The following is a 111666-nucleotide window of genomic DNA, read 5'->3' as shown; positions in this document are numbered from 1 at the left end:
TGGCGTTGGCTACATGCTGCTGACCCGCCACTGGCTGGGCGGTGAAGTGCGCAAGGACGGCAGCGCGCAAACCCGCCGTACCCTGCTCGACCTGATCATCGACTACAAGCTTGCCGGCCGCGAACGGCGCCTGCGTGTGCGCCCCGGCTCGCCGCTGATCGGCCATAGCCTCAGCGAGCTGAAACTGCGCACCGAACACGGCGCCAGCGTGGTCGGCATCGAGCGCCAGCACAAGTTCACCACCCGCGTGCTCAGCCCCGATTCGAGCACCACGGTGCACGAAGGCGATGTGCTGCTGCTCGACCTGTTCGCGCCCAAGGACGACCTGCGCAGCCTATGCCAGGGCATGCAACTGGAACCGCTGCACTTCAAGGCGGCCTACTTCATCGACCAGTCCCAGGAAGTGGGCATGGCCGAAGTGGCGGTGCCGCCGGGCTCGCAGCTGATCGGCAAAAGCCTGCTGGAACTGACCTTCCGCAGCCGCTGGGGCCTCAACGTGGTCGGCCTGCGCCGCGACCAGGCCGCCATTGAAGAACAACTGGTGGAAGAAAAGCTCAAGCTCGGCGACACCCTGCTGGTGATCGGCACCTGGAAAGCCATTCGCCAGTTGCAGACCCAACCACGGGACTTCCTGGTGCTGAGCCTGCCGGCCGAAATCGACAATGTCGCCCCGGCCGGCAATCGCGCGCCCTATGCGCTGATCAGCCTGGCGGTAATGGTCGGGTTGATGGTCAGCGGCGTGGTGCCCAACGTGATTGCCGCGCTGATTGGCTGCCTGCTGATGGGCGCCGGGCGCTGCATCGACATGAACAGCGCCTACCGCGCCATCCACTGGCAAAGCCTGGTGCTGATCGTCGGCATGCTGCCATTTGCCCTGGCCCTGCAGAAAACCGGCGGCATCGCCCTGGCCGTGCACGGCCTGGTGCAAATGCTTGGCAGTGCCGGGCCCTATGTGATTCTCGCCAGCCTGTTCGCCATCACCGCAATCATCGGCCTGTTCATCTCCAACACCGCCACCGCGGTGCTGATGGCGCCGGTGGCGGTGACCACCGCCGAGCAACTGGGCGCCTCGCCCTACCCCTTTGCGATGATCGTCGCCCTGGCGGCTTCGGCGGCGTTCATGACCCCGGTGTCATCGCCGGTCAACACCCTGGTGCTCGGCCCCGGCCAGTATCGCTTCGGCGATTTCGTCAAGGTCGGGGTGCCGTTCACCCTGCTGGTGATGGTGGCCAGCGTGATCATGGTGCCTTGGCTGTTTGCCCTGTGACGGCACCGCGCTTTCGCTGCTGCAGGGTTTCGGCGGCTACCCGCCAGTCCCGCGCCCAGCCATCGAGCACCACCTTGAGGTTGTCGGCGGTCATCACCTGATCGTCGTTCTCCAACGGCAGGCCGGTGCCCTTGCGCACCACTTCGGCAACCACCGCGCGGCTGCCGCCATCGAGGAACGCCGCCTCGGTGGCGATCACGCTGTCGAGGTCGCGAATGCCCACCGCGCTGCTGACCCCGGCCGCCACCAAGGTCACCGGCAGGTACTCATAGAAGTGCAGCGCCTGGGTATGGGCCCCCACCGAGGTGATCGCCGGGCGCACGATCAAGGTGTGCGGCCCGGGTTGCTCGACCAGGTTGAGGACCTTGCCCAGTTCACGCTTGAGCGCCGCATCGTAGTACTGGGTGACCGCTTTGAGCGTGGCCGCGGGGATCTGCGCGCTGGCCTTGGGCATCGGGTAGAACTGGCTCGGGGCGATGTACACCTGGCTGTAGCGCTCCATGCGCAGCTTGGGGCTGACCCAGCGCAGCACCGCGTCACCGGAGGCGGTCTTGTGCTCGCTCAACTGGTCATAGTTGCGCAGAAAGCCCGAGTACTCCTTGGGGCTGACCTTGTTCTGGCTGCAACCGGCCAGCAACAGCGAGGCACTCAGCAGCGGTACGATCAATTGTTTGCGCATCTCAGCCTCCAAAACCGTCATTGGCCGGGTTCGGGGTGCTGGTGGAGCGGTCCACGTGCAGCTCGCCCTGGCTCATGATCCAGTGCACCAGTTCGCCCAAGGGGATCTTGTAGCTGTACTCCATCCACTGGTTGCTGGTGGGGCTGTAACGCTCGAAATAGTGGCTGAGGATCATGTGCCTGCCGTCGCTGGACAAGCCCAGGCGCGAGTCCTGGTAACTGAGCAGCGCATTGCGCCAGAGTTCCTGGGTACGCAGGTCGAGGGTCAGCGACTGGCTGCTGTCGAAGCCGTTGGTCGGGTGTGTGGCCGGCATGGAAAACTCCCTTGAATGAACGGGCCACAGCGTGCCCCAGGGCTTTTGCAGGCTGATGTCCGCTTTGTGTCGGCGCTGCAGGAATGTTGCGAGATTGAAATAAATGACCGGCAGCGCAGAATGGTTTTAGATACGCACTTTTCACGGCCCATGGACCGCAACGTGAGCAGACTGCTGATTGTCGATGACGACCTGGAAATTTGTGCCCTGCTGAAGAAGTTCTTTGTCCGCCACGGCTATGAAGTCGACCTGGCCGGCAACGGCGAGGCCATGTGGGCGGCCATCGAACTGCAGCGCCCGGACATCATCATTCTCGACCTGATGCTGCCCGGCGAAGGCGGCCTGAGCCTGTGCCAGAAGCTGCGCGCCAGCACCGGCATCCCGATCATCATGCTCACCGCCATGGACGAGCTCAGCGACCGCATCGTCGGCCTGGAGCTGGGCGCCGACGACTACCTGGGCAAGCCCTTCGATGCCCGCGAACTGCTCGCCCGCCTGCGTGCGGTGCAGCGCCGGGCCGGTGAGCAGCTGCGGCCAAGCAGCGAGGAAAGCCGCCCGCTGATTCATTTCGACAACTGGCAGTTGGACGTCACCCGGCGCGAGCTGCGCACCCCTGAAGGCGTCATGGTGCCGTTGTCGGCCGGCGAGTTCGACCTGCTGCTGGTATTCCTCGAACACCCGCAGCGCATCCTCACCCGCGAGCAGTTGATTGACCTGGCCCGCGGCCAGGGCCATGAAGCCTTTGACCGTAGCATTGACGTGCAGGTCAGCCGCTTGCGGCGCAAGATCGAACCCGACAGCAAGCGCCCGGAGTTGATCCGCACGGTGCGCAATGGCGGTTACCTGTTCAGTGCCAAGGTCAGCCGCTCGTGATCCGCCTCGACCTGCGCCGCGACAGCATCAGCCGGCGCATTGCCCTGACCATCATCGCCGCGATGCTGACCTCGGTTGTGCTCAATGTATTGTTCGTGCAACTGGCCGGGGTCTGGGCGCGTCCGCCGTTGACCCAGACCGGCCTGCTCGAACAGATCGCCGTGACCACCCGCACCCTCGAAGCCGCGCCGCCTGAACTGCGCCCGACGCTGGCCAGCGCGGCCAGCAACCCACTGCTGCAAGTGCAGTGGAGCCGCCAGCGCGCCGACCTGCAACTGCCCGGGCCAGGGGCACGAATTACCCTGGAGGAAGCCCCGCCGCTGCAGCGCCTGTTGGCCGACAGCCCGCGACACCTTGAAGGCTTTCAGCCCAGCGACTGGCCGGCAGACAGCCCTGATGCCCATTACAAACTGGTCATGCAGATCAACGATGGCAGCTGGCTGGCCTTCACCCCACCGTACCGCAGCTGGGGCCTGAGTGTGGCCATGCGCTTTACCATCATCGGCGTCCTGGCGCTGGTTGCCGCACTGCTGGTGGCCTGGGTCGGCACCCGTCAACTGGCCGGGCCCCTGCAGCGTTTCGCCCGTGCCGCGCGGCGCTTTGGCAGTGACTTTCGCGCCCCGCCCATTGGCCTTGAAGGCCCCCATGAATGGCGCCAGGCAATCACCGCCTTCAACACCATGCAGGCGCAGATCCAGCACTTCGTGGCCGAACGCACGCAGATGCTCGCGGCCATTTCCCATGACCTGCGCGCGCCCCTGACGCGCATGCGTTTGCGCGGCGAGTTCATCGACGACCCGGAGCAACAGCGCAAGCTGTTCCGTGATGTCGATGAAATGCAGAGCATGATCAATGCGGCACTGGGGTTCTTTCGTGACGAGACCCGGCTGGAAGAAACCACCCCGTTCGACCTCGCCGAACTGCTGCAGACCCTGATCGACGACTATCGCGATCAACACATCGATGTGGCCTTCGACGGGCCGTCCAACCTGGTCTTCATCGGTCGGCCGCTGGGCTTGAAACGCGCCGTGACCAACCTGCTGGAGAACGCCCTGAAGTATGCGCGCGAGCCCGAAGTGCGGCTGAGCAGCACCGAACACGCCATCGTGATCGACATCAGTGACCGTGGCCCGGGCATTCCCGACGCGTCACTGGAAGACGTGTTCATGCCGTTCTTTCGCCTGGAGTCCTCACGCAACCGCGATACCGGTGGCGTTGGCCTGGGGCTGTCGTCGGCGCGCTCGGCGGTGCGTGAACAAGGCGGCGAGCTGCAGCTGAGCAACCGCCGCGGCGGCGGCCTGGTGGCGCGTATCGAGTTGCCACGGTGATCAAGTGGCGACCGCGACGGCTTGAGCCGCGAGACCTGGGGCTGGCCCTCTACCTGCTCAGCCTGGTGCTACCCGCGGTGCACAGCGAGGAGCACAACTGGCTGCGCGAGGTCTACAGCCAAACCACCAACTCCGGCTTTCTGGCCTCCATCCTGGGCTTGCCGGTCATGCTGTTCGGCTACTTCGCCTGGCTGGCGAACCCATTGTTCCTGGCGGCGTACCGGACCCGCAGCGCCAGACGCAGGCTGATCTATGCCCTGCTGGCCTTGCTGGCCGGGTTGTCGGTGCAGTGGCAATTGGTGAGTTTGTATGACGAGGACGGTCAGTTCACCGTTACCGGATACACCTATGGGTATTACGTCTGGTTGCTGTCCTTTGTATGGTTGGGTGTTTGCGGCGCCAGGCGAGCAGGCGCCGGCTGATGAGTCGACTGGACGGGCCCCATCGCTGGCAAGCCAGCTCCCACAATAGATCTGCATGCACCGAACCTGCGGGAGCTGGACTTGCCAGCGATCGAGCGCGCAGCGGTCGTAATCCAGACGCCACCTTATCTGGCAAGCCAGCTCCCACAATTGATCTGCACACACCGAACCTGTGGGAGCTGGCCTTGCCAGCGATCGGGCGCGAAGCGGTCGTAATCCAGACGCCACCTTATCTGGCAAGCCAGCTCCCACAATTGATCTGCACACACCGAACCTGTGGGAGCTGGCCTTGCCAGCGATCGGGCGCGAAGCGGTCGTAATCCAGACGCCACCTTATCTGGCAAGCCAGCTCCCACAATTGATCTGCACACACCGAACCTGTGGGAGCTGGACTTGCCAGCGATCGAGCGCGAAGCGGTCGTAAACCAGCCAACATGGCCTCATCGCGGCTCAAGCCCGCTCCCACAGTGGAGCTGTGTCCGCTGGACCAGTGGCGGCCAAGACAAAGGCAGGTTGCTCGTCTCAGTGTTGCAGCGACTCAAGGGTCAAGCCAGCCAGGTAGGCCACCTTCGGGTCAGCATCTTTGAGGCATTCCTGCAGCGCGGCCAGGGCCGCTGCTAGCTTGCGCTTGCCCAGGCGCCGGTTGTTTAGCACACAGGCGGCATGGCGGCGAATGGCGACATGCTCAGACGTCAGGCCGCGCACGGCTTCGTCAATATCGCTGGTGTCGATGGTGCAGTAACTGGAGCCCGGCTTGATCGTCTCCTCAGCTTCCGTTGCGCACTGCGGATAGCGCTGCAGCAGGGTTTCGAGAGGACGGTAATCCAGTACCAGCCGCTGCGCGCCCTGATCACGAAAAGCCCTGAGGCTGGCGCAACAGCCAGCCACCGAAAGGTTAGCCAGTTGCGCATCAGCCGCCTGCGCCAGCAACCAGTCAAAATCGCCCAGGTAACCCAGGGCGCTGGCACTCCAGCGACGCGTGCTCGGGTCTTTGCCGTTGACCACTTGCAGGCGCAACGCGTCGATTGCCGCCGCCTCGGCGACCCCGGCCAGGCCGAGGATCATCGCCGCCCGCCATCGCTGCGGGCCGTTTTGCAAAGTGTGCACCAGCGCAGCCGTTGCGCTGCGGCCACGGCCAATCAGCCAGCGGCTGGCCTCCTCACCATCAATAGCCTGGGGGCGGGAGAGGCAGTTCAGGTAGTAGCTGACCTGCTGGTCTTCTGCGAGCGTAGCGACACGACGGCGCTCCTGTTCGGTGGCGTCCTGCTCGGGGAAATGATGCACAAACTGGCGTGGCGAAAGGCTTTTGGCCGCCAGCTCCGGCCCGCCGTATTCATCATGGAAAAACACAATGAAGTCCTTGGCGACCCGTGGGTCTCTGGCGTAAATGCGGTTCAGGGCCTTGGCGGCGCGCGCCACAGTCCTCAAAAAGCGCTGTTCGGCGGCTTGCCAGGCATCAGGCCCGGCACGGTTGGCATAGGTCTGCAGCGGCTCATCCAAGGCATTGAGGGCAGCGTTGCCGTAATCCTCCAGCAACCAGTCCCAACGCCAGTCCGCCGGGTTCCACTGCACACCCCAGAAACCTTGCTGCTTGCGCCGGGGATGATCCTCATCCAGTGCCGCCAGGCTGTTGGCGGCAAACGATGGCAGGTCGATGACCCGTTCCTCTTCACGGTAGCTGGCATGAAAGGCGGCGCCGTAAAGGGGGGCGACCCCGTCGGCAAGCAACGCCTCGAGCGTTGCCCGAGCCGAGTCGACCAGGCTGTTTTCCAGCGCTTTCCAGTCCATGTTTGTGCCCCCCTCCCTGCGAGAAAAAACAAAAGCCCGACCGAAGTCAGGCTTGAAGGCGAGCAACTTGGCCCAGGTGTGGGTGCCTGTCAACTTCACGGTTGCTAGCGGCGACCAGCACAAGGCCTTAACGACGGCTTAACCGGCCAGGTTTTATCCTGAGCGTCCTCCCTTCAGAACGTTTGGCCCACTTCGGTGGGCCTTTTTTGTTGCTGCAAATTACAACGCTGGCGCGGAAACAAAATCCCGGAAACACAGTCTGAGTTATTACCTTCCCTACCGCCCTGCGGATCAAGGACCCTCAGTGCTGAAACAGCTGACGCAAATCGCCGTGATCGCCAGCGTACTGGCCGCCTCCGGTTGCTACTACCACGATTACGACCGCGACGATTACCGCCGTGGCGACCGTGACCACCGCTACTCCCGCGACTGGGATGATCGCGACGGTTACGAGCATCGCAGCTACAAACGCTACCGCGATGACGACCGCTACCGAAACTACGACCATGACCGCCGTCGCGACCGTGACGACGACGATGATGACGATTGATCTGCCCTGTTTCACCCCTAACTCCCGAATTACCTGAGGCTAAAGACATGCGTATTTCATTACCTGCATTGACGCTGGGTATCCTGCTCTCCCAGGGCGCCATGGCCGCCGGGGATGGTACTGCCGCCATCGGCGGTGGCCTGGGCGGGGCGCTGGGTAACGTGGTCGGTCAGCAGATCGGCGGCAGCACGGGCGCGGCCATTGGTGCCGGCGTCGGTGGCGCGGCCGGTAGCGCAGTGGGCGCGCGCAAGGGCAACCGCACCGAGGCCGCGATTGGCGGCGGCCTGGGCTCGGCCGGTGGCTCGGTGATTGGCAACCAGCTGGGCGGGCGAACCGGCTCGACCATCGGTGCCGGCCTGGGCGGCGCGGCCGGTGGCGCCCTGGGCAACAACATTGCCGATGACGACCGGCACAGTTCCGGTGGGCATAAACACAAGCACAAGCGTAAGTACAAACACCACTGAGTAAAAAGGCCCGCACATTGCGGGCCTTTTTCATCAGCAGCGGCTGTTTACTGTGGGATTCATCCCAATAACGCCCGAGGCCACCCCAGAATCTGCTTCTGCCGCGGCGTCGCATAGGTGCGCACCTTGGACGTACTCAACTTCAAGCGCACCAGGGATTCTGCCAACGCCACCGCCGCCGTCACCCCATCCACTACCGGCACCCCGGTGCGCGCCTGAATCCGATCCTCCAGCCCGACCATGCCACCGCAGCCCAGGCAGATCACCTCGGCCTTGTCGACCGTGACCGCCTGCTCGGCTTCACGCACCACCGACTCGATCGCCCGCTCCGGGTCTTCCTCCAGCTCCAGCACCGCCAGGCCACTGGCGCGCACCGAGGCGCAGCGGCTGTCCAGCCCGGCCAGCTTCAGGCGGTCTTCGATCAGCGGCACGGTGCGGTCCAGGGTGGTGACCACCGAGTACCGATGGCCCAGCAACATGGCGACGCTGGCCGCCGCCTCGGTGATGTCCACCACTGGCACATTGAGCAGCTCCTGCAGGCCTTCGCGGCCGTGCTCGCCGTACCCGGCCTGGATTACCGCATCGAACGGCTGGTCATAGCTGAGTACCCGTTCCATCACCGCCACCGCAGCCAGGTAGCTTTCAAAATTGCCCTCCACCGATTCTGCGCCAAAACGCGGGGTCAGGCCGACGATCTCGGTGCCTGGCGAAGCCACGCTGCGCGCCTGGCGGGCAATGGCGTCGGTGATCGATACCGTGGTGTTGACGTTGACGACCAAAATTCTCATTGCGGTATTCCTTGTGCAGAACTCAGTGCTGGGCGCTGTCGACGGCAAAGTGCTCGCCGGAACAGTCCACGTAGTGTTTGTTGCGATCAGAGATCAGGTAGTACACGCCGCCGGCGATGGCGGCGCCGAAGAACCAGGAGAACGGCGTCAGGGCACTGAAGGCCGGCACCAGTGACAGCACCACGGCGGCGATGGCCGAGGGCACCAGGGCAGCCACCGCCTTGTAGTTGACCCCGCGGGTGTAGTGATAGGTGCCGCTGGCCGCTTCGCTGTACAGGTCAGGCACATGCACCTGGGCTTTGCGGATCAGCCAGTAGTCGACCATGATGATCCCGTACAGCGGCCCCAGCAGCGCGCCCAGGCCGGAGAGGAAGTAGACGATCACCAGCGGGCTGTTGTAGAGGTTCCAGGGCAGGATCAGCACCGCCAGGGTGGCGCTGATCAGCCCGGCGCGGCGAAAGTTCAGGCGGCTGGGCGCCAGGCTCGAGAGCACGAACGCAGGCGCAACGAAGTTGGCCATGATGTTCACCGCCACGGTGACGATCAGAAACGCCAGGCAACCGAGGACCAGGAAGGTCTTGTCGGGAATCGCGGCAACGATCTGGGTCGGGCTGTCGATCACCCGGCCATCGATGCTGAACTGCGCCCCGGCCAACACAAAGCTGATCACCGCAAACACCAGGATGTTCACCGGCAGGCCCCAGAAGTTGCCGACGCGGATGGTCTTGCGGCACGGCGCCGAGCGGGCGAAGTCGCAGAAGTTGAGGATCAGCGTGCCGTAGATCGCCAGCCACAGCGCGCCACCGGCAAACACCTGGGTCCACATGGCCCAACCGCTCAGCGGCTCACCGACCGACCAGGCCAGTTGGCCGTCGACCCGCAGGTACATCCAGATCGCCAGGATCAGCACGGTGGAAAGAATCACCGGCCCGGCGAAGGATTCGTACTTGCGCACCATCTCCATGCCGAAGGTGAGGATCACCAGCTGCACCAGCCAGATGGCGATAAAACTCGCCCAGCCGAGGCTGGACAGGCCGAGGATCGTGTCATGGTCGAAGCGTGCGAGGTCGGGCGACACCGCCACCAGCAGCACCCGCAACACCACCGAGGCCAGGTAGGTCTGGATGCCGAACCAGGCAATGGCGATCACCGCACGGATGATCGCTGGCAGCTGCGCGCCATAAATGCCGAAGCTCATGCGGCTGATCACCGGGAACGGTACCCCGGTTTTCTGCCCCATGTACCCCGAGAGGTTCATGAAGAAGTACACCAGCACGGCACCGATGCTCAGTGCTGCGAGCATCTGCCAGCCGGACAGGCCGAGGGCGAACAGGCCCATGGCGAAGGAATAGTTGGCGATGTTGTGCACATCGTTGGTCCACAAGGCAAAGATGCTGTAACCGCCCCAGCGCCGGCCTTCGGCCTTGGTCGGCGCAAGGTCGGCGTTATGCAGCTTGGGGCTAAGCCCCCCCTGCTCGACCGATGCGGCCTGCGGCGGCAGGTAGGAGGTTTGCAGCGGGTTGGAAGTATCCGATTGCATGTTCCCCGGGCTCCTTCTGCAGCCCCTGAATGAGGGTACCGCAGCGAATTATTGTTGGATTTGAAGAGTGGGACCGCAGTGTTGGCGCTGCCCTGCGCTGATGCATACAAAGATTGCATACAATTTTTGTATTACGATTATCGATGAACAATTTTTGTGCCAGATGGCAGGCAGCGGAAAATCCTCCGGCGTCGTAAAAGGCCAATATCTCGTTGATTTTTATCTGATAAATATTTTTTATGAGCTGCTGAACGGCTGATTAAACTGACCAAACGGTCAAACGCTAGAGGTAGAAAACTGAGAAATCAGGTAACGGGCCAGTGAATATGTACCCACTCAACAGCTACTTAAGTACACACATGAATATAAATATGTACCCAATCACCTGTGGGAGCTGGCTTGCCAGCAATGAGGCCACTCCAGCCAGCACATAAGGTGGCGCCTGAATTGCGACCGCTTCGCGCTCGATCGCTGGCAAGTCCAGCTCCCACAGGTTCATCTGCTACACAGTGGTGCACAGCAGCCCACATTTGCGGCATGCTTATAAGGTCAAGGCATATCGGAGCTGGTAATGACGGAAAAACACCCCGCATCGACGGTAGAGCGCGTCTACCAAGGGGTTCACGAGGCCATCAGAAAACGCACCCTGCGCCCCGGCATGAAGCTGGGCGAGTCGTCGTTGGCCGAGCTGTTCAAGGTCAGCCGCACCTCGGTGCGCGCAGCGCTCAAGCAACTGGAAGCCGACGGCCTGGTGTCCACCGAGCTGAACAAGGGCGCCTGGGTGTCACTGCCCAGCGACGATGACATCCGTTCGGTGTTCGAAACCCGCCGGCTGATCGAAATCGGCATTGTCACCGAGCTGTGCCGACGCGCCGACCCCGAGATCCTCGCGCCGCTGCACCAGCACGTTGCCGAAGAAGAAGCCGCCGCCGACGCCGGCGACCATGGGCGCTACGTCCACCTGCTCGGCGAGTTCCACCTGCGCCTGGCCGAAGTGCTCGACAACCCGGTGCTGCTCGATTGGTTCCGCAAGCTGATCGAGCGCGGCTCGCTGTACGCCTCGACCCTGGATGACGAGCGCCATGAAGCCTGTCGCGGCAACGAACACCTGCGCCTGCTGAGCCTCATCGAAGCCGGTGATCAGGCTGCGGCCATCGAGCTGGTGTGCACCCATTTGCGCGGTATCGAAGAGGCGATTCTCAAGGCCACGCAAACGCTCAAGGCCGACTATCACCCGCTCAAGCACCTGCTGGGCTGAGGCAGCGCCAGGCCCGGGGTTCGCATTCAGAAATCCACTGCAACCGATTCCAATATTTAATTTGTGGATAGGCGCGGTCTTTCTATAGGGTGTGAATCAGTAGTCGGCAAAGGGCTGTGAAATGATCGATCGTGTATTCGTCAACGCTGTTGCTGCCGATGGCAGCCCGCTCAACCTCGCGGTTGCCGACGGGCGCATTGTCAGCTTGGGCAGCGAACGTCCGGCCAGCGCAGGTGCCGAGGTCATCGACCTGGCAGGCCACCTGGTGCTGCCAGGTCTGGTTGACGGTCACATCCATCTGGACAAGAGCTTTGTCGGCGACCGCTGGCACCCGCATCAACCGGCCGCCAGCCTGCGTGAACGCCTGGCCATCGAAAAGCGTGAACTGGCCAGTGCCCCGCCGATGCTCGAACGGGCCGAGGCGCTGATCCGCCAGGCGGTGTCGTTCGGCACCGTGGCCATGCGCAGCCATGTCGACGTCGACGCCACCACCGGCCTGCGCAACCTGCAGGCGGTGCTGGAGGCGCGGGAGAAATGGCGCGGCATCGTCGACATCGAGCTGGTGGCGTTTCCGCAAGCCGGAGTGATGTCCTGCCCCGGCACTGCCGAAGTGCTCGATGCGGCGATCCGTGAGGGCGCCGACGTGATCGGCGGTATCGACCCCACTACCCTCGACGGCGACGCCGACGGTCAGCTCGATGTGGTCTTCGGCATTGCCGAGCGCCATGCTGTAAAGATTGATATCCACCTGCACGAGCCCGGCCTGCAAGGTATCGAACAACTGCAACGGATCGCCGCCCGTACCCGTGCCGCCGGCCTCAATGGCCGCGTCGCGGTCAGCCATGCCTATGCCCTGGGCCAGGTCGACGACGAGGTAGTGGCGCACACCGCCGCCACTCTGGCCGAAGCCGGAGTGGCGATCATGACCAATGCCCCGGGCGATCATGGCTTCCCGCCGATCCTGCGCCTGCGCGCCGCCGGGGTGAACGTGTTCGCCGGCAACGACAACATCCGCGATGCCTGGTGGCCCTACGGCAACGCCGACATGCTCCAGCGCGCCATGCTGATCGGCTACCGCTCGGGCTTCTACAGCGATGAAGAATTGAATGTAGCCCTGAGCATGGCCACCACGGCCGGTGCAGCAGTGCTGGGCAAAAGCGACTACGGTCTGAAGGTCGGCAACGAGGCGACTTTTATCGTGCTCAAGGCTGACAACGGCGCCGCCGCGGTCGCCGCCGCACCGGCCGAGCGGCGCCTGGTGCGCCGCGGCCAGCTGCTGCCGGCAGCGCCGACGCTGCAGTTCGAGGTGCGCGCCCGCTAAACAAACACATTTCTGCCGGCTTGCGCCGCAGAGAAAGACAATCGCCCACGGGCGATGCAACACAAAACCCCAGAACAACAACGACAGAAGGTGTTCCATGTCGAAGTCCAATTACTACGCTCCCCACGGCGGCCATCCGGCGCAGACCGAACTGCTGACCGACCGTGCCATGTTCACCGAGGCCTACGCGGTCATCCCCAAAGGCGTGATGCGTGACATCGTCACCAGCCACCTGCCGTTCTGGGACAAGATGCGCATGTGGGTCATCGCCCGCCCGCTGACCGGTTTCTCGGAAACCTTCTCGCAGTACATCGTCGAAGTGGCACCAGAAGGCGGCAGCGAGCGTCCTGAACTGGACAAGAATGCCGAAGCGGTGCTGTTCGTGGTCGAAGGCGAAATCGACATCACCCTGCAAGGCAAGCCGTACACCCTCAAAGAAGGCGGCTACGCCTTCATTCCGCCAGCGGCCGAGTGGAGCCTGCGCAACAACAGCGCCAAGAACGTCACCTTCCACTGGATCCGCAAGCACTACCAAGTGGTTGAAGGCCTGGCCCTGCCGGAAGCCTTCGTCACCAACGAAAAAGACATCGCACCGATCCCGATGCCGGGCACCGATGGCGCCTGGGTCACCACCCGTTTCGTCGACATGGCCGACATGCGTCACGACATGCACGTCAACATCGTCACCTTCCAGCCGGGCGGCGTGATTCCGTTCGCTGAAACCCACGTCATGGAACACGGCCTGTACGTGCTCGAAGGCAAAGCCGTTTACCGCCTGAACCAGGACTGGGTCGAGGTGGAAGCCGGCGACTTCATGTGGCTGCGCGCCTTCTGCCCGCAGGCTTGCTACTCCGGCGGCCCGGGCCCGTTCCGCTACCTGCTGTACAAAGATGTAAACCGTCACATGAACCTGGTGCTCAACCCACAGCGCTAAGTTTCACGGTTGCATGAAAAATCCCGCAAGCCACACGGCCTGCGGGATTTTTTGTTTATGGCGTCGGTGAATCAGCTGGCCGGCTTCCAGGCGCCCTGCTCTGCTGCCTCGCGGAATTTCGCCCGGTTGGCCGGAGTATCGGCGGGCTCCGACTCGTCAAAAATCGCCTTGAGCCAATGGCCGTCGGTGGGGTTGGGGAAGATGATGTACTGGCCGCCGAACTTGCTGCGGCTGGCGTCCACCAGCTGGGCACGCTGGTCGACCTTGTCGACATAGAAGCTGCGCTCGAAATCGTTGAGGTTGTCACCGAGCATCAGCAGCACGTTGTACTGCTCGGCGATCTTGTGCTGGGCCGGCTCCTTGTTCGAGCTTTCGCGCAGGATGGTCACGTGGGCTTCGTCGGCGTACGGCACCTTGAGCGCGCGCAGGTTGTTGAGCGCGTACTCGTAAGTCTTGTCGCCCTGGTCGCGGCTCGAGACGTAGAAGATCTCCACCCCGCGGGACTTGGCGTAGTCAAGAAACTCCAGCGCCCCCGGGGTCAGGGTCGGGCCATTGGCGGCGACCCAGCGGTCCCACACCGCATCATCGAAGAACTCCTTGTCCTGGCCGATCAGAAAGCCCCAGTAGGTGTTGCTGCTGAGGATGGTGTCGTCGATATCGCTGATGATCGCAGGCTTCTTGTCGCCGGGCTTCTGCTTGGCCAGGGCCTGGTCCAGGCGCGCCTTGGCGACGTTGAAACCCTGGTAGTACAGCGCGCGGAATTCCGCCGCGGTCTGGCGCCAGGCCACCGCATCGACCAGCAGGTTGGAGCGCACAGCGGCGTCGGGGTTGGCGGTCTGCGCATGGACCAGGGGCGTGGCCAGCAACAGCAAGGCCAGGGAGATCGCGTTCTTGAGCTGAGGCATTCGGGGCGTTCCTTGTGATCTCCCGCTCTTGGATGGCGGGAGTGGGCTACTCATACCGCACACCGGCAGGGGCCACAATCGCCACGACGCGCGGGCGCAACAATGTGGCGCACCCGCACATCTTGGCTGGCTTCAAGGGCGGCCGGAGCGCGCAGTTCGTCACAGACCTGACGCCAGCGCGCTGCTGGCAAAGTAGTAGGTGCTCGGCTAGCATGCCGCTGAAAACCGGTGCTGGCCGGTTGACCACACGGCCTTGAGCGGAGAGCGACACCCTTGCTGTTGAGCATCCCGACCCTGTTGCTGGTGGCCATTTTCATTTTCACCCTGATGGGCCTGCTGACCCTGCACGCCTGGAGCCGTGGCGTACGCGAGCAGACCCTCGGCTACCTGGGCGGCATGCTGCTGCTCGCGGCCTGCGGCGTGACCCTGATCAGCCTGCGCGGCATGGCCCCCGACTTTATTGCCCTGGTGCTGGGCAACGTTATCCTGCTGCTGGGCGCGGCACTGAACTGGACCGCCATGCGCGTGTTTACCGGCCGCCCGCCGCACCTGCCGGGGATGCTGGCCGGCGCGGCGGCCTGGTTACTGTGGGGGCTGATGCCGGGTTTCTACACCGACCTCGGCTTGCGGGTGACGGTGTACTCGATGCTCGTGGCGGCGTATGGCAGCTTGTCGATCATTGAGTTGTGGCGCAGCCGCCGGCAGTTCGAAGTCGCCTACCTGCCGGCGCTGATGCTGATGCTGGTGCACACCGGTTTCTACTGCGTGCGCAGCGTTGCCGACCACGGCGTGTCGCTGGATCAGGCAATCGCCAGCAATGGCCACGGCACCGGCTTCTTCTCGTTCATGCTGTTCGAATCGATGCTCTATGCCATCGGCATCGCCTATGTGACCCTGGCCATGGTGCGCGAGCGCACGGAGCTCAAATTCAAGGCCGCCGCCTACGCCGACCCGCTGACCGGCGTCGGCAACCGCCGGGCGTTCATGTCCTGCGGCGAAAAGCTGTTGGCCGACTGTGCCCGCCGTGGCGAACCGGTGAGCTTGCTGCTGTGCGACCTGGATCACTTCAAGCGCCTCAACGATACCCACGGCCACCAGACCGGCGATCAGGCCCTGATCGCCTTCGCCCAAGTCACCAGCAACAGCGTGCGCCAGGAGGATGTCTTCGCCCGTATCGGCGGTGAAGAGTTCGCTTGCCTGCTGGCCAATACCGACGCACAGACGGCACGGCAGGTGGCGCAACGCATCTGTGACAGCTTCTACGCTGTGCCGATGCTCGAACCCGGTTTTCTCAGTGTCAGCATCGGCATCGTCGGCGCCAGCGGCCCTGGCGAGCACGACCTTTCGCGCTTGCTGTCCAAGGCCGACAACGCCCTGTATGCCGCCAAGCGCCAGGGCCGTAATCGCGTGCATCTGTACCAGCCCTCTAGATGGCAGCCAACCGGGCATCCTGCAGATACGCTTTAAAGGGGTCGATCGACGCCGTCCCTACTCGCTCGCCAGGGTGCGCGCCAGCTCCGCGGCCAGCTCCTTGACCATGGCGTCTGCGGTCGGCCGATGAATGATCGCCACCTCCATGGCATCGATCGACGGCAGGCCATGCTCTGAGGTCAGCTGCAAATGCTCGGCGGTAACCGCCCGCAGCGGCAGCAGGCTGATGCCCATGCCGTTGGCCACCGCCGCCTGCAGGCCACTGAGGCTGGAGCTGGTGAAGCTGATGCGCCAGCGGCGGCCCATGCGCTCGATGGCGCCGATCATGTCGTCGCGGTACAGCCCGCGCGGCGGGAAAGTCACCAGCGGCACCGGGTCCTGGTCGAAGGCCGGGTTCTTGGCGCTGTCGATCCATTGCAGCTTTTCGGGCCAGCAGGCCACCGCCTCACGGCTGTTACGCCGCTGCTTGAGCAAAATCAGGTCGAGCTCGCCGTTGTCGTAGCTGGCGCTGAGGTCGCGGCACAGGCCGCTGGTGACCTCCAGCTTGACCTGCGGGTGCTTGCGGTTGAAGGTCGAGAGCAAATGGGTGGTGCGCCCGGCGGCAAAGTCTTCCGGCACGCCCAGGCGCACGGTCACCGCCACCGTGGCGCCAGACATCGCCTCGAGCATTTCATCGTTGTAGGCCAGCATCTGCCGGGCGTAACCGAGCAGCGTCTGCCCGGCGTCAGTGGGCAGCACGTCGCGGTTGCCGCGCTCGAGCAGCTTGTGCCCGACCATCTCCTCCAGCCGGCGGACCTTCTGACTGACCGTCGACTGGGTCGAGTGCAGGCGCGCCGCCGCCGTGGTGAAACTGCCGCAGTCGCTGACCATGACCACCGCGCGCAACAGTTCGAGGTCGAACAGCGGCCTATTCGATTTTTCACTGACAGACATGCTTTTATTTAACTTCTAAATAAGGAGCCCGACTTTTAACATGGCCCGACCCTGCGAGCAATCGCCCACCAGGAGGTACTGCCATGCTCCTTGAACGCCTGTCCACTCACCTTGCCGTGGTGTTCGCCATGCTCACATCGCTGACCGCCAATGCCGATGGCGGCACCCTCGAAAGCCAGCTGCGCAGCGCGGCCGAAAATGGCCAGGCAGCACAGGTACACAGCCTGCTCGACCAGGGCGCCAAGCTCGAAGCCCGCGACAAAATGGGCCGTACCCCGCTGCTGCTGGCCACCCACAACAACCAGGTCGAAGCCGCCCGGGTGCTGATCGACGCCGGCGCCGACGTCAACGCCAAGGATTCCATCGAAGACAGCCCCTACCTGTACGCCGGCGCCCGCGGCCACAACGACATCCTCAAACTGACCCTGGCCCACGGCGCCGACCTGAGCAGCACCAACCGCTACGGCGGCACCGCGCTGATACCGGCGGCCGAACGCGGCCATGTCGAGACCGTGCGCCTGCTGATTGCCGCAGGCGTCGCCGTCGATCACGTCAACAAACTGCACTGGACCGCCCTGCTCGAGGCCATCATCCTCGGCGACGGCGGCCAGCGGCATGTCGACATCGTGCGGGAGCTGATCAAGGCCGAGGCTGATGTGAACCTTGCCGATGGTGACGGCATAACCCCACTGCAGCACGCGCGGCAACGGGGCTACAAAGAGATACAGGTGCTGTTGGAACGGGCCGGCGCCCGCGCCTAGCTGCTTTCCAGCAAACGATCGAGCAACCACAACCCCGCCGGCCCCGGCGGGGTCAGCTTCGACCAGGCCACATCCACCGCGATCGGCCGTGGCCAGCCGCGCAGTTTCAGCTCGGTGAGCTGGCCATGGCCGTACTGCTTGACCAGGCCGTGCGGCAACTCGGCCCAGCCAAAGCCCTCCTCGGTCATCTCCAGCAGCATCAGATAATCCGGCGCCGACCACACCCGCCCCTGGGGTTTGTTCACACTGTCGGTGTAGGTGTTCAAGTACAACTGACGATGCCCGGCCAGATGCGCCTGGGTCGGCTGCTCAAGCTGCGCCAGCGGGTGATTGCTGGCCACGAAAATCCCCATCTGCGCCTGCGCCGCCAGCCGCGTGGCGGCCACATCCGGCGGGTAGCCGGGTTGCGCGGCGAGCATGCCCAAATGTGCGCGGCCGCTCTGCAACAGGTTCAGCACATCACCCGCCTCGGCGATCATGCATTCCAGCTCGATGTCCTGGTAGCGCTGCTCGAACAGCTGCATCACCCGGTTGTCCGGGTTGAGCTGGTGCATGTCGGAAAACACGATCGTCAGCCGCGGCTCGACCTTGTCCGCCAAGCGGATGCTCAGTTGGTCCAGGCGCTCGCTGGCGGCGAGGATCTCCTGCACATGGCCGAGTACCTTGCGCCCGGCTTCGGTCAGCACGGGTTGGCGGGCCTGGCGGTCGAACAGGGTGACGCCGAGGTCGGCTTCGAGGTTGGCGATTGCGGCGCTGATGGTGGATTGGCTTTTGCGTAGCTTGCGGGCGGCGGCGGAGAAGGAGCCCAGGGCGGCGGCTTCGACGAAGGCTTGGAGGGCTTCTGGAGAGTAGCGCATTGGGGGTATCGGTTTTATCGATGCAGGGAGCCACATTGTAGCGGGAAAAGCGATTTCAATACCGCGCTGGCGAAGCGTGCCCTGCCTGCATAACCCGCCACACCCGCGCAGCCGCCGCTAATTGAGGGTAAACAGGTCCCCTTCCACACTCCGGTCACCGTGTTTACGACGCTGCGCGGCAGCGTCGTAGACGATCAGCAAAAGCTCCCTGCTCTCCTCACCCGATTTGAACAAGCACATGCCCTCTGCATGATCGTCGCCTTTGCCGAACGGCACCTCCAGCACCGTCTCCAATTGATCGGCAAACACCACCTGCTCTTCATCGGCTGCGAAGCCGCCGCGCCAACGGAACACCGTGACCGGGCCGTCCAGGTCCATGGTCGGCCCCGCCAGAATCAGCAGGTCGTCGCCCCTGCTGCACAGGTCTCGCACCCCCAGGCCGTTGAGCGCGAAGAAGTGCTTGCGGTAGCGGCGCCCACCCGGGCCGATCTTCTTGAGCACCAAGGTGTCGGTCGAGTCGCCATCGAGTTCGGGTTCAATCTCCAGCAGCACGGTCCAGCCGCGCAGCACCGGCCCCCGCAACCCCAACAACAGGCGCGAGCCGATGACGGCCAAGCCTTCGATGTCGAAACCGTTGTCTTTGCCCGGGATGCGCAGAAAGTCGCGTAGCTGATCGTCCCTGGCAATTTCCGCGGTCAGGTCGTTGCCGAGCGCATTGCCATGCAACTGCGCCGCCGTACGTCCATCGCCATTCACCTTTGCGGCGAGCACATAGCTGCCGTTCTGCTGCACCACAGGGAGGCGCGCCAACAGAAAGCGATTGCCGTCTGCCTCTACGGTCGACAGGCGCTTGATGTTCTTCAGCGCAGACTTGTCGGCGTCCGCCTTCTTGCGCTTGAGGCTATGGGAGCCGACGATCCAGAGATACCCCCCGTCAGGGGCATAGGCCAGGCCCTCGATGTCGATCTCGGCTTCTGGATCGGGTATGGGCAGGTGCAGGTATTTCATGAGCGGGAAGGAGTGGTGCTCATCGCACGTCACGGCCTCACCGGGTGCTGCGGGCTGGATCGTCAGGCGTTCCAGGCTGGTGGTTTCGTCGTTGGCCAGCCACAGCGTGCCGCCGATCTGCAGGGCAACCGAAAGGCCATCGCGCAACGACGCAGATGCCGGATCAAAGCACAGCATCACGGTATTGGCTGGCTTGCTCATGGGGCTCTCCTGCGTTGAGGGGGTTACGCGAAGATGTGTATAGGCTAGTGGCTGTTTGTTAACAATCAAGGTTATTGGCAGGGTTCCCACCCCGCGGCACTTTTTGTTGTGGGGGCTGGGCGTGGGGCGTTTTCGTGCGTGCCGGGTTCCTTGGTCGCTGGCGTGGTTACCCGCGTGCAGCTGCCACCCCGTCGGGTAGAGTGGCCAAAAAACTACATAGCGTGAAGGGCTGCAATCGGCCAGTAGCGGACGTTCGTGAACCGAACAAAAGCCGCTTTTTGTAGGGTGCGCGGTGTGTTCATTAGGCCTTGAGGCTCGGTGCCTCGGTGCGTACGAGCAAGGCAGTTGTGGAGATTACGTGTTCGGCGGAAGCCGAAGAAGGCGCTAGCGGAAAGCGCCGCTGAAATGCCAATAGGCTGGCAGAAAAGTCGCCTGAACGAATTGCTGTTTTCGTAGTTCACTCGGTTGGGGGAATACCTCGAAACCAGGATGGGTGGTTTTCAGCAAGTGCTTGGCCTTTTCCAGACGCAGGGTCTGCAAGCAGGTTCCACCATGCCGAACACGTGGTCAGGAGACGCTGGAAGGTTTCGTGCGGGAGTAAAGTCTAGTCAAAACGTCCGCACAGCAGGCCTCTAGGATCTCGTCGGCTAGTGTTGAATCATCCGGACAAGCACGCGACAACATGAGTGCACCGACCACTTGGGCAATCACCACAATGCGTTGGGCACGTAACTCGCTTTCGGCCGAGTCCGCTTCGCCAGCTTTGCTCGCCAGCGTCGCCAGCATGCTTTCGAGGCCAGACGCAAACGCCGCTTTGATCTGCTCGGGCTGGCGTCCCGCGTCGGCAGACAGCGCTGCCATCGTACAGCCGTCACCCCGCGCGTCGCGATGTTCCCTGGACAGGTAGTACTTCACGAACCCCAGCCCATCCATCTCGTCCGCTCTGGCGGCGCCTTGTGCGAAACCACAGGTGGCCGCCTCCGCTAGCAGCTCGGCTTTGGACGCAAAGTGCTTGTAAAACCCGCCGTGGGTGAAGCCTGCGGCGGCCATCAAATCGGCGATACCCACGCCGTCGTAACCCCGTTCGCGAAACAGCACCGACGCCGTCTGGACAATGTGCGCGCGGTTTGCCTGCACCTGCGCTTTGCTGACTTTCATCTGCAGGACTCCTCTGGTTCGGCCATCAGAAATACCGGCATCATACATTGATGTTGATCATCATCAAAACTCTTGACAGTAAAGATGACGATCAACATCATAAATGGACTTTTAGTGAAGCCGATCCGGCGCAGGTAACCTCATGACTGACAAAACCCTTTTCGAACCCTACACCCTTGGGCCGCTCACGCTCCCGAACCGTATCGTGATGGCGCCGCTGACGCGCAATCGTGCCGGTGCCGGTCTGGTTCCCAGTGAGCATGCCGCTACCTACTACAGTCAGCGCGCCTCGGCGGGCTTGCTGATTACCGAAGCCACGCAGGTCTCGGCGCAGGCTCAGGGCTACCAAGACACACCCGGTCTCTACACGCAGGCGCAGATCGACGGTTGGCGAAAAGTAACCGATGCCGTTCACGACAAGGGCGGGCGGATTTTTGTACAGCTGTGGCACGTCGGCCGTGTTTCCCACGTCGATCTGCAGCCCAATGGCGAAGCGCCAGTTGCCCCCTCGGCCATCCGCGCCGCGACCAAGACCTTCGTTAACAACGGTTTTGCCGATGTCTCCGAACCACGCGCACTGGCGCTGGATGAGCTGGCCGGCATCGTCGACGATTTCCGCCAGGCTGCGGCCAACGCTATTGCGGCTGGGTTCGATGGCGTTGAGGTGCATGGTGCCAACGGCTACCTGCTCGAGCAGTTCATCAAAGACGGCGCCAACGTGCGTACCGATGCCTATGGCGGCTCTATCGAAAACCGCGCCCGCCTCTTGCTGGAGGTCACTGCCGCAGTCGCCAAGGAGATCGGTGCCGACCGCATGGGCGTACGTATTTCTCCCGTCTCGCCGGCCAACGGCATTTCCTGCAGTGCTCCACAGCCGCAGTACGACTACATCGTCGACCAACTCAGCGCGCTGGGCATCGTCTATCTACACGTGGTGGAAGGCGCCACCGGCGGTCCCCGTGATGTCGCACCGTTCGACTTTGATGCGCTACGCAGCCGCTTCCAGAACACCTACCTGGCCAACAACGGTTATGACCTCGACTTGGCCAACACCCACCTGAACGCGGGCAAGGCCGATCTGTTTGCCTTTGGCCGCCCCTTCATCAGCAACCCGGATCTGGTCGAACGACTGGAGCAACGCGCGCCCCTGAACGCGCTGGATCCCACCACCCTGTATGGCGGCGGCGCCAAGGGCTACATCGATTATCCGACCCTCGAAATTTCCAGCGCCAATTAACCACCTGCTCATGCTGCGTGCGGCGGCATGGGTTCACCTTTTCGATCACGGGAAAACATCATGACCTCTAAGGCTACTGTTCTGATCACCGGCGCCTCGACCGGCATTGGCGCCATCTACGCACAGCGTTTCGCACACCGAGGCCACGACCTGGTACTGGTCGCCCGCGACCGGGCACGTCTGGACGCACTAGCCGTGCGTCTGCACGAGGAAACCGGTGTAACGGTAGACGTTCTTGCGGCAGACCTCACTCAACCGGGCGATCTGGCGGCAGTCGAGACACGTCTGCGCGAGGACACCCAGATTGAAACCCTGATCAATAACGCCGGGGCTGCGATGTCCGGTCAGTTCATCGACCAATCCACAGACGATATCTCCCGCCTCGTCACGCTCAACACCACCGCACTGGTTCGCCTGGCCAGCGCCATCGCCCCGCGTCTGGCGCAGGCTGGCAAGGGTGCGATCGTCAATATCGGCTCGGTGGTTGGCTTCGCGCCGGAGTTCGGGATGTCGGTCTATGGTGCGACCAAGGCTTTTGCGCTGTTTCTGTCCCAAGGGCTGAGCCTGGAGCTCGCGCCCAAGGGCGTCTACGTGCAGGCCGTGCTGCCGGCCGGAACCCGCACCGAGATCTGGGAGCGTGCAGGCATCGACATCAACACGCTTGCCGACCTGATGAGCGTGGACGACCTGGTCGACGCGGCACTGGTCGGTTTCGACCGCCGTGAACTGATCACCATCCCGCCGTTGCACGACGCGGCGCGCTGGGAAGCGTTGAACGGTGCACGACTGGGCCTGATTTCTGACTTGCGTCAGGCGCAGGTCGCCGAGCGCTATCAGGTCAAGGCGTAAAGGCCGCTCCGGCACGTTGCCCCAGGAGAGAACCATGACAGCCCAGGTAAAACGCGCCGAACCAAGTGGCGTACCAAGCCCCAGCTACATCGACACCCCCACACGCTCGGTCACGGTTGGCAGCACTGCATTTGCCTACCGTGACCTGGGCCCGCGCAGTGGCGTGCCATTGATTCTGCTGAACCACTGGGGCGCGGTGCTGGATAATTTCGACCCGCGAATCGTGGATGGGCTCGCCCGCACGCGGCGCGTTATAGCCATCGACTACCGAGGCATTGGCGCCTCAGGCGGAACCGCACCAGTGACCATCGATGGGATGGCGCGGGATGTGATTGAACTGAGCAAGGCGCTGGGTTTGAACACCGTCGATCTGCTGGGTTTCTCTCTCGGGGGCTTCGTCGCACAGGACATCGTGCTGAAGGCCCCTGAGCGCGTGCGCCGGCTAATTCTGACGGGTACGGGGCCGGCAGGTGGAATCGGTATCGAACAGGTCGCCAAGGTCTCTTGGCCACTGATGCTCAAAGGTCTTTTGACCCTGCGCGACCCAAAGACTTATCTGTTTTTTACCTCCACAGCCAATGGCCGGTTGGCTGCCAGGGCTTTTTTGCAGCGGCTGAAAGAGCGCAAGTCAAACCGGGACAAAGGCCCGACTCCCTATGCCTTGCTGCGCCAACTGAAGGCCATCAAGGCGTGGGGCCGGCAGGCGCCTCAGTCGCTCGACCGCATCCGTGTCCCTGTCCTAATCGCCAATGGCGATCAGGACATCATGGTGCCGACCGAGAACAGTCACGACATGGCGCGGCGCATCCCTGGCGCGCAACTGGTGATCTACAACGATGCTGGGCATGGCGGAATTTTTCAGTATCACAGCGAGTTTGTGCACACAGCACAGGCCTTTCTTGAGGCCCAACCGGAGTCTATCGGGGCGATCAGCTCCCTCAGCGCAACGGAAACGATGAAATGAGTCAACCAACGGCAATTGTGTTCGGCGTGGGATCGGTACGCGGCGTTGGCGGGGCCGTGTGCAAAAGTTTTGCGCGCGAGGGCTATCACGTCATCGTTGTGGGCCGTACGCCAGCCAAGATCGACACGGTGGTGGCAGAAATCACCGCTCTGGCCGTCGGCAGCGCCGAGGCGTTACCAACTGACGTAACCGACGAAACCCAGGTAATGGCAGCGTTCGATCGCGCGATGAGTCCCGGCACCGGGCGCGAGCCTGCCGATGTGGTGATCTCCAACGCGGGTAACAACGCCGTTATCGATTTCACCCAGTTAACCGCCGCGCAGTTTGAGGACTTCTGGCGCGTTGGTTGTTACTCTGGCTTCCTGATCGGTCGCGAAGCCGCCCGCCGGTGCCATTGGGCCGGGGCACCGTGATCTTCACGGGCGCCTCAGGCAGCCTGCGCGGCAAGCCCGGCTATGCCCACTTCGCCGCTGCCAAAGCCGGGTTGCGCATGATCGCGCAGAGCATGGCTCGTGAGTACGGGCCCAAAGGCATCCATGTTGCCCATGTCGTCATTGACGGCGGAATCAGTGGAGATCGGCTTCAGGCCGTCTTTCCCGACAGAGACCTTTCCGCGTCGGACGGCCTGCTCGGCTATGACGCCATCGCCGACAACTACTGGCTGCTGCACCGCCAGCCGAAATCGGCGTGGACCCAGGAGCTCGACCTGAGACCGTTCAAGGAAAACTGGTAACTGCGTCGCCTCAAGCCCCCGGCCCCACGACACCCATTCGTTCAAAAACTCCAGAGAACCATCCCACCATGAAGGCGTTCATCATTGATCGTTACGGGAAGAAAGAGGTTGGCCACATCAGCGAAATGCCCGCCCCTGAAGTACGGGATGATGACGTGCTCATCCAGGTTCACGCGGCGAGCGTCAACCCGTTGGATAGCAAGATCAAGAGCGGTGAATTCAAGCTGATTCTTCCCTACCGTCTGCCGCTTGTTATGGGCAACGACGTGGCCGGTAAGGTCGTGCGCGTTGGCGCCCGCGTTCGCGACTTCAAGCCGGGTGACGAGGTTTATGCGCGTCCGGATGATGACCGCATCGGCACCTTTGCCGAGCTTATTGCCGTCAAGGCGTCGTCAGTTGCAGTGAAGCCCAAAAACCTCAACATGGTAGAGGCCGCCGCCCTGCCGTTGGTGGCGTTGACTGCCTGGCAGGTGCTGGTCGAAACCGCTCAGTTGCAGAAAGGGCAGAAGGTATTTATCCAGGCCGGTTCCGGCGGTGTCGGATCCGTTGCCATCCAGTTGGCCAAGCACCTGGGCGCCTTTGTCGCCACTACCACGAGTACAGCCAATGTCGATTGGGCAACCGCTTTGGATGCGGACGTCATCATCGATTACAAAACGCAGGATTTTTCCAACGAACTGCGCAACTACGACGTGGTGCTGAACAGCCTGGGCAACGACGAGTTGAACAAATCTCTGCATATTCTCAAACCCGGTGGGCACCTCATCTCCATTTCCGGGCCGCCCACCCCGGCGTTTGCCGCCGCGCGTGGCCTGGCTTGGCCGCTCAAACAGGTGCTGCGTCTGCTGAGTGCCGGTATCCGGAGAAAGGCAAGGCAAAAACAGGTGGATTACTCGTTTGTCTTCATGCAAGCCAGCGGCGCACACCTGCGCAAAATCACTGCCCTCGTCGAGGCCGGCGCCATCCGCCCGATCATCGACAACGTTTTTTCCTTCGCCGACACCGCTAAAGCACTGGCCTACGTTGAAAGTGGGCGCGCCAAGGGCAAGGTCGTGGTGAAAGTAATTTAGCCAGCAGCCCCCGTCGAGTTCGCAATCCAGGAGAAGACCATGACTATTTCTAAATCAGCCCGCGTTGGCACGCGCGCTATGGGCTGCGGCGACTGCCAACGGCCCTATCGACATCCTCATCAATAATGCTGGTTTCGGATACTTCCGCCGCTTCGACGAGGTCGACTGGACACGCGACGCGGAGCTCATGCAGCTCAACATGAACTCCCTGGTCGCCCTCGCACGATGCTTTGTAGACGCACACAAAACCACTAACACGCCCGCGTACATGGTGAACATAGCGTCCACCGGTGCATACCAGTCCGTACCCAACATGGCGCTCTACGCCGCCTCGAAAGCCTTCGTTCGCAACTTCAGCGAAGCGCTCCACGACGAACATAGCGGCACGCCCTTATCGGTCACCTGCATCTGCCCTGGCGGCACTGATACAGCCTTCCACAGTGCGTCAGGCGGCGACCACTCATGGATCGCCAACGCTTCGACCAAAAGCGCAGCGTTTGTCGCACAGTCCGCCATCCAGGCCATGTTGCGAGGCAAGCGCACGGTTGTACCTGGACTGTTCAATAAACTGACGTGTTTTGGCGTGCGTTTTCTGTCACGCCCTCTCGCATCACGGGTCACCACGTACGTGCTGGGCAAACCGACATTGGCTCTACCGGTACGCACTAAGGGTTGACCAAACGTCTGCTACTGGCCGTTTGCTGTCCTCCAGCAAGGGCTGCTTTGGGTCGTAGCGGCCACTCGTGAATGACAGCTATTTTCCTGTCTCGGAGATGGTTTCACTTTTGACCGCGCCTTGGCCGAGCGCTAAAGCCGCTCGCCAAAAGAGAACATCTTTCAGAGACAGAACACTGGAGCAGCGCTGGTGCTTATGTTGGAACGGCCTCGTCAGCATCTCGCGACTTAGCAAAGCGGGAAGTGACAAATGTAAGTTTGTTTTTGTTCTGATCAAATGTGTAGATGGCAGCTAATGGGACGGCTGTCACCAGCACGCCGGTTAGCACACTGGAAATCTGAGAATTAAAATTATTGAGCAGGGGAACTCCAGCCATAGCATTACTGATCACTCGGCCGACATACACTCCTACGATGGCCGAGGCTGTGCCGGCGAGTACTATGGTAATCGCGTCTAGCTTGGAAGTTTCCTTGCTGAGTAGGATACGTATACACCGCACAAGACTTAGTGTGCACTCACGCACCAAGGCCAGCACGAAGGCTGGCATCTTGATGATCAATGAAATGAGTATCTGCGGGATCACGCTCAAGGCACCTGCTACGCCGGCCTCAAGGCCCAGTGATCTGGCACGGGCCCAGATCTGCCTCTCCTCAAAACGTTCGTTCAGGCGCTGTTGAATGCGGGTGGTGGCATCCTTGGTATTTTGCAGCCAGCCATCTTCGTTAAGGACCCGGCCGTTAACAGTGAAATCACGAATTTCATCGACAAATATATCAATCGTCTCCAGCACTATCAGGCCAACAACCTGCTGGGCTGCCATGCTGGCGCCGGTGAATACTACTGTTGTGCCTATCTCCTTGGCTGCTTGCAGACGGTGATGGCTGCGGTTTTCCTCTGCTCTATTGAACGCTTCATCGATGTCGGATTTGCGCACCGTCACGACTCTTCCGGAGCGCTTAATTTCGACATCGATTAAGTCGGGATCATCGGCATGTGGAGTACCATTGTCTGCGAGATATTTATAGATATTCTTGTCTTGCAGGGATCGATTGAGCGAAGCGTCTGCGAATACCAAATTTTCTTTGGAGTTGATCAGAGTAAAGAAGTCATCATCCGTGGTGCCCGCGCGCAACAACAGATCCTCGTAGTAGTCCTTGCGGGCGACCACATGTTCGATGTCTGTTCCAAAAGGATCGAGTGACTCATCCTTGTAGTAGCCATTTTCAAGCTGTTTCCAATTTTTCTGAGCGTCGTAGCGGGTATCTTTCATTGCCGCAAAGTTTGGATCATCAAACATTGCGTTTCCTGTGCGCTCAGAGAAGGCGGTATAGGATTCCGAGAGATTCTCGTATTTGCTAGCGCTATGGCTGTCGATGTTCTGCATGACGCCCCCCAGGGCGAATGAAGCGATAGCCCGCCGCATCGCCTCACGTTTGCACTGCTCAAAGATGTCATCGAGAGTCTGGGCGGGGACGGGTAGACTACTGCGTATGCCCTCGACCATCTCCATGGTGCTCTTTTCTACTTCGAAGGTAGAACGGAAATACGCAGAGACCTTCGTGAAACCAATATCTTTGTATTCGGTGAAAGTGTCTTTGTAATACTCTGCGCGACGTAGCTCGGCGTAATCGAAGTTACGCACACCATCCGAGACTACGGAATAGGTGCTCACGGTTTTTTCCCGCGTGACACTATAGGCGCTGATGGAGGCATCCTTGGTTTTTTCGGCCGCACTGACAGCGACATCTTTAACGCTGAGTGCAGTCTCCTTGAGATCAATAGACGATACTGTCGCGGTTACCTTGGTCGCGGCTTCGGATAGGGCTTCCTTCATGGCCGCCAGTGAGGTTTTGTCAGAGAACCAACCCATATGATCTTCCTTGATATCAAAATGGCACCATGCTATCACTGGCCGGAGATTTTTGGGTGAGTCTCTTCTGAATTCGTTGGCAGTGTCGAATGACTGCTTTGGTCGTATGCAAGCCTCGGCAACCGTCCGCTATGGGTCGGACAGCGACGGTCTAGCATCGACCGTCGCAGTGGGTGGTCAGACTTCTGTCTGTTCCGCCATTTCCAGGGCGTCATCGACCTCGATTCCCAGGTATCTGACGGTGCTTTCAAGCTTCGTATGACCAAGCAGGAGTTGGACCGCTCTCAGGTTCTTCGTCCTGCGATAGATCAGCGATGCCTTGGTTCTCCGTAGCGTGTGAGTACCGTACATGGTTGGGTCAAGGCCAATGGCTGTCACCCACGCTTTGACTATTCGAGCGTATTGCCTGGTGGAGAGATGATCTGAGCCGTGCAACCGGCTCGGAAACAAGAAGTCCTCACTGCGGAGGTGAGCCTGATGCATCCAAGCCTCCAGAACCGTTCGGGTTTGCTCAGTGATTTCAAATTGCACTGGGTGCTGAGTTTTCTGCTGCATCACGATGGCCCGTGACGACACATGTTCCCCATGGGCTATGTCTCGTACTCGCAACTTGGTTAAGTCACAGGCACGCAGCTTGCTGTCGATAGCCAAGTTGAAGAGAGCCAGATCCCGTGTCTTCTCCGCGAGCTGGAGCCTGACTCGGATGGCCCAGATATCTCTGACTCGGAGCGGGGCTTTCTGCCCGACAAGCTTTCCCTTGTTCCAAGGCTGGTGGCTGTATGTAGCAATAGTATTCATGGCTTGTCCTCCATGTTGAGGGAGGACAAGGGTGGATCAGTCACAGTGCGTGGTGGTCGCTAACCGGCCAGAAGCCGACGTTTAGACTATGCTAATAAACCTATGTCTATTTGCCCTTAATTTTACAAAACGTAGGACCCTTCCTAGGTAGCAAGTACGAAGGATCATGTAATTCGAAGTAGGCTGAGCCGAATAGCTGTGCGATACAAAAATAAATACAAAGGGGACAGCGCATGAAGATAAGCATCCGAAACTGCAACAATATTGATCATGGTGAAATTGAGATCAAAGAAAATACACTTAACATCAAGCATGCAATCAACGGTACCGGGAAGAGTAGTATTGCAAAAGCCATCGCAGCTTCCGTAAATGACTATAAAAACAAGTCAAAAGAACTGGCCCAACTCCGACCCTACAAGTTAAGAGCGGACAAGGAAGCAGTACCAGTCGTGGAAGGATGTGAAGCTGTCCAAAACTTTCTGATTTTCGATGAAAAATATATCAATGAAGTCGCTTTTCAGGCAGACGAATTGGTCAAAGGAAGTTTCGACATTTTCATCCGTGGCGAAGATTACGAAAGAGGAATACTTGAAATTGAGGCTATGACCTCGCAAATGAAAAACACCTTGAATGGAGATGAAGAAATTTCCGGGTTACTGGCAGATTTCGAGGAGATAATTACTGCCTTCGGAAAAGAAGTTACACAAGGGATACATGCATCAAGTGCCATGTCCCAAGCTTTTAAAGGAGGCAACAACGTTGCCAATATCCCCGAAGGTTTAGAGCCCTTCAAAAATTTTATCCAGAACGACAATAACTATAAATGGGTGAGTTGGCAGCACCAAGGTGCACCATTCATGGATATGGGTAGCGATTGCCCATATTGTGCGACAGATGCTACCGAGAAGAAAGAAATCATAAAAAAGGTGTCTGATGTTTATAAACCCAAAGCAATCGAAAACCTTAATAAGATTGTTATCGCCTTTCAGCACCTCGAACAATACTTCTCCGAAGAAACGAGAAAGCGAATCACAGGATTTATCTCAAAAATTGATGGCTACACTGACGACGAGTCTAATTATTTACTCGAAATAAAGGAACAAATCGGACGACTGAGAGAGCGCTTCATTGCCGCTCGTTCACTCGGCTTCTCATCCTTAAAAGACGTCGACAAAGTTCTCAACGCCATAAAAAACCAGGTAATTGATCTGAGCAATTTCCCATACTTGAAATCAGAGGCGACTCAAGCTAAAGCAGACATAGTCAACAAAGAACTTGAAAAACTGCAAGAGATCGCCGGAAACCTACAAGGAAAAGTTGCCAAGCAAAAGCTGTTGATTAAAAAGTTGATTGAAGATCATGGTGAAAAAATAAATCAATTCCTAAGGAATGCTGGATACAATTACCATGTGTTTTTGAAAGAAGAAGCCAGCGGAGAGTACCGCCTAAAACTTGAGCCGAACGACATTATAGGCGAAGTTACCGAAGTTAAGAGTCGGTTGAGTTTTGGTGAGCGCAACGCGTTTGCTTTAGTGCTATTTATGTTCCAAGCCCTGAAAGAAAAAGCAGATTTGATTATCCTAGACGATCCAATCTCCTCATTCGATAAGAATAAAAAATATGCCATTATGGACATGCTATTCTCGAAGGGAAAATCCTCGCTTAGTGGTAAAACTGTCCTAATGCTGAGTCATGACTTCGAACCGGTTGTTGACCTGATTCATCATCACCGGGATAGATTTGAGTCGCTAAGCGCCTGTTTTTTGGAGAACAAACAGGGATATTTGACCGAGAAGACGATTGAGAGGAAGGACATTCAGACTTTTGTTGAGATTAACACCTCCAATCTTGCGGATCAGATTCATGCACTTCATAAAGTAATTTATTTGCGAAGATATTTCGAAGTAATCAATAGAAAGAATTTGGCGTTCGACGTACTATCCAGTGTTCTTCACAAGCGGGAGCGCCCACAAATTTACGAACAAAGAGAAATAGAAAGTGGTGTGTTCGAGCTGGTTCTACGCGACCTAACTGATGAAGAGTTCGCGTCAGGAACGGCTGAGATAGTGGGTCATATTCATGACTTCGATTATGATAAATTATACGCACTGAGTAGCGTCAACGCAGAGATGAAAAAGCTGTACTTGGATACGACAAGCAACTATGAGAAATTGCATATATATCGCATGATATTTGACGAGAAAGCGGTAGCCACTTCAAATGTAATTGCAAAATTCATCAATCAATCATTTCATATAGAGAACGATTACATCTATCAATTAAATCCAAGATCCTATCAAATGGTACCGCAATACGTCATTGATGAGTGCGACAAAGCTATAAACGAAATTCAGTGAAAATTGTAAACAGGACGGTTTAGGGGATGTGAATTTGTATCGATTTATTGTTGTTCGAGGTCTGCTTCTGGCCGATCTCTGCCTGTCGCCATCGGCTGAAACCAACCCATTGCGGAAGTTCGAGACGAGCCCTCCGGGGGAGGGCTGTACTTCAAAGGATAAAGGTTACTTGTCCTCGTCCTTTGTGTTGCCAACCTTTTTGTCTGCATAATCTTTAGCTTTTTTCTTGATCGGGTCTCTTTGAGTTTCTATAGCATCTAAAAAGTCTGATGTGATCATCTTGTCAGGGCCTTCAGAGATAGAGAGGCTAATTTGCTGAAATGCTTCATCTTTAGGTGCTGTAAACATTGCCCAGTAGTCATAGAGTTTATTGATATCGTAGTAGCCTCCAGCTTTTATGTGCTGGATTTCGATAGGCTGTATATGACTTCCAAGTGCTGTAATAATAGTTAGCTTTCTCTCTGGCTTATTGGTTGTCCATTTATGGAGGGAGTTGGGGTAGAAGAGATTTTGAGGCACGGCAGCAAAAGTGTTTACTTCAGAGTCTGGAGTCACAACTATGTGCATCTCGTATACAAGAGATGGGGCGCCAACAAGGCCTTTAAATGGCATATCCTTATCTTTACTTTCAATTGTTGGAACTTTTGCCTGGTAGGCAAGCAGGTTTTCTCTACTTGCGCCTACCTCGTTCACAAAGTCGTCAAGGGCCTTGGTGCCAGCATCATTTTTGTAGTTGCCGGAGATCAAAAGAACACAAAGATCATTCTCAGATGCTTGGAGAATTGCTATGTTTTCCTTATCAAATTGCTCCCCAAATCTCTTTTTTTTGTCATCTATCAGTTTTTCTAGGCTTTCATCCTTATTTGTATGTTTGCGATCTTGCTTGAGGTACCAACTCGTTAGCTTTGTGATCTCGCTATCAACGAATTGTTGTTTTTTCAAGGCCTTCAAATCGCCATCTTCCTTGGGCGGCCATGCAGCAGGCAGAGTATTGTAGGCTAGAAGTGCCGAACCTTTCACTGTAACATCAGCCTTGAGATACGCATTGTATTCTTTTACCTTGTCAAATCCGTAATCAATGGTTTTTTCGACAAGCGTAGGAAGGAGAAGAGCAACTAAAGCTCCTGATTCAGCTGTTTTTGCCTTGTAGTTACAAGAGTACCCGCGCTTGACGAATACTTTTGTTTTGGCCATTGCTGGGTCTTTATCGATCTCGTCGTAATTTGCCGGCCCAGTATAAAAAACATCAGAGGTCGGTGCTCCAGAGCATCCAGAAATTAAAGCAGTAACTGCTATTATCCATTTTTTCATTTTGGCAAGTCCTCGGCAGTTATAAGCTTTGCGTAATTGACATTCTTACTCGTAACTTCGCACTTGTTAGGTTCGCCGTTGGCTCCAGAGTGAATTCCTATAAGAACAATTTTGTCTTTTTCTTGATCGTATCTGTATATCGGCGCCCCGGAGAACCCCCTCACAGTACTGCATGTGTGAATGATGCAGTTGGCGTTATCTTTCACCAGACTCATACAGAAACCTTGGTTATATGGGCTCCACATTACCAGGTCGTTATATCTGAGCTTTGCGTGATCCGCGGAAACAGGTTCGTTCGAGTACGGCGACTCTGGTTCAAATATGCTGGCAAGCTTTGCGCCATATGGAATGCCCGGGATGAAAATTGGATTATCCCATTTGATTTCTACCCCTTTAGGAAGTATTGTTGGGAACTCAGCAGATGGCGGCGTTTCGGCGTACAGATACGCTATATCGCAGGGTTCATGCTCGCATTTGGCAGCGACAGCTTTAGTGATTTTCACTTTCTTGTTTTCAACGACAATGCGCAATATATCTAGATTCCAGTCAACGTCATCTAGGCAGTGCTTTGCCGTAACCCAAAGACCGCTTCGTACAACAGATACATCACAGCGATGAATATCCAATGTGGTTACGAGTGAGGAGAGACTGGAAAGTCCCCGGGTGTATGTTCTATCAATGCTTGCGTATGGTGTTATTTTGAGGGCCGCGTTGGATAGAGATGTAAAGCACTTGGCAATTAGAAGTTTTTGCAATCCATCGTTGAGCTCGCCTTTACATTCACTCGACTGTTTTAGTCTTTCCTCCTCAATTTCTGGGGGGATAACTACTCCTAACTCTTTGGCTTCCATTGCCCCAGTTTCACCGCGAATGGTCTGGTCAGTGACCCCGTTTCCCCCCCTGAATGGACTACCAGCGTTTCCGCTCTCTGACATTACTCCATAATTCGATCCTCGAATTCTTAAAACCATGTCGGGGTCACGGTCAAGTCGCTCAGTCACTATTCTGTCTGTGATATCCCTGCCTTCGCGAAGAGCGTTGCCATAGACATAGAGTTGGCTCTCCCCGTGTGCCCTGAGAGATTTCGATTGAAGCCCATTCAAGGCTTTGATCTTCAGTTCTTGCTGATTGCTGTACTGGCCGACGTCACCAGCGGATGCGGCGAGAGCTACCAGGGCCAACGTTAGCGGTATACACCTGACCATAATTAGCATCCTTGCAGTGAGTTGTATTCACTAATAGCTCACGCCAATAAGAACGTCCAGTTTTCTCAGGTTAGCAACAGATGATAGCTGTTAAGGTTTGGTTACCGGTTTTTGGCGTAAGCAATGCGTCGCAAGAATTTATTTTTCTTCACATTTCTGGCCAATGCTCGAAGTCACAGGGCTAAACTCCAGCATCCAACAAATCATAGTAGTCTGCTTGGTCGCTGGGTTCGACTCAGATTGAACTCCAAAGCAGCAGTTCGCGAACGACCGCTAATGGCCGATTTCTGTCTGTCGCCAGCGGCAGCTATGGGTCGATAGCAGCCATTCGCGAGAGACCGCTTTCGCCCCATGGCGCCGTTGGCGCACACCAGGATTCGGCCAGATGCGCCCACAAGCCACCCCAGTTCGTTGCAAGAGTTGGCCCGTCTGGCTAAAGCCGCTCACTCATAGATCTTGCCGCAGTACAAGAAAACGGCGAACTGCCGCCACGAATTGGATGGTAGAAGCCCTTGACTCAACCCGAAACCGCTACTTTCCGCCCATGAAATAGCACCCTCCAGAAACGCTTCTATCGTCGTGTTCTCCCAGTCAATACTTGTTGATTTGTCTGCCGCCAAAGCCCGGGCAAACCTCAAAAAGGTCTCAGCATCTCTGACCTGATCCAAATGTTCATGAAGCTCCACAACATTCTCCATGCAAAGTCTGCGTCACAGGTGGTGCGCCAGTTTCTCCCATCAGCAATGCAATGTCTGTAATGGGTCAAAAGCTCCCATCAAGAATCCCAGCTTGAATCCCCACCCCAACCCCGTTACCCTCCCCCAGTCGCTGCAAATTCAGCGACTCGGGCTTGGCGGTCCGAGACGAAGGCGCAAAGCGCCCCACAATCACCCTCGCAGGCGCTTTTTTTGTGCCCGCGATGATGCTTTATGGCGGGCTGCGCATGGACTTCTTCGGAAGTGCCGGGTTCCTTCGTACCGGTCCGCCAACCTTGCGTAGTCCGTCACCCTTCCCTGCTTGGCGGCAGGCGGTGGCGGATCCTTTCTACGAAGGAGCACCACCATGACCAAACCCGTTCCCGATCCACCCTTCACCACCCAAACCAGCACCACCTTCGGCTCCTGCAACGGCAGCCACGACCCGCTGTTCGCCGTCCGCGCCGGTGTCTCGTCCGAAGACGCCCTGATCCACACCTCCATCCTGCTCAAAAGCGCCTACCAGACCAACGCCCACGCCTGTGAATTGGTCGATGCCGAGGTGCGCGGGTTGCTCTGGGCGACCGAGCAATCACTGGAGATGAGCCTCGCCCTGGTCGAGGCGTTGCTGGACGAGTTCGAAGCGCGCTCGGCAACCGCAGCGTTGTTGCGGCGTTCGCTGCAAGCAGGGCAATCGGCGGTGGAATGATCGCCAGCGATTGTCCTGGGCCGCCGATGCGGCCCGCTCGTCCAGTGCCGAGCCTGGGCACCCGCCGCGTCGCCCCCGCTCCTTTGGCCCAACTCAAGCCGCCGGGCCTGGTTCGCGAGACGATGGCTGAAAGCCGGCCACCGCCTTGAGCTCAGGCAACGCCATCGATCCAATTGCGCGGCATTGCATACCAGCATCGAATGCGTCATCTGGACTCGCCCCGTGTCAACGTGCGTGTGATTGGGCCAGATTGCCCTGAATACATTCGCCACGTCCTTACGGCAGGCACGTTTAGTTGACCAGGTTCAACCAGGGCCAGCGTTCGCGATAGCTCGCCGCTTTTTGGCTGAACAAGCCAGGCAGCGGGTTCAGTTCGTTAAGCCTGAGCAGGTTGTTCTGAAGATCGTCCAGGCCGTGTGTGCTGTATAGCGCCCCTGTGTAGACATCCACTCCCAGGCAGGTTGCGCTGATCAGGTAGCGATCTATGCCATCGGTTACTTTTCTCAATTGAGGATAGGCGGCGCCGAATTTCGATTCGTACCACAGGTGAACGCGGGCCTGATTGCGTACCTCTACGTTGACCTCAAGATGGGAGCAGGCATCGCGAACCCGTGTGATAACTCGATCCTCGGCCTCCCATGAAAGGTCCTCATCGAAATAGGCGATGTCGTAATCCTTGATGCCCCATTCAGCGGGCTGTCCCGATTGATGATTCCAGAAGGTCTGGAACAGACATCCCGCTGTCAGCATGCAGTGAGGGATGTTCAGTGTCGGCAGGAGCGTAAGTAATGCGTGATTGATGGCGTTTTCTTGGGCGATCGCCAGCACGTGCTCGTTGGTCAGTGAATGCATCGTTACCCTCCATGGTGGCTGGGGTGAGCTTACCTGAGCGATGCCCGGGATGAATGATTTAATGTCCGCTTATAACTGTGGATGCAACCCAAAGCCGTCATCGGCCCATCACCCCAGTGCTTCGTTATTCTCCATCCTATCGCTTGAACTGAACCCCCGGGTGCCTTCGATTATTTCGTAATCGCGAAACTGAACGCCTGTTCTTGCAAGCTCGTTTTGATCAATGCAGCCAATTGTTGGGTGGCTGGTGTTGGGTCGTCGCCACCGCGGTGAAGCACATAGCCAAGGCTTGGCACGGCGGGTAAGCCAGAAACAACGGTGAGATGACTCGGCAGCCCGATGCGAGTTCGCAGCGTCAGGCCCAACCCGGCGGCGACGGCCGCCCAGATACCACCAACGCTGGGGCTGGTCAGGGCGATCCGCCAAGGTATTTGCGCGCAATCCAGCGCCTGGGTGGCGGCGCTGCGCAATACGCAAGGCGCGTCGAACATGATCAACGGCAGCGGTGAGTCATCAAGGGCAGTCAGCAATGGCGTATCGCGGGCCCCGATCCAGTGCATCTGGGTTTCGCCCAGTCGCGTGGCATAGGGCGACATGTACCCGGTGTCCCAGGTCAGGGCCAAGTCCAAGCCCCCGCTTTCGACCAGCGCCAGCAATTCGACATTTCGCGCAATCTTTACTTCCAGGCTCACCCTCGGGTACGTCTGGACGAAGCGTCGCAGGATATCGCTGAGGAAATGTTCCCCAAAGTCCTCTTGAAGCCCGAGGCGTATGGTCCCGGCGGCCTGGCTTTCATGCAGGGTCTGGAAAATGCTGTCGTTCAGCTCCAGCAACCGACGGGCATGGCTGAGCAGTGTTTCTCCTACGGGGGTCAACACCAGCCCGCGACCGGATTTAGCCAGTACCGGCGTGCCGAGCTGCTCCTCGAGTTTCTTCAACTGGGCGCTCACGGCGGACGTCGATCGACCGAGACGATCCGCCGCTTTGGCGAAGCTGTTGAACTCCACGCCGGTGACAAAGGTGCGCAATACATCAAGATCGAAGGTCGGGCGGCGCATTCGATAGTCCACAAATTCGGGATAGTTGCCGCCATTAAATCTGATATTCGGCATTATCGCGAATTGATAGTTTTGCCCTGTCGATTAGCCAATCAGAGGGAAAACGTCATGAACCCATCCATGAGCACTGCGCAAACGCAACAGGCCGATTACCCGCAACCATTTGCCGAGTTGACCGAACATATGCTGTTCGGCGAGATGTGTACGCGTACGCAATGGACGCCTCGTGAACGCAGCCTCGCCACAGCCCAGGAGTAACCGGCCATGCCGTTTGCACGAATTTCACTGCACCGGGGCAAGTCCGCCGAGTATTTACAGGCGTTGTCTCAGGGTTTGCACGACGCCTTGGTCGAGAGCTTCGAAGTGCCGAAGACCGATCACTTCCAGGCCATTCACCAACATGAGGTCGGAGAGCTGATATTTGATCCCCACTACTTGGGGGGGCCGCGTAGCCATGACTTTGTGCTAATCGCGATTACCGCTGGCCGTCCTCGAAGTGTTGAGACGAAACAGCGATTTTACCGCGGTCTGGTCGAGAAACTGGGGCGGACGACGGGACTGAACGCGGAGGATGTCATGGTGGTGATCACCACTACGGCCAGTGATGAGTGGTCGTTTGGTGGAGGGCGGGGCAACTAGCCTTCGGGTGAGTGCAGCGCCTGTATTCCATAATCGATAGCACCGGTAGGACATGCCGGTCAGACAGGCACAGCCTATTGGCGTACCTGCCAGTTTGGTTCAGCGCGCGTGCGGATGGTCGAGTACAGCCCTGGCTATTTGACCGATCACTGGTGTTGGAGGGGACATATCCTGTTGTGCCTGAAGGGTCGGTTGAATCCACCGCCGAAAGCGGTCGGTCGCCAACGACTGCTTCCGGCCAAAAGCGACCCTTGGGCAAACGATGAGTCCAGCATTTGCTGCATTAACTAAAGTTCGGCTCGGTCAACACGTTGCGCCCTGACGGGCGCAATCGCATGCGAAAAAGATAATCACGAAGCTTGGATGTTTTTTTCAGCCATTGTGCACTGTCGGGCACGCGTTCCAAATAATCGAGCATCGGCGTCAGGATGGCGTCCGCCATGCTGTAGTCCGCCCCGCAGAAAAATTGCTGCCCGCCCAACTGCTTCTCCAGCAGCCCAAGTGTTTGGGTAGCCATTGGTTCGGCGGTCGCCACAGCTTCTCTATCGATAGGGCGTGACGGTTGCGCAGGTGAAACCAGCAATAAAAGATAACGACGTATCAATCGATCATCGGCATACGTCGCCAAGGCAGCGGACCACTGATCGACCTTTACCCTCTGGGCCAAGTCTGCGGGTCTTAGGGATGCGTGCGCAAAGGCTTCATCCAGGTAGCGGCAAATGGTGGTTGTTTCGCTTACGCTCCGCTCTCCATGCAGCAATACCGGGACCTTGCCAAAAGGATGCAGTGCCTTGTGTTCAGGGCTGTGGAGCGTGATCGTTTTACCCTCCACGTGCATCCCATGCGTGTAATCGAGCGCTTTCTCTTCGCAGTAAAGTCTGACACTACGCACGAAGGTGCTAAATCCAGGTCCCAGTATGTGCAATCGCATGAGTAGCTCCTTGAGGGAAGAGTCGGCAATTCTGGTCGGTATGACTTTATGTTCAAGAACATAAAGTCCCGTTTTGTCATACTCCCTCTCACGCTTTACTGAGGAGAAGACGTATGCCCTGGCCTGCTACACAGCGCGCAACCACTCGACAGGTGATTTTGGATAGCGCAGCACGACTCTTCGCACTGGAAGGTTTCGAAAAAGTCAGTATCGACTCAATTATGGAGAGTGCCGGACTGACCCGGGGGGGCTTCTATAGTCACTTCGCATCCAAAACGGAGCTTTACACCGAAGCGATTAGAAATGCCGCGAACGCGGGGGGCGCGATACTGGAACAGGCTGGTAAAGACGGTTTGCAGCAGGTAGTGAAAGACTACCTGCGCATGGACCATCGGGATGCAAGCCGTATGCACTGTCCGTTAGCCTTCATGGTCAATGATGCTGCTCAGCAGAACGGAGCCATCCAGGAGAGCTACACCCAAGTGCTCGAAGCTTTCATTGCACGTCTGGAATCCAGACTGAAATCGACGACAGAGACCGATACACGCCAGCATGCTTTGCAAATTGCCGTAGGGATGATTGGTGGCTTGGCATTAGCTCGAGCTGTGGCCGATGAGCAATTGGCGCAAGAGATTCTCACAGCCTGTCAACAGGGGTGTTTGCAGCTCGTTGAGCGATGACATGCCTTAGCAAGCAACGAAACGACTGCATGGGGTCGATAGCAGCCACTTGCGAACGGCAGCACTCGACCATCACCGGCCGTTCAGGGCAAATTCACGTCCCTTGACCCACAACGCATACATTCCATCAACCAAGTCCTCGGCTATTGCCTGCTGCTTTACCGGATCACGTAGCGTAACCAGATCATCCCGCGGAAGCGTGACCAGGTCGATGTTGATTTCGGGGAAGCGCCAAAACAGGTCGGTGCTCTTGCCGGAAGAGCCTGGTATGGAGTCGCTCAGCTTGTGTAAATTTTCTCGTTCAGATGCCTTGGCTTCCTCAGGTATGCCATAGCCAAAGTAGAATCGGTGATTGAGTTCGATGTAGACGAACCCTGCCATAGCACCCAGGGCGAAGTACAAACCGTATTGGCGATTGCCGCGCGACTTGCTGTAGTAGTTGCGTATGGCATCGCGACTTGCGGTGTCTTCCGGCTTAGGCATGTCAGGGTAGGTCGCTTCACGGTAGGTGCGTATACGCCCCCAAAGCTGATCTTGCAGATCGATGAGCGCTTCTTTGTAAGCCTGCTCGATATCGGCTACCAGTAGCAGATTGTCTCCCTCCAATAACTTCTTTTTCAATTCACTCATGTACATTCCTCCCTGGTCCGTGGATGTCAGGTTCTTGAGCAGTTCGATGTACTGGAAAACGCTTTCGCGCAAGCCGGGATCTCGTGCAACCAAAGGCACACAGCGCTCTAGCCAACTGATAATGTCCGTTTCATAGCTGATCAGGTCCACCTTGACGCCTTTGCTGCTTTGCTCAGATGGCTCCGAACCATCGAGCGTCAGGTAGAGATTGGTAATGGCCGTGTACCCCTGCCTTCTAATCAACTGGTCATAACGGTAGATCTGCTCATCTTCGTCGTGATGGTAGATCTTGTTTTCTATAATGATGGCCTGGCCTTTGCTATTACGGATGAATATATCGATGTCCCTGAATTCGGCGTGGACGCTGGCGGTCTCTACGTCGAAGTCGTCAATATTAAGGACGTGGAGCAAGGTCTTGAGCAAGGCGTTACCACAACCGTGCGAAGCTTGCGGGTTCAGCAGGTAAGCCAGAAAGCGGGAGTGCAGGTAGACCTCATCGCTGTTGCTGCGCAGCACTGTAAACAAGTTGAAGCCGGGGTCGCGGTGATGGGTTGCGCGCAGAACGGCAGCCGCTTGGAACAGATCACTCATCGTGAATACTTTCCGTAATAGTCAGATAGGGATTTGTGTCGCCTCACGTTTCGCACAGACGACAGACAGCTTTTGGCCGAATGCCTCCCTCCGCGAAGGGCCGTTATCGACCCATGGAAGAATTGTGCGCTGTATTCAGCAATCTACTGGCGAGTCGACAAGTTCGACGTAATCAGACTCGCCCTCTCCAGTCGCACCGGACAACCAACCCCAAACAAAGTGAAGCGTCGTGCGCCCATGATGGTCTTGGCCAATCTCGCCGCGCGACCAGCCAGCAAGGATCTCATCCGCAGTGGTAATGCAGTGATAAAGAAGCTCGATGGTGTTGCTGCCCGTCACCCGACCCACTTGACTGCCCATGCGGATCCGGCCACCGTGGTAAGTGCCAGTGATGGTCCCACCGTCGACGAGATAATGAAATACCGTTCCGTTACCCGATAGCCCTTGGGTGTTGTTGGCGACGGTGAATCGACGGTTGTTCAATCGTTCGTGAATTTCGGAAAAGCATTCCATAAGCCACTTGCCCTCACCTGGAAATCCATTTCAGAAGCGCACAGCCTATACGTAGATGGTTGGGGCTTCCATCTGAATGTCCGCTAAGGGTTGTGGATTCAACCGGTCGAAAGCGGACGGTCGCGATTGATCGCTTTCGACCCAAAGCGAACGTCCCTGGCCTGTCCGCTTCTACTACATGCTGACGCTGTTGGTCCCGCCCGGGAGAGCCTAATCCTAAGGTCCAGCCTGAATATCGCCAGGGCTACAGGACTTTAAGACCATTGGCAGTCTCGATGTATGCCTGCAAACCATATCGCTCACTGCGCAGGACACTGACCGGGCCGGAAAAGCCGATAGCCTCAAGGTGGTGTTCCACGCCCTCTGGATCGGGATGAACGATTTCCAAGCGTTGCAATTGGCAGCCGTTATCAGCGAGCGTCTGTGCTGGATGCTCCGAGTCGCCCCAGTCGATCAGGCTAGGCACGACCCCACCCAGCGGTAAGTGGCCGTCAGGCTGAATCGAAATATTCCACGACAGCGCTCCCCTGCTCATTGGCTCGATCATTCCAAAAGCCTTCTTGAGCCTTTCGTCTGCGGCATCTAGATGCTCTGTACGCGCCACCCAATGGGCCAGATAGGGAACTGCTTGTGCACTCAGCGCATCTAGGCCGAACCACCTTGGTCTAGTGGGTAAAGGCGCCGTACCGTCGGGGGCAATTACCTCGAGATAAAAAAATTCCCCTAAGCGCAGCAGCAGGTTATGTGTACTCATACGCGCATGCTTGCCTCCCGGCTGCAACTGCACCCCCAGTTGTTGCTCGACGAGTTGCGCGCCTGAGGTAAGGGTCGGTGACACGATGACCAAATGATCCAGGCTGGAACGCCTCATATGCACAGTTCCAGGTTCAGAAGGTCCTGTATGTCTTGTCGCCGCCTGATCATCCGAAAACTTGCGTTCTCAATCAGGACCTCGGGCAACAAAGGCCGACTGTTGTAGTTTGAAGACATCGAAGCACCATAGGCGCCCGAATCATGGATCACCAGAAGATCACCGACACGGGCCTGCGGCAGGTCTTGGGCGGCCAGGGCGTGTTCGTCCTGGGTGAAAACATCGCCGGACTCGCACAGCGGCCCAGCTACCATGGTGGGTTGCAAAGGGCGAGACACCGGAATCCCGTCGGCGTCTAGCAACGTCATGCGGTGGTAACTGCCGTACAAGGCCGGCCGTATCAAGTCGTTAAAGCCGGCATCAACCAGGATGAAAGTAGTGCGGCCCATTTGTTTCACGGCGCGGACCTCGGTCACCAGGTAGCCCGCCTCTGCGATCAGGTACCGGCCCGGCTCTATCTCCATTCGCACGGAATGACCAAGTACTTCCTCGATTTCCTTGCGGGCCGCCGCCCATGTCCGAGCGTAGCGCTGGATATCGACCGGCATGTCGGTGCGTCGATACGGAACAGACAGCCCTCCGCCAATCGAGAAAGCCTCGATATCCCTATCTAGCTGACCAACAAGCTCAATCATCGATCGAGCAACCTGCTCCAAGTGCTCGTAATCCACTCCTGAGCCGATGTGCATGTGCACGCCTACCAGATGCAAATCGTAGGTCCTGATACAGTCAAGCGCCTCGCCCAGCTGTTCGTGCCAAATGCCATGTTTGCTGTTTTCACCGCCCGTGTTGGTCTTGCGACTGTGCCCATGGCCGAACCCGGGGTTGATCCGAATCCAAACCCGGTGTCCTGGGGAGCGCTCGCCCAGCTGCCGGAGCATGTCAATTGAGCCCGCGTTCACTTCTATCCTTGACTCGATCACCCGGGCCAGGGTCACCTGGTCCAGCACATCGCACGTCAGCACCACCCCCGCTGGCTGGCCATCGAACGATGCCCCCGCAGCCAGGGCCCGTTCGATTTCACCTAGTGAGACGGCATCGAGGACCAGGCCTCGTGCCCGCATCAAGCGCAGGATATGCACGTTTGGATTGGCCTTCTGCGCGTAGCGAACCGTGTCGAAGTCTTGCAGATTTTCGATACGATCGATGATGGTTTTTGCGTCGTATGCCCATAGGGGCGAGCCGTGTCGGCGAACCGCGTCGGCCAATAATTCGAACGGTGCAGAGTCGATCATGAAGAGTCCTCGTTCAGGGGACCATGAGGATGGAGCAAGACGAGTATTCATAAAAATAGCTTTTGTTCTGGAATCGATTCATATCTGATATGACTATTCCATTCTTTCTGGTACCGCTGTGAAGCTTTCCTTTCGCCATATCGAGATCTTTAGAGCCGTCATGTCAGCCGGAAGCGTCACGGGTGCCGCACGTCTGCTCTTCACCTCACAACCCACCATCAGCCGTGAACTGTCACGGTTGGAACAGCTGCTTGGGCTACGGTTGTTCGATCGCGAGGGTGGCCGCTTGAAGCCAACGGCGCAGGCGTTGCTGTTGATCGAGGAAGTTGAGTTTTCCTACATTGGCCTGGAGCGTATCGACCGGTACGCTCAGGCCATTCGCAACTTCGAACATGGAAGGCTGGCCATCACCTGCCTGCCGCTCTTCTCCCAGACCCTCCTACCCGAGGTATGTCGGCAGTTCCACCAGCATCACCCAGGCGTGAGCGTAGGCATTACGGCTCAGGAGTCACCATTACTGGAAGAGTCGCTGGTCGCCCAACAACATGACCTTGGGTTGACCGAAGTCGAGCAGATCCCCCGAGGGACGTCCGGCGAATTGCTGTTCAGCGCCAGGATGGTCTGCGTGTTGCCGAACCAGCACCCCTTGTTACAGAAGACTCAGCTTGAGCTGAGCGATTTTCACGAGGTGGATTTCATCAACCTATCCAGCCTCGATACCTACCGGCAGCAGTTGGATCAGCATTTCAGAATCGCCGGAGTCAACAGACGCACGGTCATCGAGACCACCAACGCGGCATCGGTGTGCGCTATGGTCAGGCAAGGGCTGGGCGTGGCGATTATCAACCCGCTGAGTGGGCTGGAAGCCGCGCAGAGTGGGCTGTCGATTCGCCAGCTAGGTGTCTGCGTTCGTTACCAGGTGATGATGATTCGCCCCAACCACCGGCCAGGCTCGGCGGCGGTGGATTTGTTCAGTGAGGCGCTGCGAACGCAAGCCCGAAAAATGAGCGATATCCTGGCAAAAGATTGTTGAAAAGACCTTCACTTTATCTGCGATCTGGGGCCTTACGTTGGTGGATGGGACAGTTCGATGCGAGCCATGTACAGAAGCCGCGACCCCATTTAAGGATAATATCCAGACTAAAAACCTGACTTCAAGTTGTAGAGAAGGCATCCTGTTTCGGCATAAAAAATCGAGCAAACAATTCAGATTGCGACTTGATGTTCAATTTGCCGTAAATGTTGCGGCGGTGAACCTTTATCGTCTCCACCGAGAGGGAAAGCTTCCCGGCTATTTCTTTATTAGAGAAGCCACTCAGTAACAACCTGAGCACATCACTTTCGCGCGTCGTTATTTGTGCGCCCAGCGGGGTCATCGTTTCTGGCCATGACGGTGGCTCCGTGTGATTTTTCCCGACGTCAGTTTCAAAACACATGCGCTGATGCATCAATGCAGTCACCCACGGCTTGATAATATCAAGTATTGTTATCTGCTCTTGATCAAAACGGACTTTGCTGCCAACGGAAATGCACAAGGTTCTATCGGCGTCGAGCTGAACATTGTACTGCACCTCATCCGCAGAAATGTATTGTGCGAAATATTGATGATAATACTCAGTTTCAAGAAAATATTCTGGCGCAATATCCAGCAGGTGAAAGAAACCGCTCTGTGGGTTTTCTCGATTAGCGATATAAAACGGATCCAGCAGATAAAGTCCCTTCACGTAGCGATGAATGAACGCGTTCACCTCTTCCGCATCTGCCACCTCAGGAAGACTAACCACTTCCACTTGTTGACTGCTGAAAATCAATACAACCCAATTATCGATTTGCACGTATTCATTCAACACCCGAACCAGTGAACTCCAGAACTCTGGACGGTTCAACTGCATGATCAGCTTCCCAATCGATCGGTGCCAAGCCAGGCTCTGGAGGTCGAACGGCATTTTCTACCCCTTTTGGGTTAGGGATTCGTAGGTCAGGGGTAAGTATTCGTAGGTATTTACTATTCGGTAACGCCCGGTATATTCACTGCCAGGGCCTAGGATGGCCATGAGGGTACATCGTCTTGACAAGGATGTTGCATGAGAAAATCACATTTGCGAACCATTTTTTCGGCCACGCTTCTCTGTGTAGGGATAAGCACGTCAGTGGCGGCTGCAGAGCCTGGGATGTATCTGTATAACTGGTTCGGGCTTCTCGCACCGGAGACCCCAAAGGCGTTTGAACAGGAAACCGGCACCAGAGTGCACATGGATGCGTTCGACAGCGCCGACATCATGCAGAGCAAGGTAATGGCTGGGCGCACGGGGTATGACGTGGTGGTGGCCACCTCCGATGTGTTGCCAAGCCTGATCCAGGCGGGAGTACTCCAGCCGTTGGATCGTGAGCAACTGAGTAATTTGTCCCATATCGACCCTGATCTCTTGGCCCAGGTCGCGGTCAATGACCCTGGCAATCGCTACGCGGTGCCCTATTTATGGGGCACTACCGGCATTGGCTATGACGTTGACAAAGTCAAAGCGGCATTGGGTGATAATGCGCCGGTGAACAGCTGGGATTTGATCTTCAAAGAAGAAAACATCAGCAAGCTTCAGTCGTGTGGCGTGGCAATGCTTGACTCTCCAAGTGAGATCATTTCGATTGCTTTGCATTACCTTGGACTCCCTAGCAACAGTAAGAACCCGGATGATTACCAGAAGGCCCAAGCCCTGCTGTTAAAAATCCGCCCCTACGTCCTCTATTTCGATTCATCCCGAATCGACGCCGACCTGGCTGACGGCAATATTTGTGCAGTGGTGGGATGGGCCAATGGTGCCCTTGCTGCACAGGCCATTAACGAGAAGGCCAAGACTGGACGCAAGATTACCTACAGCCTTCCGCGCGAAGGCGCGCTGGTCTGGTCGGAAAATCTGGTACTGCTAAAAGACGCTCCCCACCCCAAGGAAGGCATGGCGTTTATCAATTATATGTTGCGACCAGAAATCATTGCCAAGACGTCAAACCACACGCTCTACCCTAACGCAAATAAAGACGCCACTGCGTTTGTCGAACAGACGCTGCGAGACAACCCTTGGATTTATCCAGACAAAAAGACTGTTGCGACACTTATTCCACTTGAGCCACTGCCATTGAAGCTGGAGCGAATCCGCACACGGGTCTGGACCAAAGTGAAGAGTGGTGTGTGATCTGAGGTGATCTGTCGCTGTTGCTCGATGCAAGCCTTTATTTTTATACAGGCGTGGATCGAGCAGCACATTAATGCCTGCTACTCCCTTGAGCCCGAGATGACCCAGGGCCCTCTCCGACCCACTGATTAAACGCCCGGTGAAACACGCTCGCCTCGCGTTGGAGTTGGCGTCGGAAGCTGCCAATACTGATGGCCCTTGCTCTGGCCATTGCGAGTAACGGCATTCGCGCAGCTGGGCTGAATGTACCCAGCGTCCTGACATTGCTGTCTGCGACAGCGTCAATTCAACACCTTAGGTAAAAAGAGAACAGCGGATGTTCAGCCCAGCCCATCAGACCCACTTCAGTTTGACAATCGACGGTTTTGAGCACGATTTCCAAGTGCTCGCATTCAGCGGAGAGGAGGCGATCAGCAGGCCTTACTTCTTCAACGTGGAACTTGTTAGCGAGCGGTCTGACCTGGATCTCGAAAGCCTCTTCGACCTTGAGGCTTTTCTGACCTTCGATGCGCAGGGCAACGGCATTCATGGACGGGTCTATCACATCGCTCAACGCGGTAACGGTCAGCGTTTGACGCGCTACAGCCTGGCCCTTGTACCGCACCTGTCCTACTTGCGCCACCGCATCAACCAGAGGATCTATCAACAGTTCTCGGTGCCGAAAATCGTTGCGTTGATATTGGAAGAGCACGGGATTTTGGGCGACGCTTATCGGTTTCATCTAGGGTCGACCTATCCCGAGCGTGACTACTGCATCCAGTACGATGAAACGGATTTGCACTTTGTTCAGCGCTTGTGCGAAGAAGAAGGTATCCACTTTCACTTCCAACACAGTGCTCAAGGCCACGTGCTGGTCTTTGGCGATGATCAGGCGGCTTTTCCCAGGATTGGGCAACCCACTGCCAATCTTCGTGCTATGCAGCGCCGCCACGCGGTTTATCGTCAAGCTGAAGGGCAAAGTGACCAGACCCGGTTAGCCAGTGGCCATGTGCTGGAAATCTCCGGCCAGCCACGCCAAGCGTGGAACGCCCTATGGCTACTGACCCAGGTCATCCACGAAGGCAAGCAACCCCAGGTATTGAGTGAGCACGTCGCCAGTGGCCACACTGACAACCAGGATGACTTTCATCAGGGTTACCGCAACCGCTTTATGGTTCTGCCGTGGGACGTGCTCTATCGTCCGCCTTTGACTCACATGAAACCTCAGGTGCCTAGCAACCAGACCGCTGTAGTCATCGCAGTGGAAGACGAGGAGACCCCGAGTGATCGGCGCCTTGGAAGGGTCAAGGTCAAGTTCCCCTGGGGCAGCGAAGATAGATTTGACGACAAGAATAGTTGTTGGCTGAGCGGGGCTGCCAATTGGAGTTGTGAAATTACGCCCCCGCGAACGGGCATGGAAGTCATGGTCACATTTCTCGAAAGCGACCCCGATCAACCGCTGATCAGCGGTTGCCTGTGTTGCCGCTAACCGCAACCCCAATCAGGGCCGCGGGCCGAAATACAGCGCCTCGGCGATATACATCACCGGCCCGGCGCACTCGGCGACGATGATTTCGTAGTCGACGCGGTTTTCCCGCAGCATGTCCGCGCCGAGGATGCAGATGCACAAATCTACGCGCTACTTCGAGCCGCTGCTTCAGGGCTGCACAGAGGTGCAGTTCTCGTACCACGACTTTACAAACTGCCTTCTTTGTAGAGCGATGACTGAAGAAACTCTGCAATCAGCGCTGTAACCTGCTGTTGGATCGCCTCGCGCGGGCGAGTGCTGTCGCCATCCTCGCAAATGATGCCATCGCCTGGTACGTCTTCTTCGAGCAGTACCTTCGCACCAGGTTTGCATACCGACAAGAAGCTGAAGTGGCTTGCGTCGCTGATTTCGACGTAACGGCTTGACGCCGCAGGCAGGCGTTTGGCCAGGTTGGCAGACTCCAACGCAGCGGGAAGTTCGTGCGACGGTGCGCCGGCAGCGATCACCAGCGCAGGTACTGGCAGCGCGGCCAGGCTTTCATCGGTCAGGCCCCGGGAAAGGCCCAGGTCCAATGTAACCACGGCAGCGACGCGTTTATCGCGCCAGTCGGCGGCCAATGCGGCCTTTGATTTTGAGCTGTTTGCAGGGTTTATCGTTGCGTAGACGGTGCAACCTGATAACTGCGGGTGTGCTTTGCATTCATTGGCGAAGCGGTCTGGATCAAAACGCGCACCGGCGATCTCCAGGGCGGTCAAGCCGCCGAGTGAATGGCCCACTACTGCAATTCGGCCATTGGCGACCACGCCGAACTTTTCAGGTTGGGTCGTGACCCTATCAATGACTCGGCGCATATCAACGGGGCGCTGCCATAACTGCGCCGCAGCCTGAGGGTTACGGTCCAGGGTCGTGGTGCCAGGGTGATTGATTGCCGCGACGATGTAGCCCCTATGGGCCAGAGCACTGGCAAGCCAGGTCTGGTTGTTCCAGTTGCCCCTGTAGCCGTGGGAGAGCACCAGCAATGGATGCTTGCCAGCAGCTGGCGGCGCGTTACGAACGGCAGAGGCACCGACAAACACCACATCATCGCCGATCAATTGCGTGGCTGCGGTCGTTGCACTGGGGTACCAAACGACCATCTCCAGTGGGCGGTCATTGTGCGAGTCCGCCAGTGTGGACGATTGGAAGCCGACAGGGTTCTCGTCAGCAAGGGCGATAGTCGTCAGACAAGTCAACAATAAGCCGCTGAAAGCTATTTTCAATGTCGTTTCTTCCTTGATTAGACAAATGCATTGCAACCTGAACCCGCGTTAGGCGCATCCACCTTCGCATGGATGGGTTTGCCCCGCAATGGCCTCGCGCTGGAGCAACTGCCCATCACCGGGCGAGCCTGCCCCGCAGACTGATGCCCTACCCCGCGCCCACACCTTTGACACAAATCAAAGCGCCGGGTGTGGTTCGCGAGACGATGGCTGCAAGCAAGGAACGGATCGATAAGCGGCCACCGCCTTGAGCTCAAGGCCATGTGCGCAGCATTGTATAAGGAGCCTCATATGACCTCGTTGAACCACGTACTGGTTGCCACCGACTTGTCCACCTCTGCCCGCAACGCGGCAGAGCGGGCTGCACTGTTGAGCAAGGCGCAGCATGCAGCACTGGATCTGCTCTACGTTGCCAACCCCGCCCCGTTCGAGCGTCTCAAGCAGGTAGTGGTACCTGATGAGCACTTGTTGAAACGCGTGCTGGAGACGGCCGGAGAAAAAATTCACGAACTGGCAGCAATGCTCTTTCAGCGCTATGACATCGACGCTGGCGTACAGGTCGCACCCGGCGCGGTTGTCAGCGAAATCACCCGCGTGGTGCAGGACAAACGCAGCAACCTGTTGGTGTGTGGGGCGAAGGGACATAGCCTGGCCCGTCGCCTGCTGGGTTCTACCGTGCAAAGAATGCTGAGCCGTATGCTCTGCCCGTTGCTGGTGGTCAAGCAGGCACCCCGCGACGCTTACCGTACCTTGCTGGTTGCCGTTGATTTTTCGCCTTCATCGCTGCGCACCATCGAACAGGCAAAAGCTGTTGCCCCGCAGGCCGAGATCATACTCCTGCATGTGTTCGAGGCCCCCTTCGAGGGGAGCATGCGCTTCGCCCACATCGACCAGGACACCCTCACTCACTACCGCAACGTCATCAGGAAAGATGCCGTGGACCAACTCGCGGCATTGAGCGAGGCCGCTGGGCTGGCCAATGCCCGGCAAATCGTGGTGCACGGTGACCCCTCCTGGCGGATCCTTGAGCAGGAGCAGGAGTTGGACTGCGATCTGATCGTGATCGGCAAGCAGGGGGAAAGCGCTCTGGAAGAACTGCTGATCGGCAGCGTCACCAAGCATGTCCTCAACGATTCTCAGTGTGATGTGCTGGTGTCTTTGTAGGCTGAGTAGTGGGGGGGGGGGGGGGGGGGGGGGGGGCCGCCCCCCCCCCCCCCCTGAATCAGCGTCCTCGACAACACGACATTTCAAACTGCCGGCAGGCAGGTTTACCCCATCAGTAGCTATGCTTGATCTGTTGCCAGGCACTGGTAGCGACACCGTGAAAGGAGGTGTTCGAAATGCAACTGATCACGTTGAACATCGATAAGCCGCAGGTGACAAACTTCATTTTGGGCCAGACGCACTTCATCAAGTCCGTCGAGGACATCCACGAAGCGCTGGTAAACGCCGTGCCCGGTATCCCGTTTGGCGTGGCCTTTTGTGAAGCCTCTGGCAACTGCCTGGTGCGATGGTCCGGCACCGATACCGCCATGATCGAGCTTGCACAGAAAAATGCGCAAGCCATCGCCGCCGGCCATAGCTTCATCATTTTCCTGGGCGACGGTTTCTATCCGCTGAACGTGTTGAACACCCTGAAAATGGTTCCAGAGGTCTGCCGTATTTTCTGTGCAACCGCCAATCCAACCGAGGTGATTCTCGCTGAGACCGAACAAGGCCGAGCAATCCTGGGCGTAGTGGATGGCTTCTGCGCCACGGGTATTGAGGGCGACGCAGACATCCTGTGGCGCAAGAACCTGTTGCGCCAGATTGGCTACAAGCAGTGAACTGCTGCTGGTCATGGATGGCCAGCATCGGCCAGAACATCACGGCACCGTGAAACACTTGCCTTTGACCTGAAGGCAAAAGTCATTGTCCCCCAGGCTGCTTTTTCCACCCCGCGCCTGCACCCAGAATCCACTCCTGATTTGACGTCCCGTTCAGGAGAACCCGTATGAATGTCTTCAAGCCCCTGCTGCTCGCCACCGCCCTGGCCACCACCGCCCAGGCCTCCCTGGCCGCCGACTGGCAACACTCGCCCTACGGCCAGCACGACGAAATCGGCGCCGCCAACCTGCTCACCGCCGACGTGGTCAAGCAGGCGGTCGGCCTGGTCAAGACGGGCAAGACATACCCGTTGGCCGTCCCCGTGGACAAGAACCTTCCGGCTTTCCGCCATCGCAGCTTTCGCCTGTACAACGTGCAGGTCGGGCAGCAGGCCGGCAAGTCGCTGGGACCGAACCAGTTCACCTTCAACGATGAACTGGTGAACGCCTGGACCGGCGTTGGCACCCAACTCAATGGGATCGGCCATATCGGCATCGACAACGTGTACTACAACGGCAACAAGGCGGCCGACTTCGTGACGGTCGATGGCGTCACCAAGCTCGGTGTCGAGAAAGTGCCGCCGATCGTGACCCGTGGCGTGGTGCTGGACATGACGGCCTACTACGGCAAGGCCATCGTGCCCGGTGGCACGGAGTTCAGCGTGGCCGACATCCAGGCGGTGTTGAAGCAGCAAGGCCTGACCCTGCGCAAGGGCGATGTGGTGCTGTTCAACACCGGCTGGCTGGAATTGATCGGCAAGGACAACAAGCAGTTCCTGGAAGTGGAACCCGGTATCGGCATGGAAGCGGCGCAGTGGCTGGCCGACCAGGGCATCGTCGCCTTCGGCGGCGACACCTGGGCCAGCGAGGTTTATCCGAACCCGCATGGCAAGGACGAGTTCCCGGTCAACCAGTACATGCTGGCCAAGCGCGGCATCTACAACCTGGAACTGATCGACAGCCGTGCATTGGTGCGCGACAAGGCCTTCGAGTTCCTGTTCGTGCTCGGCCAGCCGCTGTACAAGGGCTCGACCCAGGTCAACATCAACCCGGTGGCCATTCACTGATAGCGCTCTGGCGTTAGTCGATGCGTCGCTTCACATCCGGTGTCTTCGCAGGCAACCAACATATCGCTTTTTACGATGGAACCTATTTTTAACATAGGCAAAAAAGCGATGAAAATGACGCCATCGAAACACACCTCAAGGTGACGTCATGAAACTGCAAGCCACCCACAAATCCTTCGCTGAACGCATCGTCCATGCCGTCGGCTTTGAAGTCATCGCCGTGCTGATCTGCGCGCCGATCGGCGCCTGGCTGCTCGACCGTTCGATGCTGGAGATGGGCGCGCTGGCGGTGATGCTGTCGACCGTGGCGATGATCTGGAACATGCTCTACAACGCGGCGTTCGACCGCTTCTGGCCCGTGAGCCGGGTAGCGCGTACGGTCAAGGTCCGCGCCCTGCACGCGGGCGGCTTTGAGACCGGCTTTGTGCTGATCGGCGTGCCGATTGCCGCGTTGATGCTCGATGTGTCACTGGTGCAGGCGTTTTTGCTGGAGATCGGTTTCTTCGCCTTCATGCTGCCCTACACCATGGCCTACAACTGGGTCTATGACCTGCTGCGTCAGCGCCTGCTGAGGGCGCCAGTCAGTGTGGCCCGGGCCCGGTAACGGTACGAGTAAAGCGCGTGGGCCTCTTTAGCATCGAGCTAAATAGTGGCATTCTGCACCCCATGGATATCTACGCGATTCGCAAGCACAACCTGGTGCAGTTGCTCGGCACCCAGCGCAAGGCCAGCTGTGCCGAGCGCTGGGGCATGAGCCCTGCGCACCTGAGCCAGATTCTGTCGATGCGCACGGAAAAAAACCTCGGTGATGAAGTCGCCCGCCGTATTGAACAGGCCGAACACCTGCCGGCAGGCTGGATGGATGTATTGCAAAGCGACGCTGGCGTGCCTGCCAGCAGCAAGGCGCTGAGCAGCGCGTTCGTCAGCATCGCCCACTTCGACATCCGCGGTTCCATGGGCAACGGCAACACGCCGCCAGCCCATGTCGAGGTGATCCGTGACCTGACCGTGCACCTGGACTGGCTACGCGGCCAGGGCATCAGCTATTCCGGCGCGCATAACCTGGCGATCATCAGCGGCGACGGTGACAGCATGGCCGGCACCTTCAACGACGGTGACGCGTTGCTGGTCGACCGTGGCGTCAACGAGGTGCGCAGCGATGCCATCTATGTCTTCAGCCTCGACGGCGACCTGTTCGTCAAACGCCTGCAGCGCCTGACCGATGGCGCCTTGCGAATGATCTCCGACAACCCGCTGTACCCGCCGGTGCTGATCGAGGGTGCGGCACTGGAAATGCTGCAGATTCATGGCCGTGTGCTACTGGTTTGGAACGCACGAAGAGTATGATGAGAAAACAACCGACCGCCCCGGTCGGTTAATCACCACTAAATGGCAGCAGCAGGATGTAGCGATTCCAGCAACGGATTGCTCGACCGAATCCGTGTGACTGAGATCGAATCATGAGCGGCAATCTGTGGGTGTGGGAAGAAGAAGAGCTGCTGGCACTGCGCAAGGCATTTGCCGCGCTCAAGGCCAGGCAGCGCCAGGCAGAGCGGGTGTCCCAGCGGCGCATGGCCGCCGAGCTGGGCGTCAGCGTGACCACCCTCAATGCCTATATGACCGGCAAGCGCGCGCTGGACATGAAGTTCGCATTGATGTTCGAACGCCTCACCGGCATCCCCACGCGCAGCTACAGCCCGCGCCTGGCTGACGAGATCGAAACCAGCAAGCATCAGCGCAAACCTGCGGTCTAGAGCCAGCCCGGCAATTGCGCCTGGGCATTGCTTGGCCTCGTGAAATTTATCTGGTATTTTTTCATGAAAAAATACCAATAAAAATTCATGAGGTCCGCCATGTTCAAGCAATCCGCCCAGCATGTCGCCAGCTATTACGCCCAGACCTACCCCGCCCCTATCCCTCTGCGCCCTACCCTGCAGGAACGTCTCGATACCGAGGTGCTGATCATCGGCGCCGGTTTCAGCGGCCTGCACACCGCCTTGCGCCTGACCGAGGCCGGCAAGCGGGTGACCCTGGTGGAAGCCAGCCGGGTGGCCTGGGCGGCGTCCGGGCGCAATGGCGGGCAGGCGTTGCTGGGCTGGTCGTGCGACATGGCCCCCCTGGAAAAAGCCCTTGGCCAGGAACGCGCACGGCGCCTGTGGGACAGCATGCGCTGGGCCGCCAGCGAGATGCGCGAGTTGCCCGAACGCCACGGCTTTGCCGTCGACTACCGGCGCGGCAGCCTGTGGGCGGCGGTGCTACCCCGGCGCGTGGCCATACTCCATGCGGCCCGGCGTGAGGCCGAAGCTAAATGGGGCTATGACCAGTTGCGGGTGATCGAGCGTGACGAATTGCCCGAATGGATTGGCAGCCCGCGCTACCAGGCCGCGCTGTATGACGCCGAAGGCGCCCACCTCAATCCGCTGAAACTGGCCCAGGGCCTGGCCAGCGCCATCGAGGCGGGCGGCGGACGGATCTTCGAGCAGAGCCGGGTGCTCAGCTACCGCGACACCCCGGCAGGCTTTGTCGCCCGCACCGACCAGGGCGAAATCCGCAGCGATGTGCTGGTCCTGGCCTGCAACGCTTACATCGACCAGCTCGACCGCCCTTTGTCACAGCGCCTGCTGCCGGTGGGCTCCTATCAGGTGGCCACCGCGCCCCTGGACCCGGCCCTGGCCCATTCGCTGCTGCCGCACAACAGCTGCGTGATCGACAATCAGTTCGTCCCCGACTACTTCCGCCTGACCCCGGACCATCGCCTGCTGTTCGGCGGCGGTTGCACCTACCTGGGCGGCATCCCCAAGGACGTTGCCGCCGCCACCCGCCCGGTGATGGAACGGGCCTTCCCGCAGCTGCAGGGCGTGCCGATCGACTACGCCTGGGGCGGCCATATCGATTGCAGCCTGCGCCGCACCCCGGACATCGGCCGCCAGGGCCAGCGCTACTGGCTACAGGGGTTTTCTGGCCATGGCGTGTTGCCAACCCTGGCCGGCGCCCGGGCGGTCAGCGATGCGATCCTTGGCAACCCTGATGTGCTGGCGCTGTACCAGGCCATCGACAACGGCCGCTTCCCCGGCGGCGACCTGCTCGCCGCGCCGCTGGAAGCTGCCGCCAAGGCCTGGTACCGCCTGCGTGACACTATCTGAGAGGACCATCCATGGACATGCAGGAAGAAATCGAAAGCCTGGCGATCCTCATCCGCGACCTGCGCAAGCACCGCAACCTGACCCTCGGCGAGCTGGCCGAACGCATCGACCGTTCGGTGGGTTTTCTCTCCCAGGTCGAGCGCGGCCTGTCACGGCCGACCGTGGCCGACCTGACCGCCATCAGCGAAACCCTGTGCGTGCCCACCACCTACTTCTACAACCTGAGCAAGCCACGGCAAGTGGACTGGGTCACCCGCCCCGGCGAACGGCGCACCCTGTACTACGCCGCCGGGGTCACCGATGTGCTGGTCTCGCCCAAGCTCAACGGTGGTTTTTCCATGCTCGAAAGCCACTTGGCGCCGGGCGCCAGCAGCGGTGACGGGCACCTGGACGACAGCTCCGAGCAAGGCGGCTTTGTGCTCGAAGGCGAGCTGAGCATCTGGCTCGATGACGCACACGTACCGGTCACCCTGCACGCCAACGACAGCTTCCAGCTGCCGCCGCACAGCCAGTTCCGCTACGCCAATCTGACCGACCACACTACCCGGGTGCTCTGGGTATTCCGTTGAAACCAAGCGCAGGATCGCACGTAATGACAACAATCAAAGACTGCCCTGAACTGCTGAACGAAGTACGCGCGTTTCGCGCCGAGCATCCTCAGGTGCGTTATGTAGACCTGATCAGCCTGGACATCCCCGGGCACTTTTACGGCAAGCGTTACCCCATCGACATGCTCGAAAAGGTCGCCGCCGGCAGCGCCCTGAAATTGCCGCAGAACTGCGTGCTGCTCGGTGTTCAGGGCGGCCTGCACCCGATTGGTGATTATTGCTTCAACGACGGCGACCCGGATGCGCCACGGCGTTTGATCCCTGGCACTCTCAAGCCGGTACGCTGGGAGAACCAGCCACTGGGGCAGATGCTGATCAGCTCCGACGGCACCGACGCACCGATCGAATTCGAGCCGCGCGAAGTGCTTGCGCGAGTCTTGCAGCGCCTACGGCGGCGCGGCATCCGCCCGGTGGTGGCCTTCGAGCTGGAGTTCTACCTGTTCGACCGCACGCTCAAGGACGGCCTGCCGCAGTTCCCCCACGACCCGTTCAGTGGTGATCCGGATGACCAGCCGAACATGCACATCGAGCGCCTGTCGCGCTATTCCGATGTGCTGCGGGAAATGGTCGAAGCCGCCAACGAACAAGGCGTGGACGCCAACGTGATTACGGCAGAACTGGGCCCGGGCCAGTTCGAGATCAACTTCGGCCACTGCGACGATGGCCTGCGCGCCGCCGACTGGGCCGCACTGTTCTGCCGCAGCACCCGAGGCGTGGCGCTCAAGCACGGCATGCGCGCCAGCTTCATGAGCAAGCCCTACCTGGATGCCCCGGGCAGCGGCATGCACGTGCATGTCAGCCTCTACGACCCGCAGGGCAACAACCTGCTGGCGGCCGATGACCAGCGCCCGCTGCGCCATGCCGTGGCCGGTTGCCTGGAGCTGCTGCCGCACTGCATGCCGATCTTTGCCGCCAACCACAACGCCATGCGTCGCTACGGCGCTATGGTGAATGCCGCCAGCCGCGCCAGCTGGGGTTTTGAAGACCGCGACGCGTGCATCCGCATCCCCGAATCGGATGCGCGCAACCTGCGTATCGAGCACCGTCTGCCCGGCGCCGATGCCAACCCGTACCTGGTGCTGGCGGCGATCCTCAGTGGTCTGGAGCATGGCCTGGATGCTGGCAAGGAGCCGATTGCACCGCTCAACGACGACCGCAGCAGCGGCATCGACTTTCCCAAGGACATGCTCGCGGCGGTGGCGGCCATGCGTCATCACCCGGTGGTCAATGAGCAACTGGGCAGCGAGTTCGTCATGGTCTACTGCGAGAACAAGCGCCAGGACCACCTGGCGTTCATGCATGAGGTGAGTGCGCGGGAGTATCGCTGGTTTCTTTAACGACTGAAGGCAAAACCCTTGCTGGCTGCACCGGCCTCATCGCTGGCAAGCCAGCTCCCACAGGGTGGGGTGTATACAGATCCATTGTGGGAGCTGGACTTACCACGTGATGTGCTGGCTAGCTCCCAGAGAAATTGCAGCCCGCACTTATTTAGCCATTGACGAAACTTTAGCTTGAAGCTAAATATTAGCTCAAGCCCACATTCAATTCAGAGAGGGCCTACATCCAAAACGGAAGGAGAAACCCATGAGCGTCAACATCGACCGCCTCACTATCACCACTCCGGTGGCCAAGTCCAGCACCGACCCCACCGCCTTGGAACTGACCGGCGCCCAGGCCCTGGAGCAACTGCCCGAGGTCATCGCTACCTTGAGCGACGGTTCGGTCCGCTTCACTGCCCCGACCAAGGGCGCCTCCAGCAAAAGCACCCACCGCACCCGCTGCGAATGGAAAGAGCCCAGCTACTGGTCACTCAACAGCGCAGTCAAACACCACAACCACCAGACCATGACCCTGACCAAGGTCAACTCGGCGCAGAAGGTGGTGATCTCCCAGTTGCACGTCAAAGACGACGACAGCCCGACGGTCAAGGTGTTCTGGAACAAGGGCAAACTCACCTACGGCTTTCGCCAGAGCTACAACCAAACCGCCCCGGCCAGCGTCACCCTGTTGGCCAATGTGCCACTGGGCGCCGCGTTCGAGATCATCCTCGATGTCACTGCCCAAGGCGTGGTCACCCTCTTCGCCACCTGCAATGGCAGCACCGCCAGCAGCGGCCCGCTGCAGATGGATTCCAGCTGGAACAGCCGCACTTTCAACTTCCACGGCGGGGTTTACAACCAGGTCGACTACAACGACAGCACACTCAGCACTGACGGTTCGATCTGCATCATCAGCGCGCTGGCGCTGGGTCACCATTAAGCCCTGAGCTGCCCGCCAGGCGCTGCTCCAGCCATTGGCAGAAGCTCACAGTCAAGGCCTCCCCTTCACTGTTGCGGTGTACCAGCCATGCCCACTTGGGGCCGCGCACGGTCTGCTCGGTCAGGGCCACCAGGCTGCCTTGCACGCGCGCCTGTTCGGCCAGCAAGGCACTCACCAGGGCAATGCCCAAGCCCTGGCTGGCAGCGTCCAGCAACTGCCCGGGGTCGGAAAAATTCAGGCCCTGCAGCTTCTGCCCTACGCCCTCGCCACCCTGGGTGTGCCAGTAGCTCCAGTCCATTTCCCGCTCGCCATGCAGAGTGGTCCGCTGCTGCACCTCTTGCGCCAGCAAGCGCGGGTGACAGGCCGGATACAAGCGATCCTGCAACAACACACGAAAGCCACAATCAGCCTGGGCGCTGATGTCGTCACGCACTGCAACGTCGATGGTTTGAGTGGTCATGTCAGGGATTTCATCGCTGGTGAACAGCCACAGGTCCACGTCCGGATACAGCCGGTGAAAGTCGCCCAGGTGCGGCACCAGCCAGTGCCGGGCAAATGCCGGCGTGGTGTTGACCACCAGTTGGTTGGGCTTGCGGTACTGCTCCAGGCGGCGGATGCCCACGGTCAGTTGCTGCAGCATCACCTGGGTGGTGCTGAGCAGGTCGTGGCCGGCATCGGTGAGCGATACGCTGCGCCCTTCGCGAAAGAACAGCGGTTGCTCCAGGTAACTTTCCAGGCTGCGGATCTGCTGGCTGATCGCCGACTGGGTCAGGTGCAGTTCTTCGGCGGCCTTGTGAAAACTGCCCAGGCGCGCCGCCGCTTCAAAGCCGCGCAAGGTGTTGAGGGGTGGCCAGTGTTTCAGCATGATTGATAAGCCCAGCTAATCATATATCGGCAAAATCCATCGTTTGTTCAGGGGCAAAGCCCAGTTATAGCATGGACACCCAGGCAATCCTGCTGAAAACAATTACTTAACTGAAGGCTATTGCAATGCACAACGACAGCGCCAACAACAACGGCTGGTTCATGCCCGCCGAATGGGCAAGGCACGCCGCCACCTGGATGGTCTGGCCGCACAACCAGGCCCTGTGGGAGTCGACCTGGGGCGTGACCCTGGCGAATGTGCAGGCCGATTTTGCCCGGGTCGCCAACGCCATCGCCCGCTTCGAGCCGGTAAAGCTGGTGGTCGACCCCAGTGCGGCCGCCCAGGCCCGGGCGCTGTGCGCGGCCAACATCGAGCTGATCGAAATCGCCGTCAACGACAGCTGGTGCCGCGACTCCGGCCCAAGTTTCATCTGCCACCCGCAGCAGGGCCTGGCCGGGGTCAGCTGGCGCTTCAATGCCTGGGGCGCCAAGTCGGCCCATGACCTCGATGAGGGCCTGGCCCGGCGAGTACTCAATGGCCTGGGCCTGCCGTGCTTCGGCAGTTTCCTGGCCAACGAAGGCGGCGCCATTCATGTCGATGGCGACGGCACGCTGATCACCACCGAATCGGTACTGCTCAACCCCAACCGCAACCCGGGCCTGAGCAAAAACGACATCGAGGAAATCTTCATCCGCCTGCTGGGGGTGAACAAGGTCATCTGGCTGCCGGGCGACCCGGATTACGTCACCGGCGACATGACCGATGGTCACGTCGACGGCGTCTGTGCATTCGCCCGACCGGGCGTATTGCTGGTCGATGCGACCCACGACCAAACCTCTACCTACGCCCAGGTGGCCAAAGAGAACCGCCGCGCCCTTGAACGGGCGACCGACGCCCGTGGCCGACACTTCGAGCTGATCGACCTGTACGAAGCCTCGGCGGCCGTCGATACCGACGCCGAAGTGTTCTGCGCCTCCTACACCAACTTCTACCTGTGCAACGGTGCCGTGATCATGCCGGCCTACGGCATCGACGCCGACCAGCAGGCCGCCGCCACCCTGCAGCAAGCCTTCCCCGACCGCACGGTGGTGCCGGTACAGATCAACCAACTGGCCCACGGCGGTGGCGGCGTGCATTGCATCACCCAGCAGCAACCGGCCTGGCCACTGGCGGGGAACAACGCATGAGCGCCCTGACCGTCGCCAGCCTGCAACTGGCCTGCAACTGGAACCTGGCCGACAACCTCGACCGCGCCGAGCAGTTGGTGCGCGAGGCCGCGGTAGCCGGTGCCAAGCTGATCCTCTTGCCCGAGCTGTTCGCCACGCCGTACTTCTGCATCGAGCAATGCCACACGCATCTGGCGCTGGCCGAGCCTTATGACCACAGCCCGCTGTTGCAGCGTTTTGCCGCCCTGGCGGCAGAACTGGGTGTGGTGCTGCCGCTGAGCTGGTTCGAACAGGCCGGCAACGCCTACTTCAATTCGCTGACCGTGGCCGATGCCGACGGGCGCTTGCTCGGCGTCTATCGCAAGACCCACATCCCCAACGCCATCGGCTACCAGGAGAAGGAATACTTCAGCCCCGGCGATACCGGGTTCAAAGTCTGGGACACCGCCGTCGGGCGCCTCGGCGTGGGCATCTGCTGGGACCAGTGGTTCCCCGAGACCGCTCGCTGCCTGGCCTTGCAGGGCGCAGAGATTCTGCTGTTCCCTACCGCCATTGGCTCCGAACCCGGCGCCGCGGCGCTGGACTCACGCGACCATTGGCAGCTGACCCAGCGCGGCCACGCCGCCGCCAACATCCTCCCGGTGATCACCGCCAACCGCACCGGCGTTGAAGTGGCGCGCAGCGATGCCGAGCTGCACATGCGCTTCTACGGCTCCTCGTTCATCACCGACCACAAGGGCCGCCTGCTGGCCGAAGCGGATCGCGACAACACCTGCGTGCTGCTGGCCGAGCTGGACCTGGCACACATGCGCGAGGAGCGCCTGACCTGGGGCATCTACCGCGACCGCCGCCCGGAAATGTACGGCGCATTGTTGAGCCTGGATGGCCGTCACCCGCACACCACCTGGAGGCAAGGCGCATGAACAGCCTGAAAACCCTGCTCGCCCTCTCCCTGGCCCTGAGCTGCGGCCTGGCCAGTGCCGAAGATAAAGTACTGCGCCTGTACAACTGGGCGGATTACTTTGCCGAAGAGACCCTCAAGGACTTCACCGCCCAGACCGGCATCAAGGTCATCTACGACGTCATGGACAGCAGCGAAACCCTGGAGGCCAAGCTGCTGTCGGGCCACAGCGGCTACGACCTGATCTTCCCCGGTGACACCGTGGCCGAGCGCCTGGCCCGCGCCGGCGCCCTGCAAAAACTCGACCCGGGCAAGCTCGAGCACCTGGCAGACATCGAGCCCGGCCTGCAGCGCCTGCACCAGCGCTACCCCAACTCGCGCGAGAGCACCGTGCCCTACACCTGGGGCAGCATTGGCCTGACCTACAACCGCGCGGCCATCGAGCAGCGCATCGCCAATGCCCCGGTCAACAGCCTCGACCTGTTGTTCAAACCAGAGAACGCCGCGCTGCTGGCCGACTGCGGCATCTCGATGATCGATTCGCCCGACGAGGTGCTGGCGGTGGTGCTGCACTACCTGGGCAAGGACCCGCGCAGCGGCAAGGCCGACGACTTGCTCGCCGCCCGCCAGATGCTGGGGGCGATCAAGCCGTACATCCGCAAGTTCCAGTCGCAGCCGGTGACCCAGCTGGTCAATGGCGATACCTGCATTTCGCTCGGTTACAGCGGCGACATGATCCAGGCCCAGCGCACCGCCGATGCCGCCGGTAAAAAGGTCGAATTCCGCTATCACATCCCGGTGGAAGGCACGACCATCTGGATGGACAGCATGGCCATCCCCGCCGACGCCGCCCACCCAGAATACGCCTACGCTTTTATCAACTTCGTCATGCAGCCGCAGCAGATGGCCGCCATCAGTTCCTTCACCGGCTACCCCACCTCCAGCGCCAAGGCGCGGCCACTGGTCGAGCCGCAGATGCGTGACAACCCGGACATCTACGTCAGCGATGCGACCTACGCGCGACTGATCCCGGGCAAGGACATTTCCCAGAAAGACATGCGCGCGCGCATGCGCACCTGGACCACCCTCAAGACCTCCTCGGCCCATTGAGCCGTTACTACGAGAGCCACACCGATGACACCCCGTCGTACCTTTCTCAAGCATCTGTCAGTCGCCGCCGGCATCGCCGGCCTGGGCCTGGGCCCGTTGCGCCTGGCCATGGCCGCTGACGCGCGCTGGTTCATGCCCGAAGAAGACCAGGCCCAGCGGCGGATCTTCCTGGCCTTCGCCGCCGCCGAAAATGTCTGGGAAGACCAGGCGGACGCGGTCAACAGCTGCATCGCGCAACTGGCCCGAACCATCGCCCGCTACCAGCCAGTCAGCGTACTCTGCCGCCCCGAAGACCTGGCTGAGGCGCGCCAGCAATGCGGCAGCGACAACATCGAGTTCCTGCCGATGGCGCTGGACGACATCTGGATCCGCGACTACGGCGGCTGCTTTGTCATCGACGACGACGGCAACAGCGCGCTGATGGACTTCAACTTCAACGGCTGGGGCAACAAGCAACGCCACCGCAACGACAGCCGCGTGGCGGCAACGCTCAGCGAAACCCTGGGCCTGCCCTACCTGCAAAGCGAGCTGACCGGCGAAGGCGGCGGCATCGAAGTGGATGGCCACGGCACGGCGATCATCACCGAAAGCTGCTGGATCAACGCCAACCGCAACCCCGACTGGAGCCGTAGCGACGTCGAGGCCGAGCTCAAGGCCAACCTCGGCCTGCGCAAGATCATCTGGCTGCCGGGCATCAAGGGCCAGGACATCACCGATGCCCACGTCGACTTCTACGCGCGCTTCGTCGAGCCAGGGGTGGTGATCGCCAACCTCGACAACGACCCGGACACCTACGATTACCGGGTCACCCGCAAGCACCTGGAAATCCTCAAACAGGCCACCGACGCCGACGGCCGCCGCGTGACCGTGCACCTGCTGCCACCGCCAAGCAAACTGCGCAGCAACCGCTTCACCCGCGACAACCCGGAGTTTGCCGCCGGCTACATCAACTACCTGCCGATCAATGGCGCGGTGATCGCGCCACAGTTTGGCGACCCGCAGGCCGATCAGCACTGCAAGCAATTGCTCGGCGAGCTGTACCCGGGGCGGATCATCGAGCAGGTCAATATCGATCCGATTGCCGCGGGTGGCGGCGGGATTCATTGCATCAGCAAGAACATGCCCGATACCCGGCAGTAATCCAGTCAGCCACTTTGCTAGCTTGACGGCGTGCAGCAGCAGGCCAATAATAGATCGATCAGTCAGTCTATTAATGGGCCCGCCATGAGAACCGTAGACCCGGAGAAAGTCGCCGCCAAACGTAAGCAGATCCTCGACGCGGCCATCGAGTGCTTCGCGCGCAGTGGCTTTCACTCCACCTCGACGGCGCAAATCTGCGCCGCTGCGGGCATGAGCCCGGGCAACCTGTTCCACTACTTTCCCAGCAAGAACGCGATCATCGAGGCCATTGCCCAGGACGACCAGCATGGCATGGCCGAGTTGATCGCCCACCACGCCAAGACCAAGGACAGCCTCACTGCCATCGAGAACATCGCCATCGCCATGATGGAGTTGTGCAGCGACCCCACCTACGCCCGAATCAGCCTCGAAGTCGCCGCTGAAGCCTTGCGCAACCCCGAGGTCGGAGCCCTGCTTGCCGCCAATGACACCCAGGTCAAGGCCGATCTGCAGGCCTTGCTCAAGCGTGGTATCAAAGCCGGGCAGATCGACCCGACGCTCGATACATCGATGGCCGCGACCTGGTTGATCGCCCTGACCGAAGGCGGTATCGGCCGCGTCGTGCTCGAGCCAGGCTTCAAGGCCAAAGCCCATGGACCGACGCTGCGTACGATCATCCGCAGGTTCCTGCAGATTCAGCCATAAGCCTCCTGACATCGGCCTGTCGTACTCGCTGTTGCCTCCCTTGTTGATGTGCCCACTCGAGATTGATCGCGATGGTATCTGTGCTGCGAGACAAACCCCGCCTGGTGATCCCCGGCCTGTTGTTACTGCTCGTGACTGGCTGGGTGCTGGTGATGCCTGCCAGCGAACAACCGGTCAGTGCCCCTGCGCAAGTGCCCCTGCTCAAGGTCAGCAGCGTGCTGGCCGAACCCGGCACCGTGAGCCAGACCCTCCAGGTGACCGGCAGCCTGGTAGCCCGCGACGAGGTGTCGATCGGTACCGCACTGCAAGACACACGCATTGCCAGGGTATGGGTCGAGGAAGGCGACACGGTGGTGACCGGGCAACTGCTGGCGCAACTGGAAACCGATACCCTCGACGCCCAGGTGCGCCAGGCCGAGGCAACCCTCAGTCGTAATGCTGCCCTGATCAAGCAACAGCAAGCGCTGGATATCGAGGCACAGGCCAGCCTGGCGCGGATCAATGAGCTGGGCAGCATCGGCGCGGTCAGCGCCCAGCAACTCGACCAGCAGCGCGCCCAGGCCCATGCCAGCGCCGCCGCGTTGGCCGCCGCCCGGGCCGAGCATCAACAGGCCGTCGCACAACTGAGTGACGCCCGCACTCGCCGCGACAAGGCCGACATCCTTGCCCCGGTCAACGGCATCATCTCCGAACGTCACGCCCGCTTGGGTGCCATGGCCGGTAGTGAGCCGCTGTTCAAGCTGATACGTGACGGGCAACTCGAGCTTGATGGCGAGCTGGCGCAAAGTGCCCTGCAGACGATTCGGGTCGGTACCGCGGTTCAGGTGCACGTCGCAGGAATGCCCGACAGCGTCGCCGGCACGGTGCGCTTGCTGGCCCCCAAGGTGGATGCTGGCAGCCGGCTCGGGCGTGTGCGCATCAGCCTCGCGGCAACGCCCGGGGTGCGCGCGGGCAGTTTTGCCAGCAGCAGGATCGAAACCGGCACCAGCACCGCTGCGGTGGTCATTCCGTTACGGGCGGTGACCTTTACCGATGACGGCGGCGCCACCGTCATGGTGCTCGATGACAATGGCCAGGCGAGCGTGCGCAGCGTGACCCTCGGCCAGCGCAACAGCCTGCGGGTGCAGGTCAGCAGCGGCCTTGCCGGCGGTGAGCGAGTGGTGGCAAGCGCCTCGGCATTCGTGCGCGACGGTGACGTGGTCAGCCTGACGCAGGAGCCAGGACAATGAGCCTGGCGGTGTCGTCCTGGGCCATTCGGCGGCCCATCCCTACCCTGGTATTGTTCCTGGTACTGGCCGTGGCCGGCTGGGTTTCCTTTATCGACCTGCCGATCAACGCCAACCCGCGGGTCGACTTTCCGGTGATTACCGTCGCCGTTGTCCAGGTCGGTGCCGCGCCGAGCGAACTCGAGCATGCCGTCACTCAACGGGTCGAGCGTGCGGTGTCCGGCCTGGCAGGCATCCGCCACATCACCTCGACGATTGCCGATGCCATTTCGGTAACCACCGTGGAGTTCCAGCTCGGTATCGACCCCGACCGCGCCGCCAACGATATCCGCGACGCTATCGGGCAAATTCGCGCGGACTTGCCGCAAACCATTGAAGAGCCGCTGGTCACCCGCATTGATGTCGAGGGCGGGGCAATCCTCAACTACGCAGTCAAATCCAGCGCCCGCAATGCCGTGGACCTGAGCTGGTTTGTCGATGACGTACTCGGCCGGGAACTGCTTGGCGTACCCGGGGTACAAAAAGTACAGCGTCTGGGCGGTCTGGAGCGTGAGGTCAAGGTCGAACTCAAGCCCGAGCGACTTGAGGCACTGGGCATCTCGGCCGACCAGGTCAACACCCAGTTGCTGCACAGCAACAGCAACGTGCCCGGCGGGCGGGCGATTCTCGCCGACAGCGAGCAATCCATACGCACCCTGGGCAGCGCCCTGACCGTGCAAGCCTTGAGTGAAACGCCAATCGCCCTGCCAGACGGACGTTGGGCACGCTTGAACGAGCTGGCAAGCGTGGTCGATGGCGCCGGCGAAATGCGCGCTCTGGCGCGCCTGAACGGTGAGCAGGTGGTCGGCTTTGCCGTATTTCGCGCCAAGGGTTCCAGCGATACCCGAGTGGCTGCAGGAGTAGAGGCTGCACTACAGCGCCTGCAGCAACATCACCCGGATATCGAGGTCCAGCAGGTCGCCTCGATGGTCGACTACACGCTGGCCAGCTACAACGCCGCGATCATGACCCTGATCGAAGGCGCACTACTCACCGTGCTGGTGGTGTTCCTGTTCCTGCGCAACTGGCGCGCGACCCTGGTGGCGGCCATCGCCCTGCCCTTGTCGATCCTGCCGACCTTTGCCGCCATGGCCTGGTTCGGCTATAGCCTCAACAGCATCACCTTGCTGGCCCTGACCCTGGTAATCGGCATCCTGGTCGACGATGCGATTGTCGAAATCGAGAACATCGAGCGTCACCTGGATCAGGGCAAGCGCCCCTACCAGGCCGCCATTGATGCCTCGGACGCCATCGGCTTTGCCGTGGTGGCGATTACTGCGACCATCGTTGCGGTGTTCCTGCCGGTGAGTTTTATCGGTGGCTTTGTCGGCCAGTACTTCACCCCCTTCGGCATCACCGTGTCGGCGGCGGTGTTGACCTCGCTGCTGGTGGCACGGCTGCTGACGCCACTCATGGCTGCCTACCTGCTCAAGCCCAAATCGATTGAGCATCAGCAGCATGCTACGCAGGCACCCGCCGGCTTGCTCGGTCGCTACCTGCGCCTGCTTGAGTGGGCACTGGCGCATCGGCGCAAGAGCCTGGTGATCGCGGCGGCTTTCCTGCTGGCCTCCTTTGCCCTGGTACCGCTGCTGCCTTCAGGTTTCATGCCGGTCAGCGATACCAGCCTGAGCCGCATCGATGTGTCCCTGCCGCCCGGCACGCCACTGGCGCAGACCGACCGGACCCTGCAACAGATGGCGGCAAAACTGCGCGAGCAGCCGCAGGTGCTGTTTGTCTTCAGCACCGCCGGCGGCGAAGATGCCTCCGGCACCACCGATGTCGCCAGTGGCCAATTACTCGTGCGCCTGGTGCCACCCGAGCAGCGCGATCGGAGCCAGAAGGCGTTCGAACACTCGCTGCGACCGCTTCTCGGCGAGTTCGCCGATGTGCGCTTTGCCTTTCGCAGCGACAGTGCGGCGCGAGACATCTCGGTGATTCTCGTCGGTGCCGACGCCCGGCAACTGTCCCAGGCCGCCTACGCGCTGCAAGGCGAAATGCGCATGATCAAGGGGCTGGCCAACGTCCAGGTCAATGAGCCCTTGCCGCGACCGGAGCTGTTGATCCGCCCGCGCCTGGATGAGGCCGCCCGCTCTGGCATCAGCGCCCAGGCCATTGGCACCGTGGCGCGGATTGCCACCTTGGGCGATATCAATGCCAATTCAGCGCGCTTCAACTTCCACGACCGGCAAGTACCGATTCGCGTGCAACTTGCCCAGGCGCAGCAAGGCGACCTCGACACCCTGCGCAATCTGCGGGTGGCCAGCGACAACGGCGGCACCCTGGCCCTGCACAGCGTCGCCGACATCGACTACGGCAGTGGCCCGACAAAGATCGAACGCTTCGACCGGCTGCGGCGAATCTCGGTGGACGCCGACCTCGCCGGCATAACCCTCGGTTCGGCACTGGAAGCGATCCAGGCCACACCTGCCTTGCAGCACCTGCCCCTTGGCGTGCGCGAGGTGGAGTATGGCGATGCCGAGTACATGAATGAAATGTTCGAGAAATTCGCCACGGCGATGACCTTCGGCATCCTCATGGTGTTCGCCGTGCTGGTCCTGCTGTTTCGCGACTTCCTGCAGCCGCTGACCATCCTCGTTTCCCTGCCCCTGGCAGTCGGCGGTGCCATCGGTGGCTTGCTGTTGTATGGCGCGGCCATCGACCTGCCGGTGGTGATCGGCTTGCTGATGCTGATGGGCATCGTTACCAAAAACTCGATTCTGATGGTCGAATTCATCATCGAAAAACGCCGCGCCGGCATGCCCCGGCAGCTGGCACTGATGCAATCAGGCGCCGAACGTGCCAGACCCATTGTCATGACCACCATCGCCATGGTGGCAGGCATGATTCCGGCGGTCCTCAGCAGCGGCGCCGATGCCGGCTTTCGCGCGCCCATGGCGATTGCGGTTATCGGCGGACTGGTGACCTCAACCTTGCTCAGCCTGGTCTTCGTGCCGGTGGTCTTCAGCTACATGGACGACCTGAACAATTGGCTGGCCCCGCGCCTGGCCACACTCACCTCGGTGACCGCGCATGACCGGGCGACAGCGCAACTACAACGAACAGTGGCAGAGAATGATCAGACCATTTGAAGAAAACGACATGGAAGCGGTTCTGGATATCTGGTTGGCGGCCTCGATCCAGGCCCATGACTTTGTCGATCCAGCCGTTTGGCGCGCTCAGGTCGACAACATGCGCACACTCTATTTACCCGCCTCGCAAGTGTATGTCGCCGAAGACGATAGTAAAACGACCGGCTTTTATGCACTGCATGATAATAACCTGGCGGCGATCTTTGTCCGCCCAGCGTGCCAAGGCCAAGGTATTGGCAAAGCGCTAATTGCCCACGCCAAGCAGCAACGAACAGAATTGACCCTGTCGGTGTATAAAGAAAATCACGCCAGTGTCCAGTTTTATCTGGCGCAGGGCTTTACCCCCATCGCGGAAGCGGTGGATCAACACACCGGCCACCCCGAGTACATCATGCGTACCCGCAAACAGCAGATGTAAACGTTATTACCTCTGCCCGAAAGAACGTCCAGCACACAACTGGACATTCCTGCCCTGCGGCAAACGTTATTGCCTGCTTATCAACATCGCCCGCCCCTCTATTATTCATCGCCTACTGCATGGCGCGGCACTACTGCGCCCGAAACTTTTGAAAGCCATTGACTGATTTGCAACTAACAAAGTTTTACATCCTGCACACGGATACTAACAACGAAGCCCCCTAGCATAAAAGATCCTTAGTTCACGAAACTCTCGTAAACCACCATGAAGACAACACGGATTTATACTGCATTGACCGGCTTCTGTCTGATAACCACTTCAGCGCACTTATTGGCCGACGATTGGCAATTTACCCTGCAAGGCGGCGCGGCCAATGCGCCGCGTTACAGCGGCAGCAGTGAACGCTCTACGGCACCGGTGCTTGGCTTCGAGATCGAAAGCCCTTACGGGTTCTTCCTCAAGGAAAAAGGCCTGGGCTGGAAACAGGAATGGGACGACGCCAGTTTCAGCACCTACATCGGCACCAGCGACGAACGCAAAGACCGCAAGAAAGGCTATCGCGGCTCCGACCGTCTGCGCGGCATGGGCTCGATCAAATCCCGCGCCCTGGTGGGCATGGAAGGGTCCTACACCTGGGGGCCGCTCACCTTCGGCGCCACGTTCGAACATGCGCTGAAAAAAGACAGCAACAAAGACACCGGCTCCGCCTACCAGACCCTCGAGTTGAGTGTCGGCACCTCGCTGTACGAAGGTGATTTCGGTAGCCTGACCGGCAACGTCAATGCGCTGTTTGGTGACGCCGACTACGTCCGCACCTGGTACGGCGTCAGTGAGCAGCAAGCCGCCAACAGCCGCTTTGCCGCGCACAAGACCCATGGCGGCCTGGTCAGCCAGGGCGTCAACCTGACCTGGAGTCTGCCACTGGGCGAAAATACCCGCCTGCATACCCTGCTGGATGTACAGAACCTTTCCGGGCATGTCAGTGACAGCCCGATCGTCGACCGTCGGGTGCAAACCTCCATCGCCAGCGTGCTCGAGTACAGCTTCTAGAACGCCCACCCTTGTGCCGCAGGCTCCACGGGAGGCGCCTGCAGCCCTGTTTGACAACCGCGCGCGCCAGGCCGGAACATGAGCCCCTCACGCACACCAGGAGGTTCATCGCATGAGCAAGGCACCCTATGTCCCGCCTCGGGTCTGGCAGCACGACGCGCCGTCTGGCGGCGAGTTTGCCAACATCAACCGGCCAGTCGCCGGCCCGACACACGACAAGGCCCTGCCCGTGGGCAAGCAGCCGCTGCAGCTTTACTCCCTGGCCACGCCCAATGGCGTGAAAGTCACCATCCTCCTCGAAGAGCTGCTGGCGCTCGGGCATACCGGTGCCGAGTACGACGCCTGGCTGATTCGCATCAGCGAAGGCGAGCAGTTCTCCAGCGGCTTCGTCGAGGTCAACCCCAACTCGAAGATCCCCGCCCTGCTCGACCGTAGCGTGCAGCCGCCGATCCGGGTGTTCGAGTCGGGTTCGATCCTGCTTTACCTGGCGGAAAAATTTGCCGAGTTCCTGCCCAGCGACCCGGCCGGTCGCACCGAGACCTTGAACTGGCTGTTCTGGCAGATAGGGGCAGCGCCCTACCTGGGCGGCGGCTTCGGTCACTTCTATGCCTACGCGCCGGAAAAGCTCGAGTACCCGATCAACCGCTTCAGCATGGAAACCAAGCGCCAGCTGGATGTGCTCGACCGCCGCCTGGCTGAAAGCACGTACCTGGCTGGCGATCGCTACAGCATCGCTGACATCGCAGTTTGGTCCTGGTATGGCCAACTGGCGCTGGGCAGGCTGTACTCGGCGGGCGAGTTCCTCAGCGTGCAGGACTACCCCCATGTGCAACGCTGGGCACAGGCGATTGCCGAGCGCCCGGCGGTGGTCCGCGGCCTGCGCGTCAACCGCACCTGGGGCGATGAAAGCAGCCAGTTGCCCGAGCGGCATGCGGCGCAAGATCTCGACTGATCGAGGACCCTGTTCCAGGATGGAGCACTACACATCACTGCTGCAGGCGCTGTTCTTCTTCGCGCTGACCTTCGCCCTGGGCTATCTCTCGATTCGCCGCATGCGCACGCTGCAGGAAGCCGTCGACCGCGAGTTCCAGGCAGCGCTGCGCCGCCACCACATTGACAGCTACGAAGTACTGCGCGACCGTACCCGCAACCACTACCACCCGGAGGCGATCCAGGTGCATCGGATACTGCGCGATGACAAAGGCCAGCACTACCTGTATGTCCACATCAGCGACTCGCCCGGGGTGATGCAAGCCCTCAGCCGTGAGCGGGCTTTGGCGGCGTTAGCCTAGGCTGAGCAATCCCACCTTCGACCCATGGATGATCCTGTTGAAACCCCTCAAGCACCGTTTTCTCGCCATCGCCATGCAAGTGGTGCTCAACATCAGTATCTGGAGCGGCGGGCTCTACATGATCTGGGTATTGTTGGACCGTGATGCAACGCGGTACTTCGAAACCTACGTCGTCTTTGCCATCACCGGCCTGTGCCTGTTCTTCTTTACCGCACTGTTTGTGCGCTGCCCGGAATGCAACACGTCCATGCACCATCTGTACAAGCCTGGTGACGGACTGTTGATGCACCGGGGATTGCTGCCCCATGAGGTCTTCACCCAGAAGCTGATCGAGTGCCCCGCGTGCAAGCAGGTGGTGAAGTTTCGCGATTAGCGCACGCTGATAACGACCTTGCGTGCGAGCATCCCCACCAGCATGCCGGCGATCGTCAGGAGTACATCGGCGCTGAACTTCGCCGCGTAGTCAGGGGCGTAAATACGGTCATGGGTGTAGAAGGTCGGACCGGTGTTGAACACCGTGTGGTAGCCATTGGGGAAGAATGCCACCAGGCACAGCACCACGATCAGACCCAGGGTCCAGCCGCCGGTACCGTCGTAGGATTGGCTACGAAACCAGAGGAGAATCCAGGTCAGCACGGCAGCGAAGATGGGGGTCCAGTATTGGCTGGTGATGGCGTCGTAGAATTCCAGGGTGAAGTACATGGCGTTGCTGAGTCCTTTCAATGAAACAGATGGAGAGGGTTCTGTTGCCCGCCGCAAAAACGCGAAAGGCCCTGGGTTGTCAGGGCCTTCAGGTTGATGCCGGCATTCGCTGTGTGCGGTGCATTCTATCACGCTACGCGCACTGACTCCGCACTTGTCCCGCCTCAACCGGCTGGCGCAATACGGACCGTTTCCAGACGGTCCAGGCCTACGCCGTAGAAGAACGAGAACGGCCGCCCGGCCTGATAAGCGAAGTTGCTGCACATTTCACGCAAGCCCTCGCGCCCGGCATCGGCCAGGTCGAAGGGCTGGTACGGGTGCACGCCGAGCGATCCGAATTCAATCGACAGCCAGGACGAACGAAACTTGCCATAGGACATCTGACTGTCCACGCTGACCTTGAGCCCACCGGCCTCGAGGCGCACCCGCAAGTCACGGTCGTCAAAGTACAAACTCGCAGGAACGCGCAAGGCCATTTGATCGTGGGTGAGAATGTCCATGTCGCCCACCAGCTGTGCGCCGTCGGCCTTGAAGCGGGTGATGATGAACGGCAATGCCGTCTGCACGAAGCTGTCGACCTGACAAATTGCCTCGCCATTGACCGTGCGGCTACCGGCAAAGGCATGACGCCGCTCGCTGTCGCTGACCAGCGTATTGAGGCTCACCTCTGACGGAAACTCGAACCACAGCGCCAACACCTTGCGCCCCATTGCGACGACGTTTGCAGGGGCCTGCCCGATTTCCTGCCCCGCTGCATTCAATCGCCTGGCCTGGCTGTAATCAAGCGTCAGTTGCAGGCTGGGAACCACGGCCTTGCGCGCGCGCAGGATGGCTTCGAACTGACGGTTCAAACCCTGGCGCTGCGCAGGGGCAAGGGCATTCTCGGCACCGCGCAGCAGCAGCGTGTCGCTGCGCTGGGGGGCCAGCTCCAGCTGCAGCTGTTGCACGTCGAGTTGTTGCGCGGCCAGCACATGCTGCATGGCCTGCAAATACCCCTCGTGCACTTGCGTGGTGTCGTGGCGAGGATGGGCACCGCCCTGGAACTGCAGCTCGGCCAGCACCACCTTGTGGTCCTTGAGCAGCGCCACGGCGAGCAGCACACACAACCCAACGCCCGACCCAACCATCAGCTTCCATCCCGCGCTTTGACTCATTACCTGCCTGCTCCTTCAGATAGACCACAGCGTCTCGCTCAGCCACGCACTGGCACCCTTGCGCCATGCCGGCCCGAGCCAGGGCGGGGATGATAACCGGCATTGCCCGGCATTGCCGCTTCAACCGGGTTGACCAGCGGCAGATACCACCGCGTAGGCCACCTGCTGCGCTTATACTGGCCGCAATGGGCCATGGAGGGACATCTTGGACAGCCTTGTGAAACGTCGAATCATCTTGAGCGTCAGCGCACTTGCCGGTTTTTTGCCCGTCACCCTGGTGTTTATCTGGGGCGCCTTGTACTTTCTCGCGGGAACCTTGGGCTCCTCCCCCATTGTCTGGGAGAACCTGCTTGTGGTGCTGGTACCCATTGCATTTTCGCTTTTCTGCCTCTGGACATGCTGGAAACTCTACGCCATCTCAATGGCCACAACGCCCGAAGTCCGCCACAAACGCCTGCTGGTCATGGGTGTCCTGGGTACGATCCTCTGGGGGTTGCCCTGGGCTTATCTGGGCCGTGACTTCCCCACGACAATCTACATTTTCCTGATGCCCGGCCTCACTGCAGCGGTGATGCTGGGCATGGCGCTGAGCCGGCAAAGGTCGGCAGTGACGCGCGCTCGACCCGACGCGTGAACGGCCTGGAGCCTGACAATGCGAGCCTGCCCGGCCGGCCCCGGGCCGCCTCCACGCCCCTGGCGGCCCGGCCAATGCGAGTAGCCATCCTCCCCCTCCCGTCATAGCATGCTTGCCTAACGGTCGACACGCCAAACGGACTTGGAAGATGAACGCCAACACACAGCTCGACGCCAGCACCCTGGGCCTGAACGAACAGCGCCTGCGCGCCCTGGCCCACCGCGACACCCTGGAAACCTGCAGCCTCGACCAGCTGCGCGACGTGCAACTGCGCCGCCTGCGCTGGTCGCTCAAGCATGCCTGGCGCAACGTGCCCTGGTACCACCATCAGTTCGAAGCCCAGGGGCTGCACCCCGAGGATCTCCAGCAGCTGGAAGACCTCGCCCGCTTTCCCTTCATCGGCAATGCCGAGTTGCAACATCACTATCCGTTCGAACTGTTCGCCGTACCCGCACACCAGGTCGTGCGCCTGCAGGCCTGCAATGACGGTAGCGCCCGCTCGCCGGTGATTGGCTACACGCGCAACGACCAGGAGGTCTGGGCGGCGCTGGTCGCGCGCTCGTTGCGCGCCGCCGGTGCCCATGCCGGCGACCGCCTGTACGTGCTCGGCGGGCAGGACGCCTTGGGTGCCAGCGGCGGCATCCAGTTGGGCGCCGAGCGCCTGAACTGTGCGCTGATCCCCCTGGCGGCGCGCCAGGCCGGCCAGCAGGTCCGCCTGCTCTGTGACTTCCAGCCGCAGATGCTGATCGCCACGCCTTCCCACTTGCTGGCCCTGGCCAACGAGCTGGAACGCCAGAACATCGCGGCGTCGGCACTGTCCCTGCGCATGGCCCTGATCGGCCCGCAACCCTGCAGCAGCGCCCTGCGCCAGGAGCTCGAACAGCGTCTGGGCATTCAGACCCTGGCACTCTACGGCGTACCGGCACTGATGGACCCGGGCATCGGCATGGAATGCCTGGAAACCCGCGACGGCGTGACCCTTTGGGAAGACCACTTCTACCCGGAAATCATCGACCCGGACAGCGGCACACCGCTGCCTGATGGCAGCTTCGGCGAAGTGGTGCTGACCAGCCTGAGCCGCGAGGCCCTGCCGATGATCCGTTACCGCACCGGCGATATCGGCCGCCTGCTGCCGGGTACCGCCCGCAGCATGCGCCGCCTTGAACGCCTCACCGGCAACAGCGCCACAACCTTGCGCCAGAGCGCCTGAACAGGACCCGGTTAATGACTACGATGCACCCATTAAAAGTCGCCGATATCCGCCGCGAGAGCGCCGACACTGTCTCGATCGCCTTTGAGGTGCCAGCGCACCTGGCCTCGACCTACCGCTTCCAGCAGGGCCAGTACCTGCAACTGGAGGCGCAGTTGCAAGGTGAAGCGGTACGGCGCTCTTATTCGATTTTCAGCGCCCCCACCGACGGCGAACTGCGCGTAGCCATCAAGCATGTGCCCCAGGGACGTTTCTCGAGCTACGCCAACACCCAACTGGCGGTAGGCGACGCATTGCTGGTGATGCCACCCGCAGGCTCGTCGTACCGTCCGGAACCGCAGGCGCAGGTCCATCACTGCCTGGGCATGGCCTCAGGCAGCGGCATCACGGCGCTGCTGCCGATCATCAAGACGACCCTGGAAAACGATGAGCGCAGCCGCTTCACCCTGGTCTATGGCAGCCGCGACCGCGCCAGCATGCTGTTTGGCGAACGGCTGGAGGCACTGAAGGGGGTGTATGCAGAACGTCTGCAACTGATCCTGCTGTTCAGCCGTGAAGCCAACAACAACGGGCTACCGTCCGGGCGCCTGGACATCGCCACCTGTGATTGCCTGTTCCGTGAATGGGTCGACGTCAGCCTGCTCGACGCGGCTTTTATCTGTGGCCCACAGGCCATGGTCGAGACGGTGGGTGGGGCGCTGAAGGATTACGGCCTGGCAGCCGAGCGCCTGCATTTCGAACGTTTTGCCGAGCCACAGCCTCTGCGCGAGGCGCTGCCCTCCTGAACCGCGCGGGCCTTGCGCTGCCTGGCAGCGCAAGGCGAACGTTCGCTCAATCGCGGTCGCGATGGTCGGCGACGCCGCGCATCCAGTAGCCCTTGCTGCGGACCAATCGACGTGGAATCGAACAGGCCTCGGTGAGGTAGTCACGCACCTCATTGACGCACTGCGCTTCGCCGGCGATCCAGAACTGCCCGACCCCCGACGGCAATTGCAGACTGTCGATACCCTGGAGCAACAGATTGCTGCCGGCGGGATGCTCATCGCGGAAGAACCACTCGCAATTGACTGCGGCCAGTGAATCCAGCGCTTGCAGTTCGGTCATGGTTTCGGCCTCCAGCACCACCAGGGCGCGGTCCCCCGGCGACAGGCTCTCAAGGATGCTCATCACCGCCGGGGTGCCGGTTTCGTCTGCGGCCAGCAGCATCCACTCGGCATCTTCCTGGGGCTGAAACCCACCTCGCAACGCCGAGCAACCGATCTGATCGCCGAACTGTGCCTGCTCGACCCAACGTCCGGCCGGACCATGGTCATGGCGCACAAAGTCGATGTCGACATTGCCCGACTGCGGGTAGTGCCGGCGGATGGTGTAGGCCCGGCTGACCTGGCTGCCGCCACTGGGCAGGAACAGCTTCAGCCATTGCGAAGGCTGGCACGGTAGCGCGGTGGCGAACAGGTCGCCCTTGAAGGTGACACGCCGCACCAGCGGCGTGACATCGCGGATATCGATCACATCGAGGTTGTACTTCAACTTCTTGCGGAACTCGAACATGAATACTCCAGATTTACTTGGCTTTCGCCTTGGGTGAACGGGCCAGCCAGACAATGGCCAGGACAGCGCAGAACAGCCATGCGCTGGCGAGGGAGAAATCGTTCAGGGCCAGCATATGCGCCTGCCGGTCGATGGTTCGCGCCAGCGACTCGAGGGCGCCCTGGGCCGACAGCCCGAGCGAGTTGAGGTTGTCCTGGGCCTGGGCGCTCCAGTGGTCGAACGGCGTCATGCGCTCGGCCAGGTCGACCTGATGCTGGCGTGCCCGGTGATCCCAGAACGCAGGGCCCAGTGACACCGCGAAGCTGGCGCCGGTCATGCGCAGGGCGTTTTGTAAGCCGAGGGCCGCCGGAATTTTCTCCGGTGGCAAGCGCGACAGCGAGATCGCCACCAGCGGGGTGAACAGGAACGCCGTGCCGGCGCCCATCAGCACCGAGTTCCAGCCGATGAACTGAATGTCCAGGTTGGTCTCGAAGTACATGCGCCACAGTGATGCGCCGATCCAGCAAATGAACGCCATGCTCGCCAGTACCCGCGCGTCGGCATGCTGCATCAGCCTGCCGATGAAGGGCGCCAGCACCACCCCGGCGATCCCCAGGGGGGCGGTGGCGATACCGGCCCAGGTCGCGGTGTAGCCCATTTCGGTTTGCAGCCACAACGGCACCAGCACCAGCGAGGCGAAGTACAGGGCAAAGCCCAGGCTCACGCTCAGGGTGCCGATGGCGTAGTTGCGCTCCTTGAACAGGCGCAGGTCGAGAATCGGGTGTTGCGCGGTCAGCTCCCAGGTAATAAGGGAGGCGAACCCCAGCACGGTAATGACCGCCAGGACCCGAATCGGCGTGGCAGAGAACCAGTCCAGGTCCTGGCCCTTGTCGAGCAGGATCTGCAACGAACCCACGGCGACCATCAGCAGCAGCAGGCCGACCACATCCACCGGCAGCTTGCGCGTAGGGTTGTCCCGCCCGCTCAGCACCTGGCCGAGGGTCAGCAGGATGAAGATGCCAACCGGCACGTTGATATAGAAGATCCACGGCCAACTGATGTTATCGGTCAGGTAGCCGCCGAGGATCGGGCCGCACACCGGCCCCAGGAAGGTGGTCATCGACCACACCACCAAGGCCGTTGTACGCCGCGCAGGCGGAAAGATCGCCACCAGCAGCGCCTGGGACAACGGCGCCAAGGGGCCGCAAACGGCGCCCTGGAATACCCGGAACACCAGCAACGAAGTCAGGTTCGGGGCCAGGCCGCAGCACACCGAGGCCAGCACGAACAGCACCACGGCGCTGAGGAACAGCTTGACCTGGCCGAAGCGCTGGGCCAGCCAGCCGGTGAGCGGCAGGCCGATGGCCAGGGAGATGCTGAACGAAGTCAGCACCCAGGTGCCCTGGTCAGGGGCCACGCCGAGGTTGCCGGAAATGGTCGGCACCGCGACGTTGGCGATGGTGGTGTCGAGCACCATCATGAAGTTGGCCATGCCGATCGCCAGCGCGCCGAGGACCAGCGTGCCACCGCTCAATGGCTCGATGGGACGCTTGGCGCTGCTCATCGCTCGTTCCTCGAGACGCTCAGTTTCGACACTTGCAGGTTCTCGGCGATGATCCGGTTGACCAGCGCTTCGCTGCCGCTACCGATGTTGCCGTAGACCTCGGTGTTGTCCTGGACGCTGGTGGGGGCCTGCTCGTCCGGCTCACCCAGGGTGGCCTTGGCGGTCATCGACAGGCCGATGCGCAGTGGGTGGCGCAACACCTCTTCGCGGTCCAGGGCGATGCGCACCGGTACCCGTTGCACCACCTTGATCCAGTTGCCGGTGGCGTTCTGCGCCGGGATGGTGGCGAACGCCGCGCCGCTGCCGGCTTCGATACCCTGGATGCGGCCGTGGTAGACCACGCTCTCGCCATACAGGTCGGCAAACAGTTCAACACGCTGGCCGACCTTGATCTGGCCCAGTTGCGACTCTTTGAAGTTGGCCTCGACCCAGACCTTGTCCAGCGGCACCAGGCCCATCAGAACAGTACCCGGTTCGATGTGCTGGCCCACTTGCACCGCGCGCTTGGTAATCAGGCCATCCACCGGCGCCGGGACCTTGGTCCGCGCCAACGCCAGGTAGGCTTCACGCACACGCTCGGCGGCAGCGGCCACCTGCGGATGGTTTTCCACGGTGGTGCCCTGGATCCGCGCCTGCAGGCCGACCAGTTTGGCCTCGGCCGCGCGCAGGCCGGATTGGGCGATCTGCGCGGCTTCCTCGGCGTGGTGCAGGTCTTCCCCGGACACCCCGCCCTGGGCAATCACTGAACGGCGCCGTTGCAGGTCCTGATTGGCCCGGTTGGCTTCGGCCTGGCGCAGCTTGACCTGGGCGGTCAGGTCGTTTTCTTCGGCGAACAGGCTGTTGACAGTGCGTACGGTCAGGGCCAGTTGGTGGGTGGCGGCGTCCAGGCTCAGGCGCGCATCGGCCGGGTCGATTTCGACCAGGGTGTCACCGGCCTTGACCGTATCGGTGTTCTGGATGTTCACCGCGGTGGCCGTGCCGCGCACCTGGGCGGAAATCAGCACCACGTCGCCACGTACATAGGCGTTGTCGGTGCTTTCATAGAGGCGGCCATACACCCAGTACCACAGGGCGGCAGCCACGGCCGCCGCCAGGGCGACCAGGGTGATGAGCAGGAAAATCGGGCCGCGGCGCGACTTGGCCGGAGCCGGGGCTGGGGTTTGGGTGGCGTCAGTCATGGGAGGTTCCTGCAAGCGTAGTGGAGTTCTGATCAGCTTCTTTCCAGCCGCCGCCAAGCGCGCGTAGCAGGCCGGCATGGTTTTGCAGCGCCGAGGTTTTCAACTGGACCAGTTGCATGCGCGTATCGAGCACCCGGGTCTGGGCATCGAGCACATGCAGAAAATCGGTGAGGCTTTGCCGGTAACGCAGGTTTTCCAGGTCGTAGACCTGTTCGGCCTCATCCAGCCCCTGCACGGTTTTCAAGCGCTGGCCTTCGATGGCGCGCAGTTGCGAGACATGCCCGGCCACTTCGCTCAGGGCATTGACCAGGGTCTGGTTGTAACTGGCCACCGCTTCGGCGTAACCGGCCTGTTGCGCCCGGTACTGGCCACGCAGACGCCCGGCGTCGAAGATCGGCAAGGTCACCGCCGGGCCCACGCCATAGGTGCGGCTGTCGTGGTGGAACAGGTTCTGAAAACTGAAACTCTGAAAGCCTGCGAATGCGAGCAGGTCGATGTTCGGGTAGAACGCCGCACGCGCCGCGCCAATGCGTTTGCCTTGCGCTTCGACGCGCCAGCGCTGGGCGACCACATCAGGCCGGCCACCGATCAGCTCGGCAGGCAGATGCCCCGGCAAGGCCACGCTACGCCGAGGGTCGGCGACCTTGGGCTGCCATTGCTCGCCCCAGCCCGGACCCTTGCCGGCCAGGGCCGCCAGGCGCAGTTGATAACCGCGGGCGGCGCCTTGCAGGCGCGCCTGCTCGGCTTCGAGCAACGGGATCGGCCCCCGTGCCCGCACCACGTCGACCTGGGTGCCCAGGCCGGACTTCAGCCGGTCTTCGCTCAGGCGCAGGATGCTGCGGCGCTGCTCCAGGGTCTGGTTGACGATGGCCTGCTGCTCGAGCACGCCGCCCAAGGCAAACCAGGTTTCCACCAGGCTGCCGCTGAGCGCCAGACGGGCCACCGCCTGATCGGCCTGGGCGGCGCGCAGGCTGCCCACCGCCGCTTCGTTCAGGGACCGGTTCAGGCCCCACAGGTCGAGGTTGTAACGCCCTTGCAGCAGCGCTTGGCCATCGGTGTGCCAGACCCCGGCTTCATCGGCGCCGGTCTTGTAGTTCTGCGAATCCTGGCTGCGCAGGATCTGGGTCATGGCCGACAGGCTCGGCCGGGTGTTGGCCAGGGTAATGCCGGCGTCGGCTTGCGCCCGGTCGATGCGCGCGCTGGCAATCGCCAGGCTTGGCGATGTCTCCAGGGCGGCAGCCAGCAGGCGGTCGAGGTCGGCGTCGTTAAAGCTCAGCCACCAGCGATCATCCGCCTGGGATGCGGGTTGGGTCGCGGCGTGCTCGATGTCCAGACCGGCTTCGAGCTGTTCGGGTGACAAGGGTTTTGGCGGTTCGGGGCTATGCCCGGGGCTGACGCAGCCGGGCAATGCCAGCAGCAGACAGACCGCCAGCCAATGCTGAATCGAATGAGAGGGTTCCATCACAACATCCTTGGAGGGTTGGGTTGCAACGGGATGATAGGTAGCCCCTGGCATATTGAAAATTGCAATTAACCGAGACTAGACTTGCGTTTCTTGCAACAAGGAGCGTGCAATGAACCTACCTGATCTGAACCTGCTACTGACCTTCGATTCGATGCTGCGCGAAGGCAGCGTCACCGGCGCCGCCGAGCGCATGAACCTGAGCATCCCGGCCATGAGCCGACGCCTGGCGAACCTGCGCGAGGCCATGGGCGACCCGCTGTTCGTGCTTGCCGGACGCCGCCTGGTGCCCACCCCCCTGGCACTGGAACTGGCGCCGCAGGTGCACAACCTGCTCGAAGAGGCGCGCAATGTGCTGGGCACTAAACAGAAGCTCAACCTGGGCACGGTAAAGCGAGTATTCACCCTGCGCACCGAGGACGGCTTCACCGGTGCCTGGGCCCTGCGCCTGAGCCAACGGGTGGCGCAACAGGCCCCGCATGTGACCTTGAGTTTCATGTCCCAGGGCAACGAGGATGTCGCCGCCTTGCGCGACGGCCTGATCGACCTCGACATCGGCATCGCCGGCCCCCTGGGGCCCGAGGTCTACAAGCAGCGCCTGTACATCGACACCTTTGTCGGCGTGGTCAACAACCAGCACCCCCTCGCGCGCCAGAGCAGTGTCAGCGCCGAGGACCTGGTGGCCTTCCCTCACCTGTCGGTGTCACGCCGCGGCCGCACCCGCGGGCCGCTGGACCTGGAGCTGGAAAAGGTCGGTTTGCAACGCAAGGTGCAGTTGGTAGTCCCGGGCTTTCAGGCGGCCATGCAACTGGCCAGTTCCTCGGACATGATTGCGGTGATCCCGCGGCGCTTCGTCGAATGGTCGTTGCCGCTGCTGCCACTGCACATTTTCCCGCTACCGCTGGAGACCCCCGGCGGCGAGTTCTGCCAGGCCTGGCACCCACGCGTGAACAATGATCAGGTACATCGTTGGTTGCGCCAACTGGTGCAGGAATGCTCCAGCAGCTGAATCGGTTGTCCTGCGACGGGCGCCAAATGCGAGCGCCCTGCAGCCGCCCCCTCAGACAAAAAAACCGCCCACAGTAGCCAGCGACAAAAAGCACCCACAACCCCTCCTCCAGGCAATCGTAGATTGCGTGTTTCGAAATTTACATCCAGTCACACTTATCTCTAAGTTGTCGTCCGTGCAAACCAGCATTTACCCCATAACAACGGCGCGCCCCCCATGGGTAACCAGTGCGCGTGGTTTTATTGATACCGGAGCAGACTAATGATGGATCGTAATGGCTTCTCTCTTGATCGTCGGGGCCTTCAAACCTCGCAGGAGTACCTGGCAAGCCTGCGGGATGGCAGGGAAGTCTGGATCAACGGCGAGCGGGTCGAGGATGTCACCGAACACCCTGCGTTTCGCAACGCGGCGCTGATGAATGCGCGCTTCTACGATGCGCTGCATGACCCCAAGCTGCGTGACAAACTCACCGTTGAGATCGACGGCGCTCCCGGCCTGCGCTGCCACCGCTTCTTCCAGGCGCCGCGCACGGTCGAAGAACAGGTCGCCGCGCGCGATGCGATCGCCGAAACCGCACGCCTGAGCTATGGCTGGATGGGTCGCACCCCGGATTTCAAAGGCGCCTGGATCGGCACCTTCGGCCCTAACCGCGACCTCTATGGCGAGTACGCCGAGAACGCCACCCGCTGGTACAACTTCAGCCGTGAACGCCTGCCGTTCATCAACCATGCCGTGGTCAACCCGCCGGTCGACCGCAACCAGGACCCGAACACCTCCAACGTCTTCGTGCGCGTCGACGAAGAAACCGCGGACGGTCTCTACATCAGCGGCGCCAAAGTGGTGGCCACCGGCGCGGCACTGACCCAGTACACCTTCGTAGCCCACTACAACGTGATGTACCAGGACAAGAAGTACTCGCCGATCTTCATGATCCCCACCGGTGCCAAGGGCGTGAAGCTGATCTGCCGGACCTCCTACGAGCAGGCGGCGAGCAAGAACGGCAGCCCGTTCGACTACCCGCTGTCGAGCCGCATGGACGAGAACGATTGCATCCTGATCTTCGACCGGGCCTTCGTACCGTGGCAGGACGTGTTCATGTATGGCGTGGAGATGTCCAACAGCTTCATCCAGAAATCGGGTTTCTTCGGCCGCACCCTGATGCACGGCTGCACCCGCCTGGCGGTGAAGATGGACTTCATCTGCGGGCTGTTCCTCAAGGCCGTGGAAATCTGCGGTACCCGTGACTTCCAGGGCGTTCAGGGGGCAGTGGGCGAAGCCATCGCCTTGCGCCACATGCTCTGGGGCCTGTCCGACTCCATGGCCTATCGCACCGAAAACTGGAACGAGGAATTCCTGCTGCCCAACCTGGAATCGGCACTGGCCTACCGCGCCACCGCTGGCGATGCCTACAGCCGGGTGATCAACCTGATCCGCAAGACCGTGGCCAGCGGCCTGATCTACCTGCCGTCCCACGCCAAGGACTTCCTCAACCCCGAGGTGCGACCGTTCCTGGACCAGTACGCCCGCGGCTCCAATGGCATCGACGCCGAAGAACGCGCCAAGACCCTCAAGCTGCTGTGGGACGCGATCGGCACCGAATTCGGTTCGCGCCACGAACTGTACGAGGTCAACTACTCCGGCAGCTACGAGAAGAGCCGCCTCGACACCCTGCACATCGCCAGCCATTCCGGACGCACCGAGCAAATGCGCGCCCTGGCCGAACAGTGCATGGCCGAGTACGACCTCAATGGCTGGACCGCCCCGGACTTCAAAAAGGCGTACGCGGCACGTTGAGGCCGTCGCGTAACTGAACATTCGCTGTCGTCGAGGGGCTGCCGCCCACAGGCCAATCCCGCCTGTGGATACAGCCCCCTCACGCGTGCACCGCACGCTTGAGTGTACGCACACCTCCATGTGTGAATCCTTTCAGCGCTGCTGATGGATACACCTTAGAAGAACATTTCCAGCTTGTCGGCTGCGTTCTGTGCAAAAGTCCATTGCACGGTTGCAGGCGATGCAACATAGCGCCTGAACGCCGTCGCGCTCCCTCGCCGCGCCCTACCCGCCCTATTGCCATCGACGCCCTGGCCAGGACGGCTGTCTTGCGCCCGGATGGCGGGCACCGGGTAAAAAACATACAATTTTGCTGGCAGCATAAATTGGCTCATCGCTGATCAAGCAATAACAAACTCCTGTAATTGGTATTTATGGCGCAGGCGCTTTCGGCCGAGAAGTTTTACCCTGGGTTCGCGCGCAATACCCGGATGAGCAGCTGTGCTTTATCGTTGACGAAGCAGAAGAAAAACACGTCAACGGCTGCCCGGTCTACACCTTCCAAGAAGCGTCTGGCTTCAAGCAATATCTGCGGGTCGTAGCCATGCTCGCCGGCGCAAGCCTCGCCTTTGGACAAACGCGTTGATAAGGACCGCTACATCTGTGCAAAACCGGGGCATGGTGTTGAGTCCTAGCAGAGGGCTGCGGCTCACGCGCCTGTAGTGGCGGGTACGCGGCCCGGGATGCCCATTGTGATCAGTACCAGCACAGCGGTAGCGAAACGGTATCGGCAACGAAGGTGAACGGCAAATCCAGGAGCACAAGCGGACCAATAAACTGTGCGAGCTGATATTCAACCTCAAGCCCCTCATAGCAGTCATACGAACCATGGGAAACTGCTGCAGTCCAGGCACAGCCACCCACTTGTGAGATGGCCAATATCAACATGAGCTTCTGTAGCATGTAATGTCCTTATTACCTTTCCGTTGTCTGTCCTATAGACGCTATCGTGAAAAGTTAGTCACCTACCTCCCCCTGCGCGCCCAACGGCAACCAGCGATCCAGACTGCTCGGGTTGAGACAATCTCAAACATAGGGCAATCTTTCAGAGACTCATGCCCAGAAAAGGAGTTCTCAGATGGCATTTTCACCGAGGGAGCGAACCGCACTGCTCGCGCTCAAGGGCGTAGGCCCAACCGTTATCACCCGCCTCGAGCAAATGGGTATTGAATCGCTGGCAGAGCTCGGCAAAGCGGACGTCAGTGACATCCTGGCTCACGCATCAGCCGCACTAGGCTCGACCTGCTGGAAGAACAGCCCTCAAGCCCGAGCAGCCATTACCGCCGCCGTTGACCTGGCGAGAAGCACTCCAGAACACTCGCTCGCCGGCTAGCATGGTTCGATCATCTGCGCAGGTGCCAGCCAGCACCTTTCCAATGGTGGCCGGATAACGTTCAGACGGGGTTACCGGCGGTATAAAAAGGCAACGCATGGACCTGCAATTCAAGCGACTCAGTGAAATCAGCAGCGCCGATATCATCGAGCTCAACAACAACCCCGATGTCTTGCGCCACATGCCCTTGGGCCGCCCTGACTTTGACGAAGCCAAATGCTCAGCGTGGGTCGCCGAAAAAGAGTCACAGTGGCTGCTCAATGGATATGGCCCATGGGCTTTTTGGGTGAATCAGACATTTGCCGGCTGGGGCGGTTTGCAGCAAGAACAAGGTGATGCAGACCTGGCCCTGGTTTTACACCCGGACTACTGGGGCTTGGGCAAGGCAATTTTTGATGAGATCGTTCGGCGAGCCTTTCAGGAGATGGGACTGGGGTCGGTCACTGTCTTGCTTGCGCCAAGCAGAACACGCATCAAGGGTATTCTTCGAATAGGCTTTCGCCGTGATGGAGAGGTCGAGGTCGACGGCATACGCTTCGCTCGCTACCGGCTTCTTGCGAGCACTCGCGCTTGCATCCAACGACGGTAACGGGTGATTTTCTGCGGCTGTTTGCCTATGGCTTTTCTCTCCCGTGCAGGGCTCGCCCCCGTGCAAACGGCCATAGAATTTGCAGCTGTCGACGCCAAGCGCCAACAGGTCAGTGAGCAGATCGCAACGTTACAGGCGCTGGACCGTCACCTGGTCGAACTCAAAGGCGAGATGAACGCGCTGTTCGGCCAGCAAACCCAGGCCTGTCCTCGTACGGCTGGATCGCTCGCCTGCCAAGATAGCTGAACGCCGACCTCAGGCTATCCTCCGCAGAGCGCGGGCTGAAGCCCAGTTCCCGGCGCGCCTTGGCGATGCTGTACTCCTGGCGCACGTCATGGAACAGGCGTACCTGGCTCAGCAGCAACTGCGCCGGCCTGCCGGTCAGGCTCGCTATCCGCTCCTGTACCCAGGCGACACACATCAGCAACCAGCGCGGTGCTCGCGGAGGCTGACGATACCCCGGCACCCGTGCATTGGCCGCCTCCAGCAGATCGGCCAGTGACGAGGAGCGCTCGTTCGCGAGGATGTAGCGCTGCCCTGCCCGGCCCTTTTGCGCCGCCAGAATCAAGCCCTGGGCGACGTCACGCACATCGACGAAATTGAAGTGAAACCCCGGGTCCAGTGGCATCTGATGTTGGCGCACGGATTCGAGAAAGCTCATGGTGTCGGTCAGTTGCGTCGCATTGGGCCCGATCATGGCCGAGGGCAAGACCGAGACCATCCACAGGTCCAGCTCCCGCGCAGTCTGCCAGGCCATTCGCTCGGCGAGGATCTTCGACTTGTAGTAAGCGTTTTCGGTCTCGTCGTTCCAGGTGTCTTCATCCAGCGGTTGACCATCATGCCCGATCGCGGCCACCGAGCTGACGTACACGACCCGTTTCACGCCCGCGCGAGACGCGGCCTGCAACGCATTGCGCGTACCCCGCACATTAGGTTCGACGATCTCGGCTTCTGGCCGCCTGGCCCAATGCCTGAACACCGCAGCCACCTGGAACAGTACCTCGACCCCTGCCATCGCCTTGAGCAGGGACGGTTCATCCTGCAATTCGGCATAGACGAGCTCGCAATCCAGCCCGTCAAAGGGCTCGGTCCTTGTCGTATCGCGCACGCCGGCCCGCACACGGTAGCCCTGATCGAGCAACGCCCTGACCAGGGTATTCCCCAGATGCCCATTGGCGCCTGTCACCAGACACAACTTGCTCACAGAACCTCCTTGTGACAGAACCCTGCCGCGTTTAATCGCCACAGCTTAAAGTCTGTCCCTAGGGGCATAGTCAAGCGGATACTGGGCAGTAGTTCTGATTTCACACTTCGAGCGGGAAACAGCGTCGTCAGGTGATTCGCCAATGCCTGCCCGACCACGGCCATCCAAGAGCACGATTGCCGTCAGCGTCCCCCGCCGATCAGAACGTGTAGGCCACTCCTGCCTGCACCGTGCGCGGAGCTCCAGGGTAGACATAGCTATTGAAGGCCCCTTCGTCATACCCCTTGTTGAACACGTTCTTCACGTCCAGGTTCAGGCGCACGTGCTCGTTGACCTTGTAGAAGCTCAGCAGGTCCACCACGCTGTAGCGTTCCATGGTGTAGGTCAGCGCTTCGGTTTGGCCACTGCGATCGTCCACGTACTTGACCCCCACCCCCAGGCCCAGGCCCTTGGCCAAACCGTCCTGGAACTCGTAGGTGTTGAGCAGGCTGAAGCTGTTGCGCGGGATATTGGCCAGGCGTGTGCCGGTGGGCAGGCGATTGTCCTTGGTCACCTCGGCATCGACGTAGGCGTAGCCGCCGATCATCCGCCATTCAGGGGTGATGTTGCCCGCCACGTTGATGTCCAGGCCACGGCTGCGTACCTCGCCGGCCGCCAGGCTGTAGTCGGTGTTCAGCGGGTCGCGGGTGAGCACGTTTTGCTTGACGATGTGGTACACCGCGGCATCGACACTCAGTTGCCGATCCAGCGCCTCCCACTTCACGCCCAGCTCATAGGACTTGCCTTTCTCCGGGTCGAAACCACCGCCGCCGGCCGGCGTGCCGGTGTTGGGTTTGAACGAGCGGGCGGTGTTGGCGTAGACCGCGACCGTGTCGCTCAGGTCGTAGAGCAGGCCAAAGCGCGGGGTGACGCCGTTCTGCCCTTTGCTGAAATCGCGGCTGTTGACGAGTTTGTCGTCATAGTCGTGCTCGAAGCGTTCAAAACGCACCCCGGCGAGGGCCTTGAGGCGCTCGGTCAGGGCCACCTGGTCCTGGATGAAGAAGGCCCAGGTCTGCAGGTTCTCCTTGTCCCAGGTGGTGACGCGGGTCAGCGCCGGGCGCGCCTGGCCAAGTACCGGGTTGTAGATGTCGATCGGGTAGGTACCGTTCGCCGCCGAGGAGCGCCGGATGATCGAGTTGTAGTCGTAGTCCTCGTACTCGACGCCGGTCAGTAGCGTATGGGCGAAGCCACCCGTGTCGAAATGACCGGTAAGGTTGAGTTGCCAGTCGCGGTCGGTCCATTCCAGCTTGCGGTAGTTGAAGTTGCGTTGCAGGGTGCGGCCGTCGGCCGGTGCGCCGTTGGCCTCCACGGCGTTGCCCTTGAGCGAGCCGTCGAGGAACTGGAAACCACCGCCCAGGGTCCAGTTGTCGTTGAGCAGGTGCTCGAAACGCACTTGGGCCATGTTGTTGTCGTTGTGCAGCAGGTTGTCGCTGCCTTTCTCCCAGATGTAAGTGTCGCGGGAGGCGCTACCGGTCTGGGTGCTGTAGCGGGTCAGGCCACGGTCGAGTGGGTGATTGTTGCGCATGAAATCGCCCTCGAAAACGACCTTCGTGCTGTCGTTGACCTGCCAGCTGATCACCGGTGCCACGTCGTAGCGTTCACTCTCGACATCGTCACGGAAGCTTTCACCGCCCTCACCGAGCACGTTCAGGCGGTAGGCGAGGCTACCGTCCTGGCTCAGCGGGCCCGTGGCGTCCAGGGTGGCGCGGTGCATGCCCTGGTCGTCGAACTGGCTGCCCAGGATGACCTTCGATTCGGGCAGCGGTTGCTTGCTGACCACGTTGAAGGTGCCGCCGGGGTCACCGCGGCCATAGAGGCTGGTGGCCGGGCCGCGCAGCACTTCCAGGCGCTCGACGGTGTTGGCGTCGGGGGCGTTGGGGTAGCCGCGGTTGATCGGGAAACCATTGCGGTAGAACTCGCCGGTGGTGAAACCGCGTACGGTGAAAGTGGTCAGGCCCTGGCCGCCGAAGTTGTTGGCGCGGCCGACGCCGCCGGCATAGTCGAGGCCATCCTGCAGGCGGGTGGCGCCGGTGTCCTCCAGGACATCCTTGGGCACCACGCTGACCGACTGCGGGGTTTCGTGCAGGGCAGTGTCAGTGCGTGTCGCACTGGCCGAACGGTTGGCTTTATAGCCCTCTACAGGCCCATCGGCACGCTCGTAATCGATCGCGTCAGCATTGATGCTGACTGCTTCTAGCTGAATGTTACCCGCCGCAAGAGGCGGTTCTGAGGCCCATACGAGTGAAGGCGCAGCGTGGAGCAGACACAGCGAGACGATCGTGCGACGCATCGATTGCGGTTCCAGAACAGGGAAGAACGGACAGTGAGGGTGAAGAGCGGCGATGGTATATGGTAACAATTCGTATTAGCAATAATTTTTCTGCAATCCACCCTCCCCTGGCGAGTCTCCTCAGCGGAATGAACGTCCGGGTTCACGCCACCTTTACGCCATCGAATCCGGTAAGCGTATTGGCCGGGCGCTTACCCCATCGTCAACTGTCTCCCGGTACAGGCCATTTCGACCGGTTCTGCCTGTAGCTCTGGCTCCCAGAAATCTTCCCATGTACTTTTAGCCATGGGAGTGGCGCCCCATCTGATCTCCTCGAGTGTTCGTCCGATCGTCGGCCCCACCCGTGAGGCCATCGTACAAGTCGCCGCAGGACGAAAGACAGAGGCGATAAAACGGGCAAGACGCCCGCTACCTGCCTGAACGATATGTAAGGATCATGGATGATTGAGGTGAAGGATGTATCGCCCCCAGTTGGGCGAAAAGGGCAATACCAGGCCGAAGCATTACTGGTGTTCGTGGCCTTGGGATGGGGCCTGGGTTTTCCGCTGATGAAAGAAGCGGTGACCGGCAACCCGGTCCTGGTAATCCTCTGGCTGCGTTTCGCGCTTGCCGCACTGGTGGTGCTACCTTTCGCCTGGCGCAGCCTGAGCCAACTTAACCGTGCCGGGTTCAGCGCCGGCGTACTGCTCGGCACGCTGTTGTTCTGCTCATTCTTTTTGCTGATCTACGGCTTGCAGTACACCACGGCGGTCAACACCGGCTTTCTTGCCGGGCTATGCGTAATCTGGGTACCGCTGCTGGCAGGCCCACTGTTCAAAGTACCTACCGGTACCGGCACCAAGATCGGCGCGGTGCTAGCCCTTGCGGGGATCTTCGTGATGTCCGGTGCCGACGTGCAACAACTGCACAAAGGCGACCTGCTGGTGGTGTTTGGCTCGATATTCACGGCGTTGCACATCCTGGCCCTTGACCGGCTCGGTCACAAGGCTGGCAGCGCGGCTCTGGCCTTCATCCAGATCGCTACCATGGCCATTCTGGGCCTGCTGTGCAGTGTGTTTATGGTGGGTCAGGTATTGCCGACGCATCTGGATGCAAGTGTTGTTCGAGCGGTGGTGATCACCGCCGTATTGGCGACAGCATTTGCGTTCTGGGTCCAGACTCGCTTTCAACAACGGACAACCCCGGCACGAGCGACCTTCATCTATAACCTTGAACCGGTGTTCGCTGCGGTATTCGCAACACTGATTCTCAACGAGTCGTTGAGCCCGACGGTCTTTCTCGGCGGTGCAATCATTGTGCTGGGTATTGCCCTGTCGGAGTACTGGCCGGCCCTTCGCGGATATTGGCGCAGGCAAGCCGCGTCCTGACCGGGTGCACACCAGGAGACACAGAAGGAACGATGACCGCCTGAACGCCAGAGACGTGCAGGTGGTGACCGCACGGCGGCGATGATCCGTAGCGTATTTCTTTCCCAGGAAGGATCAAATGGCAGACAAAGTACACGACTACGAAGTTCAGGTAACTTGGATGGGTAATGAGGGCACAGGAACGTCAATTTACCTCGGTTGTTTTGAGGCCGAAGGTAATCTTGGCGTCGGGGTCTGACATCGAAAAAGCTAAGGCACTTCACCGGATCGCACACGAAAAATGCTTCATTGCCCGTTCGGTTAACTTCCCCGTCAGTCATGAACCCGAAATATCGATAGGCCTGGATAGCTAACGTAACTAGAAATGCTGCTCACGTAGATGGGCACCATTTCTGTTTCGCGCAGCTACCAACGGCAGCCCCACCCACTAGCGGCAGCACGGGCAATGTCAGGCGACGGGGCAAGTGGCGAGCCGACCAGCGTCATCACCAGGCCGATGGTCGCCGACGCCCATATATGGACGGCCAGCAGATAGAGCTGCCAGGTAAAGTCCTGGTCCGTCGCGAACGTCGGCGAGGAAGACGCTCAGCCAACAGCCAGACGATTGCGCCCAGCCGCTTTGGCGATGTAGAGCGCCTGGTCTGCTTTATCGAGCAACGATTGCCATTGATCCAGGTTCGCTCCCGGCATGGAGGAGAGGCCGATGCTCACGGTAACATGCCCAAAGGGACTGCTTTCGTGAACGATATTTTGTCCGTTCAATCGATCAAGCATCAGCTGTGCAACCACCGTCGCCCCTGCGATGTCGGTATTGGGCAGGATCACAGCCATTTCCTCGCCACCGTAGCGGGCCAGCAGATCGGTTGGCCGCCGGACACATTCTGCAAGCACACTACCAACCTCCCTCAGGCACGCATCACCCGCAAGATGACCATAGGTGTCGTTGTACAGCTTGAAATGGTCGATATCGATTATGAGTAATGCCAGGAGGGTCTCATCCCGCTGGGCTCGATGTACTTCCATGGCCAGCGTCTCGTCGAAGCAGCGCCGGTTCGCCAGACCGGTCAGCGCATCGTTCATTGCCAATCGCTCGAGCTGCTGGTTGGTCTCGAGTAGTTGCTGCTGCGCCACCAGCAACGCCCCTTCTATCTCGATCCTGCGTCGGATATCGCGGATCAGCATCCACCCGATGATTCCGGTGACCCCAAGCAGGCCCGACACCGCCAACAGCGACAACACCGCTTCGAGCTTCCAGGACGCCAGTGCCTCGCGCTTGCCCAACGCGACAGTGGTCACCAGCGGGAGCCTATCGCTTTTGCGAAAAGCGTAAAGCCGCTCCACCCCGTCCAGGCTGGAGGTGAATGAAGCCGTTCCCACCGTTTTATCGACCAGGTACTTGGCGTAGATCGGAGACGTTGAAAAATTGCGTCCCATGTCCTGCTCGCGAAACGGATAGCGCACCAGCATCGAACCGTCGGTGTAAGACAAACCGATTGCGCCTTCCTGCCCTAAATCGATCTTGCCGAAGAGCCGTAGAAAATTTTCGATCCCCAGGGTAACCGCCACCACTCCAGCAAAATTGCCCTGTGCGTCATTGAATCGACGGCTGATGGTGATCACCCATTCCTGGTTGGATCGGCTGCGGATTGGCAGGCCGATAAAGGGCTCGCGGGAAGGATCGTTGAGGTGATGAATGAAGTAAGCCCGGTCGCTGCTATTGGCGCCTGCCGGAATCGTGCGGTTGGATGACATCAACCACCGGCCTTGCTTGTCATAGATGGTGACGCCGCTCATCTGTGGCATCAGCGGCTGCTGACGGCTAACGAGCAGACTCAGGCGATCGATCTGCGCGGGGTCGCTGCCTTCCGTCTCCAGACGCTCGACCAGGCCAAGCAGCAAAAGCGAGCTCTGCCTGACGATGCCGTCAGCATAGGTGGCGAGCGCCTGGGTCAAGTTCAATCCATGAATGTTGATTTCTTCCAGTGCTCGATCTCGCGAGGCCACCACTTTCCACAAGGTCAGCGATGCCAAGGAACAGCCAATCACCAGTAGTAAAAGAATAACGAGGTGGATATCACGCTTCACGTCAGTACCTGATGGAGAGTCCGGATTCTCGCGCGGGCTGTCTAGGGCCGCAGCAGAAGGCAATTCCTGGCCTTGGCCAACAATACAAGGAGTGCAACGAAAGCGCAGCAGGGAAAGGCTGGTGGCATGTTTTGTCCATCGTGATCATTTCGCTTTTGGTGAGGATCAAAAGAAACCCGGTCGCCAAGCCGGGGTCTTCATTGGCCGCCATTCGTCCAATGCGCGGCACTCCTCACGGCTTTAGCATCTCTGAATGTTAAGCGTGGATGTCCCGCGCATCAGAACGGAGAGCCCGCATGGAAAGTGACGAGAATGCACCTGGTAACAGGTCGCAGCAGAACGTAACCCGAACAACCACTAACGAAACCGGCCATGATGCCCGGCGTGATGAGCCTGAGGTCCCTCTGCCGCCGGATGATGAGACACCTGTCGAGCAAGAGCTTTCTGACATGCATACCAACCATTCGCAACCAACCGAGCGTCCGCAAGCAGTCAATAAGGGCCGCACCGATCAGCCTGACGCCGACTCACAGATGAACGATCAGGATGAAAACAAGGAACCCCGCGGCGTACCTGCAAGCGACCCTGAATCGGGCGCCTGAGTCTATTCAAACATTCCGATTGCCCGCTCAGCGCGGGCATTTTCATGGCTCAAATTTACTGCAGCCAGGGTAGCCTTCGGGAGGCCTGGCCCCTGACAAAGCAGTAGTACAATGCTATGGAACAACACCGGCAGCCCGCGCACCTATTGCGCTTGCAAGCTACTCAGGTACTTTTTGCAAAAATCAGATTCTGAAATTCTATCGGCTCGGCCTTCCCAACCCTTATACGGAGCGTCGGGGGTGCCCATTATTTCATCCTTGACCTTGTCAGTCATGGCGGTTAGCTCTGCAGCGCTCTTATTGATACCGTGCGCTCGCATGTACTGCCCGGTTTCGAGGGCAGCGTTGGTAACGACTGATGGGTCGACGTTGCTCCCCATCGAATAGGCCACCGCACAACGGTTAGCTTGGTAGATGTGACCCTCAGGGTTCTCGCAGCCGTGCAAAAACAGAAACGCTGTTGCGATCAGCGCTGAGCAGGTTTTATAAGCCTTCATTTTCCTTCCCTGTAATGATTTTTGGCAGAAGCGTTCTCGGCAGGGGTTATACCGCGTGTTGCAATTGCCGCCGAGCGGATTGAAGGAGGTGGCCGATGGCGAGAACGCACGTTCAACTCATCGAGAAGGCGATCGCAAAGCGGAAATTTCAAGAAGAGGTGGCGCGGAGACACCCTACCGGGTGAAGTCTTTGGGACAATCCTTGGCCTGCCCAGATGCGCGCGAAATCTTGTCACGGTATCTTGCACCCACTAAAAGAATCGACTGCAGCCCGTCCTTTTCAAGCAATAAGGCAGAGCAGCCCAAGTTGCAAGATTCGCTCGATGTAAAGCAGACGTTCTGACCCGTGAACCGATAAAGATTCGCTGGCCAACCCGAGCAATCATACAGCCCCAGCCCGGGGCAGAAATACTCTTCAACCTCTCCGGCAGCGATTATATTGGATCCAATAGCATCCTGGAGGCTCCCTGCAGCAAAAACAGGCATACATGTAAATGTAGAAGCAAGGAGAAAGAGTGATCGTTTCAGCATGTGCAGTTCTCAAGCAGACTTAAATACAACTCTGTTCTTAAGATAGCTAATTTATATTCCAAATCAAATAATACCGATTGTAGTGGTCTAATGATTCCGGACACCTATTTAGGCGAGAATGCTCGCCATAGAGAGGTGTCTGATGACCAAACAACGTCGTACCTTTACCCCAGAATTCAAGCGCGAAGCTGCCAGCCTGGTGCTCGATCAGGGCTACAGCCATATCGATGCAGCTCGATCACTAGGGTTGGTTGAGTCTGCCCTGCGTCGCTGGGTCAACCAACTCCAGCAAGAACGAGGCGGTGTCACTCCTACCAGTAAGGCGCTCACGCCCGAACAGCAAAAAATCCAAGAGCTGGAAGCTCGAATCAATCGGCTGGAACGGGAAAAATCGATCTTAAAAAAGGCCACCGCGCTCTTGATGGCCGAGGAGCACGAGCGTTCGCGTTAATTGATCAACTTCGTTCTGAAGAGCCTGTTGATCTGTTGTGCTCGGTATTTGAAGTCACCCGATCTTGCTATTACGCGCACTGCCGCAAGCGCCGATCTCCGGACGTTGAGCGATTGGTTTTACGCAGCCGAGTGAACGAGCTGTTCACTCAAAGCCGCAGCGCGGCGGGCAGCCGAAGCATCATGCTCATGATGCGCGCGGACGGCATAGAGATTGGGCGATTCAAGGTGCGCAAGCTGATGAACGAAATGAAATTGATCAGCAAGCAACCTGGCTCACATGCCTATAAAAAGGCGACGGTGGAGCGGCCGGATATCCCGAACGTGTTGGATCGAGAGTTCACTGTGTCGGCGCCGAATGAGGTCTGGTGCGGTGACATCACGTATGTCTGGGCTCAAGGTCGCTGGCACTATTTGGCGGCTGTGATCGATCTGTTCGCCCGTCGCGTGGTGGGCTGGGCGTTTTCATCGAAGCCTGACGCTGACCTGGTTATCAAGGCTTTGGATATGGCCTATGAGCAGCGTGGTCGGCCTCAGAACGTTCTGTTTCACAGCGACCAAGGAAGCCAGTACGGCAGCCGAGGCTTTCGTCAGCGACTGTGGCGCTATCGCTTCAAACAGAGCATGAGTCGACGTGGAAACTGCCACGACAATGCACCGATGGAACGGTTGTTTCGCAGCCTGAAAACGGAATGGATACCGACCGTGGGCTATATGAGCGCTTCGTTAGCACAGCAGGATATCGGCCGGTTTTTGATCCAGCGCTACAACTGGCAACGGCCACATCAATTTAACAGCGGGCTGGCGCCCGCTGTGGCCGAGGAAAAACTTAACGCAGTGTCCGGGATTAGTTGACCACTACAGATTAACCCTGCCGTGGGGTCCGGCAGCACGGCTCAGCGTTATGCGCTTTCGGATGCGCCCTGGGGAGCCGCTGGTTACTCGCTGACGCGTTACGCCGCTACTGCGATCGATATCGAATGCAGTCTGTCATCCCGCAGCGCTCGATGAGACGCAGCGCCAAGCCCGGCCTTGCGCCGGGATTGTCATGCCTGCCAATTGCAAAAAGCCCAGCACGGGGCTGGGCTTCGTTGGCGTACTCAAATGGCCTTGGACACGCTGCAGCGAATCGTATCAACGATCGTTCTTGGAAGACGACCTGACCGCGTTGCTCAGCCCTTTAGCATTATGATCACCCGGCGTGGTAGCGGAGATTGCAGTTGACTTGGACAAACCGCGGGTGTCCTTGGAATGAGCAATGCCGGAAGTAGAAGTGCCATGACCATTATCGTCATTGCGGTCGCTACCGTAGCGGTTACCACTCACGCCGTGATCACGTGTCGCCTTACCGGCATGATCGCCGCCAAAACTGGCACCGTTACTTTTACCACCATGGCTGCCATTTCCTGCACCCATGCCGCCACCGTGGCCGCCTCCGTTTCCACCGCCGTGGCCGCCGCCGTGGCCACCACCACCCCCTTCACCCCTTGCGTAAGCTGAGCCGATAGGAGAGAGATCGGCCGGCAACAGCGCCGCCGTCCCCATCACAAATGCACAGGCAAAAACGGCCACCAGGGTTTTCTTCATTTTTTGTACGGCTCCAGAGGTAGGACTAAGTACCTGGTAAGACTGACCACGATCTCTTAAGTTCTTGCCCTGCCGACGAAATGCAGCCACCGCTACTGCGGGCTCGGTCTCGCTTGTGTCTGTGAGGTACAAGATTACCTTTCATCGGCTACCCCATAACTGGCTTCGTAGGCGCTTGTCGAATGAAGGCAAATGGCCATAACCTGTGTGTGGTGGAAGATTCCACTACAAATAAATACACATGGAGTCATGCCTGATGAACGTCGTTTCTCTCGTGATTGCCGCTGTCCTTTCGTTCTCTTCGGTCGCTGCGTTTGCGCACAGTGGTGGTACCGACGCCAAGGGTTGTCACACCAACCACAAAACTGGCGGCTACCACTGCCACTAATCAGCCGCAAAGCCCGGCAGTTGCCGGGCCTCCACCTTGACTCACCCGAGGTGACCGGATCTTCCCTGCAGCCCCAGTGTCGTGCTTGGCTAGAGCTTGCGCAGTATTGCTAGAGACTTGGATGCTAAGCGTAGAAGTACCGGAGCCAATAGGCTTCCCGGCAGGCACTGTTAAAGCTGATGTGGCAAGGGCTAACCGTTTTGTCGAGCGGCTGGCGAACGATTTCGTAGCTAATCCAGCATTCAGCGCAGGCTGCGTCGCCGGGAAAGTTATCCTGCTCCGCGAGCCGTTTGATGAGTGCGCCGTCATCGAAGGCATAGATGTGTTCCTCAGCGCTGACGGTGAACCCCTGGTCGAGCCAGGTTTCTTGATTCGAATGTTCAAGATGCGCGATGCGCGGCGAGGACAACCCCAAGATGGCACTGACGTAGTTGGCGAGGTGATCCAAGTGAGCCATGGGCTATGTCCACAGGTGATTTAGAGCGGCTAGCGAAAGTGCCAAGGGAGAGGTGCAACTTTACTAGCCAGGTTCGCGGCTCGACAAATCTGCGTAAGCATCCGGCGAAGTCCTCGACCCGGATGCTGATGTCACATGCCCTAGATAGTTGCGAGAAGTAAACCGGTGGACCAGTCCTCACACCGCGTACTCATGAGCTGCGGCTGTGGGACGACACGGTTACTCATGTTCAGCGGCCAACATTGATCTGAACTGTAGAACAACCTCTGGCGATAGCCCCGCAGCTTCAAACACTGCGCAGGTGAAGCTAACAGGTGCAGGGCCTGGTGCAGTAATGATCCGGTCTGCAACCATAGCGCCTGTACAGCTGTGATACAGAGCCTCCCCTTTATAATTTGCAGCCTTCTGTTTTAGGAAATCAGCGCTGTTCGAGGTGTGAGGCGTCGTGTTGAGGAGGTCGGCCCTCGCCAGAGCCAGCGTTGCGCCACATATTCCAGCGATTGTCGCCCCCGCGAGTCGGCTAGCGCGAAGAAAGTCTCCAATATCTGGCGCTTCTGCTTGCTCCCAGACCATGCCTCCGACGATGACGACAACATCTGGTTTCCAGTCCAGGCATTGTTCCAAACTGCTATCCACCGTTACGGCCAACCCTCCCTGCGAGAAGAACTGCCCCGGAGCTGGGGCAAAAAAGCGGACGTCGATTCCGTAAAACGGTGATGCGGTGCCTGCAATGAAAGCGTATTCCCAATCAGCAAAACCGGGTGTCAGTACCAAACCTATGCGTGCCATCTGTCAGAGTCCTCCTTGAATCCCGGGAACATAAAGCGGTAACAACCGGATTTCAAGGCTTGTTTTAGGCAGCTCTTTGCCGATCACGTCGTCTTGGCTGCAGGGTCTCAACGCAGATATGCGACGATGTCGCCTGCGAACTTGCTCCGACCAGCGACAGGGAACAGGCCGCGAGCACTGGGCCAGACTGAACGCCCTGCCTCGCTACATGTTCCTGCTGCGCCCTTCTAGGCCCACCAACCTCCGCCGGCTTCAGCACTGGTGACAACTCACCGATATCTACCAACATGCCAGCTATCGGTGAGTTGTCACCGGCACCACTGCGCCTCACAGGGCACGCCGTCGTAGTCACCGTCCATCTCCATGCCTGGGCAATTTTGCAGAAAGTTTTTGGCCTCTTTGCACGAGGAGCATCTGGGAACAATATTTGCGCCCATCGCATTTGAATGGCGGTGAAACAAGCTTCGGAGCAATCGTAACTGAAGAGGCTGCTGTGGGAGGCGATAGCCGGACCTCAGTCAAGGATTGCAATTGAGGGGAAAGCTTCCAAGCCAACAGACCAACAACGAGCGCTACCAAAATCAGTTTCATTTTGATCCACCCGTGATGAGAGGCCGTTTGCATTTGCGCGTTGCCTGCTTTCCAGCGTAACCCACTAATCCACGTTCAGCCTGCCGGTAGGCAGGTGAGAAAGCGGCCACCGTCCACTTCCTCGCTCCCAGTCAGGTTCATTCCGACCCGGGCCATGCCGGTGATTTTCACGTCGAGCAGCTGCGGGAAAACATCGGGGCCTGGCCCTGAACCAAATATCCAGGCGCTGATAGTCGAGCGCCCAAGGCCTGACAATTACCGATCAGCAGCAGAACCGAGCGCCTGATGGAGCCTGTACGACACCAACATAAAGAGCCCCACCTTGAGAACTAGTGGCTAGATGGTTGCTCGCCAACCAGGGGAGGAATGCCGCCCAAGGCCTAGCGCTTGTGGCAAAAATGAGAATCGTCTGATTTCGAATTCGAGGTGGCGTAGGTAGCTTCACCTATCCATTTTGAACGAGTACGAATTAGCAATGAACTTACACAATTCGGAATTAACGCAAAGCAAGCAAGCAAGCAAGCAAGCAAGCAAGCAAGCAAGCAAGCAAGCAAGCAAGCAAGCAAGCAAGCAAGCAAGCAAGCAAGCAAGCAAGCAAGCAAGCAAGCAAGCAAGCAAGCAAGCAAGCAAGCAAGCAAGCAAGCAAGCAAGCAAGCAAGCAAGCAAGCAAGCAAGCAAGCAAGCAATTATAAATTAAAACCAACTTTACTTGCAAGTGTTCTTATTGCAATTTCTGCTTGTGCGCCTACCGTGCAGCACGAAACTTCTGCAAGCACTCCCCTTCGCGATGAAGCCAACAAACTCAAAGCTGAAAACCCGGATTACCATTGGGAATTTATTGAGAGGCCAGGCAAGTAATGGCACTCAACAACATAACATGGCTGCTGTTCACCCTATTGCTCTGCGCCAGCACTTCATCAATGGCCGCAATTTGCACACCAGTATCAAATTTCAAGACGCTTATACTAAATAGTTCACTTAGCGATATGAAACTTGATATCCCCCGAGATACACCTGATGGCACCACTGTCTACGAACAGTCTATGGGCAGCGTGGGCGACACAGCCTCATATGACTGCAGCGTCAACACCAATATGGGGCTTATTGCTAATCCGTCCTTCAGCACCCATACTACCAAGGGCTACTTGTTCGCGATGCCCGGGACCGGACTGTCCTGGTACATTAAAAGTGGGGATAAAAACGAGGGCCTGCCCTCCTATGACGACAACGTTGTAACAACAACAGGTAGTCGATATCTCATGGGTGCTACCTATACGCTCGGCTTGGTAAAAACAGGTAATATTCCCACCAATACCAAACCGATCAACGGGCTACTGGCCACCTATAAGAAAGGTGATCTGGAACTTATCAAGCTCTATCTTAACTTAACCATTACCCATCAATCTGCCTCCTGCAAAAGTCCGGACGTGCAGGTCAATATGGGCACTGATCACACCGTCAGCAGCCTTGACACTGCAAACACGCCCAAGGTCGCCTTCAACATTAACCTGATTGACTGCCCAAAGGCGATTAACAAGATCCATTACACGCTCAAAGCCAACACTTCCATTATTGATGCACGAGCGGGAATTGTTGAGTTAAGCGCCGACTCAATCGCTCGCGGGATTGGCCTTCAGCTATTCAACGAAAATAGTCAACCCATTGAACTCGAAAAGAGTCAGGTCTTCACCGACAGCACCGGCAACAGTGGTGGAAACTTCCAGATCCCCCTCAAAGCGGCCTACTACCGAATACCCAATGAATCACTCACACCTGGCACGGCAAACTCGAGTGTGACCTTCATCATGAGCTACCTTTGAAGCCTCCCTCAATGAAGGGTCTCGCTATAACCACTCAGGGCGCGCAGCTGGTATTCGGTGACAGCCTGGTAAAGCGACTCAGCCTCCAGCCGCAGGCGCTCGACTTCCTTTGCCGGTTGACCGGCATCCAGGGCTTCAGGATAGCGGCGCAGCGCATCGATGGCCTGCTGAATCAGCGGCTCGCCAGCCTAGATTACTCCCACCAGGGTCCTCTTCACGCTTTGTCGCTCTGGCCATTTGATCAAAGCAGTATAGGCCATCGGCCATTTCTTCTTAGCTGCAGAGCGCGCCAGATCAATGACGACCGCCAATGTCTGGTTCCGGCCATAAGCAGCCGCTGGACAGAGTAGTAACTAATAGGTAGCGTCGATCTCGTGCACTAAATCTTTACCGCAGCTGAGCTTGGCGTATTAAACGGAGGCGTTGCAATGACAACAATCGATGTGAAATCCCGATTCAAAGCAAAGCTTCTTCGTCCGGCAACGCCTGATAATGATACGTCCTGGGCGTTTGTAGTACTGCCAAAAGACGCGAGTGAACAGCTTCCAAGGCGAGGAAGGACGACTGTTGAAGGCACAATCAATGGGCACCATTTCCAGGCAACCCTTGAGCCGGATGGTCAGCTGAGCCATTGGTTGCAGGTAAGTACAGAATTACTCGAAGCCGCCGGTGCGGCCGTTGGGGATATCGTGACTCTAGCGCTAACCCCTGTGAAGAAGGAGCCCGAGCCCGACATCCCAGCAGATTTTCAGGAGGCACTGGCAGCCTCTCCTGAGGCTCGTACAGTCTGGAACAATACAACGACCATCGCACGAGTAGACTGGATACACTGGATCACTTCAGCCAAGCAACTTAAGACGCGCGCAAAACGAATTGGTAATGCCTGCGATATGCTTGCATCCGGTAAGAAGCAGGTTTGCTGTTTCGACCCGTCCGGCTACTACAGTAAGGCCTTCCGTGCGCCTGAGGCAGAAAATTGTTAAATGGGACATTCCGTTGAATACGCCCAATAATGCATTCAAATCGCTCACCGGGACCGGCTAAAAATGGCCTTTTAGCTTAATTGTCATGAATGTCTGCAGCGGGTTGTGGCTTCAACCGGTGGATGCAACACACTGGATTTTGCGAGGGCTTTGGAAGTTGCAGCAAAACAGTTGCTCGCACTTCAGAAACGGGAACGGTCCTGTGTCGCGAAATGAGGGCGCAGCCCTCGCAGCATTCGATAAGCACACGCGATCAGCCCCGTTCGCGAGCTTCAGCTACGCAATCGATCCCACTGCTGCACCATAAACACCCCCGCACTCCCAAGCCAGGCCAACCACGCGGATGCCACCTGCCAATGGCTGAACACCGCCAGCGGCTGGCCCATGAAGAACACGGTCGCAATCAACGAGAGCAGCAGCGCCATGCCCACCAGCGGCACTCGCAGCAGCGCGGTCAGCCAGCGCGGGGCGCCCCACCTTTTCAGCACAGTGAGGCCGCCCAACAGCAATGCCCCGATGATCAATAGAAACGGAATGCCAATCATGGCCATCGCCGGCTCCACTTCGCCGCCATCCTCGCCAGGCACGTAGAAGCTTGCGAACCAGAGCTCGCGGCACAGCACGTGGGTGAGATAGATCACTGCAATTGGCGCGAGCGGGTAGATCAGCACGCTGATCAGGGGGTTGCGGGTGTTCATGGTAGCCACATCCTTGTGCTTGGGTGCAGTCAACTACGGCAGTGGATAGCTCGGCTTGTAGTCCCGGTCGCGGAACGGTTCATTGCCGTAGGTGAATTCGTTGACCTCGCCGCCAGTGGAATAGGTGACAGCAGGTTTGGGTGTCAGATGCCAGCCATCTCCTTGTGCGTCGCGCTCGACCAGGCTGAAGTACATCATACACTTGCCTGACAGTAGCCGTTTATCCCGGCCGCAGACGCTGGGCAGAGATCAGCCCGACCGGCAACTGCGCCGTAACCGCCAGGCGCTAGCTCGGCCAGTCGGTCACCAGTAGCAACGCCGCCCCCCCCGCCGTGCGTGTCAGCCGCCACGCTAGCTGTGCACAAAAACAAGGAGACGCCTCAGGACTTCTACGCCAATGACGCGGTATGGAATGCGGTCTACAAGAAAGCAGTACCGGAACTGAAAGACGCCATGGACTTGGCGTACCTGACGGGCCAGCGCCCCGCGGACGTACTGGTGATGAGAAGGGACGATATCGAGGCGGTTATCTGGTTATGCAGCAGTACAAGACACGCGAGAAGCTGCGCATCATGCTCTCGGTGGACGGCGTAGCTAACAGCCTGGGCAAGCTGATCAAGCAGATGGCCGCACGGAACCAGGAGCACAGTTCCAGCTACTTGATTGTCAGAGCGCGAGGTAAGCGCATGTCTGCACCGATGCGACGTAATTGCTGGGACGAAGCTTGAGTACTGGCCAGATCGACAGCTCTGGAGGAAGGCGACAGTCTCTTGGCCCCCCAATGCTTGTGGACCGAGGACTTGCACTGGTCCTCAGTGACCTTGCCGAAATGGGGTATGACGCGGAGTGGTGCGTTGTTTCAGCAGCAGATCTCGGAGCGCCCCATAAACGGGACCGCATCTGGCTCCTCGCCAGGAGATCGGACACGAATCTGGCCCACTCCAGTGGCCAGCATGGCCAAAGGCTCCTCCCCCAAAGCACTCACCCGCAGATCGGGAGCCGACCGCTCCAACGATCGCCTAGATCATGCAGTGATGGCCCAACACGGTGGCCATCTGAACCCGACATGGGTCGAGTGGCTTATGGGGTGGCCTTCAGGATGGACCGACTTAAAGCCCTTGGAAATGGGCAGGTTCCGCGCGTGGCAGCAACAGCATTCCACGGATTGCATACAGGTCAGTGGTGAGGTGACAGCATGAAAGAAACCAAACCTGTAATCATCTCCAGTGCTTTCAACCACAGTCCTGTGACGCACCTCGGAGAGCTACTGACCGAAGATGAATTAGCCAGTATTACCGGCTACCAGACGCCCTCCAGACAGATCCAGTGGCTCTCCTCAAACGGCTGGCAGCATCTTCTGAATGGCGCCCGGCGGCCAGTTGTAGGACGCCTCTATGCCCGTCTCAAACTGGCCGGACTGAAACCGTCTGAAGCGAATGCCGTGACCGAGACATGGACGTTCGATCTGAGCCGAGTGAACTGATACATGCGCTTGAAAAAACCGCGTAATCGTGACCTGCCGCCGCGCATGCTGCGGCGGGTCCGCAAATTGAAAAGCGGAAAACAATGGGTTGGGTACTACTACGACGGGCGCGACGCAAATGGCAAGCGCGTCGAGATCCCGCTCGGCACTGACCTGGATGTTGCCAAAATTGAATGGGCCAAGCTTGATCGCAAGGCCGTACCGAAGATCACTCGCCTGCTTGGTGACGTGTTCAACCGCTATGAGAGAGATGTCATACCCGGGAAGATGCCGCGTACGCAGAAAGACAACCTGCTATGCCTGAAGCAGCTCCGAGCAGCATTCGCTGATGCACCGATCGATGCAATCACGCCACAGATCATTGCCCAGTACCGCGACAAACGATCAGGCAAGGTACGCGCTAACCGCGAGATATCTCTCCTGTCGCACATTTACAATATGGCGCGGGAATGGGGGATCACGGAAAGAGAAAACCCTGCCGCGGGCATACGCAAGAACAGGGAGCGGCCGCGGGATTTCTATGCAGGGCCGGAAATTTGGAATGCTGTGTACGAATGCGCCGTCGATGAATTACGCGACGCCATGGACCTGGCCTACCTGACCGGCCAGCGTCCCGCCGATGTGCTTTCAATGCGGGCCCGGGACTGCGATGAAGGTTATCTACAGGTTGCCCAGCGCAAAACCTCTAAAAAGCTGAGAATCGCACTTTGCTCGGAAGGCAAGAGAAATGATCTGGGCGCTCTAATTTTTAAGCTGCTCCGCCAACGGTACGAGCGCGGTGTTCGCAACCCGTACCTCATCAACACACCAGACGGGCGAAACGTGACCGCTTCAATGCTCAGGTTACGATTTGACGATGCCAGGAAGGCTGCAATAGCAAACGCAATGGAGGCGCACGATGGCGCTTTAGCAGAGCAAATCCGTAACTTTCAATTCAGAGACATTCGTCCAAAAGCGGCCAGCGAAATTGATGACTTGAATCAAGCCAGTCGCCTTCTGGGGCATACGGACAAGCGGATTACCGAGACAGTGTATAGACGAGTTGGTGAAATAGTAAACCCGACCCGTTGACAGCAGAGTCAGGCATAGTGACACCCTCGTCAGATATCCAGCAGCAGTTCAATTGCTCCGAGCGAAAAATCTGGGAGCAATTGAACGAGCGCTTAATCAATGGGGCACTTGCTCAAGATAAAGTCCTGAATATCGTCCAGAGTAGCAGAGCAATCCCACATCAGATCGGCCTCGCACAAACCTTCGGCATTGAGCGCGGCGCGCATCATCTCGACCTTGTTCGCCCCCCCCCAGACGCTTCTGCCGATCGGGAGCGCCTTGGCCGGATTCTTCTTGTCGATTTCGGCCACCCCCGTTGCAAGGAAGTGATCCCAGAGAGCCTCGTGGTAGGAAGCATACTGATCAAATTCCAGCGTCTTTTTCTGCAAGGCGACTTGATGCTTTTCATATCCTGACCACAGAGAGGATACGGCCGCCCAGATCGCACTTACCGGCAAGAAGTTTTCAACTTCGCGACCAGCCGTCCAGAGGAACAATCCGGCCTTGGAGCGCCCATCATTGAGCTCATCAATTTCCTTTTTGATCCGCTGCGCTCCGACTTTTAGGAACGTTGCAGGATCGGCGTCATCCGGCGCCGAGCGGAGATCAGAATCTACAATAATTACGGGGTGACGACACATACTCAAGAGATCAAAGGTCGATCCAAACTGAGCCTCATCCGCTACCGAAAGATACGAGATCAACGCTCCGCCGTATTGCATGAAGGTGTAGTGGAAACCCTCGATCAGTTTCTTCTCAGTCAGGCGCGGCACCAGCCAGTGTCTGTAAAAGAACAACTCGGTCGGCCCTTCCACCCAGATAACGACATTGGCTGTAAACAGGGTTGATGCGGGGTGCACGCCCAGTGCTTCCAGGGCCATGAACGCATCGCGCCGATTCGCCACAGGCTCAACCCCGAGGTGTATGTTGGTCGAGTTATAATCATAATTCGCAAAACATCTGAACACTTTTCCTGAGGCAGAAAAGACTGGCGCGAATTCCGGCGCATGAGTAGCAAGAACAAACTGCCTTCCATCAGCAAACATCAGATCGAGCAGTCGCACTCTTCGCGTTGGATGCAATCCGTTTTCAGGTTCATCCCAGAGAATAATACAGTTGGGTTGGCCCAGCCGCGTCAGGCTGAAAAACGCCAGGGAGATTTTTGTTCCAGAAGATGCGTTTTCATGAGACACACCGTTGATGTGAATAGCCTTGGTATCACCAACAAGAGACACATCAACATCCGACTGCAACAAATGTCCCAGTCGCCCTACCGACTCCCAATATTTTTCATTATCGTGCTTACGCCCTTTCTTCTGTTCAAGCAACTTATCCAAAAGCTCAGGAATGGCATCCTGATAGAGCTGACGCGCATCCACGTACTCTGCGACGGGAAACCCAAGGGCCGTGAATAGTCCATCAATCAAGACTCTGCCGACTGGCTCTTTACTGCCAAACGGATCTTCATTTATCAGAAATCCATATTCGGAGAACTGTTCTTCTTGCTCCTTAATAATTTCAGACAGCGCATTCCGATCAGAAACCAACTGTTGACGATGGCCTTGGGTAACACTGGGATGCTGGGCCTCTTCGGAAACTTTACGATGCATCTCCAGATTTTTATTCAGCTTTATCTTCAGGTCAGTAACAATAGTCTTTGTAGGCGACTCTTCACTAAACCACCACGTCGAAGTGCCGACACAGAGTTCAGTAATCGTAAATTTATTACCGTCACACTTTATTTTGACTTGAACGAGGTCACCAACCTCAAGCCGAGCGACGACACTCTCCCCCTCAAATCGCCTAAGCTTCTCGTTTCTAAAGTGAAGTATCGCCTCACTGAAACAATCCCAAGAATCATGCTTCGGCACTACATCAGATATCGTCCCGCGCTCGAGTATCTCGAAGGCAAATTTCAGAACTCGGAGAACCGTGCTCTTCCCCACACCGTTCGGCCCGGTAAGCACGGTGAGCGCGTCCAGCCCCTCAAGCTCCAGATGATCAAAGCCCTTCAGTCCGCGAAAACTGCAATAAACAAACTTCATAGTTACCCAGCCACTCCTGGCGACAGCGGACTCCTGTCGTATCCAAAGTTTGATGAATCGTTACACAATGATTGAAGTAACTTTAATCGCGAACGCTATCAAAATGCCACTCCGTCGTCTAGCCAACGGCTCGAGCCCGCTCGATGGATAGGAGGCAGGTCATCAGGAAGTGCGCATCCTCGCGCTCGCCCCTATGGCGGCAGATAGTCTGTGAGGAACGGTTGCGGAAATGATCCGAAAAATGCGGAAACGACGGGCTTGCAAACACGACAAATTTCGCTGCCCCAGAAACGCAAAAAGCCCTGACTAATCAGGGCTTTGAAGATGGCGGAAGCGTAGAGATTCGAACTCTAGGATAGTTGCCCATCGACGGTTTTCAAGACCGTTGCCTTAAACCACTCGGCCACGCTTCCTCGTATTGCGGGCGCCATAATACCGAAATGAAACAAGCTGTCAAACTCTCTATGTGGCTGCTTTGCGCGGCTCTGTTATGATCTTTGCATCTGAACGTTTCAAACCCACAGGAGTGTCGCCATGCGCGAACAGGATTACGCCGTCAATCACGGCCAGCAGGTCGAGCAGCAGGAGGTCAGCCGCGTCCTGCGTAACACATACGGGTTGCTGGCTATCACCCTCGCCTTCAGTGGCATCATGGCCTACGTGGCGCAGCAGATGCGCGTTGGCTACCCGAACATTTTCGTGGTGCTGATCGGCTTCTATGGCCTGTTCTTCCTCACCAACAAGCTGCGTGATTCGGTCTGGGGCCTGGTCTCCACCTTCGCCCTCACCGGTTTCATGGGCTTTTTGCTCGGCCCTATCCTCAACCGTTACCTGGGCATGGCCGGTGGCGCCGAGGTGGTCAGTTCGGCGTTCGCGATGACGGCCCTGGTGTTCGGTGGTCTGTCGGCCTATGTGCTGATTACCCGCAAGGACATGAGCTTCCTCGGTGGTTTCATCACCGCCGGTTTCTTCGTGTTGATGGGTGCGGTGCTGGCCAGCCTGTTCTTCCAGATCAGCGGCCTGCAGTTGGCGATCAGCGCCGGCTTCGTGCTGTTCTCGTCGGTGTGCATCCTGTTCCAGACCAGCGCGATCATTCACGGTGGCGAACGCAACTACATCATGGCGACCATCAGTCTGTATGTGTCGATCTACAACCTGTTCGTCAGCCTGCTGCAACTGTTCGGCCTGATGGGTCGGGATGACTGATTGATTGCTGGTGTGATGCGTTGAGAGAAAGCCCGCTTCGGCGGGCTTTTTTGTGGGCGGGGTTTGGCAAGGCTTTGCCTTGCATCGCTGGCAAAGCCAGCTCCCACAGGGATAGGTCTCAACCTCAAGGCACTACCGGAATCGGGTGCGGGCCCGTAGAATGCGCTCCTTTTTTCTTCCGGGGCAGCACTCCCATGAGTTCAATCGAGCAAGGACCTGGCACAGCCGCACAGGCCAATGAACTGGTCCTCGGCCTTGAAGACCGGCCGCGGCCGTTGATTGCGATGCTGGCGGCGTTGCAGCATCTGCTGGCGATCATTGTGCCGATCGTCACCCCTGGCCTGCTGATCTGCCAGGCGCTGGGGGTTTCGGCCCGTGATACCAACCTGATCGTGTCGATGTCGCTGGTGATCTCCGGGATCGCCACCTTCGTGCAATGCCGTCGCTTCGGGCCGTTTGGTGCTGGGCTTTTGATTGTCCAGGGCACCAGCTTCAACTTTGTCGGGCCGTTGATCGCCGGTGGCGCGCTGATGGTCAAGCAAGGTACGCCGGTTGAAGGGGTGATGGCGGCGATTTTTGGTGTGGTGATTGCCGGTTCGTTCGTGGAGATGGGCATTTCGCGCATCCTGCCGTTCGTCAAACGCCTGATCACCCCGCTGGTGACCGGTATCGTCGTGCTGATGATCGGCCTGACCCTGATCAAGGTCGGCCTGATCAGCATGGGCGGCGGCTTTGCGGCGATGAGTAATGGCACTTTCGCCAATGGCGAGAACCTGCTGTTGTCGGGCGTGGTGCTGGCGATCATCGTGATACTCAACCGTATTCCGGTGGTGTGGATGCGCAGCTGCGCCATTGTCATCGCCCTGGCAGTGGGTTACGCCCTGGCCGGATACCTGGGCCGCCTGAACTTCACCGGCATGCACGAAGCGGCGCTGTTCCAGGTGCCGGTGCCGCTGCATTTCGGCCTGGGTTTCTCCTGGGCGCTGTTCATTCCGATGCTGGTGATCTACCTGGTGACCTCGCTGGAAGCCATTGGTGATGTGACCGCCACCAGCAAGGTCTCGCGCCAGCCGGTGGAAGGCCCGCTGTGGATGCAGCGGATCAAGGGCGGCGTGCTGGTCAACGGCGCCAACTCGCTGCTGGCCGGGGTGTTCAATACCTTCCCGAGTTCGATCTTTGCCCAGAATAATGGCGTGATTCAGCTGACCGGCATTGCCAGCCGCCATATCGGTGTGTGGATTGCGGCAATGCTGGTGATCCTTGGCCTGTTCCCGAGCGTGGCCGGGGTGATCCAGGCGGTGCCGGAACCGGTGCTCGGTGGCGCGGCGATGGTGATGTTCGGCGCGGTGGCGGCTTCGGGGATCAATATCCTGGCCAGCATCAGCCTGGATCGTCGTGCGCTGCTGATCATTGCCGTGTCGCTGGCGCTGGGCCTGGGGGTGGCGCAGGTGCCGGAGTTCCTCGCGCATATGCCGTCGGCACTGCGCAATGTGCTGGAGTCGGGGGTGGCGACCGGGGGGATTTGTGCCCTGGTGCTGAACTGGTTCTTGCCGGAGCATAAAGACAAGGCTTGAGACAGTGTTGAAGCCATCGCTGGCAAGCCAGCTCCCACAGGGGGCGAGGTAAGCCCTGAAGAGCCCGCGGCATGTTGCTGCGGGCTTTTTGCTTTATCATTCCCGCAGATTTGCTGAAAGAGCCTTCCATGAAGTTCGCCATTGCGGTTTTTTCTCCGGCCCATGCGCCCTCCTCGCGCCGCGCCCTGCGTTTTGCCCAGGCGGCGCTCGCCGGCGGGCATGAGATTGTCCGGCTGTTTTTCTATCAGGACGGTGTGCACAGCGCCTCGGGCAATGTCGTGGCGCCCCAGGATGAACTGGACCTGCCCGCCGAGTGGCGCGCGTTTGTCAGCGCGCAGCAGCTCGATGCCGTGGTGTGCATCGCCGCCGCCCTGCGCCGCGGTGTACTAAATACCGAGGAAGCCCAGCGCTACCAGCGCCCGGCAGCCAACCTGCCGCCACCCTGGGAGCTGTCCGGGCTTGGCCAGTTGCATGAAGCGGCGCAAGGCGCCGATCGGCTGATGTGCTTTGGAGGCGATTGATATGGCCAAGTCCTTGCTGATTATCAGCCGCCAGGCGCCATGGGCCGGGCCATCCGCCCGCGAAGCGCTGGATATCGCCCTGGCCGGCGGTGCCTTCGATCTGCCGCTGGGCATGCTGTTTCTCGATGATGGCGTGTTCCAGCTCGCTCCCGGCCAGCAACCGGTCCAGTTGCAGCAGAAGAACCTCGCGGCCAACCTGCAGGCATTGCCGATGTTCGGTGTCGAGGAACTGTTCGCCGCCAGCAGCAGCCTGCAGGAGCGTGGCCTTGCCGCCGACACCTTGAGCCTGCCGGTGCAGGTGCTGGATGACGCTGCGCTGGCGGCGTTGATCGACCGTTTCGACCAGGTGGTGACCCTCTGATGAGCACCTTGCACGTGATTTGCCACTCGCCGTTTGGCGACAACCGCCTGAGCAGTTGCCTGCGCCTGCTGGGCAGCGCCGATGGCCTGCTGCTGTGCGGCGATGCAGTGTATGCCCTGCAACCGGGCAGCGAGCCGCTGCGCACGCTGCAGGCCAGCCAACTGGACGGACGCCTGTTCGCCCTGGACGAAGACCTGCAGGCCCGCGCCATTGCCATCAGCGACCTGGGCAAGGCCGTCGACTACCCGGCCTTCGTCGCGTTGTCGCTGCACTATGACAAGGTCAACAGCTGGCTATGAGTACCCTGACTGTCGGCGAGCGCAGCATCGCCCTGGATAAAGACGGCTACCTGGTCGAACTGAGCGACTGGTCCGAAGAAGTGGCCACCGCCCTCGCCGCCCATGAAGACCTGGAACTGACCGCGGAACACTGGGAAGTGCTGGCGCTGCTGCGTGACTTCTACCAGGAGTTCGAGCTGTCGCCGGCCACCCGTCCGCTGATCAAGTACACCGCGCTCAAGCTGGGCGCGGACAAAGGCAACAGCCTGCACCTGAACCGCCTGTTCAAGGGCACCCCTGCCAAACTCGCCGCGAAACTTGCGGGCCTGCCGAAGCCGACCAATTGCATATGACCGACCACAGCCCGCTGATCACCGAAACCCCGGCCGAACACCCGTTTGCCCAATTCGTGCGCATCCTTGGCAAAGGCAAGCGCGGTGCCCGTGGCCTGAGCCGCGAGGAAGCCCGCGAAGCCATGGGCATGCTGCTCGATGGCAAGGTCGAGGAAACCCAGCTTGGCGCCTTCCTGATGCTGCTGCGCCACAAGGAAGAAAGCCCCGACGAGTTGGCCGGCTTCACCGAGGCCCTGCGTCAGCGCCTGCAAACCCCCGCCATCCGGGTCGACCTGGACTGGCCAAGCTACGCCGGAAAAAAGCGCCACCTGCCCTGGTACCTGCTGGCTGCCAAGTGCCTGGCCGCCAATGGCGTGCGCATCCTCCTGCACGGCGGCGGCGCCCACACGGCCGGGCGGCTGTACACCGAACAGGTGCTGGAACTGCTGCAGATTCCGCTGTGCCGGGACTGGCATGCGGTGTCGGAGGCGCTCGACACTCACCAGCTGGCCTTTATCCCGCTGCAGGACTGGGCACCGCGCCTGCAACGGATGATCGACCTGCGCAACACCCTGGGCCTGCGCTCGCCGATTCATTCCCTGGCACGGGTGCTCAACCCGCTGAATGCCCGCTGCGGCCTGCAGAGCATCTTCCACCCTGGCTACCAGGCGGTGCACCGCGAAGCCAGCCGGCTGCTCGGCGATACGACGATCGTGGTCAAGGGCGATGGCGGCGAGATCGAGATCAACCCGGACACCAGCAGCCACCTGTATGGCACCGCCAATGGCCTCGACTGGGATGAAGAATGGCCGGCCCTGGCCGCCCAGCGCCATGTCAAACCGGCAAGCCTTGAGCCCGAGCAACTATTGGCCGTATGGCGCGGCGATGAACAGAACAGCTATGGCGAACTGGCCGTGGTGGCGACCATGGCCCTGGCCTTGCGCGGCCTCGGCCAAGGCCGTGAAGAGGCCTTCGCCCAGGCCCAGCGCTATTGGGACCAGCGCCACTGATCGAATAGATCGATCAAACAGGCCCGGACTTTGCGCTATTCGTTCGAACCCAGGTCCGTACACTGGGTTCTATATCAGAACGAATCGCCAAGGAGCTCAGCATGGGCCTGTTGATCGACGGACGCTGGCACGACCAGTGG

At 59.4% G+C, this 111666-nt stretch carries 117 protein-coding genes, 1 tRNA gene and 2 pseudogenes (2 of these 120 running past the window's edge); 76 read left to right on the top strand and 44 right to left on the bottom strand.

The window, feature by feature from the left end; genetic code table 11:
• On the top strand, positions 1-1267 hold the 3' portion of the coding sequence (locus KHO53_RS20685; RefSeq protein WP_010225324.1) for an SLC13 family permease. 563 nt of this gene lie to the left of the window's left edge; the window shows 1267 of its 1830 coding nt (coding positions 564-1830); the start codon falls outside the window, past its left edge; the stop codon is at positions 1265-1267.
• On the opposite strand, the gene KHO53_RS20680 is transcribed toward KHO53_RS20685, so the two are convergent.
• Together KHO53_RS20680 and KHO53_RS20675 are read right to left on the bottom strand one after the other, a co-directional pair.
• Entirely contained in the window at positions 1239-1946 is a 708-nt protein-coding gene (locus KHO53_RS20680) for a DUF3313 domain-containing protein (RefSeq protein WP_010225326.1), read from the bottom strand. The two genes, KHO53_RS20685 and KHO53_RS20680, sit on opposite strands and share 29 nt — an antisense overlap.
• Before the next feature lies 1 nt (position 1947).
• Positions 1948-2259, bottom strand: a complete 312-nt coding sequence (locus tag KHO53_RS20675; RefSeq protein ID WP_010225328.1) for a hypothetical protein — start codon at positions 2257-2259, stop codon at positions 1948-1950.
• A gap of 162 nt (positions 2260-2421) precedes the next feature.
• Here KHO53_RS20675 and KHO53_RS20670 point away from each other — a divergent pair, with 162 nt between their 5' ends.
• Genes KHO53_RS20670 through KHO53_RS20660 form a run of 3 tightly spaced genes read left to right on the top strand, consistent with a single transcriptional unit; the run spans position 2422 to position 4882 of the window.
• A complete protein-coding gene (locus KHO53_RS20670) occupies positions 2422-3132 on the top strand; it encodes a response regulator (RefSeq protein WP_269467561.1) in 711 nt (236 codons plus the stop codon).
• Positions 3129-4460: a sensor histidine kinase gene (locus KHO53_RS20665; RefSeq protein ID WP_010225332.1), complete on the top strand. Its 1332-nt coding sequence runs from the start codon at positions 3129-3131 to the stop codon at positions 4458-4460. Before KHO53_RS20670 ends, KHO53_RS20665 begins: the two co-directional genes overlap by 4 nt.
• Positions 4457-4882 carry a hypothetical protein gene (locus KHO53_RS20660; RefSeq protein ID WP_036994688.1) on the top strand — a complete coding sequence of 142 codons (426 nt, stop codon included), beginning with the start codon at positions 4457-4459 and terminating at the stop codon, positions 4880-4882. Before KHO53_RS20665 ends, KHO53_RS20660 begins: the two co-directional genes overlap by 4 nt.
• A 522-nt stretch (positions 4883-5404) precedes the next feature.
• Here the strand turns inward: KHO53_RS20660 and KHO53_RS20655 are convergent.
• Entirely contained in the window at positions 5405-6670 is a 1266-nt protein-coding gene (locus KHO53_RS20655) for a DUF4303 domain-containing protein (RefSeq protein ID WP_010225334.1), read from the bottom strand.
• Positions 6671-6974: 304 nt separating this feature from the next.
• Here KHO53_RS20655 and KHO53_RS20650 point away from each other — a divergent pair, with 304 nt between their 5' ends.
• Complete coding sequence (locus tag KHO53_RS20650) at positions 6975-7220, top strand: hypothetical protein (RefSeq protein ID WP_010225335.1); 246 nt, start codon at positions 6975-6977, stop codon at positions 7218-7220.
• A gap of 47 nt (positions 7221-7267) precedes the next feature.
• The gene (locus KHO53_RS20645; protein ID WP_026001438.1) at positions 7268-7684 is read left to right on the top strand and encodes a glycine zipper domain-containing protein; all 417 of its coding nucleotides are present in this window, start codon (positions 7268-7270) and stop codon (positions 7682-7684) included.
• A 59-nt stretch (positions 7685-7743) separates the two neighbouring features.
• On the opposite strand, the gene KHO53_RS20640 is transcribed toward KHO53_RS20645, so the two are convergent.
• Both KHO53_RS20640 and KHO53_RS20635 read right to left on the bottom strand, forming a co-directional pair.
• On the bottom strand, positions 7744-8472 hold the full coding sequence (locus KHO53_RS20640) for an aspartate/glutamate racemase family protein (protein WP_213570746.1): 729 nt from the start codon (positions 8470-8472) through the stop codon (positions 7744-7746).
• A 22-nt stretch (positions 8473-8494) separates the two neighbouring features.
• Positions 8495-10012: an NCS1 family nucleobase:cation symporter-1 gene (locus KHO53_RS20635; protein ID WP_010225338.1), complete on the bottom strand. Its 1518-nt coding sequence runs from the start codon at positions 10010-10012 to the stop codon at positions 8495-8497.
• Positions 10013-10583: 571 nt separating this feature from the next.
• Here KHO53_RS20635 and KHO53_RS20630 point away from each other — a divergent pair.
• From KHO53_RS20630 to KHO53_RS20620, 3 genes are all read left to right on the top strand, one after another.
• Positions 10584-11270 carry a GntR family transcriptional regulator gene (locus tag KHO53_RS20630; protein ID WP_026001439.1) on the top strand — a complete coding sequence of 229 codons (687 nt, stop codon included), beginning with the start codon at positions 10584-10586 and terminating at the stop codon, positions 11268-11270.
• 121 nt (positions 11271-11391) lie between these two features.
• On the top strand, positions 11392-12591 hold the full coding sequence (locus KHO53_RS20625) for an amidohydrolase family protein (RefSeq protein WP_213570745.1): 1200 nt from the start codon (positions 11392-11394) through the stop codon (positions 12589-12591).
• Positions 12592-12688: 97 nt separating this feature from the next.
• On the top strand, positions 12689-13525 hold the full coding sequence (locus KHO53_RS20620) for a bifunctional allantoicase/(S)-ureidoglycine aminohydrolase (protein ID WP_010225345.1): 837 nt from the start codon (positions 12689-12691) through the stop codon (positions 13523-13525).
• 71 nt (positions 13526-13596) lie between these two features.
• Here the strand turns inward: KHO53_RS20620 and KHO53_RS20615 are convergent, their stop codons facing one another.
• On the bottom strand, positions 13597-14430 hold the full coding sequence (locus KHO53_RS20615; protein WP_213570744.1) for a 5'-nucleotidase, lipoprotein e(P4) family: 834 nt from the start codon (positions 14428-14430) through the stop codon (positions 13597-13599).
• Positions 14431-14703: 273 nt separating this feature from the next.
• Here KHO53_RS20615 and KHO53_RS20610 point away from each other — a divergent pair, with 273 nt between their 5' ends.
• On the top strand, positions 14704-15897 hold the full coding sequence (locus tag KHO53_RS20610; protein WP_213570743.1) for a GGDEF domain-containing protein: 1194 nt from the start codon (positions 14704-14706) through the stop codon (positions 15895-15897).
• A gap of 21 nt (positions 15898-15918) precedes the next feature.
• Here the strand turns inward: KHO53_RS20610 and KHO53_RS20605 are convergent, their stop codons facing one another.
• Positions 15919-16794 carry a LysR substrate-binding domain-containing protein gene (locus KHO53_RS20605; protein ID WP_213570742.1) on the bottom strand — a complete coding sequence of 292 codons (876 nt, stop codon included), beginning with the start codon at positions 16792-16794 and terminating at the stop codon, positions 15919-15921.
• A gap of 128 nt (positions 16795-16922) precedes the next feature.
• Between KHO53_RS20605 and KHO53_RS20600 the strand changes: the two genes are divergently transcribed.
• Complete coding sequence (locus KHO53_RS20600; protein ID WP_374045275.1) at positions 16923-17555, top strand: ankyrin repeat domain-containing protein; 633 nt, start codon at positions 16923-16925, stop codon at positions 17553-17555.
• Here KHO53_RS20600 and KHO53_RS20595 read toward each other — a convergent pair.
• The 3 genes from KHO53_RS20595 to KHO53_RS20585 form a co-directional block, all read right to left on the bottom strand.
• Positions 17552-18412, bottom strand: a complete 861-nt coding sequence (locus KHO53_RS20595; protein ID WP_036994680.1) for a LysR family transcriptional regulator — start codon at positions 18410-18412, stop codon at positions 17552-17554. The genes KHO53_RS20600 and KHO53_RS20595 overlap by 4 nt on opposite strands.
• A gap of 117 nt (positions 18413-18529) precedes the next feature.
• Positions 18530-19621 carry a DUF3616 domain-containing protein gene (locus KHO53_RS20590; RefSeq protein ID WP_213570740.1) on the bottom strand — a complete coding sequence of 364 codons (1092 nt, stop codon included), beginning with the start codon at positions 19619-19621 and terminating at the stop codon, positions 18530-18532.
• A 567-nt stretch (positions 19622-20188) separates the two neighbouring features.
• Positions 20189-20779, bottom strand: coding sequence for a TetR/AcrR family transcriptional regulator (locus KHO53_RS20585; protein ID WP_010225362.1), 591 nt, complete (start codon positions 20777-20779; stop codon positions 20189-20191).
• A 142-nt stretch (positions 20780-20921) separates the two neighbouring features.
• Here KHO53_RS20585 and KHO53_RS20580 point away from each other — a divergent pair, with 142 nt between their 5' ends.
• From KHO53_RS20580 to KHO53_RS20550, 7 genes are all read left to right on the top strand, one after another.
• Positions 20922-22016 (top strand): alkene reductase, encoded by a 1095-nt coding sequence (locus KHO53_RS20580; protein ID WP_010225364.1) that lies wholly within the window; start codon positions 20922-20924, stop codon positions 22014-22016.
• A gap of 60 nt (positions 22017-22076) precedes the next feature.
• Positions 22077-22865 (top strand): SDR family NAD(P)-dependent oxidoreductase, encoded by a 789-nt coding sequence (locus tag KHO53_RS20575; protein WP_213570739.1) that lies wholly within the window; start codon positions 22077-22079, stop codon positions 22863-22865.
• A gap of 34 nt (positions 22866-22899) precedes the next feature.
• A complete protein-coding gene (locus KHO53_RS20570) occupies positions 22900-23829 on the top strand; it encodes an alpha/beta fold hydrolase (protein WP_010225369.1) in 930 nt (309 codons plus the stop codon).
• The gene (locus KHO53_RS25800) at positions 23826-24242 is read left to right on the top strand and encodes an SDR family NAD(P)-dependent oxidoreductase (RefSeq protein WP_213570738.1); all 417 of its coding nucleotides are present in this window, start codon (positions 23826-23828) and stop codon (positions 24240-24242) included. Before KHO53_RS20570 ends, KHO53_RS25800 begins: the two co-directional genes overlap by 4 nt.
• Complete coding sequence (locus KHO53_RS25795) at positions 24239-24562, top strand: SDR family oxidoreductase (protein WP_198421654.1); 324 nt, start codon at positions 24239-24241, stop codon at positions 24560-24562. Before KHO53_RS25800 ends, KHO53_RS25795 begins: the two co-directional genes overlap by 4 nt.
• 68 nt (positions 24563-24630) lie before the next feature.
• Positions 24631-25632, top strand: coding sequence for an NADP-dependent oxidoreductase (locus KHO53_RS20555; protein WP_010225373.1), 1002 nt, complete (start codon positions 24631-24633; stop codon positions 25630-25632).
• A gap of 64 nt (positions 25633-25696) precedes the next feature.
• Positions 25697-26308, top strand: a complete 612-nt coding sequence (locus KHO53_RS20550; RefSeq protein WP_051636740.1) for an SDR family NAD(P)-dependent oxidoreductase — start codon at positions 25697-25699, stop codon at positions 26306-26308.
• A gap of 193 nt (positions 26309-26501) precedes the next feature.
• Here the strand turns inward: KHO53_RS20550 and KHO53_RS20545 are convergent, their stop codons facing one another.
• Both KHO53_RS20545 and KHO53_RS20540 read right to left on the bottom strand, forming a co-directional pair.
• Positions 26502-28178, bottom strand: coding sequence for a hypothetical protein (locus tag KHO53_RS20545; RefSeq protein WP_213570737.1), 1677 nt, complete (start codon positions 28176-28178; stop codon positions 26502-26504).
• Positions 28179-28355: 177 nt separating this feature from the next.
• The gene (locus tag KHO53_RS20540; RefSeq protein ID WP_213570736.1) at positions 28356-28976 is read right to left on the bottom strand and encodes a tyrosine-type recombinase/integrase; all 621 of its coding nucleotides are present in this window, start codon (positions 28974-28976) and stop codon (positions 28356-28358) included.
• A 233-nt stretch (positions 28977-29209) separates the two neighbouring features.
• Between KHO53_RS20540 and KHO53_RS20535 the strand changes: the two genes are divergently transcribed.
• A complete protein-coding gene (locus KHO53_RS20535) occupies positions 29210-31333 on the top strand; it encodes an AAA family ATPase (protein ID WP_213570735.1) in 2124 nt (707 codons plus the stop codon).
• Between the two features lie 165 nt (positions 31334-31498).
• Here the strand turns inward: KHO53_RS20535 and KHO53_RS20530 are convergent, their stop codons facing one another.
• From KHO53_RS20530 to KHO53_RS20520, 3 genes are all read right to left on the bottom strand, one after another.
• Positions 31499-32644: a hypothetical protein gene (locus tag KHO53_RS20530; RefSeq protein WP_213570734.1), complete on the bottom strand. Its 1146-nt coding sequence runs from the start codon at positions 32642-32644 to the stop codon at positions 31499-31501.
• Positions 32641-33825: a S1 family serine peptidase gene (locus KHO53_RS20525; protein ID WP_213570733.1), complete on the bottom strand. Its 1185-nt coding sequence runs from the start codon at positions 33823-33825 to the stop codon at positions 32641-32643. Before KHO53_RS20525 ends, KHO53_RS20530 begins: the two co-directional genes overlap by 4 nt.
• A gap of 467 nt (positions 33826-34292) precedes the next feature.
• Positions 34293-34535 (bottom strand): DUF7660 family protein, encoded by a 243-nt coding sequence (locus KHO53_RS20520; RefSeq protein ID WP_026001442.1) that lies wholly within the window; start codon positions 34533-34535, stop codon positions 34293-34295.
• Positions 34536-34911: 376 nt separating this feature from the next.
• Here KHO53_RS20520 and KHO53_RS20515 point away from each other — a divergent pair, with 376 nt between their 5' ends.
• Entirely contained in the window at positions 34912-35253 is a 342-nt protein-coding gene (locus KHO53_RS20515) for a DUF6124 family protein (protein WP_159388398.1), read from the top strand.
• Positions 35254-35544: 291 nt separating this feature from the next.
• Here KHO53_RS20515 and KHO53_RS20510 read toward each other — a convergent pair whose 3' ends face one another.
• A complete protein-coding gene (locus KHO53_RS20510; RefSeq protein WP_159388397.1) occupies positions 35545-36105 on the bottom strand; it encodes a nucleotidyltransferase family protein in 561 nt (186 codons plus the stop codon).
• Between the two features lie 170 nt (positions 36106-36275).
• A complete protein-coding gene (locus KHO53_RS20505) occupies positions 36276-37163 on the bottom strand; it encodes a LysR substrate-binding domain-containing protein (protein WP_213570732.1) in 888 nt (295 codons plus the stop codon).
• Positions 37164-37271: 108 nt separating this feature from the next.
• Here KHO53_RS20505 and KHO53_RS20500 point away from each other — a divergent pair, with 108 nt between their 5' ends.
• The 3 genes and pseudogenes from KHO53_RS20500 to KHO53_RS25655 all read left to right on the top strand — a co-directional run.
• Positions 37272-37421, top strand: coding sequence for a hypothetical protein (locus tag KHO53_RS20500; protein WP_213570731.1), 150 nt, complete (start codon positions 37272-37274; stop codon positions 37419-37421).
• Positions 37422-37427: 6 nt separating this feature from the next.
• Positions 37428-37802, top strand: a complete 375-nt coding sequence (locus KHO53_RS20495; protein WP_213570730.1) for a tautomerase family protein — start codon at positions 37428-37430, stop codon at positions 37800-37802.
• A 36-nt stretch (positions 37803-37838) separates the two neighbouring features.
• Positions 37839-38036: pseudogene (locus KHO53_RS25655) on the top strand (DHCW motif cupin fold protein); the annotation flags it as partial.
• A gap of 49 nt (positions 38037-38085) precedes the next feature.
• On the opposite strand, the gene KHO53_RS20485 reads toward KHO53_RS25655, so the two are convergent.
• Complete coding sequence (locus tag KHO53_RS20485; protein WP_036994661.1) at positions 38086-38733, bottom strand: glutathione S-transferase family protein; 648 nt, start codon at positions 38731-38733, stop codon at positions 38086-38088.
• A gap of 113 nt (positions 38734-38846) precedes the next feature.
• Here KHO53_RS20485 and KHO53_RS20480 point away from each other — a divergent pair, with 113 nt between their 5' ends.
• Positions 38847-39413 (top strand): TetR/AcrR family transcriptional regulator, encoded by a 567-nt coding sequence (locus KHO53_RS20480; RefSeq protein ID WP_010225401.1) that lies wholly within the window; start codon positions 38847-38849, stop codon positions 39411-39413.
• 72 nt (positions 39414-39485) lie between these two features.
• On the opposite strand, the gene KHO53_RS20475 is transcribed toward KHO53_RS20480, so the two are convergent.
• The 4 genes from KHO53_RS20475 to lysA all read right to left on the bottom strand — a co-directional run bounded on the left by KHO53_RS20475 (position 39486) and on the right by lysA (position 43253).
• Positions 39486-40634 (bottom strand): PDDEXK-like family protein, encoded by a 1149-nt coding sequence (locus KHO53_RS20475; protein WP_036994660.1) that lies wholly within the window; start codon positions 40632-40634, stop codon positions 39486-39488.
• A 135-nt stretch (positions 40635-40769) separates the two neighbouring features.
• A complete protein-coding gene (locus tag KHO53_RS20470; protein ID WP_213570729.1) occupies positions 40770-41147 on the bottom strand; it encodes an avidin-fold protein in 378 nt (125 codons plus the stop codon).
• 244 nt (positions 41148-41391) lie between these two features.
• The gene (locus tag KHO53_RS20465) at positions 41392-42018 is read right to left on the bottom strand and encodes a VOC family protein (protein ID WP_213570728.1); all 627 of its coding nucleotides are present in this window, start codon (positions 42016-42018) and stop codon (positions 41392-41394) included.
• Positions 42015-43253 (bottom strand): diaminopimelate decarboxylase, encoded by a 1239-nt coding sequence (gene lysA / locus KHO53_RS20460; protein WP_213570727.1) that lies wholly within the window; start codon positions 43251-43253, stop codon positions 42015-42017. The genes KHO53_RS20465 and lysA overlap by 4 nt, the downstream gene beginning before the upstream one ends.
• Before the next feature lie 118 nt (positions 43254-43371).
• Between lysA and KHO53_RS20455 the strand changes: the two genes are divergently transcribed.
• Positions 43372-44286, top strand: a complete 915-nt coding sequence (locus tag KHO53_RS20455; RefSeq protein ID WP_213570726.1) for a LysR family transcriptional regulator — start codon at positions 43372-43374, stop codon at positions 44284-44286.
• Positions 44287-44407: 121 nt separating this feature from the next.
• Here KHO53_RS20455 and KHO53_RS20450 read toward each other — a convergent pair whose 3' ends face one another.
• Positions 44408-45199 carry a response regulator transcription factor gene (locus KHO53_RS20450; protein ID WP_213570725.1) on the bottom strand — a complete coding sequence of 264 codons (792 nt, stop codon included), beginning with the start codon at positions 45197-45199 and terminating at the stop codon, positions 44408-44410.
• A gap of 138 nt (positions 45200-45337) precedes the next feature.
• Between KHO53_RS20450 and KHO53_RS20445 the strand changes: the two genes are divergently transcribed.
• The gene (locus KHO53_RS20445) at positions 45338-46441 is read left to right on the top strand and encodes a polyamine ABC transporter substrate-binding protein (RefSeq protein WP_010225414.1); all 1104 of its coding nucleotides are present in this window, start codon (positions 45338-45340) and stop codon (positions 46439-46441) included.
• A 316-nt stretch (positions 46442-46757) separates the two neighbouring features.
• Complete coding sequence (gene tssI / locus KHO53_RS20440) at positions 46758-47909, top strand: type VI secretion system tip protein TssI/VgrG (protein WP_213570724.1); 1152 nt, start codon at positions 46758-46760, stop codon at positions 47907-47909.
• Between the two features lie 21 nt (positions 47910-47930).
• Here the strand turns inward: tssI and KHO53_RS20435 are convergent.
• Positions 47931-48029, bottom strand: a pseudogene (locus tag KHO53_RS20435) (tRNA (adenine(22)-N(1))-methyltransferase); the annotation flags it as partial.
• Between the two features lie 86 nt (positions 48030-48115).
• Positions 48116-49168 carry an alpha/beta hydrolase family protein gene (locus KHO53_RS20430; protein ID WP_036994652.1) on the bottom strand — a complete coding sequence of 351 codons (1053 nt, stop codon included), beginning with the start codon at positions 49166-49168 and terminating at the stop codon, positions 48116-48118.
• A gap of 291 nt (positions 49169-49459) precedes the next feature.
• Here KHO53_RS20430 and KHO53_RS20425 point away from each other — a divergent pair, with 291 nt between their 5' ends.
• From KHO53_RS20425 to KHO53_RS20380, 10 genes are all read left to right on the top strand, one after another.
• The gene (locus tag KHO53_RS20425; protein WP_213570723.1) at positions 49460-50332 is read left to right on the top strand and encodes a universal stress protein; all 873 of its coding nucleotides are present in this window, start codon (positions 49460-49462) and stop codon (positions 50330-50332) included.
• A 176-nt stretch (positions 50333-50508) separates the two neighbouring features.
• Positions 50509-50994 (top strand): adenosine-specific kinase, encoded by a 486-nt coding sequence (locus KHO53_RS20420; protein ID WP_213570722.1) that lies wholly within the window; start codon positions 50509-50511, stop codon positions 50992-50994.
• Positions 50995-51161: 167 nt separating this feature from the next.
• The gene (locus KHO53_RS20415; RefSeq protein ID WP_213570721.1) at positions 51162-52100 is read left to right on the top strand and encodes a cyclase family protein; all 939 of its coding nucleotides are present in this window, start codon (positions 51162-51164) and stop codon (positions 52098-52100) included.
• A 148-nt stretch (positions 52101-52248) separates the two neighbouring features.
• Entirely contained in the window at positions 52249-52704 is a 456-nt protein-coding gene (locus tag KHO53_RS20410) for a multidrug/biocide efflux PACE transporter (RefSeq protein WP_010225427.1), read from the top strand.
• A 62-nt stretch (positions 52705-52766) separates the two neighbouring features.
• Positions 52767-53447, top strand: a complete 681-nt coding sequence (locus KHO53_RS20405; protein WP_159388389.1) for a S24 family peptidase — start codon at positions 52767-52769, stop codon at positions 53445-53447.
• Between the two features lie 113 nt (positions 53448-53560).
• A complete protein-coding gene (locus KHO53_RS20400) occupies positions 53561-53854 on the top strand; it encodes a helix-turn-helix domain-containing protein (RefSeq protein ID WP_010225429.1) in 294 nt (97 codons plus the stop codon).
• A gap of 99 nt (positions 53855-53953) precedes the next feature.
• Positions 53954-55243, top strand: coding sequence for an NAD(P)/FAD-dependent oxidoreductase (locus tag KHO53_RS20395; protein ID WP_213570720.1), 1290 nt, complete (start codon positions 53954-53956; stop codon positions 55241-55243).
• Positions 55244-55254: 11 nt separating this feature from the next.
• Complete coding sequence (locus tag KHO53_RS20390; RefSeq protein WP_010225431.1) at positions 55255-55812, top strand: helix-turn-helix domain-containing protein; 558 nt, start codon at positions 55255-55257, stop codon at positions 55810-55812.
• Positions 55813-55835: 23 nt separating this feature from the next.
• A complete protein-coding gene (locus KHO53_RS20385) occupies positions 55836-57188 on the top strand; it encodes a glutamine synthetase family protein (protein WP_010225433.1) in 1353 nt (450 codons plus the stop codon).
• A gap of 247 nt (positions 57189-57435) precedes the next feature.
• Positions 57436-58110: a polysaccharide lyase family 7 protein gene (locus KHO53_RS20380; RefSeq protein ID WP_010225436.1), complete on the top strand. Its 675-nt coding sequence runs from the start codon at positions 57436-57438 to the stop codon at positions 58108-58110.
• Here KHO53_RS20380 and KHO53_RS20375 read toward each other — a convergent pair.
• Positions 58082-58975 carry a LysR substrate-binding domain-containing protein gene (locus tag KHO53_RS20375; protein WP_036994644.1) on the bottom strand — a complete coding sequence of 298 codons (894 nt, stop codon included), beginning with the start codon at positions 58973-58975 and terminating at the stop codon, positions 58082-58084. The two genes, KHO53_RS20380 and KHO53_RS20375, sit on opposite strands and share 29 nt — an antisense overlap.
• A 125-nt stretch (positions 58976-59100) precedes the next feature.
• Between KHO53_RS20375 and KHO53_RS20370 the strand changes: the two genes are divergently transcribed.
• From KHO53_RS20370 to KHO53_RS20315, 12 genes are all read left to right on the top strand, one after another.
• Entirely contained in the window at positions 59101-60162 is a 1062-nt protein-coding gene (locus KHO53_RS20370) for an agmatine deiminase family protein (protein WP_100782296.1), read from the top strand.
• Entirely contained in the window at positions 60159-61064 is a 906-nt protein-coding gene (gene aguB / locus KHO53_RS20365; protein ID WP_159388385.1) for an N-carbamoylputrescine amidase, read from the top strand. The genes KHO53_RS20370 and aguB overlap by 4 nt, the downstream gene beginning before the upstream one ends.
• Positions 61061-62152 (top strand): extracellular solute-binding protein, encoded by a 1092-nt coding sequence (locus KHO53_RS20360; protein WP_213570719.1) that lies wholly within the window; start codon positions 61061-61063, stop codon positions 62150-62152. Before aguB ends, KHO53_RS20360 begins: the two co-directional genes overlap by 4 nt.
• A 24-nt stretch (positions 62153-62176) precedes the next feature.
• Positions 62177-63292 carry an agmatine deiminase family protein gene (locus KHO53_RS20355; protein ID WP_213570718.1) on the top strand — a complete coding sequence of 372 codons (1116 nt, stop codon included), beginning with the start codon at positions 62177-62179 and terminating at the stop codon, positions 63290-63292.
• 84 nt (positions 63293-63376) lie between these two features.
• Complete coding sequence (locus KHO53_RS20350; protein ID WP_036994637.1) at positions 63377-63976, top strand: TetR/AcrR family transcriptional regulator; 600 nt, start codon at positions 63377-63379, stop codon at positions 63974-63976.
• 80 nt (positions 63977-64056) lie between these two features.
• Positions 64057-65205 (top strand): efflux RND transporter periplasmic adaptor subunit, encoded by a 1149-nt coding sequence (locus KHO53_RS20345; RefSeq protein WP_213570717.1) that lies wholly within the window; start codon positions 64057-64059, stop codon positions 65203-65205.
• On the top strand, positions 65202-68330 hold the full coding sequence (locus KHO53_RS20340; RefSeq protein WP_213570716.1) for an efflux RND transporter permease subunit: 3129 nt from the start codon (positions 65202-65204) through the stop codon (positions 68328-68330). Before KHO53_RS20345 ends, KHO53_RS20340 begins: the two co-directional genes overlap by 4 nt.
• Positions 68331-68340: 10 nt before the next feature.
• Positions 68341-68748, top strand: coding sequence for a GNAT family N-acetyltransferase (locus KHO53_RS20335; RefSeq protein ID WP_437127859.1), 408 nt, complete (start codon positions 68341-68343; stop codon positions 68746-68748).
• Between the two features lie 264 nt (positions 68749-69012).
• Entirely contained in the window at positions 69013-69798 is a 786-nt protein-coding gene (locus KHO53_RS20330) for a MipA/OmpV family protein (RefSeq protein WP_374045245.1), read from the top strand.
• 112 nt (positions 69799-69910) lie between these two features.
• Positions 69911-70750 (top strand): glutathione-dependent disulfide-bond oxidoreductase, encoded by an 840-nt coding sequence (gene yghU / locus KHO53_RS20325; protein WP_213570715.1) that lies wholly within the window; start codon positions 69911-69913, stop codon positions 70748-70750.
• Between the two features lie 19 nt (positions 70751-70769).
• The gene (locus tag KHO53_RS20320) at positions 70770-71090 is read left to right on the top strand and encodes a hypothetical protein (protein WP_036994627.1); all 321 of its coding nucleotides are present in this window, start codon (positions 70770-70772) and stop codon (positions 71088-71090) included.
• A 37-nt stretch (positions 71091-71127) separates the two neighbouring features.
• Entirely contained in the window at positions 71128-71463 is a 336-nt protein-coding gene (locus tag KHO53_RS20315) for a hypothetical protein (protein ID WP_145959282.1), read from the top strand.
• Here the strand turns inward: KHO53_RS20315 and KHO53_RS20310 are convergent.
• The gene (locus KHO53_RS20310) at positions 71460-71792 is read right to left on the bottom strand and encodes a hypothetical protein (RefSeq protein WP_036994625.1); all 333 of its coding nucleotides are present in this window, start codon (positions 71790-71792) and stop codon (positions 71460-71462) included. The two genes, KHO53_RS20315 and KHO53_RS20310, sit on opposite strands and share 4 nt — an antisense overlap.
• 164 nt (positions 71793-71956) lie before the next feature.
• Complete coding sequence (locus tag KHO53_RS20305; protein WP_010225465.1) at positions 71957-72946, bottom strand: hypothetical protein; 990 nt, start codon at positions 72944-72946, stop codon at positions 71957-71959.
• A gap of 205 nt (positions 72947-73151) precedes the next feature.
• Between KHO53_RS20305 and KHO53_RS20300 the strand changes: the two genes are divergently transcribed.
• The 3 genes from KHO53_RS20300 (at position 73152) to KHO53_RS20290 (ending at position 75575) form a co-directional block, all read left to right on the top strand.
• Positions 73152-73580: a hypothetical protein gene (locus KHO53_RS20300; RefSeq protein WP_159388381.1), complete on the top strand. Its 429-nt coding sequence runs from the start codon at positions 73152-73154 to the stop codon at positions 73578-73580.
• A gap of 148 nt (positions 73581-73728) precedes the next feature.
• On the top strand, positions 73729-74790 hold the full coding sequence (locus tag KHO53_RS20295; protein ID WP_051636737.1) for a phenylacetate--CoA ligase: 1062 nt from the start codon (positions 73729-73731) through the stop codon (positions 74788-74790).
• A 14-nt stretch (positions 74791-74804) separates the two neighbouring features.
• A complete protein-coding gene (locus KHO53_RS20290) occupies positions 74805-75575 on the top strand; it encodes an FAD-binding oxidoreductase (RefSeq protein WP_050990030.1) in 771 nt (256 codons plus the stop codon).
• A gap of 46 nt (positions 75576-75621) precedes the next feature.
• Here the strand turns inward: KHO53_RS20290 and KHO53_RS20285 are convergent, their stop codons facing one another.
• Genes KHO53_RS20285 through KHO53_RS20270 form a run of 4 tightly spaced genes read right to left on the bottom strand, consistent with a single transcriptional unit; the run spans position 75622 to position 80524 of the window.
• Positions 75622-76341 carry a siderophore-interacting protein gene (locus KHO53_RS20285; RefSeq protein ID WP_010225473.1) on the bottom strand — a complete coding sequence of 240 codons (720 nt, stop codon included), beginning with the start codon at positions 76339-76341 and terminating at the stop codon, positions 75622-75624.
• 13 nt (positions 76342-76354) lie between these two features.
• Positions 76355-77884, bottom strand: coding sequence for a DHA2 family efflux MFS transporter permease subunit (locus KHO53_RS20280; protein ID WP_100782307.1), 1530 nt, complete (start codon positions 77882-77884; stop codon positions 76355-76357).
• Entirely contained in the window at positions 77881-79062 is a 1182-nt protein-coding gene (locus KHO53_RS20275; protein WP_213570714.1) for an HlyD family secretion protein, read from the bottom strand. Before KHO53_RS20275 ends, KHO53_RS20280 begins: the two co-directional genes overlap by 4 nt.
• On the bottom strand, positions 79055-80524 hold the full coding sequence (locus tag KHO53_RS20270; RefSeq protein ID WP_213570713.1) for an efflux transporter outer membrane subunit: 1470 nt from the start codon (positions 80522-80524) through the stop codon (positions 79055-79057). The genes KHO53_RS20275 and KHO53_RS20270 overlap by 8 nt, the downstream gene beginning before the upstream one ends.
• A 112-nt stretch (positions 80525-80636) precedes the next feature.
• Between KHO53_RS20270 and KHO53_RS20265 the strand changes: the two genes are divergently transcribed.
• The 3 genes from KHO53_RS20265 to KHO53_RS25650 all read left to right on the top strand — a co-directional run bounded on the left by KHO53_RS20265 (position 80637) and on the right by KHO53_RS25650 (position 83952).
• Positions 80637-81533 carry a LysR family transcriptional regulator gene (locus tag KHO53_RS20265; RefSeq protein ID WP_159388379.1) on the top strand — a complete coding sequence of 299 codons (897 nt, stop codon included), beginning with the start codon at positions 80637-80639 and terminating at the stop codon, positions 81531-81533.
• 261 nt (positions 81534-81794) lie between these two features.
• Complete coding sequence (locus KHO53_RS20260) at positions 81795-83327, top strand: 4-hydroxyphenylacetate 3-hydroxylase family protein (protein ID WP_010225482.1); 1533 nt, start codon at positions 81795-81797, stop codon at positions 83325-83327.
• 403 nt (positions 83328-83730) lie between these two features.
• Complete coding sequence (locus KHO53_RS25650; RefSeq protein ID WP_309475131.1) at positions 83731-83952, top strand: PglD-related sugar-binding protein; 222 nt, start codon at positions 83731-83733, stop codon at positions 83950-83952.
• Positions 83953-84062: 110 nt separating this feature from the next.
• On the opposite strand, the gene KHO53_RS20250 is transcribed toward KHO53_RS25650, so the two are convergent.
• The gene (locus KHO53_RS20250; protein WP_010225486.1) at positions 84063-84269 is read right to left on the bottom strand and encodes a YceK/YidQ family lipoprotein; all 207 of its coding nucleotides are present in this window, start codon (positions 84267-84269) and stop codon (positions 84063-84065) included.
• Positions 84270-84444: 175 nt separating this feature from the next.
• Between KHO53_RS20250 and KHO53_RS20245 the strand changes: the two genes are divergently transcribed.
• Both KHO53_RS20245 and KHO53_RS20240 read left to right on the top strand, forming a co-directional pair.
• A complete protein-coding gene (locus KHO53_RS20245) occupies positions 84445-84699 on the top strand; it encodes a hypothetical protein (protein WP_010225488.1) in 255 nt (84 codons plus the stop codon).
• 97 nt (positions 84700-84796) lie between these two features.
• Positions 84797-85288, top strand: coding sequence for a GNAT family N-acetyltransferase (locus KHO53_RS20240; RefSeq protein ID WP_010225490.1), 492 nt, complete (start codon positions 84797-84799; stop codon positions 85286-85288).
• A gap of 160 nt (positions 85289-85448) precedes the next feature.
• Here KHO53_RS20240 and KHO53_RS20235 read toward each other — a convergent pair whose 3' ends face one another.
• Positions 85449-86492 carry an NAD-dependent epimerase/dehydratase family protein gene (locus tag KHO53_RS20235; protein ID WP_081839636.1) on the bottom strand — a complete coding sequence of 348 codons (1044 nt, stop codon included), beginning with the start codon at positions 86490-86492 and terminating at the stop codon, positions 85449-85451.
• Between the two features lie 199 nt (positions 86493-86691).
• The gene (locus KHO53_RS20230) at positions 86692-88821 is read right to left on the bottom strand and encodes a TonB-dependent siderophore receptor (protein ID WP_159388378.1); all 2130 of its coding nucleotides are present in this window, start codon (positions 88819-88821) and stop codon (positions 86692-86694) included.
• A gap of 440 nt (positions 88822-89261) precedes the next feature.
• Between KHO53_RS20230 and KHO53_RS20225 the strand changes: the two genes are divergently transcribed.
• On the top strand, positions 89262-90188 hold the full coding sequence (locus KHO53_RS20225; RefSeq protein ID WP_051636735.1) for a DMT family transporter: 927 nt from the start codon (positions 89262-89264) through the stop codon (positions 90186-90188).
• A gap of 585 nt (positions 90189-90773) precedes the next feature.
• On the opposite strand, the gene KHO53_RS20215 is transcribed toward KHO53_RS20225, so the two are convergent.
• On the bottom strand, positions 90774-92273 hold the full coding sequence (locus tag KHO53_RS20215; RefSeq protein WP_213570712.1) for a sensor domain-containing diguanylate cyclase: 1500 nt from the start codon (positions 92271-92273) through the stop codon (positions 90774-90776).
• Between the two features lie 296 nt (positions 92274-92569).
• Between KHO53_RS20215 and KHO53_RS20210 the strand changes: the two genes are divergently transcribed.
• On the top strand, positions 92570-92875 hold the full coding sequence (locus tag KHO53_RS20210) for a hypothetical protein (RefSeq protein WP_213570711.1): 306 nt from the start codon (positions 92570-92572) through the stop codon (positions 92873-92875).
• Positions 92876-93018: 143 nt separating this feature from the next.
• Here KHO53_RS20210 and KHO53_RS20205 read toward each other — a convergent pair whose 3' ends face one another.
• The gene (locus KHO53_RS20205) at positions 93019-93372 is read right to left on the bottom strand and encodes a hypothetical protein (protein WP_036994614.1); all 354 of its coding nucleotides are present in this window, start codon (positions 93370-93372) and stop codon (positions 93019-93021) included.
• Between the two features lie 673 nt (positions 93373-94045).
• Here KHO53_RS20205 and KHO53_RS20200 point away from each other — a divergent pair.
• Positions 94046-95208 (top strand): IS3 family transposase gene (locus tag KHO53_RS20200; protein ID WP_213570014.1). Its coding sequence is split into 2 segments (ribosomal slippage): positions 94046-94298 and positions 94298-95208, totalling 1164 coding nucleotides; the frame shifts between segments, so codons are not numbered across the junction.
• 279 nt (positions 95209-95487) lie between these two features.
• Here KHO53_RS20200 and KHO53_RS20190 read toward each other — a convergent pair.
• Positions 95488-95940: a hypothetical protein gene (locus KHO53_RS20190; protein WP_081492838.1), complete on the bottom strand. Its 453-nt coding sequence runs from the start codon at positions 95938-95940 to the stop codon at positions 95488-95490.
• A gap of 241 nt (positions 95941-96181) precedes the next feature.
• Here KHO53_RS20190 and KHO53_RS25860 point away from each other — a divergent pair, with 241 nt between their 5' ends.
• Positions 96182-96328: a YHYH domain-containing protein gene (locus KHO53_RS25860; RefSeq protein ID WP_349628569.1), complete on the top strand. Its 147-nt coding sequence runs from the start codon at positions 96182-96184 to the stop codon at positions 96326-96328.
• Between the two features lie 124 nt (positions 96329-96452).
• On the opposite strand, the gene KHO53_RS20180 is transcribed toward KHO53_RS25860, so the two are convergent.
• Together KHO53_RS20180 and KHO53_RS20175 are read right to left on the bottom strand one after the other, a co-directional pair.
• The gene (locus tag KHO53_RS20180) at positions 96453-96785 is read right to left on the bottom strand and encodes a hypothetical protein (RefSeq protein ID WP_051636734.1); all 333 of its coding nucleotides are present in this window, start codon (positions 96783-96785) and stop codon (positions 96453-96455) included.
• 219 nt (positions 96786-97004) lie between these two features.
• Complete coding sequence (locus tag KHO53_RS20175; protein ID WP_010225504.1) at positions 97005-97574, bottom strand: DJ-1/PfpI family protein; 570 nt, start codon at positions 97572-97574, stop codon at positions 97005-97007.
• Between the two features lie 1066 nt (positions 97575-98640).
• Between KHO53_RS20175 and KHO53_RS20165 the strand changes: the two genes are divergently transcribed.
• The 3 genes from KHO53_RS20165 (at position 98641) to KHO53_RS20155 (ending at position 100968) form a co-directional block, all read left to right on the top strand.
• The gene (locus tag KHO53_RS20165; RefSeq protein ID WP_213570710.1) at positions 98641-98862 is read left to right on the top strand and encodes a hypothetical protein; all 222 of its coding nucleotides are present in this window, start codon (positions 98641-98643) and stop codon (positions 98860-98862) included.
• A 160-nt stretch (positions 98863-99022) separates the two neighbouring features.
• Positions 99023-99985 carry a fimbrial protein gene (locus tag KHO53_RS25645; protein WP_249684630.1) on the top strand — a complete coding sequence of 321 codons (963 nt, stop codon included), beginning with the start codon at positions 99023-99025 and terminating at the stop codon, positions 99983-99985.
• 428 nt (positions 99986-100413) lie between these two features.
• On the top strand, positions 100414-100968 hold the full coding sequence (locus KHO53_RS20155) for a YdeI/OmpD-associated family protein (protein ID WP_036994611.1): 555 nt from the start codon (positions 100414-100416) through the stop codon (positions 100966-100968).
• A 272-nt stretch (positions 100969-101240) separates the two neighbouring features.
• On the opposite strand, the gene KHO53_RS20150 is transcribed toward KHO53_RS20155, so the two are convergent.
• Positions 101241-101666, bottom strand: a complete 426-nt coding sequence (locus tag KHO53_RS20150) for a hypothetical protein (protein ID WP_036994610.1) — start codon at positions 101664-101666, stop codon at positions 101241-101243.
• A 33-nt stretch (positions 101667-101699) separates the two neighbouring features.
• Entirely contained in the window at positions 101700-101864 is a 165-nt protein-coding gene (locus KHO53_RS20145; protein WP_213570709.1) for a hypothetical protein, read from the bottom strand.
• A gap of 338 nt (positions 101865-102202) precedes the next feature.
• On the opposite strand from KHO53_RS20145, the gene KHO53_RS25640 reads away from it, so the two are divergent.
• The 4 genes from KHO53_RS25640 to KHO53_RS20125 are packed head-to-tail and all read left to right on the top strand — an operon-like array spanning position 102203 to position 104220.
• Entirely contained in the window at positions 102203-102394 is a 192-nt protein-coding gene (locus KHO53_RS25640) for a hypothetical protein (RefSeq protein ID WP_249684629.1), read from the top strand.
• Between the two features lie 53 nt (positions 102395-102447).
• The gene (locus tag KHO53_RS20135; RefSeq protein ID WP_213570708.1) at positions 102448-102852 is read left to right on the top strand and encodes a DNA cytosine methyltransferase; all 405 of its coding nucleotides are present in this window, start codon (positions 102448-102450) and stop codon (positions 102850-102852) included.
• A 9-nt stretch (positions 102853-102861) separates the two neighbouring features.
• Complete coding sequence (locus tag KHO53_RS20130) at positions 102862-103149, top strand: DUF4224 domain-containing protein (protein WP_213570707.1); 288 nt, start codon at positions 102862-102864, stop codon at positions 103147-103149.
• A gap of 3 nt (positions 103150-103152) precedes the next feature.
• Positions 103153-104220, top strand: coding sequence for a tyrosine-type recombinase/integrase (locus tag KHO53_RS20125; protein ID WP_213570706.1), 1068 nt, complete (start codon positions 103153-103155; stop codon positions 104218-104220).
• A 92-nt stretch (positions 104221-104312) separates the two neighbouring features.
• On the opposite strand, the gene KHO53_RS20120 is transcribed toward KHO53_RS20125, so the two are convergent.
• Together KHO53_RS20120 and KHO53_RS20115 are read right to left on the bottom strand one after the other, a co-directional pair.
• Positions 104313-106244 carry an ATP-binding protein gene (locus KHO53_RS20120; protein WP_213570705.1) on the bottom strand — a complete coding sequence of 644 codons (1932 nt, stop codon included), beginning with the start codon at positions 106242-106244 and terminating at the stop codon, positions 104313-104315.
• A gap of 325 nt (positions 106245-106569) precedes the next feature.
• A tRNA-Ser gene (locus KHO53_RS20115) sits at positions 106570-106657 on the bottom strand.
• A 121-nt stretch (positions 106658-106778) separates the two neighbouring features.
• On the opposite strand from KHO53_RS20115, the gene KHO53_RS20110 reads away from it, so the two are divergent.
• The 8 genes from KHO53_RS20110 to KHO53_RS20075 all read left to right on the top strand — a co-directional run.
• A complete protein-coding gene (locus KHO53_RS20110) occupies positions 106779-107450 on the top strand; it encodes a Bax inhibitor-1/YccA family protein (RefSeq protein ID WP_036994557.1) in 672 nt (223 codons plus the stop codon).
• 194 nt (positions 107451-107644) lie between these two features.
• Positions 107645-109024, top strand: coding sequence for a nucleobase:cation symporter-2 family protein (locus KHO53_RS20105; protein WP_010226719.1), 1380 nt, complete (start codon positions 107645-107647; stop codon positions 109022-109024).
• A 128-nt stretch (positions 109025-109152) separates the two neighbouring features.
• Positions 109153-109545 carry a sulfurtransferase complex subunit TusD gene (gene tusD, locus KHO53_RS20100; protein ID WP_159388351.1) on the top strand — a complete coding sequence of 131 codons (393 nt, stop codon included), beginning with the start codon at positions 109153-109155 and terminating at the stop codon, positions 109543-109545.
• Between the two features lies 1 nt (position 109546).
• On the top strand, positions 109547-109906 hold the full coding sequence (gene tusC / locus KHO53_RS20095) for a sulfurtransferase complex subunit TusC (RefSeq protein WP_010226721.1): 360 nt from the start codon (positions 109547-109549) through the stop codon (positions 109904-109906).
• Positions 109906-110205 carry a sulfurtransferase complex subunit TusB gene (gene tusB / locus KHO53_RS20090; protein WP_010226722.1) on the top strand — a complete coding sequence of 100 codons (300 nt, stop codon included), beginning with the start codon at positions 109906-109908 and terminating at the stop codon, positions 110203-110205. Before tusC ends, tusB begins: the two co-directional genes overlap by 1 nt.
• A complete protein-coding gene (locus tag KHO53_RS20085; RefSeq protein WP_010226724.1) occupies positions 110202-110537 on the top strand; it encodes a TusE/DsrC/DsvC family sulfur relay protein in 336 nt (111 codons plus the stop codon). The genes tusB and KHO53_RS20085 overlap by 4 nt, the downstream gene beginning before the upstream one ends.
• Positions 110534-111526: a glycosyl transferase family protein gene (locus tag KHO53_RS20080; protein WP_010226725.1), complete on the top strand. Its 993-nt coding sequence runs from the start codon at positions 110534-110536 to the stop codon at positions 111524-111526. Before KHO53_RS20085 ends, KHO53_RS20080 begins: the two co-directional genes overlap by 4 nt.
• A gap of 101 nt (positions 111527-111627) precedes the next feature.
• Positions 111628-111666 carry the 5' portion of a glutathione S-transferase family protein gene (locus KHO53_RS20075; protein WP_213570704.1) on the top strand. Its footprint extends 930 nt past the window's final position, so the window shows 39 of its 969 coding nt (coding positions 1-39); the start codon lies at positions 111628-111630; its stop codon lies off the right edge, out of view.

This window comes from Pseudomonas sp. RC2C2 (genome assembly GCF_018390435.1).
Lineage (GTDB): Bacteria > Pseudomonadota > Gammaproteobacteria > Pseudomonadales > Pseudomonadaceae > Aquipseudomonas > Aquipseudomonas donghuensis.
The sequence above is the reverse complement of the archived record's forward strand: the minus strand, read 5'-3'. Positions and strand labels throughout refer to the sequence as shown.

Coding starts and splice junctions, on each gene's coding strand:
- KHO53_RS20680 (WP_010225326.1), bottom strand. CDS start 1,946: ATGCGCAAACAATTGATCGTACCGCTGCTGAGTGCCTCGCTGTTGCTG.
- KHO53_RS20675 (WP_010225328.1), bottom strand. CDS start 2,259: ATGCCGGCCACACACCCGACCAACGGCTTCGACAGCAGCCAGTCGCTG.
- KHO53_RS20655 (WP_010225334.1), bottom strand. CDS start 6,670: ATGGACTGGAAAGCGCTGGAAAACAGCCTGGTCGACTCGGCTCGGGCA.
- KHO53_RS20645 (WP_026001438.1), top strand. CDS start 7,268: ATGCGTATTTCATTACCTGCATTGACGCTGGGTATCCTGCTCTCCCAG.
- KHO53_RS20640 (WP_213570746.1), bottom strand. CDS start 8,472: ATGAGAATTTTGGTCGTCAACGTCAACACCACGGTATCGATCACCGAC.
- KHO53_RS20635 (WP_010225338.1), bottom strand. CDS start 10,012: ATGCAATCGGATACTTCCAACCCGCTGCAAACCTCCTACCTGCCGCCG.
- KHO53_RS20630 (WP_026001439.1), top strand. CDS start 10,584: ATGACGGAAAAACACCCCGCATCGACGGTAGAGCGCGTCTACCAAGGG.
- KHO53_RS20625 (WP_213570745.1), top strand. CDS start 11,392: ATGATCGATCGTGTATTCGTCAACGCTGTTGCTGCCGATGGCAGCCCG.
- KHO53_RS20620 (WP_010225345.1), top strand. CDS start 12,689: ATGTCGAAGTCCAATTACTACGCTCCCCACGGCGGCCATCCGGCGCAG.
- KHO53_RS20615 (WP_213570744.1), bottom strand. CDS start 14,430: ATGCCTCAGCTCAAGAACGCGATCTCCCTGGCCTTGCTGTTGCTGGCC.
- KHO53_RS20605 (WP_213570742.1), bottom strand. CDS start 16,794: ATGTCTGTCAGTGAAAAATCGAATAGGCCGCTGTTCGACCTCGAACTG.
- KHO53_RS20600 (WP_374045275.1), top strand. CDS start 16,923: ATGCTCACATCGCTGACCGCCAATGCCGATGGCGGCACCCTCGAAAGC.
- KHO53_RS20595 (WP_036994680.1), bottom strand. CDS start 18,412: ATGCGCTACTCTCCAGAAGCCCTCCAAGCCTTCGTCGAAGCCGCCGCC.
- KHO53_RS20590 (WP_213570740.1), bottom strand. CDS start 19,621: ATGAGCAAGCCAGCCAATACCGTGATGCTGTGCTTTGATCCGGCATCT.
- KHO53_RS20585 (WP_010225362.1), bottom strand. CDS start 20,779: ATGAAAGTCAGCAAAGCGCAGGTGCAGGCAAACCGCGCGCACATTGTC.
- KHO53_RS20580 (WP_010225364.1), top strand. CDS start 20,922: ATGACTGACAAAACCCTTTTCGAACCCTACACCCTTGGGCCGCTCACG.
- KHO53_RS20575 (WP_213570739.1), top strand. CDS start 22,077: ATGACCTCTAAGGCTACTGTTCTGATCACCGGCGCCTCGACCGGCATT.
- KHO53_RS20570 (WP_010225369.1), top strand. CDS start 22,900: ATGACAGCCCAGGTAAAACGCGCCGAACCAAGTGGCGTACCAAGCCCC.
- KHO53_RS25800 (WP_213570738.1), top strand. CDS start 23,826: ATGAGTCAACCAACGGCAATTGTGTTCGGCGTGGGATCGGTACGCGGC.
- KHO53_RS20555 (WP_010225373.1), top strand. CDS start 24,631: ATGAAGGCGTTCATCATTGATCGTTACGGGAAGAAAGAGGTTGGCCAC.
- KHO53_RS20545 (WP_213570737.1), bottom strand. CDS start 28,178: ATGGGTTGGTTCTCTGACAAAACCTCACTGGCGGCCATGAAGGAAGCC.
- KHO53_RS20540 (WP_213570736.1), bottom strand. CDS start 28,976: ATGAATACTATTGCTACATACAGCCACCAGCCTTGGAACAAGGGAAAG.
- KHO53_RS20535 (WP_213570735.1), top strand. CDS start 29,210: ATGAAGATAAGCATCCGAAACTGCAACAATATTGATCATGGTGAAATT.
- KHO53_RS20530 (WP_213570734.1), bottom strand. CDS start 32,644: ATGAAAAAATGGATAATAGCAGTTACTGCTTTAATTTCTGGATGCTCT.
- KHO53_RS20515 (WP_159388398.1), top strand. CDS start 34,912: ATGACCAAACCCGTTCCCGATCCACCCTTCACCACCCAAACCAGCACC.
- KHO53_RS20510 (WP_159388397.1), bottom strand. CDS start 36,105: ATGCATTCACTGACCAACGAGCACGTGCTGGCGATCGCCCAAGAAAAC.
- KHO53_RS20505 (WP_213570732.1), bottom strand. CDS start 37,163: ATGCGCCGCCCGACCTTCGATCTTGATGTATTGCGCACCTTTGTCACC.
- KHO53_RS20500 (WP_213570731.1), top strand. CDS start 37,272: ATGAACCCATCCATGAGCACTGCGCAAACGCAACAGGCCGATTACCCG.
- KHO53_RS20495 (WP_213570730.1), top strand. CDS start 37,428: ATGCCGTTTGCACGAATTTCACTGCACCGGGGCAAGTCCGCCGAGTAT.
- KHO53_RS20485 (WP_036994661.1), bottom strand. CDS start 38,733: ATGCGATTGCACATACTGGGACCTGGATTTAGCACCTTCGTGCGTAGT.
- KHO53_RS20480 (WP_010225401.1), top strand. CDS start 38,847: ATGCCCTGGCCTGCTACACAGCGCGCAACCACTCGACAGGTGATTTTG.
- KHO53_RS20475 (WP_036994660.1), bottom strand. CDS start 40,634: ATGAGTGATCTGTTCCAAGCGGCTGCCGTTCTGCGCGCAACCCATCAC.
- KHO53_RS20470 (WP_213570729.1), bottom strand. CDS start 41,147: ATGGAATGCTTTTCCGAAATTCACGAACGATTGAACAACCGTCGATTC.
- KHO53_RS20465 (WP_213570728.1), bottom strand. CDS start 42,018: ATGAGGCGTTCCAGCCTGGATCATTTGGTCATCGTGTCACCGACCCTT.
- lysA (WP_213570727.1), bottom strand. CDS start 43,253: ATGATCGACTCTGCACCGTTCGAATTATTGGCCGACGCGGTTCGCCGA.
- KHO53_RS20450 (WP_213570725.1), bottom strand. CDS start 45,199: ATGCCGTTCGACCTCCAGAGCCTGGCTTGGCACCGATCGATTGGGAAG.
- KHO53_RS20445 (WP_010225414.1), top strand. CDS start 45,338: ATGAGAAAATCACATTTGCGAACCATTTTTTCGGCCACGCTTCTCTGT.
- tssI (WP_213570724.1), top strand. CDS start 46,758: ATGTTCAGCCCAGCCCATCAGACCCACTTCAGTTTGACAATCGACGGT.
- KHO53_RS20425 (WP_213570723.1), top strand. CDS start 49,460: ATGACCTCGTTGAACCACGTACTGGTTGCCACCGACTTGTCCACCTCT.
- KHO53_RS20420 (WP_213570722.1), top strand. CDS start 50,509: ATGCAACTGATCACGTTGAACATCGATAAGCCGCAGGTGACAAACTTC.
- KHO53_RS20415 (WP_213570721.1), top strand. CDS start 51,162: ATGAATGTCTTCAAGCCCCTGCTGCTCGCCACCGCCCTGGCCACCACC.
- KHO53_RS20410 (WP_010225427.1), top strand. CDS start 52,249: ATGAAACTGCAAGCCACCCACAAATCCTTCGCTGAACGCATCGTCCAT.
- KHO53_RS20405 (WP_159388389.1), top strand. CDS start 52,767: ATGGATATCTACGCGATTCGCAAGCACAACCTGGTGCAGTTGCTCGGC.
- KHO53_RS20400 (WP_010225429.1), top strand. CDS start 53,561: ATGAGCGGCAATCTGTGGGTGTGGGAAGAAGAAGAGCTGCTGGCACTG.
- KHO53_RS20395 (WP_213570720.1), top strand. CDS start 53,954: ATGTTCAAGCAATCCGCCCAGCATGTCGCCAGCTATTACGCCCAGACC.
- KHO53_RS20390 (WP_010225431.1), top strand. CDS start 55,255: ATGGACATGCAGGAAGAAATCGAAAGCCTGGCGATCCTCATCCGCGAC.
- KHO53_RS20385 (WP_010225433.1), top strand. CDS start 55,836: ATGACAACAATCAAAGACTGCCCTGAACTGCTGAACGAAGTACGCGCG.
- KHO53_RS20380 (WP_010225436.1), top strand. CDS start 57,436: ATGAGCGTCAACATCGACCGCCTCACTATCACCACTCCGGTGGCCAAG.
- KHO53_RS20375 (WP_036994644.1), bottom strand. CDS start 58,975: ATGCTGAAACACTGGCCACCCCTCAACACCTTGCGCGGCTTTGAAGCG.
- KHO53_RS20370 (WP_100782296.1), top strand. CDS start 59,101: ATGCACAACGACAGCGCCAACAACAACGGCTGGTTCATGCCCGCCGAA.
- aguB (WP_159388385.1), top strand. CDS start 60,159: ATGAGCGCCCTGACCGTCGCCAGCCTGCAACTGGCCTGCAACTGGAAC.
- KHO53_RS20360 (WP_213570719.1), top strand. CDS start 61,061: ATGAACAGCCTGAAAACCCTGCTCGCCCTCTCCCTGGCCCTGAGCTGC.
- KHO53_RS20355 (WP_213570718.1), top strand. CDS start 62,177: ATGACACCCCGTCGTACCTTTCTCAAGCATCTGTCAGTCGCCGCCGGC.
- KHO53_RS20350 (WP_036994637.1), top strand. CDS start 63,377: ATGAGAACCGTAGACCCGGAGAAAGTCGCCGCCAAACGTAAGCAGATC.
- KHO53_RS20340 (WP_213570716.1), top strand. CDS start 65,202: ATGAGCCTGGCGGTGTCGTCCTGGGCCATTCGGCGGCCCATCCCTACC.
- KHO53_RS20335 (WP_437127859.1), top strand. CDS start 68,341: ATGGAAGCGGTTCTGGATATCTGGTTGGCGGCCTCGATCCAGGCCCAT.
- KHO53_RS20330 (WP_374045245.1), top strand. CDS start 69,013: ATGAAGACAACACGGATTTATACTGCATTGACCGGCTTCTGTCTGATA.
- yghU (WP_213570715.1), top strand. CDS start 69,911: ATGAGCAAGGCACCCTATGTCCCGCCTCGGGTCTGGCAGCACGACGCG.
- KHO53_RS20320 (WP_036994627.1), top strand. CDS start 70,770: ATGGAGCACTACACATCACTGCTGCAGGCGCTGTTCTTCTTCGCGCTG.
- KHO53_RS20310 (WP_036994625.1), bottom strand. CDS start 71,792: ATGTACTTCACCCTGGAATTCTACGACGCCATCACCAGCCAATACTGG.
- KHO53_RS20305 (WP_010225465.1), bottom strand. CDS start 72,946: ATGAGTCAAAGCGCGGGATGGAAGCTGATGGTTGGGTCGGGCGTTGGG.
- KHO53_RS20295 (WP_051636737.1), top strand. CDS start 73,729: ATGAACGCCAACACACAGCTCGACGCCAGCACCCTGGGCCTGAACGAA.
- KHO53_RS20290 (WP_050990030.1), top strand. CDS start 74,805: ATGACTACGATGCACCCATTAAAAGTCGCCGATATCCGCCGCGAGAGC.
- KHO53_RS20285 (WP_010225473.1), bottom strand. CDS start 76,341: ATGTTCGAGTTCCGCAAGAAGTTGAAGTACAACCTCGATGTGATCGAT.
- KHO53_RS20280 (WP_100782307.1), bottom strand. CDS start 77,884: ATGAGCAGCGCCAAGCGTCCCATCGAGCCATTGAGCGGTGGCACGCTG.
- KHO53_RS20275 (WP_213570714.1), bottom strand. CDS start 79,062: ATGACTGACGCCACCCAAACCCCAGCCCCGGCTCCGGCCAAGTCGCGC.
- KHO53_RS20270 (WP_213570713.1), bottom strand. CDS start 80,524: ATGGAACCCTCTCATTCGATTCAGCATTGGCTGGCGGTCTGTCTGCTG.
- KHO53_RS20265 (WP_159388379.1), top strand. CDS start 80,637: ATGAACCTACCTGATCTGAACCTGCTACTGACCTTCGATTCGATGCTG.
- KHO53_RS20260 (WP_010225482.1), top strand. CDS start 81,795: ATGATGGATCGTAATGGCTTCTCTCTTGATCGTCGGGGCCTTCAAACC.
- KHO53_RS20250 (WP_010225486.1), bottom strand. CDS start 84,269: ATGCTACAGAAGCTCATGTTGATATTGGCCATCTCACAAGTGGGTGGC.
- KHO53_RS20245 (WP_010225488.1), top strand. CDS start 84,445: ATGGCATTTTCACCGAGGGAGCGAACCGCACTGCTCGCGCTCAAGGGC.
- KHO53_RS20240 (WP_010225490.1), top strand. CDS start 84,797: ATGGACCTGCAATTCAAGCGACTCAGTGAAATCAGCAGCGCCGATATC.
- KHO53_RS20230 (WP_159388378.1), bottom strand. CDS start 88,821: ATGCGTCGCACGATCGTCTCGCTGTGTCTGCTCCACGCTGCGCCTTCA.
- KHO53_RS20225 (WP_051636735.1), top strand. CDS start 89,262: ATGATTGAGGTGAAGGATGTATCGCCCCCAGTTGGGCGAAAAGGGCAA.
- KHO53_RS20210 (WP_213570711.1), top strand. CDS start 92,570: ATGGAAAGTGACGAGAATGCACCTGGTAACAGGTCGCAGCAGAACGTA.
- KHO53_RS20205 (WP_036994614.1), bottom strand. CDS start 93,372: ATGAAGGCTTATAAAACCTGCTCAGCGCTGATCGCAACAGCGTTTCTG.
- KHO53_RS20190 (WP_081492838.1), bottom strand. CDS start 95,940: ATGAAGAAAACCCTGGTGGCCGTTTTTGCCTGTGCATTTGTGATGGGG.
- KHO53_RS25860 (WP_349628569.1), top strand. CDS start 96,182: ATGGAGTCATGCCTGATGAACGTCGTTTCTCTCGTGATTGCCGCTGTC.
- KHO53_RS20180 (WP_051636734.1), bottom strand. CDS start 96,785: ATGGCTCACTTGGATCACCTCGCCAACTACGTCAGTGCCATCTTGGGG.
- KHO53_RS20175 (WP_010225504.1), bottom strand. CDS start 97,574: ATGGCACGCATAGGTTTGGTACTGACACCCGGTTTTGCTGATTGGGAA.
- KHO53_RS20165 (WP_213570710.1), top strand. CDS start 98,641: ATGAACTTACACAATTCGGAATTAACGCAAAGCAAGCAAGCAAGCAAG.
- KHO53_RS25645 (WP_249684630.1), top strand. CDS start 99,023: ATGGCACTCAACAACATAACATGGCTGCTGTTCACCCTATTGCTCTGC.
- KHO53_RS20155 (WP_036994611.1), top strand. CDS start 100,414: ATGACAACAATCGATGTGAAATCCCGATTCAAAGCAAAGCTTCTTCGT.
- KHO53_RS20150 (WP_036994610.1), bottom strand. CDS start 101,666: ATGAACACCCGCAACCCCCTGATCAGCGTGCTGATCTACCCGCTCGCG.
- KHO53_RS20145 (WP_213570709.1), bottom strand. CDS start 101,864: ATGATGTACTTCAGCCTGGTCGAGCGCGACGCACAAGGAGATGGCTGG.
- KHO53_RS25640 (WP_249684629.1), top strand. CDS start 102,203: ATGCAGCAGTACAAGACACGCGAGAAGCTGCGCATCATGCTCTCGGTG.
- KHO53_RS20135 (WP_213570708.1), top strand. CDS start 102,448: ATGCTTGTGGACCGAGGACTTGCACTGGTCCTCAGTGACCTTGCCGAA.
- KHO53_RS20130 (WP_213570707.1), top strand. CDS start 102,862: ATGAAAGAAACCAAACCTGTAATCATCTCCAGTGCTTTCAACCACAGT.
- KHO53_RS20125 (WP_213570706.1), top strand. CDS start 103,153: ATGCGCTTGAAAAAACCGCGTAATCGTGACCTGCCGCCGCGCATGCTG.
- KHO53_RS20120 (WP_213570705.1), bottom strand. CDS start 106,244: ATGAAGTTTGTTTATTGCAGTTTTCGCGGACTGAAGGGCTTTGATCAT.
- KHO53_RS20110 (WP_036994557.1), top strand. CDS start 106,779: ATGCGCGAACAGGATTACGCCGTCAATCACGGCCAGCAGGTCGAGCAG.
- KHO53_RS20105 (WP_010226719.1), top strand. CDS start 107,645: ATGAGTTCAATCGAGCAAGGACCTGGCACAGCCGCACAGGCCAATGAA.
- tusD (WP_159388351.1), top strand. CDS start 109,153: ATGAAGTTCGCCATTGCGGTTTTTTCTCCGGCCCATGCGCCCTCCTCG.
- tusC (WP_010226721.1), top strand. CDS start 109,547: ATGGCCAAGTCCTTGCTGATTATCAGCCGCCAGGCGCCATGGGCCGGG.
- tusB (WP_010226722.1), top strand. CDS start 109,906: ATGAGCACCTTGCACGTGATTTGCCACTCGCCGTTTGGCGACAACCGC.
- KHO53_RS20085 (WP_010226724.1), top strand. CDS start 110,202: ATGAGTACCCTGACTGTCGGCGAGCGCAGCATCGCCCTGGATAAAGAC.
- KHO53_RS20080 (WP_010226725.1), top strand. CDS start 110,534: ATGACCGACCACAGCCCGCTGATCACCGAAACCCCGGCCGAACACCCG.